Source organism: Bartonella sp. AA89HNZF (assembly GCF_042196905.1).
In the GTDB taxonomy this organism is placed as follows: Bacteria; Pseudomonadota; Alphaproteobacteria; order Rhizobiales; family Rhizobiaceae; genus Bartonella.
On the sequence record NZ_JBHIRD010000005.1, the window covers coordinates 1 to 115,343 of the forward strand.

Annotated in this window: 95 protein-coding genes and 1 other RNA gene (1 of these 96 running past the window's edge); 50 read left to right on the forward strand and 46 right to left on the reverse strand. The window is 37.3% G+C overall.

The genetic code is table 11. From position 1 onward, the window contains the following. The 16 genes from ACFIN0_RS03620 to ACFIN0_RS03695 form a co-directional block, all read left to right on the forward strand. Positions 1 to 359 (forward strand): YadA-like family protein (locus ACFIN0_RS03620; protein WP_375610574.1); only part of this gene is annotated, 359 nt, incomplete at its 5' end. Continuing rightward, positions 356 to 958, forward strand: a complete 603-nt coding sequence (locus ACFIN0_RS03625; RefSeq protein WP_375701936.1) for an invasion associated locus B family protein — start codon at positions 356 to 358, stop codon at positions 956 to 958. The genes ACFIN0_RS03620 and ACFIN0_RS03625, both read left to right, overlap by 4 nt. Before the next feature lie 885 nt (positions 959 to 1,843). Continuing rightward, positions 1,844 to 3,154: a Ppx/GppA phosphatase family protein gene (locus tag ACFIN0_RS03630; protein WP_375701937.1), complete on the forward strand. Its 1,311-nt coding sequence runs from the start codon at positions 1,844 to 1,846 to the stop codon at positions 3,152 to 3,154. Between the two features lie 29 nt (positions 3,155 to 3,183). Next, positions 3,184 to 3,912, forward strand: coding sequence for an RlmE family RNA methyltransferase (locus ACFIN0_RS03635; protein WP_375606735.1), 729 nt, complete (start codon positions 3,184 to 3,186; stop codon positions 3,910 to 3,912). A gap of 198 nt (positions 3,913 to 4,110) precedes the next feature. After that, on the forward strand, positions 4,111 to 5,136 hold the full coding sequence (obgE, locus tag ACFIN0_RS03640) for a GTPase ObgE (RefSeq protein WP_375606736.1): 1,026 nt from the start codon (positions 4,111 to 4,113) through the stop codon (positions 5,134 to 5,136). Position 5,137: 1 nt separating this feature from the next. Continuing rightward, positions 5,138 to 6,277 (forward strand): glutamate 5-kinase, encoded by a 1,140-nt coding sequence (gene proB / locus ACFIN0_RS03645; protein ID WP_375606818.1) that lies wholly within the window; start codon positions 5,138 to 5,140, stop codon positions 6,275 to 6,277. A gap of 45 nt (positions 6,278 to 6,322) precedes the next feature. Next, a complete protein-coding gene (locus tag ACFIN0_RS03650; protein WP_375701938.1) occupies positions 6,323 to 7,579 on the forward strand; it encodes a glutamate-5-semialdehyde dehydrogenase in 1,257 nt (418 codons plus the stop codon). 29 nt (positions 7,580 to 7,608) lie between these two features. Further along, the gene (locus tag ACFIN0_RS03655) at positions 7,609 to 8,202 is read left to right on the forward strand and encodes a nicotinate-nucleotide adenylyltransferase (protein WP_375606738.1); all 594 of its coding nucleotides are present in this window, start codon (positions 7,609 to 7,611) and stop codon (positions 8,200 to 8,202) included. Positions 8,203 to 8,271: 69 nt separating this feature from the next. Next, positions 8,272 to 8,700 (forward strand): ribosome silencing factor, encoded by a 429-nt coding sequence (gene rsfS, locus ACFIN0_RS03660; RefSeq protein ID WP_375701971.1) that lies wholly within the window; start codon positions 8,272 to 8,274, stop codon positions 8,698 to 8,700. Position 8,701: 1 nt separating this feature from the next. Then, positions 8,702 to 9,184, forward strand: a complete 483-nt coding sequence (rlmH, locus tag ACFIN0_RS03665) for a 23S rRNA (pseudouridine(1915)-N(3))-methyltransferase RlmH (protein ID WP_375701939.1) — start codon at positions 8,702 to 8,704, stop codon at positions 9,182 to 9,184. Positions 9,185 to 9,317: 133 nt separating this feature from the next. After that, a complete protein-coding gene (locus ACFIN0_RS03670) occupies positions 9,318 to 10,562 on the forward strand; it encodes a murein hydrolase activator EnvC family protein (protein WP_375610579.1) in 1,245 nt (414 codons plus the stop codon). Beyond that, the gene (locus ACFIN0_RS03675; protein ID WP_375610570.1) at positions 10,552 to 11,862 is read left to right on the forward strand and encodes a S41 family peptidase; all 1,311 of its coding nucleotides are present in this window, start codon (positions 10,552 to 10,554) and stop codon (positions 11,860 to 11,862) included. Before ACFIN0_RS03670 ends, ACFIN0_RS03675 begins: the two co-directional genes overlap by 11 nt. Before the next feature lie 39 nt (positions 11,863 to 11,901). Then, the gene (locus ACFIN0_RS03680) at positions 11,902 to 12,429 is read left to right on the forward strand and encodes an RNA pyrophosphohydrolase (RefSeq protein ID WP_375606742.1); all 528 of its coding nucleotides are present in this window, start codon (positions 11,902 to 11,904) and stop codon (positions 12,427 to 12,429) included. Between the two features lie 101 nt (positions 12,430 to 12,530). Further along, positions 12,531 to 13,091, forward strand: coding sequence for an invasion associated locus B family protein (locus ACFIN0_RS03685; protein WP_375606743.1), 561 nt, complete (start codon positions 12,531 to 12,533; stop codon positions 13,089 to 13,091). A gap of 326 nt (positions 13,092 to 13,417) precedes the next feature. Further along, the gene (locus tag ACFIN0_RS03690; RefSeq protein ID WP_375610568.1) at positions 13,418 to 13,711 is read left to right on the forward strand and encodes a YggT family protein; all 294 of its coding nucleotides are present in this window, start codon (positions 13,418 to 13,420) and stop codon (positions 13,709 to 13,711) included. Positions 13,712 to 13,733: 22 nt separating this feature from the next. Then, on the forward strand, positions 13,734 to 14,048 hold the full coding sequence (locus ACFIN0_RS03695; protein WP_375606745.1) for a DUF167 domain-containing protein: 315 nt from the start codon (positions 13,734 to 13,736) through the stop codon (positions 14,046 to 14,048). Positions 14,049 to 14,100: 52 nt separating this feature from the next. Here ACFIN0_RS03695 and ppa read toward each other — a convergent pair whose 3' ends face one another. From ppa to mgtE, 3 genes are all read right to left on the reverse strand, one after another. Further along, positions 14,101 to 14,631: an inorganic diphosphatase gene (gene ppa, locus ACFIN0_RS03700; protein ID WP_375606746.1), complete on the reverse strand. Its 531-nt coding sequence runs from the start codon at positions 14,629 to 14,631 to the stop codon at positions 14,101 to 14,103. Between the two features lie 68 nt (positions 14,632 to 14,699). After that, on the reverse strand, positions 14,700 to 16,526 hold the full coding sequence (typA, locus tag ACFIN0_RS03705; RefSeq protein WP_375606747.1) for a translational GTPase TypA: 1,827 nt from the start codon (positions 16,524 to 16,526) through the stop codon (positions 14,700 to 14,702). Positions 16,527 to 17,796: 1,270 nt separating this feature from the next. Further along, positions 17,797 to 19,173: a magnesium transporter gene (gene mgtE, locus ACFIN0_RS03710; protein ID WP_375606748.1), complete on the reverse strand. Its 1,377-nt coding sequence runs from the start codon at positions 19,171 to 19,173 to the stop codon at positions 17,797 to 17,799. A gap of 552 nt (positions 19,174 to 19,725) precedes the next feature. Here mgtE and ACFIN0_RS03715 point away from each other — a divergent pair. Beyond that, positions 19,726 to 21,750, forward strand: coding sequence for a M3 family metallopeptidase (locus ACFIN0_RS03715; protein WP_375701940.1), 2,025 nt, complete (start codon positions 19,726 to 19,728; stop codon positions 21,748 to 21,750). 162 nt (positions 21,751 to 21,912) lie between these two features. Here ACFIN0_RS03715 and ACFIN0_RS03720 read toward each other — a convergent pair whose 3' ends face one another. Continuing rightward, positions 21,913 to 22,989 (reverse strand): SGNH family hydrolase, encoded by a 1,077-nt coding sequence (locus tag ACFIN0_RS03720; RefSeq protein WP_375701941.1) that lies wholly within the window; start codon positions 22,987 to 22,989, stop codon positions 21,913 to 21,915. Between the two features lie 14 nt (positions 22,990 to 23,003). After that, positions 23,004 to 24,263, reverse strand: coding sequence for a lytic murein transglycosylase (locus ACFIN0_RS03725; RefSeq protein ID WP_375608009.1), 1,260 nt, complete (start codon positions 24,261 to 24,263; stop codon positions 23,004 to 23,006). Between the two features lie 266 nt (positions 24,264 to 24,529). Here ACFIN0_RS03725 and ACFIN0_RS03730 point away from each other — a divergent pair, with 266 nt between their 5' ends. Both ACFIN0_RS03730 and ACFIN0_RS03735 read left to right on the forward strand, forming a co-directional pair. Beyond that, positions 24,530 to 25,420: a UTP--glucose-1-phosphate uridylyltransferase gene (locus ACFIN0_RS03730; protein ID WP_375606752.1), complete on the forward strand. Its 891-nt coding sequence runs from the start codon at positions 24,530 to 24,532 to the stop codon at positions 25,418 to 25,420. A 39-nt stretch (positions 25,421 to 25,459) separates the two neighbouring features. Beyond that, a complete protein-coding gene (locus ACFIN0_RS03735) occupies positions 25,460 to 26,452 on the forward strand; it encodes an SIS domain-containing protein (protein WP_375610564.1) in 993 nt (330 codons plus the stop codon). A gap of 277 nt (positions 26,453 to 26,729) precedes the next feature. Here the strand turns inward: ACFIN0_RS03735 and ACFIN0_RS03740 are convergent, their stop codons facing one another. Continuing rightward, positions 26,730 to 27,089 (reverse strand): hypothetical protein, encoded by a 360-nt coding sequence (locus tag ACFIN0_RS03740; protein ID WP_375606754.1) that lies wholly within the window; start codon positions 27,087 to 27,089, stop codon positions 26,730 to 26,732. Between the two features lie 253 nt (positions 27,090 to 27,342). Here ACFIN0_RS03740 and ACFIN0_RS03745 point away from each other — a divergent pair, with 253 nt between their 5' ends. From ACFIN0_RS03745 to guaB, 3 genes are all read left to right on the forward strand, one after another. Continuing rightward, positions 27,343 to 28,728, forward strand: coding sequence for a sigma-54-dependent transcriptional regulator (locus ACFIN0_RS03745; RefSeq protein WP_375606755.1), 1,386 nt, complete (start codon positions 27,343 to 27,345; stop codon positions 28,726 to 28,728). 413 nt (positions 28,729 to 29,141) lie between these two features. Beyond that, positions 29,142 to 30,713 (forward strand): phospholipase D family protein, encoded by a 1,572-nt coding sequence (locus ACFIN0_RS03750; RefSeq protein ID WP_375606756.1) that lies wholly within the window; start codon positions 29,142 to 29,144, stop codon positions 30,711 to 30,713. Between the two features lie 149 nt (positions 30,714 to 30,862). Beyond that, a complete protein-coding gene (gene guaB, locus ACFIN0_RS03755; protein WP_375610562.1) occupies positions 30,863 to 32,362 on the forward strand; it encodes an IMP dehydrogenase in 1,500 nt (499 codons plus the stop codon). A 176-nt stretch (positions 32,363 to 32,538) separates the two neighbouring features. On the opposite strand, the gene ACFIN0_RS03760 is transcribed toward guaB, so the two are convergent. After that, on the reverse strand, positions 32,539 to 32,685 hold the full coding sequence (locus tag ACFIN0_RS03760; RefSeq protein ID WP_273722522.1) for a hypothetical protein: 147 nt from the start codon (positions 32,683 to 32,685) through the stop codon (positions 32,539 to 32,541). A 512-nt stretch (positions 32,686 to 33,197) separates the two neighbouring features. On the opposite strand from ACFIN0_RS03760, the gene ACFIN0_RS03765 reads away from it, so the two are divergent. The 7 genes from ACFIN0_RS03765 (at position 33,198) to ACFIN0_RS03795 (ending at position 42,263) form a co-directional block, all read left to right on the forward strand. After that, positions 33,198 to 34,484, forward strand: a complete 1,287-nt coding sequence (locus ACFIN0_RS03765; protein ID WP_375701942.1) for an RsmB/NOP family class I SAM-dependent RNA methyltransferase — start codon at positions 33,198 to 33,200, stop codon at positions 34,482 to 34,484. 132 nt (positions 34,485 to 34,616) lie between these two features. Next, positions 34,617 to 36,173 carry a glutamine-hydrolyzing GMP synthase gene (guaA, locus tag ACFIN0_RS03770; RefSeq protein WP_375701972.1) on the forward strand — a complete coding sequence of 519 codons (1,557 nt, stop codon included), beginning with the start codon at positions 34,617 to 34,619 and terminating at the stop codon, positions 36,171 to 36,173. A 170-nt stretch (positions 36,174 to 36,343) separates the two neighbouring features. Further along, a complete protein-coding gene (locus tag ACFIN0_RS03775) occupies positions 36,344 to 37,066 on the forward strand; it encodes a glycerophosphodiester phosphodiesterase (RefSeq protein ID WP_375701943.1) in 723 nt (240 codons plus the stop codon). A 971-nt stretch (positions 37,067 to 38,037) separates the two neighbouring features. After that, entirely contained in the window at positions 38,038 to 39,372 is a 1,335-nt protein-coding gene (ugpB, locus tag ACFIN0_RS03780) for a sn-glycerol-3-phosphate ABC transporter substrate-binding protein UgpB (RefSeq protein WP_375701944.1), read from the forward strand. Positions 39,373 to 39,467: 95 nt separating this feature from the next. Then, positions 39,468 to 40,352 (forward strand): sn-glycerol-3-phosphate ABC transporter permease UgpA, encoded by an 885-nt coding sequence (gene ugpA / locus ACFIN0_RS03785; RefSeq protein ID WP_375606761.1) that lies wholly within the window; start codon positions 39,468 to 39,470, stop codon positions 40,350 to 40,352. A 10-nt stretch (positions 40,353 to 40,362) separates the two neighbouring features. Then, complete coding sequence (ugpE, locus tag ACFIN0_RS03790; RefSeq protein ID WP_375701945.1) at positions 40,363 to 41,214, forward strand: sn-glycerol-3-phosphate ABC transporter permease UgpE; 852 nt, start codon at positions 40,363 to 40,365, stop codon at positions 41,212 to 41,214. Positions 41,215 to 41,216: 2 nt separating this feature from the next. Continuing rightward, a complete protein-coding gene (locus ACFIN0_RS03795; protein ID WP_375701946.1) occupies positions 41,217 to 42,263 on the forward strand; it encodes a sn-glycerol-3-phosphate import ATP-binding protein UgpC in 1,047 nt (348 codons plus the stop codon). A gap of 1,927 nt (positions 42,264 to 44,190) precedes the next feature. Here ACFIN0_RS03795 and ACFIN0_RS03800 read toward each other — a convergent pair. Genes ACFIN0_RS03800 through ACFIN0_RS03810 form a run of 3 tightly spaced genes read right to left on the reverse strand, consistent with a single transcriptional unit; the run spans position 44,191 to position 46,741 of the window. Continuing rightward, positions 44,191 to 45,105: a metal ABC transporter solute-binding protein, Zn/Mn family gene (locus ACFIN0_RS03800; protein ID WP_375701947.1), complete on the reverse strand. Its 915-nt coding sequence runs from the start codon at positions 45,103 to 45,105 to the stop codon at positions 44,191 to 44,193. Between the two features lie 10 nt (positions 45,106 to 45,115). Then, positions 45,116 to 45,985: a metal ABC transporter permease gene (locus tag ACFIN0_RS03805; RefSeq protein WP_375701948.1), complete on the reverse strand. Its 870-nt coding sequence runs from the start codon at positions 45,983 to 45,985 to the stop codon at positions 45,116 to 45,118. 3 nt (positions 45,986 to 45,988) lie between these two features. Further along, a complete protein-coding gene (locus ACFIN0_RS03810; RefSeq protein WP_375615158.1) occupies positions 45,989 to 46,741 on the reverse strand; it encodes an ABC transporter ATP-binding protein in 753 nt (250 codons plus the stop codon). A gap of 680 nt (positions 46,742 to 47,421) precedes the next feature. Between ACFIN0_RS03810 and nrdH the strand changes: the two genes are divergently transcribed. From nrdH to nrdF, 4 genes are read left to right on the forward strand one after another with little or no spacing between them, the layout of a single operon-like run. Next, the gene (gene nrdH, locus ACFIN0_RS03815) at positions 47,422 to 47,646 is read left to right on the forward strand and encodes a glutaredoxin-like protein NrdH (protein WP_005774163.1); all 225 of its coding nucleotides are present in this window, start codon (positions 47,422 to 47,424) and stop codon (positions 47,644 to 47,646) included. Further along, positions 47,646 to 48,044 carry a class Ib ribonucleoside-diphosphate reductase assembly flavoprotein NrdI gene (gene nrdI, locus ACFIN0_RS03820; protein WP_375611835.1) on the forward strand — a complete coding sequence of 133 codons (399 nt, stop codon included), beginning with the start codon at positions 47,646 to 47,648 and terminating at the stop codon, positions 48,042 to 48,044. Before nrdH ends, nrdI begins: the two co-directional genes overlap by 1 nt. Continuing rightward, positions 48,026 to 50,176, forward strand: a complete 2,151-nt coding sequence (nrdE, locus tag ACFIN0_RS03825; protein ID WP_375606768.1) for a class 1b ribonucleoside-diphosphate reductase subunit alpha — start codon at positions 48,026 to 48,028, stop codon at positions 50,174 to 50,176. The genes nrdI and nrdE overlap by 19 nt, the downstream gene beginning before the upstream one ends. Before the next feature lie 11 nt (positions 50,177 to 50,187). Further along, the gene (gene nrdF / locus ACFIN0_RS03830; RefSeq protein WP_273722534.1) at positions 50,188 to 51,162 is read left to right on the forward strand and encodes a class 1b ribonucleoside-diphosphate reductase subunit beta; all 975 of its coding nucleotides are present in this window, start codon (positions 50,188 to 50,190) and stop codon (positions 51,160 to 51,162) included. Here nrdF and prmC read toward each other — a convergent pair. The 4 genes from prmC to secA form a co-directional block, all read right to left on the reverse strand. Then, a complete protein-coding gene (gene prmC, locus ACFIN0_RS03835) occupies positions 51,159 to 52,025 on the reverse strand; it encodes a peptide chain release factor N(5)-glutamine methyltransferase (RefSeq protein ID WP_375701949.1) in 867 nt (288 codons plus the stop codon). The two genes, nrdF and prmC, sit on opposite strands and share 4 nt — an antisense overlap. Further along, positions 52,022 to 53,098, reverse strand: a complete 1,077-nt coding sequence (gene prfA, locus ACFIN0_RS03840) for a peptide chain release factor 1 (protein ID WP_375701950.1) — start codon at positions 53,096 to 53,098, stop codon at positions 52,022 to 52,024. Before prfA ends, prmC begins: the two co-directional genes overlap by 4 nt. A gap of 222 nt (positions 53,099 to 53,320) precedes the next feature. Continuing rightward, positions 53,321 to 53,740 carry a Fur family transcriptional regulator gene (locus ACFIN0_RS03845; protein ID WP_375606771.1) on the reverse strand — a complete coding sequence of 140 codons (420 nt, stop codon included), beginning with the start codon at positions 53,738 to 53,740 and terminating at the stop codon, positions 53,321 to 53,323. Positions 53,741 to 53,750: 10 nt separating this feature from the next. After that, positions 53,751 to 56,468 (reverse strand): preprotein translocase subunit SecA, encoded by a 2,718-nt coding sequence (gene secA / locus ACFIN0_RS03850; RefSeq protein ID WP_375610553.1) that lies wholly within the window; start codon positions 56,466 to 56,468, stop codon positions 53,751 to 53,753. Between the two features lie 434 nt (positions 56,469 to 56,902). On the opposite strand from secA, the gene ACFIN0_RS03855 reads away from it, so the two are divergent. The 3 genes from ACFIN0_RS03855 (at position 56,903) to mutT (ending at position 59,757) form a co-directional block, all read left to right on the forward strand. Continuing rightward, a complete protein-coding gene (locus ACFIN0_RS03855) occupies positions 56,903 to 57,856 on the forward strand; it encodes a peptidylprolyl isomerase (protein WP_375701951.1) in 954 nt (317 codons plus the stop codon). A 128-nt stretch (positions 57,857 to 57,984) separates the two neighbouring features. Continuing rightward, entirely contained in the window at positions 57,985 to 59,217 is a 1,233-nt protein-coding gene (gene argJ / locus ACFIN0_RS03860; protein ID WP_375701952.1) for a bifunctional glutamate N-acetyltransferase/amino-acid acetyltransferase ArgJ, read from the forward strand. A gap of 126 nt (positions 59,218 to 59,343) precedes the next feature. Next, on the forward strand, positions 59,344 to 59,757 hold the full coding sequence (mutT, locus tag ACFIN0_RS03865; RefSeq protein ID WP_375701953.1) for an 8-oxo-dGTP diphosphatase MutT: 414 nt from the start codon (positions 59,344 to 59,346) through the stop codon (positions 59,755 to 59,757). A 1,574-nt stretch (positions 59,758 to 61,331) separates the two neighbouring features. Here mutT and ACFIN0_RS03870 read toward each other — a convergent pair. From ACFIN0_RS03870 to ACFIN0_RS03885, 4 genes are all read right to left on the reverse strand, one after another. Continuing rightward, complete coding sequence (locus ACFIN0_RS03870; RefSeq protein WP_375701954.1) at positions 61,332 to 62,195, reverse strand: NlpC/P60 family protein; 864 nt, start codon at positions 62,193 to 62,195, stop codon at positions 61,332 to 61,334. Between the two features lie 152 nt (positions 62,196 to 62,347). Next, on the reverse strand, positions 62,348 to 63,721 hold the full coding sequence (locus ACFIN0_RS03875; RefSeq protein WP_375701973.1) for a M17 family metallopeptidase: 1,374 nt from the start codon (positions 63,719 to 63,721) through the stop codon (positions 62,348 to 62,350). A 13-nt stretch (positions 63,722 to 63,734) separates the two neighbouring features. After that, the gene (coaA, locus tag ACFIN0_RS03880; protein ID WP_375606822.1) at positions 63,735 to 64,733 is read right to left on the reverse strand and encodes a type I pantothenate kinase; all 999 of its coding nucleotides are present in this window, start codon (positions 64,731 to 64,733) and stop codon (positions 63,735 to 63,737) included. A gap of 122 nt (positions 64,734 to 64,855) precedes the next feature. Further along, complete coding sequence (locus tag ACFIN0_RS03885; protein ID WP_375701955.1) at positions 64,856 to 65,845, reverse strand: asparaginase; 990 nt, start codon at positions 65,843 to 65,845, stop codon at positions 64,856 to 64,858. Positions 65,846 to 66,065: 220 nt separating this feature from the next. Between ACFIN0_RS03885 and hslV the strand changes: the two genes are divergently transcribed. Both hslV and hslU read left to right on the forward strand, forming a co-directional pair. After that, entirely contained in the window at positions 66,066 to 66,647 is a 582-nt protein-coding gene (gene hslV, locus ACFIN0_RS03890; RefSeq protein WP_012754621.1) for an ATP-dependent protease subunit HslV, read from the forward strand. Further along, positions 66,648 to 67,958: an ATP-dependent protease ATPase subunit HslU gene (gene hslU, locus ACFIN0_RS03895; protein ID WP_375606778.1), complete on the forward strand. Its 1,311-nt coding sequence runs from the start codon at positions 66,648 to 66,650 to the stop codon at positions 67,956 to 67,958. It abuts the gene before it with no gap. Positions 67,959 to 67,977: 19 nt separating this feature from the next. On the opposite strand, the gene ACFIN0_RS03900 is transcribed toward hslU, so the two are convergent. From ACFIN0_RS03900 to rpsO, 3 genes are all read right to left on the reverse strand, one after another. Continuing rightward, positions 67,978 to 68,973: a class I SAM-dependent methyltransferase gene (locus tag ACFIN0_RS03900; protein ID WP_375610548.1), complete on the reverse strand. Its 996-nt coding sequence runs from the start codon at positions 68,971 to 68,973 to the stop codon at positions 67,978 to 67,980. A gap of 71 nt (positions 68,974 to 69,044) precedes the next feature. Continuing rightward, positions 69,045 to 71,240, reverse strand: a complete 2,196-nt coding sequence (gene pnp / locus ACFIN0_RS03905; RefSeq protein ID WP_375701956.1) for a polyribonucleotide nucleotidyltransferase — start codon at positions 71,238 to 71,240, stop codon at positions 69,045 to 69,047. Between the two features lie 248 nt (positions 71,241 to 71,488). After that, complete coding sequence (gene rpsO, locus ACFIN0_RS03910) at positions 71,489 to 71,758, reverse strand: 30S ribosomal protein S15 (protein WP_375611819.1); 270 nt, start codon at positions 71,756 to 71,758, stop codon at positions 71,489 to 71,491. A 314-nt stretch (positions 71,759 to 72,072) separates the two neighbouring features. On the opposite strand from rpsO, the gene ACFIN0_RS03915 reads away from it, so the two are divergent. Next, positions 72,073 to 73,701, forward strand: coding sequence for an MFS transporter (locus ACFIN0_RS03915; RefSeq protein ID WP_375610546.1), 1,629 nt, complete (start codon positions 72,073 to 72,075; stop codon positions 73,699 to 73,701). 1,602 nt (positions 73,702 to 75,303) lie between these two features. Here ACFIN0_RS03915 and truB read toward each other — a convergent pair. The 24 genes from truB to ACFIN0_RS04035 all read right to left on the reverse strand — a co-directional run bounded on the left by truB (position 75,304) and on the right by ACFIN0_RS04035 (position 101,440). Then, entirely contained in the window at positions 75,304 to 76,266 is a 963-nt protein-coding gene (gene truB, locus ACFIN0_RS03920) for a tRNA pseudouridine(55) synthase TruB (RefSeq protein ID WP_375606823.1), read from the reverse strand. Positions 76,267 to 76,270: 4 nt separating this feature from the next. Continuing rightward, the gene (gene rbfA, locus ACFIN0_RS03925; RefSeq protein ID WP_375701957.1) at positions 76,271 to 76,678 is read right to left on the reverse strand and encodes a 30S ribosome-binding factor RbfA; all 408 of its coding nucleotides are present in this window, start codon (positions 76,676 to 76,678) and stop codon (positions 76,271 to 76,273) included. A 121-nt stretch (positions 76,679 to 76,799) separates the two neighbouring features. Further along, a complete protein-coding gene (gene infB, locus ACFIN0_RS03930) occupies positions 76,800 to 79,319 on the reverse strand; it encodes a translation initiation factor IF-2 (RefSeq protein WP_375606783.1) in 2,520 nt (839 codons plus the stop codon). Continuing rightward, the gene (locus ACFIN0_RS03935; protein ID WP_375606784.1) at positions 79,316 to 79,951 is read right to left on the reverse strand and encodes an RNA-binding protein; all 636 of its coding nucleotides are present in this window, start codon (positions 79,949 to 79,951) and stop codon (positions 79,316 to 79,318) included. The genes infB and ACFIN0_RS03935 overlap by 4 nt, the downstream gene beginning before the upstream one ends. Then, the gene (gene nusA / locus ACFIN0_RS03940; RefSeq protein WP_375606785.1) at positions 79,952 to 81,583 is read right to left on the reverse strand and encodes a transcription termination factor NusA; all 1,632 of its coding nucleotides are present in this window, start codon (positions 81,581 to 81,583) and stop codon (positions 79,952 to 79,954) included. A gap of 47 nt (positions 81,584 to 81,630) precedes the next feature. Then, positions 81,631 to 82,257, reverse strand: a complete 627-nt coding sequence (gene rimP, locus ACFIN0_RS03945) for a ribosome maturation factor RimP (RefSeq protein ID WP_375606786.1) — start codon at positions 82,255 to 82,257, stop codon at positions 81,631 to 81,633. A gap of 151 nt (positions 82,258 to 82,408) precedes the next feature. Further along, the gene (locus ACFIN0_RS03950) at positions 82,409 to 83,110 is read right to left on the reverse strand and encodes a tRNA (guanine(46)-N(7))-methyltransferase TrmB (RefSeq protein ID WP_375701958.1); all 702 of its coding nucleotides are present in this window, start codon (positions 83,108 to 83,110) and stop codon (positions 82,409 to 82,411) included. After that, positions 83,107 to 84,375 carry a methionine adenosyltransferase gene (gene metK, locus ACFIN0_RS03955; protein ID WP_375606788.1) on the reverse strand — a complete coding sequence of 423 codons (1,269 nt, stop codon included), beginning with the start codon at positions 84,373 to 84,375 and terminating at the stop codon, positions 83,107 to 83,109. Before metK ends, ACFIN0_RS03950 begins: the two co-directional genes overlap by 4 nt. 130 nt (positions 84,376 to 84,505) lie before the next feature. Beyond that, positions 84,506 to 84,919 carry a helix-turn-helix domain-containing protein gene (locus ACFIN0_RS03960; RefSeq protein WP_375606789.1) on the reverse strand — a complete coding sequence of 138 codons (414 nt, stop codon included), beginning with the start codon at positions 84,917 to 84,919 and terminating at the stop codon, positions 84,506 to 84,508. A 148-nt stretch (positions 84,920 to 85,067) separates the two neighbouring features. Next, positions 85,068 to 86,702, reverse strand: coding sequence for an apolipoprotein N-acyltransferase (gene lnt, locus ACFIN0_RS03965; RefSeq protein WP_375701959.1), 1,635 nt, complete (start codon positions 86,700 to 86,702; stop codon positions 85,068 to 85,070). After that, the gene (locus ACFIN0_RS03970; RefSeq protein WP_375606791.1) at positions 86,665 to 87,690 is read right to left on the reverse strand and encodes a hemolysin family protein; all 1,026 of its coding nucleotides are present in this window, start codon (positions 87,688 to 87,690) and stop codon (positions 86,665 to 86,667) included. The genes lnt and ACFIN0_RS03970 overlap by 38 nt, the downstream gene beginning before the upstream one ends. 109 nt (positions 87,691 to 87,799) lie before the next feature. Next, positions 87,800 to 88,267 (reverse strand): rRNA maturation RNase YbeY, encoded by a 468-nt coding sequence (gene ybeY, locus ACFIN0_RS03975; RefSeq protein ID WP_375606792.1) that lies wholly within the window; start codon positions 88,265 to 88,267, stop codon positions 87,800 to 87,802. Positions 88,268 to 88,286: 19 nt separating this feature from the next. Continuing rightward, the gene (locus ACFIN0_RS03980; RefSeq protein ID WP_375610576.1) at positions 88,287 to 89,387 is read right to left on the reverse strand and encodes a PhoH family protein; all 1,101 of its coding nucleotides are present in this window, start codon (positions 89,385 to 89,387) and stop codon (positions 88,287 to 88,289) included. A 158-nt stretch (positions 89,388 to 89,545) separates the two neighbouring features. Continuing rightward, on the reverse strand, positions 89,546 to 90,922 hold the full coding sequence (gene miaB, locus ACFIN0_RS03985) for a tRNA (N6-isopentenyl adenosine(37)-C2)-methylthiotransferase MiaB (protein ID WP_375701960.1): 1,377 nt from the start codon (positions 90,920 to 90,922) through the stop codon (positions 89,546 to 89,548). Positions 90,923 to 90,953: 31 nt separating this feature from the next. Next, complete coding sequence (gene rimI, locus ACFIN0_RS03990) at positions 90,954 to 91,445, reverse strand: ribosomal protein S18-alanine N-acetyltransferase (protein ID WP_375701961.1); 492 nt, start codon at positions 91,443 to 91,445, stop codon at positions 90,954 to 90,956. After that, positions 91,445 to 92,131, reverse strand: coding sequence for a tRNA (adenosine(37)-N6)-threonylcarbamoyltransferase complex dimerization subunit type 1 TsaB (gene tsaB / locus ACFIN0_RS03995; RefSeq protein WP_375610542.1), 687 nt, complete (start codon positions 92,129 to 92,131; stop codon positions 91,445 to 91,447). Before tsaB ends, rimI begins: the two co-directional genes overlap by 1 nt. A gap of 859 nt (positions 92,132 to 92,990) precedes the next feature. Further along, positions 92,991 to 94,019: a YeiH family protein gene (locus ACFIN0_RS04000; RefSeq protein ID WP_375701962.1), complete on the reverse strand. Its 1,029-nt coding sequence runs from the start codon at positions 94,017 to 94,019 to the stop codon at positions 92,991 to 92,993. A gap of 49 nt (positions 94,020 to 94,068) precedes the next feature. Further along, positions 94,069 to 94,674: a recombination mediator RecR gene (gene recR, locus ACFIN0_RS04005; protein ID WP_273790577.1), complete on the reverse strand. Its 606-nt coding sequence runs from the start codon at positions 94,672 to 94,674 to the stop codon at positions 94,069 to 94,071. Between the two features lie 30 nt (positions 94,675 to 94,704). Then, the gene (locus ACFIN0_RS04010; protein ID WP_375606797.1) at positions 94,705 to 95,028 is read right to left on the reverse strand and encodes a YbaB/EbfC family nucleoid-associated protein; all 324 of its coding nucleotides are present in this window, start codon (positions 95,026 to 95,028) and stop codon (positions 94,705 to 94,707) included. Between the two features lie 14 nt (positions 95,029 to 95,042). After that, positions 95,043 to 96,983 (reverse strand): DNA polymerase III subunit gamma/tau, encoded by a 1,941-nt coding sequence (locus tag ACFIN0_RS04015; RefSeq protein WP_375701963.1) that lies wholly within the window; start codon positions 96,981 to 96,983, stop codon positions 95,043 to 95,045. Positions 96,984 to 97,206: 223 nt separating this feature from the next. After that, positions 97,207 to 97,304: signal recognition particle sRNA small type (gene ffs, locus ACFIN0_RS04020), an RNA gene on the reverse strand. A gap of 1,598 nt (positions 97,305 to 98,902) precedes the next feature. Next, a complete protein-coding gene (locus tag ACFIN0_RS04025; protein ID WP_375610537.1) occupies positions 98,903 to 99,310 on the reverse strand; it encodes a hypothetical protein in 408 nt (135 codons plus the stop codon). Positions 99,311 to 99,848: 538 nt separating this feature from the next. Further along, entirely contained in the window at positions 99,849 to 100,712 is an 864-nt protein-coding gene (locus ACFIN0_RS04030; protein WP_375606800.1) for a prephenate dehydratase, read from the reverse strand. Further along, positions 100,709 to 101,440, reverse strand: a complete 732-nt coding sequence (locus ACFIN0_RS04035) for a 3-deoxy-manno-octulosonate cytidylyltransferase (protein ID WP_375650831.1) — start codon at positions 101,438 to 101,440, stop codon at positions 100,709 to 100,711. Before ACFIN0_RS04035 ends, ACFIN0_RS04030 begins: the two co-directional genes overlap by 4 nt. 104 nt (positions 101,441 to 101,544) lie before the next feature. Between ACFIN0_RS04035 and ACFIN0_RS04040 the strand changes: the two genes are divergently transcribed. Further along, positions 101,545 to 102,108, forward strand: a complete 564-nt coding sequence (locus ACFIN0_RS04040; RefSeq protein ID WP_375701964.1) for a c-type cytochrome — start codon at positions 101,545 to 101,547, stop codon at positions 102,106 to 102,108. A gap of 920 nt (positions 102,109 to 103,028) precedes the next feature. Here ACFIN0_RS04040 and ACFIN0_RS04045 read toward each other — a convergent pair. Further along, positions 103,029 to 103,823, reverse strand: coding sequence for a molybdopterin-synthase adenylyltransferase MoeB (locus ACFIN0_RS04045; RefSeq protein WP_375608045.1), 795 nt, complete (start codon positions 103,821 to 103,823; stop codon positions 103,029 to 103,031). 87 nt (positions 103,824 to 103,910) lie between these two features. Between ACFIN0_RS04045 and gshB the strand changes: the two genes are divergently transcribed. The 10 genes from gshB to ACFIN0_RS04095 form a co-directional block, all read left to right on the forward strand. After that, the gene (gshB, locus tag ACFIN0_RS04050) at positions 103,911 to 104,858 is read left to right on the forward strand and encodes a glutathione synthase (RefSeq protein WP_375608046.1); all 948 of its coding nucleotides are present in this window, start codon (positions 103,911 to 103,913) and stop codon (positions 104,856 to 104,858) included. Between the two features lie 134 nt (positions 104,859 to 104,992). After that, the gene (locus ACFIN0_RS04055; RefSeq protein ID WP_375606805.1) at positions 104,993 to 106,039 is read left to right on the forward strand and encodes a substrate-binding domain-containing protein; all 1,047 of its coding nucleotides are present in this window, start codon (positions 104,993 to 104,995) and stop codon (positions 106,037 to 106,039) included. Positions 106,040 to 106,114: 75 nt separating this feature from the next. After that, a complete protein-coding gene (pstC, locus tag ACFIN0_RS04060; protein WP_375610533.1) occupies positions 106,115 to 107,575 on the forward strand; it encodes a phosphate ABC transporter permease subunit PstC in 1,461 nt (486 codons plus the stop codon). Beyond that, positions 107,572 to 108,864: a phosphate ABC transporter permease PstA gene (gene pstA / locus ACFIN0_RS04065; RefSeq protein ID WP_375610532.1), complete on the forward strand. Its 1,293-nt coding sequence runs from the start codon at positions 107,572 to 107,574 to the stop codon at positions 108,862 to 108,864. The genes pstC and pstA overlap by 4 nt, the downstream gene beginning before the upstream one ends. A 51-nt stretch (positions 108,865 to 108,915) precedes the next feature. Then, positions 108,916 to 109,674 (forward strand): phosphate ABC transporter ATP-binding protein PstB, encoded by a 759-nt coding sequence (gene pstB / locus ACFIN0_RS04070; protein WP_375611792.1) that lies wholly within the window; start codon positions 108,916 to 108,918, stop codon positions 109,672 to 109,674. A 21-nt stretch (positions 109,675 to 109,695) separates the two neighbouring features. Beyond that, complete coding sequence (phoU, locus tag ACFIN0_RS04075) at positions 109,696 to 110,418, forward strand: phosphate signaling complex protein PhoU (RefSeq protein WP_375610531.1); 723 nt, start codon at positions 109,696 to 109,698, stop codon at positions 110,416 to 110,418. A gap of 551 nt (positions 110,419 to 110,969) precedes the next feature. Continuing rightward, positions 110,970 to 111,803, forward strand: coding sequence for a cell wall hydrolase (locus ACFIN0_RS04080; protein ID WP_375610530.1), 834 nt, complete (start codon positions 110,970 to 110,972; stop codon positions 111,801 to 111,803). Positions 111,804 to 111,982: 179 nt separating this feature from the next. After that, positions 111,983 to 113,230: an aminopeptidase gene (locus ACFIN0_RS04085; protein WP_375701965.1), complete on the forward strand. Its 1,248-nt coding sequence runs from the start codon at positions 111,983 to 111,985 to the stop codon at positions 113,228 to 113,230. 278 nt (positions 113,231 to 113,508) lie between these two features. Continuing rightward, positions 113,509 to 114,384, forward strand: a complete 876-nt coding sequence (mutM, locus tag ACFIN0_RS04090) for a bifunctional DNA-formamidopyrimidine glycosylase/DNA-(apurinic or apyrimidinic site) lyase (protein ID WP_375701966.1) — start codon at positions 113,509 to 113,511, stop codon at positions 114,382 to 114,384. Positions 114,385 to 114,469: 85 nt separating this feature from the next. Continuing rightward, positions 114,470 to 115,343 carry the 5' portion of a M20/M25/M40 family metallo-hydrolase gene (locus ACFIN0_RS04095; protein ID WP_375701967.1) on the forward strand. 521 nt of this gene lie beyond the right edge of the window, so only the first 874 of its 1,395 coding nucleotides appear in the window; its start codon is at positions 114,470 to 114,472; its stop codon lies beyond the right edge, outside the window.

Sequence of the window (115,343 nt, forward strand, 5' to 3'; positions counted from 1 at the left end):
TTGAAGATGCCAATAAGTATACGGATGAGAAAATTAGTGGTCTTGTCAATGATGGTGTTAACGAGTCGAAATCCTATACGGATATGAAGTTTGAGACATTGAATTATGCTATTCAGGATGTTCGGAAAGAAGCAAGACAAGCTGCTGCTATTGGCCTAGCGGTGTCCAACTTACGTTACTATGATATACCAGGATCTTTAAGTGTTTCATTTGGGAGTGGTTTGTGGCGCAGTCAATCTGCACTTGCTATTGGTGCTGGTTATACATCTGAAGATGGAAATATTCGCTCGAATGTGTCTGTGACAAGTGCTGGAGGTCATTGGGGAATAGGTGCTGGAATTACTCTGAGGTTGAGATGATAATAGAAAAAATGGCTGTTATTGTAAAAACGAGAAGTATGTTAGTAAAGATTCTGTTTGCTCTTGCCTTAATAGGCAAGAGCGAAAGCTTTGCCAACGAGAACAATAATATTTATACAGTGCATCCACCGCACTTATCGATACCTAAGGGAGAACCTGGCGAAACACGTCGAATTATTATGCAGTTTTATGATTGGACTTTGATTTGTGACGAAAAACAAAAGCTCAAACATAAGCAAGGTATATGTAATGTGACACAGACGGTTCATGATCAAGAAGGAAATACCATTTTTAGTTGGTCTCTTGTTTCTACGACAAGTGGTCAAGCAGTGATGCTTTTTCGAACATTGCCAAATTCTGATATAAATGTTCCGATTCAAATGTTTGTAAAAGGTGTTAAAAAACCTGTTCTTATTAATTATACGCAATGTAATGAAACGGTTTGTTTGGCACAATCACCTGTAGGGCCGGTTTTGACTAAACAAATAGAGCAGAACAATAAGGTACGTATTTCCTATAAAACTAAAGAAGGTAAGGTATTTTCTTTTACTGTACCATTTAAAGGGTTAAATGCAGCACTTAATTCTTTCAGTCCTTAGAATCCATCGAGTATTTTTAACAAGAGTCATTTTTCCATAAATTGTTGTATTATATTTCTGAGTGTAAATTATAAGATTAAATAAGTAAGAAGTTTTATATAATATGATATCGAGATGATTTGTTGGAAATAGTGAGAGTTTTATGAAATATAAAGTCACAGTAAGTTCTTTATATGTAATAGAAAATCAAGTTAGTGTTTCCCGTAATGCTTAAAGAAAGATTTCGTTAGTTATTAAAAATAAAAAAGATTAGAAATAATCGATTTATTTCTTACAATAATGAGTAGACTAAATTCTTTTTTTAAGCGGTCTGGTTATGTATTAATATTTTTCAGATAAATTTATAATTCTAGAGGTTTTTTTGAACGATAGTTTTTATTGGTATTCACAAAATAACAGCTATTGTAATTGCATTGTGTAGTACTACAGAACTTTTATTCCAGCATAATCAAAGCTATTTCATTGTATATAACAAACGAGGCTCGTGTGTGGATAACGAGATTAAAAAAATTTTTCTTATAAACCGTACTAATGTATAGGTTGTTGTAACCTTAAGAGTCAGCAAATAGTATGATAGTGTAGGTTTGTTACAATAGAGGTGTGCTCCGGTAAATGGTATAAAGAAAAGAGCATAATTTATAAAAATTAATGTGAACGTAAACGATTAATTTATAGTTTTCAATTCATAAAGAGAAGAATGATTTCATGAAAACAACCAAAAGATTATACCAAAATCTGAATAATGCTAGCGTAGAAAATTTTGATGATAGAAAAAGAAGAAATGGTTTCTTTTATCATTTGATGCTGCATTGTTGCTTTATTTAGGAGTGAGTAGAAAAGTTTTTGCGTTTATTTATTGGGGGAAACGCTCAAGGGATGAGAGAAATGACCCCGTTAAATTATGGTTCAAAAGAGTTGAAGCGAGGAGAAACATGCGATACTAAAGCAGATCAGTTCTATGATCCGTGTGGTAGTAATAAAAACAATCGTTCTGCATTGTCACGAACAGAGGCACACTCCATATTTGTTGATATAAAGGGACAACAGAGAAAAAAATATTGTAAACAGAAACAGGTTTTTATTCAATCGGAAACAGCTTTTGAGTTTCATGGTCAGACAATGATAGGAGCTCAAAAAACAAAAAAACTCAAAGTTCCTTTTCTTCGACGGTTTTCTCAAGTAAAATCCCCACCTCTTTATGCGGCGCTTGATCTGGGAACGAATAATTGTCGTCTTCTTATCGCATCTCCCAGTAAACCTGGATATTTTCGTGTTGTTGATGCTTTTTCTCGTATTGTACGATTGGGAGAAGGTTTAATAAATAACGGTTTTCTTAATACGCAAGCTATGGATCGTGCGATTGAAGCATTAAAGATTTGTCATTTAAAGTTAAAACAAAGGCATATTAAGCGTTATCGTTTGATTGCAACGGAAGCTTGCCGTTCAGCGGAAAATGGTAGGCATTTTATTCAGCGTGTTTTGGATGAAACAGGTCTTGAATTGGAAATTGTTGATCGGCAAACAGAAGCGCGTTTTGCGGTTACAGGGTGCAGTACGCTTGTTGAGCCAAATATTGATGCAATTGTGCTTTTTGATATTGGAGGAGGATCATCAGAAATTGTTCTCCTTGATGTTTCTCAAAAACGTTCTTTTCGTTTATCTGGACAGATTATCGCTTGGACTTCTCTTCCTGTTGGTGTTGTTACACTTGCTGAACGTTTTGGAGGAAATAATATTAGTTTAGACGATTTTGAAAAAATGAAAAGCTATGTGCGAAGGTTGTTAAATAATTTTTCAGATCGTCATAAATTAGGAGAGTTAGCGCAAGGTCCGAAGTTTCATCTTTTGGGAACCTCTGGTACAGTTACGACTTTAGCAGGAATGTATCTTAATTTAGAGCGTTATGATAGAAGAAAAGTGGATGGCATTTGGATGAATGATGCAGACATTACTCTTATGACAAAACGCATATTGTCATGGGATATAGAAAAACGCGTAATAAGTCCTTTTATTGGGCGAGAGAGAGCAGATTTAGTTTTAGCTGGTTGTGCAATTTTAGATGTTATTCGAGAAGTTTGGCCAAGTCAGCGTTTAAGGGTTGCTGATCGTGGATTAAGGGAAGGAATTTTAATAGAGCTGATGTTACGCGATGGTGTATGGTGTCGTCATAGAAAGAGCAGAGATTTCAAGCGTTAGAGAACTAAATATGGAGACAATGAATAACGATGAAAAAAATAACAAAAACACCCAAGGGTGGCTATGGAGGTTCAGGGTCACATGAATTATATCAGCGCGTAAAAAAGAAAGCAGGAACCATTAAAGCTTCATCACGGCGATGGTTAGAGAGGCATCTGAATGATCCTTATGTTCATCAGTCAAAAGTAGATGGTTATCGTTCACGTGCGGCTTATAAACTCATTGAAATTAATGAACGTTATAGTTTTTTGAAAAAAGGACAAAAGGTTATTGATCTAGGAGCAGCACCTGGGGGATGGTGTCAGGTGGCTGGGCATATAATAGGGTCAAGTGATGAAAAGCCTAGCGTGGTTGGTATTGATTATTTGCATGTTGATCCGTTGCCTGGGGTTGTGATGCTGGAAATGGATTTTTTACATGCAGATGCACCGCAGAAATTAATTGATGCTTTAGGAACAAAGCCGGATGTTGTGCTTTCTGATATGGCTGCACCAACAACAGGACATCGTCAAACAGATCATTTAAGAACGATTTATTTATGTGAAGTTGCTGCTGATTTTGCTCTTTCTGTTCTAAAACCTGGTGGGCATTTTTTGGCAAAGGCTTTTCAAGGTGGAGCAGAAAACACTCTTCTCACAATACTAAAACAGCATTTTAAAAAAGTCTATCATGTTAAACCACCCGCAAGCCGATCAGAATCAGTGGAGCTTTATCTTTTAGCGCTTGAATTTAAGGGAAAAACAAAAATACAAGAATAGCACCTTCTTTTAAGAAGGCTTAACTTTACTTACGTATTTGAAAAAGCTTAACTTTACGCATGTATTTAAGTATGATGATTTTTTCAAATAGTTATTCAGAGATATTTAGAGTTTCTCTGTTAACAATGATGAAAAACTGGTAAAATTAATATATTGCCTATAGAGGTAGAAAGATTGATTCCTCAGTGAGCGCTTCCAATGAAATTTCTTGATCAAGCTAAAGTTTATATTCGTTCTGGTAATGGAGGTTCCGGAGCAGTATCATTTCGTCGTGAAAAATTCATAGAATTTGGGGGGCCTGATGGGGGGAATGGGGGGCGGGGAGGTGATGTCTGGGCGCTTGTTGTTGATGGGCTTAACACGCTGATTGATTATCGATACCAACAACATTTTAAAGCAAAAACAGGGGGACATGGCAAGGGGCGTAATATGACGGGTGAGAAGGGTGATGATGTCATCCTTAAAGTTCCGGTTGGGACGCAAATTTTTGAAGAAGATAATACAACGTTAATCTGTGATTTAACGGAAGTGGGACAGCGCTATCGCCTTGCAAAAGGCGGGAATGGCGGTTTTGGCAATCTTCACTTTACAACATCGACAAATCGGGCACCGCGTCGTGCAAATCCAGGTTTGTCTGGAGAAGAGCGTGCAATATGGCTTCGTTTGAAGTTAATTGCTGATGCGGGACTTGTTGGTTTACCAAATGCTGGGAAATCGACTTTTTTAGCTTCTGTGACGGCTGCAAAACCAAAAGTTGCAGATTATCCTTTTACCACTCTACATCCTCATCTTGGTGTTGTACGAATTGATGGTCGTGAATTTGTTTTGGCTGATATTCCGGGGTTAATCGAAGGAGCCCATGAAGGGGTGGGAATTGGAGACCGTTTTTTAGGACATGTGGAACGTTGTCGTGTCCTCCTTCATTTGATTTCTGCTCAAGAAGAAGATGTTGCAAAAGCATATCAAATTGTGCGTCATGAACTTGAGTCTTATGGAAACAATCTAAGTAATAAGACTGAAATTGTCGCTTTAAGCCAAATAGATACGCTCACGGTTGACGAGCGTAAAACGAAACAGGAAGCTTTACAAAGAGTAACGGATCAACCTGTTATGATGTTTTCTGCGGTTAGTCGCGAAGGTTTAGAAAATGTGCTGCGTGCTGGTGCACGTATTATTGAAATTTCACGTAAAGAGGAGAACGGTGGGGATAGCAGGATTGATTGAGATGGCTGTTGGATTGCAAAAACTCACACACTATAAACGTATCGTGGTCAAAATTGGATCGGCACTTTTGGTTGATCCTCAGACAGGGTTACGGGTTGAATGGCTTAAAAGTTTGATCAGTGATGTTGTTGGATTACACAAAAAAGGTGTAGAGATATTATTGGTGTCTTCAGGGGCTATTGCTTTAGGAAGGACATTGCTACAGCTTCCTAAGGGGGCTTTGAAATTGGAAGAAAGTCAGGCATGTGCTGCTTTGGGGCAAATTGAGTTAGCGAAAACCTATGGTGATGCGCTTGCTCAACATGGGCTCAAAACAGGCCAAATTTTGCTTACTTTATTTGATACGGAGGAGCGAAGACGTTATCTCAATGCACGTGCAACGATTGAGATGCTTTTATATTTGGGGGCTGTGCCTGTTATTAATGAGAATGATACTGTTGCGACAACTGAAATTCGTTATGGTGATAATGACCGTTTAGCTGCACGTGTGGCAACAATGGTGAGGGCAGATCTTTTAATACTTTTATCTGATATTGATGGTCTTTATACAAAGTCTCCCCATAGAGATCCTACGGCTGAATTTATACCTTTTGTTGCATCCATTACGCATGATATCGAAAAAATGGCAGATGTTGCTGCTTCAGAGTTTTCGCGGGGAGGAATGAAGACTAAGCTTGATGCCGGAAAAATAGCTAATGCTGCTGGAACGGCGATGATTATCACTTCAGGCAAACGTATGAATCCCCTTGCTGCAATTGACAAAGGTGAACGCAAGAGTTTTTTTGCAGCAAGTAAGAAATCTGTCAATGCTTGGAAAACATGGATTTCTGGTCATTTAGATCCATCTGGTGTTTTGACGATTGATCAAGGAGCCATTAGGGCTCTTGAAACAGGAAAATCATTATTAGCAGCAGGGGTTATTGGCGTTGAGGGAAATTTCCAGCGTGGGGATACGGTTGCAATTGTTGGTACAGATGGAGTTGAGATTGCGCGTGGACTTGTAAGCTATGACAAAGATGAGGCTGTACGCATTATAGGACATAAAAGTGAAGAAATTGAAGCTATTCTTGGGTATGAGGCGCGCTCTGCTATGGTGCATCGTAATGATATGATTGTACGTTGCTTGATCAATTCTGTTTAAAAAAGTTACTTTTGTTTTTATTATTTTGGCAGAGTGGATGATACGATGACTTTAGAAGAAAAAATGAAAGATATGGGACAAAAAGCACGCTATGCCGCTGCAGCATTGGCTGTTGCTTCTTCTGAGCAAAAGAACAATGCATTGGAAATGATCGCTTTAAGCCTAGAGGCTTACTCAGATGAAATTTTACAGGCGAATTGTTTGGATTTAGAGAAGGCTGCTCAGAATAATTTGAAAGCAGCAATGATTGATCGGCTTAGATTAGATGAATTGCGTTTGGGTGCAATGATAGATAGTGTTCGTCAAGTTGCTCATTTATCTGATCCTGTTGGGCAGGTCATAAGTGCGTGGACACGCCCCAATGGGCTTCATATAAGTCGTGTAAGAACACCTCTTGGTGTAATTGGCATTATTTATGAGAGTCGCCCAAATGTTACAATTGATGCGAGTGCTTTGTGTTTAAAAGCGGGCAATGCTGCGATTTTGCGCGGTGGTTCGGATAGCTTTCATTCTTCTCATGCACTTCATTGTGCGTTGGTACAAGGATTAGAGCGCTCTGGTTTACCCAAAGATGCTATCCAAATGGTTGGAACGACAGATCGTTCTGCCGTTGGGGAAATGCTCAAAGGATTGGATGGAGCGATTGATGTGATCGTACCACGTGGTGGAAAGAGCCTTGTTGCCCGCGTTCAGTCTGATGCACGTGTTCCAATTTTTGCTCATTTGGAGGGACTTTGTCATATTTATATTGATAAATCGGCAGATTTAGATATGGCACGCAATATTGTTTTAAATGCAAAGCTGCGGCGAACAGGGATATGCGGTGCTGTTGAGACAGTTCTCATTGACAGCCAAGCATTAAAAAAGTTTCTTCCTGTTTTAACTGCTTTACAGGAGAAGGGATGTGAAATTCGCGCCACAGAAGATATTGTTTTTCTTATGCCAGATGTAAAATTAGCCTCTGAAGAAGATTGGTCACATGAATATCTTGATGCTATTCTTTCTGTTAAAACGGTTGAGGGGGTTGAGGGAGCTATTGCTCATATCAAGCGTTATTCATCAGGACATACGGAATCGGTTATTGCTGAGGATTTGGAAGTGGTGAAGATCTTTTTTAATCATTTAGATTCAGCTATTTTATTACACAATGCATCGACACAGTTTGCTGATGGAGGTGAATTTGGTTTTGGAATGGAAATTGGTATCGCAACAGGAAAAATGCATGCACGTGGTCCCATAGGTGTTGAACAGCTAACATCATTTCAATATCATGTTAAAGGAAATGGTCAGGTTAGAGTTTGAAAAGCCTATTTTTTCCATGGAAAAATTGTATGCCACATGTTGAAAGATCTAATGTTGTAGGTCTTTTTGGTGGTTCCTTTAATCCGCCGCATGCGGGGCACCTTCTCGTTGCAAAAATTGCCATTCGGCGTTTACATCTTGATCAGTTATGGTGGATGGTTAGTCCAGGCAATCCTTTAAAGGATTGTACACAGTTACTCCCTTTAGAGGAGAGAATGCGATTAAGTTTTAAACTTATTGACCATCCGAAAATTCGCTTGACAGGTTTTGAAAAAGCTATAGGGAGCAAAGTATCGGTAGATACAATTTTCCATATTCTTACCCATTACAGTGGTGTAAATTTTGTATGGATTATGGGAGCGGATAGTTTTACAACGATACATCATTGGTATCGATGGCGTGATATTGTCTCTATGCTTCCTATTGCGATTATTGATCGTCCTTTAGGCCATAGGTCGGCACTCTTTTCTCCTATGGCACAGATTTATCGCCGATTTCGTTTGGATGAGAGAGAAAGTGGGCGCTTACCTTTTATAAAACCGCCAGTTTGGACTTATTTGCATGGACCTTTATCTTTTCAATCTTCAACAAACCTTCGTTTGGAGAAGAATGATTTTTCTTGAACATTTCATAAGATTCTGCTTCTTTCTAAAGAAGTCTCTTTTTGACATTACACAACGATAAGAAAGGATATTGATCTGAAAAACGTTGCACACAAACACTCTTATGATATTATACCTTCAAAAGAAAAAAAAGTTTTTTCTGTTAGTGAGAGTCTTGAAGTTATTCTCAAGAGTTTAGAAGATACAAAAGCAGAAGATATTGTTGCTATTGATATTCGAGGGAAGTCATCTTTGGCTGATTATATGGTCATAGCTTCAGCAAATTCGCAGCGTCATGTATCTTCTGTTGCTGATCATTTATTACATACTTGGAAAGATAGTGGGCAGGGGCTTGCGCGTGTAGAAGGGCTTGCTGGAGGTGACTGGGTATTGATTGATACAGGTGATATTATCATTCATCTTTTTCGTCCAGAAGTTCGTCTTTTTTATAATTTAGAAAAAATATGGATGACGCCGGATTTAAATGATACGGCTTTGCTTCTCTTCGGAGATCATTAAAATGCAAATTTCTATTTTTGCGGTTGGTCGTATGAAAAGTGGGGCAGAGCAAACATTGGTTCAACATTATTTGGATCGTTTTTCTAAAAGTTCTGGTGCTGTAGGCTTTCATTTAAAAAAGTTACAAGAGATACCAGAAAGTCGTGCTCAAACAGTTTGTCAACGTGTGGAGGAAGAGGGGAGAAAACTTATTGAATTTTTACCTGAAAAATGTCGATTAATTGTGTTAGATGAGCGTGGAGAATCGATTTCGTCAACTTCTTTTTCTGAAAAATTGAGGTGTTATCGTGATGAGGGAATTCGAGATGTCGTCATTGCTTTGGGAGGACCTGATGGGCATAATGAGCAAATAAGGAAGCGTGCTGATTTTCTTTTATCTTTTGGTTTGATGACGTGGCCACATCAAATTGCACGTATTCTTCTTACAGAACAACTTTATCGCGCTGTAACAATTGAAAATAATCATCCGTATCATCGTTTTTAATATTTTTGTTCAATTTTTAGCACTTATTTATATGTTTATTAATATTGTTTTAGCTGACACCATTTAAAGCATCTCTAATGTATACGATGAGGTGTCATGGTTTTTGCAAATGAAAAAGCTTCTTCATAGAAAGATGCTATATTTATATGAGGAGTGCGTCATATTTGTCATTCTGCTCTTGAGTATGTTTTTTTGCTTTTCTGTATCGCATGCGGAAGATACAATGAGGAGTACGGAAGTCCATAAAGAATTGGGAGAAATTCGCCAAAATATTTCACTTTCGCGTGAGCGTGTTGCTTTTCTTATGCATCAAGTTGAGCATTTAAAAAAAGATCAACGTGTTTTGAGTGATGCACTCATAAAGGCGGCTAAAGAAGAACGTATAGTAGCAGATGATATTGCTAAAAGGGAAGAAAAGCTTAAAAAAATGATAGAAAAGCGGGTACAAGTCTATCAAAGTTTAAAAAATCGTCGTGCTGAATTTGCAGAAGTTCTTGCAATTTTGGAGCGTATGGGATTGAATCCGCCTCCTGCTCTTATGATACAGCCAGAGGATGCGTTGGCTTCTATACGTAGTTCTGTTTTATTAGGTACAGTTATTCCTCAGATGCAGGAGAAAACACGAGATTTAACAGTAAAACTCAAGGAGTTGACCAATTTGAGTAATTCCATTACTAGGGAATATACAGGATTAAAGACAAAACTGCAAAATCAAGCAGAGCAGCGAAAACGTTTAGAGCTTTTATTAGACAAAAAAAACAAACTACAAACAAAATCAGAAAAAGAACTTACAGAACAGCAACGAAAAAATATTGCTCTTGCTAAAAAAGCGCAGTCTTTGGAAGAATTGATTTTAGAGCTTGATCGTCAGTCAAAACTTAGCTCTGATGCATCAGTACAGGTACGGAAAAGTTTGCAATTGTTAGAACAGTCCAATTTTGAAAGCCGAAAAGGTTCTTTACTTTTTCCTGTTTCAGGAAAAAGAATACATCACTCTAACAAAAGTTCGCAGATTACGCGCTTTGGTGAAACGATAGAAACAGAGTCAGGAGCTGTTGTTATATCACCTGTGGATGCTTTTGTTGCTTTTGCTGGGCCATTTCGTTCTTACGGACATTTAATCATTCTCAACGTTGGAAATGGTTATCATATCATTCTTACTGGAATGTCGAGAATTAATGTAAAACAGGGGCAGTTTGTTCTTTCAGGTGAGCCTCTGGGTATAATGGAGATGCAATTTATTTCAAACAGTGTTGCATTGGATATAGGAAAAACTTCTCCAATGCTTTACATTGAGTTTAGAAAGCAGGGAAAACCTGTAAATCCAACTCCTTGGTGGCAGACTGAAAAAATAAGAAGGAGCCAAAATGATTCGTAAAGTTATTCTTTTGGTCGCTGGGGTATTGCTCGGCGCCTGTTCAATGATTATGGTGCAGTCTGTTGCTGCGAATAATGAAGATAATGCATATAAAAAGCTAGCTATATTTGGCGATGTTTTTGAGCGTGTGCGTATGCAATATGTTACAGTTCCAGATGATAAAAAGCTTATTGAAAATGCTATCAATGGCATGCTCACATCACTGGACCCTCATTCATCTTATTTGAATGCCGAAGAAGCCAAGGATATGCGGGATTCTACGAAAGGAGAGTTCGGAGGTCTTGGTATTGAGGTCACTATGGAAAAAAACTTAATTAAAGTTGTTTCACCAATGGATGATACTCCTGCTTCAAAAGCAGGTATTCTAGCAGGAGACCTTATTTCAAAAATTGATGATGTACAAACGAATGGTCAAACATTGAATGAAGCTGTTAATAAGATGCGAGGTGCTCCTGGAACATCAATTACCTTAACAATTATTCGTTCTGGCGTTGATAAGCCATTTGAAGTGAAGATTATTCGTGATATTATCAAAGTAAAAGCGGTGAAATATCGGGTTGAGGGTGACATTGGATATGTGAGAGTTATTCAGTTTTCTGAGCAGACATTAAATAATCTTCTAGCGGCAATTAAAGATATCCAATCTAAAATTCCTGAAGATAAGCTAAAAGGTTACGTTCTTGATTTGCGGCTTAATCCGGGTGGGCTTTTAGATCAAGCTGTTAATGTTTCGAGTGCTTTTCTCAATAAAGGTGAAATTGTGTCGACTCGTGGGCGCAAAAAGAGTGATGTGACAAGATTTGATGCGAAGCCAGGTGATGTCATCAATGGAAAACCGCTCATTGTTCTTATTAATGGTGGTTCGGCAAGTGCTTCCGAAATTGTTGCGGGTGCATTGCAAGATCATCGTCGTGCAACAATTTTAGGGACGCAGTCTTTTGGTAAAGGATCTGTTCAAACAATTATTCCTTTGGGTGAAAATGGGGCTTTACGCTTAACAACAGCACTTTATTACACGCCATCTGGCACTTCTATTCAAGGAACAGGGATCACGCCTGATATTATTGTAGAGCAGCCACTCCCCGAAAAATATAAGGGTTATGATGTAAAAGTTGGTGAGTCTGCATTAAAAGGACATATCAAAGGAAAACGAGAGAGTAATAAAGGATCTGGTTCAGCTGCTTTTGTTCCCAAAGACCCTAAAGATGATATTCAATTGAATGAGGCCTATAAACTATTACGAGGTGAAATGGTAAATGCAGCATTTCCACCAGATCCCAATAAGGATGTGTTAAAGTGAGAATTGATATCTATAGCTTGCGATTTTGAGGAATATTAAATGGATGCAGGTATTAATTTGAAGATTCTTCCATATCGCAAATGTGTTGGGATTGTTGTCTTTAATCATGAGGGTAAAGTGTGGGTTGGGCGTCGTTTAATGATGCCCATTCATCCAGATGCAGATATTGACATATCTCATCGTTGGCAGCTTCCTCAAGGAGGGATTGATGAAGATGAAAAACCATTAGATGCAGCGTATCGTGAACTTTATGAAGAAACGGGTATTCGATCTATAAAGTTGATTAAAGAAGCACAAAATTGGTTTCACTATGATTTTCCACAAGAACTTATTGGGTGCACATTAAGTAATAAATATCGTGGCCAAATACAAAAGTGGTTTGCTTTCCAGTTTACAGGAAAGCTTTCTGAAATTGCGATTAATCCGCCGCCAGAAGGCAATAAAGCGGAGTTCGATCAATGGAAATGGGTTGATCTAGAAACCCTTCCTTTAATTGTTGTTTCTTTTAAAAAGCATGTTTATATGAAAGTTGTTAGCGAATTTCGAGGTAGCCTTCGGTTGTTATAAAAGCTATATGATTATAAGAAAGCTTTTTGTATTGAGATGCTTTATATTAATTTATAAATAATAAATATGTTTCTCTTTTATGTAAAGAACAGGGATATAAAATGAAAAAGTTATTTAATTTACTTATAGTTTGTACTCTTTTGAGTATTTCATCTGTTGCATTTGCAACAGGTTCAAAGCCTTCTGCACCAAAAGATGCAGTAGAGACATTACCAAATGGTGCTTCTTCTTTAACTGAAACCTATGGCTTGTGGACCATTAATTGTGGGTTACAAGAAGGGAAAAAAGTTTGCTTTATGCATCGTCAAGAAGTAAATGAGCAAGGGCGTGTTGTTGTGGCTATGAGCCTTATTCTCAATGCTGAGGGTGTTGTATCAGGTAGCTTAACCGTTCCTTTTGGCATTTTGGTTTCTAAACCTGTTCGTTTGCAAGTTGATGAAGGGAAAGCTGTTATTGAAACTGGTATAAGGACTTGTGTGCCAGCAGGTTGTGTGGTTCCTGTCGTTTTTGACAAAAATCACGTAGCAGCTTTGCGTTCTGGAAAACAGTTAAAGTTGGCGATGACAATTGCTGCTGCAGGTGAACCAGCTTTGAATGATTTATTTATTCAGCTAGATGGTTTTAGCAGTGCTCTTAATCGTTTGACTGCTTTGCAAAAATAATTTTAAAACTAAAAACGGCCTTTTAAAGGCCGCTTTTAGTTTGTTTGTTTTTTATAATTAATAATTAAAACGATGAGATTTAAGATTAATCCTATAAGGGATATTCAGATTTTTTGCCGTTTCTTCTATTTTATGTGCTATTTTTAATTTTGATATTTGTTTTCTAACTGCATCGTCATTAAATAGAGAGATGAAGAATTTAGATGTCTGGTTTTTATTCAAGAAAAAAGAGTATTGAAATATAAAACCATTTTTTGATACACAGGCCTGCTTTAATGAAGGTTTTCTATACGCTCTTCTGTTTCCTTGATTGAAAGGGATGACGCATGATTTATGCATTGCTTCGAACGATTGATTTGATTTTTGAGATTTATATTGATATTTTAATCGCTAGTGTCATTTTTTCTTGGCTTTATGTCTTTAATATCATAAATTCACGCAATCGCTTTGTTGTTTTGATAGGAAGCTTTCTATATCGTCTTACAAATCCCGTTCTAAGCCGTATCCGGCAAATTTTACCCAATTTGGGAACAATTGATATTTCACCTATTATAGTGTTCGTTATTATTTATTTTATTCGTACTTTTATGTGGCGTGTTTACGCAAACATGTATGTATAGAAATGTTACTTGAGGCGAATACATGTTTTATCAAGTTGATAAAAATAACTTGATTTTATTTGTATATCTCATTCCCAAATCATCTGTTGACAAAATAATAGGGGTTGAATGTAGGGATGGTGAAAAGCAATATCTGGTTATACGCCTTCGTGCTGTTCCTGAAGATGGAAAAGCGAATAAAGCTCTCATTAAATTTCTTGCGAAGCAGTGGAAAATCCCATCTTCTTCTATTTCTCTGAAAAGCGGCGCAATATCTCGCTACAAACAACTTTACTTTTCAACACATTTAGAAGAGCTAAAGCAGATATGGCAATCCTTTAGAGATTGCATCTCGTAGAAAAAATAAAGAACAAAGCCTATTTTTTATAGGCTTTATTTTATTAAAATCGTTATACTTTTTTATTGCGCTCAACAGCTTGCTTAATTAATTCATGAGCAAAGTTTTTATCACGCCATCCTTCAATTTTAGCCCATTTTCCAGGTTCCAGATCTTTATAATGCTTGAAGAAATGTTCAATTTGTTTGAGTGTAATCTCGGGCAGATCTGTATAGTCATGAATATTGATATAGCGTTTTGTTAATTTTGTCGTGGGAATGGCAATAATTTTTTCATCTTTACCACCATCATCTTCCATCATTAGAGCTCCGATGGGGCGAACATTGATAACACAACCAGGTATAAGTGGACGGGTATTACAGATAAGGACATCAATAGGATCACCATCATCTGAAAGCGTATGAGGGACAAAACCGTAATTTCCAGGATAAACCATCGATGTATGAAGAAAACGGTCAACAAATAATGCACCCGACTTTTTATCCATCTCATATTTTATTGGCTGACCACCAAGAGAGACTTCCACAATAACGTTAATATCTTCTGGTGGATTTTTGCCTACGGGTATTTCCTTAATATTCATAGAGACATCCTTTCTGGAATATAGTGAGGCTCAATACAATTAAATATTTTACCAAAGAGATTATGAAATTAACTTGAAATTGATGCACGTGTTTTTTCAAAACGTTTACGTTCATTGGGATCAAGATAGAGTTTGCGTAGACGAATATTTTTAGGGGTTACCTCCACAAGTTCATCATCTTGTATCCATGATAAGGCACGTTCTAATGTCATTTTAATGGGAGGCGTTAACTTTACCGCTTCATCTTTTCCGGAAGCGCGCATATTAGTAAGTTTTTTTCCTTTTAACACATTAACTTCTAAGTCATTATCGCGTGAGTGGATGCCAATAATCATACCTTGATAGACTTTCACACCTGCATCAATGATCATAGGTCCACGATCTTCAAGATTAAAAAGAGCATAAGCAACAGATTCACCGTTGTCATTAGAAATCATAACACCATTAACGCGACCAGCAATGTCTCCTTTATAAGGTTCATAAGCATGGAAAAGGCGATTCATAATTGCTGTACCACGTGTGTCCGTTAAAAGTTCAGATTGATAACCAATAAGTCCTCTAGTTGGGGCGTAAAAGACAAGGCGGACACGATGACCTCCAGAAGGACGTAATTCTACCATTTCACCCTTACGTTCAGACATTTTTTGTACAACAGTACCGGAATATTCTTCATCGACATCGATAACAACTTCTTCGATTGGCTCAAGAATTGTTCCATTTTCATCTTTTTGCATAACAACACGTGGACGTGAAACACTAAGCTCAAATCCTTCACGGCGCATATTTTCAATAAGAACTGCAAGCTGTAATTCTCCTCGTCCTGAAACGTAGAAAGAATCTTTATCGGCTGATTCTTCAATTTTAAGAGCGACATTGCCTTCAGCTTCTTTTAACAATCGGTCACGAATGACACGACTTGTTACTTTATCTCCTTCAGTTCCTGCAAGGGGGCTATCGTTGACGAGAAAACTCATCGTCACAGTAGGAGGATCAATTGGTTGGGCAGTAAGGGGTTCATTAACCGTAGGATCACAGAAAGTATCAGCGACGGTACCTTTTTGCAGACCTGCAATCGCAACAATATCACCAGCACTTCCTTCTTCAATAGGTTGCCGTTCTAGACCACGAAATGCTAGAATTTTTGAAATCCGCCCAGTTTCTAAAAGTTTTCCATCTTGTCCCAGAACCTTGACATTTTGATTGGGTTTTAGAGAGCCGGAATGAATACGACCTGTAATAATTCGTCCCAAAAACGGATCTGCTTCAAGAATAGTTCCAATCATGCGGAACGGGCCTTCTGCGACGCTAGGGGAAGGAACATGCCGCGTTACAAGATCAAATAAAGGACCTAATCCTTGATCTTTTGGTCCCTCGGGGGCTTCAGCCATCCATCCATCGCGTCCTGAACCATAAAGAATGGGAAAATCAAGCTGTTCATCAGTTGCGTCAAGAGCAGCGAAAAGGTCAAAAACCTCATTAATAACTTCATCAACGCGTGCATCAGGTCGGTCAATTTTATTAATAGCAACAATAGGGCGCAAACCTACTTTCAATGCTTTGCCAACGACAAATTTTGTTTGTGGCATTGGTCCTTCAGCTGCATCAACAAGGACGATGGCTCCATCAACCATATTGAGGATGCGTTCAACTTCTCCACCAAAGTCAGCGTGTCCTGGTGTATCAACAATATTAATTCGAGTATCTTTCCAAACAACAGATGTCACTTTCGCTAGGATTGTAATTCCGCGTTCTTTCTCAATATCGTTTGAATCCATCATACGTTCGCTTGTACGTTGATTATCACGGAAGTTTCCTGATTGCTTGAGAAGCCCGTCTACAAGCGTTGTTTTCCCATGGTCAACGTGGGCAATGATGGCAATGTTACGCAATTGCATAAATTTTCTTCTTTTCGTTTAATGAAATTTCATTTGAGGCAAAGTCTTTACATTCTTTGCCTGATTATTAGAAAACCTTTTACATGTTTTTTTATAATTTTGGAAGATGGAGGCAATATTTTTATGGCAAAACTATTTATCCAAGTCTTTAAGGCTCTATTGAGCTTCAATTTCTGAAGCTTCGTAAAAGTTTTTTATAATACGTATGTTCTATTCTCGAGCTAAGAATTATCCCAAAAATCACAGTCAATTTGATTTTTATCAATATGACACAAGAAATTTATATGAATTCTTGTAAGAGTAAGTAAGTATAAAGCTAGCGGTATTGTTGTTGTTGTTTTGCAAAGAGATTGATAAAAATCCGGAATATCTCTCAATCCATAGCCAATTTATTGACAATTTTACAATATTTTTATTCTAAATAAAGCTTTTTCTTATTCAATAACTTGTCAATCAAAATCCAGATCTAATGCAATCGTGTATTTGAGGTAAATATTGAGACGATTAAGAATTTTATAAGAAGTTCTAGCTTTTGTATGCCAGATTAGGGCAATAGTTATATCTTTTGATTTATTTATGAACCCGGAATACAGTCTTATTTAGAAAGAATATGAAGGTATCCAAAGAAAATTCCCATTTTTGCCGTTAATCCAATTTATGCTTTCAAAAGCATCTAAAGTAATATTTTTTAAACCATGGAGATAGTGCATTGCCTTACACTTTTTTGTTAATTGCATTCTCTAATAGGAGTATGCTTTTCATGCCAAACAGAACACTTTAAACAGAATATACTTTTTGTTGCATATTCATGTACTTAAGAGAGATCGCTTAATGTACACTACATCCATTCCATGATAGGGCTCATAAATGATATAACATACGCGAATAGTATACTATTAACGCCTTTGTGAAGAAATATAAAGCTTGTTGAGTATCATCATTATTATTCTTTCTCAGCTGTCAATATTGCGCCAGTTTTTGATACGAGAGAGAGATGATATAAGAAGTATTTTATTTTTTCTTGAATAGTTTTTAGCCATACACCGATCTCGTTTGTGACTGGCAAGAAGATGACTTTAATCGATTTAATATGAGAAGCTTTATGATGAGGTGAAATTACGCTATTCGGAGCTATTATTCAAAAAAAATAATAAATTATCTATAGAGCGGTGCGCTAGAAAAATAAATAATAAAGCTTATTCTCTTATGGAAAGAATCTTAGGTTACATGACAAGATTTTTCCATAAGTAAGAGTTTTTACTTTACATGTTTAAAGGAGAGTTCCTGACAAAATGAGGGAAGCTACAGAAAAATAGATTATAATGCCCATGACATCTACTAAAGTTGCCACAAAAGGAGCAGAAGCACTTGCTGGATCAAATTTTAAACCTTTAAGAATAAAAGGCAACATAGATCCAGAAAGAGAACCAAAGGTAACGATTCCAACTAAAGCTGTACCCACTGTTGTCGAAATAGCAATCCAATGTTGGCCATAGTCGTAGATACCCAGTTTTTGCCAAAGAGCAATGCGCGTAACACCAATAATTCCGAGTAAGAGACCAAGGGATAATCCTGTTGGAATTTCACGAATAATAACTTTCCACCAGTCTTTTAATGTGAGTTCACGTAAAGCCAATGCACGGATAATAAGGGATGTAGCTTGTGAGCCGGAATTTCCTCCTGAGCTCATAATGAGAGGTATGAACAGTGTAAGAATAATCGCTTTTTCGAGTTCTGTTTCGAAATGCTGCATAGCGCTTGCTGTCAGCATTTCACCGATAAAGAGTAAAGCGAGCCACCCGCCACGTTTTTTCATCATTTCAGGAAACTTAATTTGCATATAGGGCTTATTAAGCGCTTCCATACCCCCAAATTTATAGGCATCTTCATTCATCTCATCGACCATAGTATCAAGCACGTCATCAACGGTTACAATGCCAATGACATGGTTACTTTCATCAACTACAGGCACAGAGAGAAGATCATGGCGTTGGAAAAGGCGTGCGATATCTTCATGATGTGTGAAGGGCGATATTGTAATGGGCGAGTCATGGGTAGGGACATTAAGAATTTGTTCATCAGGTGAGGCAAGAATAAGGTTACGCAGTGAAACAGCTTTGAGAAGAGTACCTGTTTTAGGATCAATCACATAGCTGGTATAAACTGTTTCACGTGTTCGCTCGACTTCACGAATGTGATCCAAAGTTTTTTGTATGGTCCAGTTCGAAGGAACGGCTATAAACTCTGTTGTCATCAGTGCTCCTGCTGTATGGTCAGGATAACTGGTGAGTTTTTTAAGTTCAGCGCGCGTTAAGGGGTTAAGCAAGGCATAAAGTCGTGTGCGGGTTTCTTTATCCATTTCTTGAAAGACGTCTGCAGCAGCATCGGCAGACATGCCATCAAGAATTTCAACAGCACGATTTATAGGGAGAAGTTCTAGGATGGCAGCAGGTTGCTCAAGCTCTGGTTTATCAAAAAGTTCGATAACATAATCAAGAGGTAGAAGACTAAGAATAGTGACACGTTCCATGATATCGAGATCATTGATGATATCAATAGAGTCTGCAAAATGCTGATTTTTTAATTTTTCAGCGAGAGCTTCAGGAGAAAAATTTTTGAAGTCGAAGGCCGTTTTAATTTCAGTCATGATAAAGTCCCTCCTGAAGAGTTGGGGAGTTGTAAATCTAAATAATAGATGAGATAAAAACAAAAGTTTATGGAAGATTTGAAAAAACCTCCCCGACTATATTTCCAATTGTTAATATTTTAAGTTAAAGTCAAGGATAAATTATCAGTTATGAACAAGTTTCTGAATCACTGAAACGAGAATACAGCTTAATTTGAGGATAATATAAAAACGTAAATGTAAAAATCAGTTCTGATTTTTACCATCATTTCTTTAATGAAGTTTTTGATTTTCAAAAGAATCTACAGCAATATTTTATAAAGAGTGGAGATTATGCTTTTCTCCAAGTGTTTTTGTTAATATGCAATTCTATTGTGATGTGCGAGCGAATAATCTTTATTGCTTCAATATAATATGGTTTGAAATGGAAAAACTGTACGATTTTCAGGTTTTTTATTCAATAGCGTTTTGAAAGGTAGTTTTGAAACTCAAGAAATAGTTTTAGTATGTTATCAATTTGTGTCGTAAAGATAATTGTTACAGTTTAAATTTATAATGGAGACATAAAGTATTATGACAAAAGCAGCAGTGCTGGACTGGAAGGGATTTTCAGGTCTTCCTGATTTTTTTTCTATAAGTGATGAAGATTTTAAACCCGCTTTTGAACAGGCACTTCAAGAAGCAGAAGAAGAACTAGAGGCAATTGCGATGGTGCAAGAACCACCAACGCTTGAGAATTTTTTGCAGCCTTTTGAGCTTTGCGGCAAAGCGCTTGATCGTGTCTGTTCAATATTTTTCTTACGCACTAGTGCTCATACGAATGTATTAATTCAACAGCTAGAGCAAGAGTTCGTTGTAAAACTTTCTCGTTATTCTTCAAAAATGATGATGGATGCGCGGATATTTGCGAAAATAGATATGCTTTATAAACAGTCGCAACAGGGGACATTTGAGAATGAAACAACACGTGTTCTTGAATTATGGTGGAAAAAGTTTGTTTGTCATGGTGCAAAATTAGATGAAAAAGCGAAGAAACGGCTTGTAGAAATTAATGAAAGACTCGCTTTTTTAAATGCTACTTTTGGGCAAAATGTCTTAAACGATGAAGCTGAATGGATTCTATTTTTAAAACAAACAGACTTATCTGGTTTACCGGAAGATCTCATTGCTTCAATGAAAGAAATTGCGTACGAAAGAGGCAGTGAAGAAGCCTATGCATTAACACTAGCACGCTCAATTGTTGAACCTTTTTTAAAATTCTCTGATCGTCGTGATTTGCGTAAAGTTGCATTCCAAGCTTGGGCTAAACGTGGTGAAAATAATAACAAGAATGACAATCGAACCATTATTTTAGAGATTGTTGCGCTTCGAGATGAGCAAGCTAAATTATTGGGATATAAATCTTTTGCGGATTTAAAACTCGATAATACTATGGCTAAAAGTGTTGATTCTGTTATGAATTTGCTTATGCCTGTATGGGAGCGAGCAAAAGCGAAGGCTTCTACTGAGCAAATTGAATTACAAAATTTTGCCAATAATCAGGGAAGCAATGAATCTTTAACAGCTTCGGATTGGCGTTATTATGCTGAAAAACTTCGCACTGAAAAGTTTTCTTTTGATGGCGCTGAAATTAAATATTATTTTCAACTTGATCATATGATTAAAGCGGCTTTTGGAGTAGCAGAAAAACTCTTTGGCATTACATTTGAAGAAAAAAATGCTGTTGCACTTTGGCATCCTGATGCACGTTTATGGGAAGTAAAAAAATCTGATGGAAGCTTACTTGGGCTTTTCATTGGTGATTATTTTGCACGTTCTTCAAAACGGTCTGGTGCGTGGATGAGTAGATTGCAATCACAACATAAATTGGAAGGCGGACAAAAGCCCATTATCTACAATGTTTGTAATTTTGCTAAACCATCCAAAGGGGAGGTTGCTCTTTTATCTCTTGATGATGCACGTACGCTTTTTCACGAGTTTGGGCATGCATTGCATGGTTTGCTTTCTGATGTTGTATGGCCATCTGTATCGGGAACATCGGTTTCGCGTGATTTTGTTGAGCTGCCTTCTCAACTTTATGAACATTGGTTAACTGTACCAGAAGTATTAAAATCTTATGCTATACATGCAAAAACAGGGCTTCCTATGCCACAAGAGTTGATAGATAAAGTTTTAGCAGCACAGACATTTAATGCTGGATTTTCTGCGGTTGAATTTATCTCATCAGCTCTCGTGGATATGGCTTTTCACCAAGGAGAAAAAGTCACTGATCCAACAGTGTTTGAACGCCAAGAATTAGACAAGCTGCAAATGCCTGATACAATTATTATGCGCCATCGTCCTCCACATTTTACGCATATATTTTCAGGGGATGGTTACGCCGCTGGTTACTATTCTTATATGTGGTCAGAAGTGCTTGATGCTGATGCTTTTCAGGCTTTTGAAGAAACGGGAGATGTTTTTAATTCAGAGCTTGCTAATAAGTTGAAACGTTTTATTTACTCTGCTGGGGGAAGTCGTGATCCAGAGGAGCTTTATAAAGCTTTTCGGGGACGGATGCCTTTACCAGAGGCAATGATTAACAAACGTGGATTGTAAGATATAACGGCATGGTGCTAACCATGCCGTTTTCATATTCTTCGCAAAGATGTAGTTGCAATTTATGCAAATTTTCTCTTCATTATAGCTATGTAAACAGTGTTTTTATCTTATTCGCTTTTTGTTTATAGGGGAAAATAGATTTTGTATTTTAAATAGACATTATGGGAAAGAAAAATTATCAGCTCGATCTTTTTGATGTCCATTTGGTGGAAACCATGATTTTTCTATAAAACTTGATTTTTTTCTGCCTATGAGGTGGGTGTTTTGTTGTACCATATCATTAAGGCTCATTGGAGGCTGACGCATAATTTTACTTGGCTCTTGATTCTCTGATTCTTGTATAAGTTTTTTAATAACTTGATCGGTTGAGTAAGAATTTTCATGAGAAAAGGCATGAAAATTTAAAATATTTTTCAATGGCTTTTCTAAATAAGCAGCAAGTTTTTTCTTTCCTTCAGAAGTGAAATGCATGCCATTATTGGTGCGCAATTTGGTCATTTTTCCATTAATATCATAGCCTGAAAAAGAAAAGTTTCCTTCTTCATCACTAAAGCCACTCCAGATATCAAGAAAATATCCTCCTGCTGTTTCTGTTACTTGTTTGTAGAGCGCATTAAAAATTTTCATTTTTTGTGTCAAAAGGTCATTTCCAAAAGAAGGTTGACCTATCCATATCCACGATTTTCCAGAGGCATGAAGACTTTCAGCAATTTCGATAATTCTTTGTTTGTAGATGTGCATCCATTCTGATTGATCTGTGTTAATCGTGCTATGAGAGTCTATGATGGGTTGATTATCATTGGCCCCGATCATCATGATAATGACATCGGGGTTATTTTGATTAATGAGTTTAGAAATATTGCTTTGCCAAGAATAATAATCAGTTCGAACTAATCCGGAAGCTGGCTTTGTGTTGTTCATAATAACGATATCACTATTATCTATAAAAAACTTCTTAAGTGCATCGGCAACAGCAGAAGCTGTAAAATCTCCTATGACAAGAATGCGCTTTGCGTTCTCATTTTTTAGCTTTTGTATGTTTTTTTGTGTTACGATCTTTTTTTGCGGCTTGTTTATTTTTTGTTCTATAATTTGCGGTGGTTGTTGCGTCTGTTTGTTATGTTGTGACAACCATTTGAAGAAGTTCGTTGCTTTACTTGGGGATGGTTGTATGATCCCCACAATAGAAAATGAAAACAGTAAGAATATCAAGTATATAAGACGCAAAAGAGACAAGACCTTATTCTCCATTATTGTTGGCGAAGGAGAAAAAGCACTTGAGATGATGGATATCCATTTTCTTTTAGACCGTAATGCAGCTGAAAAGCTTTGATTGCTTTGCGAGAGGCTGTTCCGATTTGTCCATCAATATCTCCTTTATAATATCCCAATGCACTTAAGCGAGATTGCAGTTCTTTACATTCTTGGAAGGTAATAGGCTGAAAAGGTCTTTGCCAATCATGCACTAATCCAGGCCGTCCAGCAATGCGATCAGCAAGAAGGGCAACGGCAAGAGCATAACGATCTGCATTATTATAACGTTTTAGAACAAAGAAATTTTTTGTGACTAAAAATATAGGTCCTTTTTCTCCATCTGGATATTTTAACATTGCTTGTTCAGCTAATGTAGGAAGAGGATGCCCATTAGCGTATTTTACACCTAATTTTTTCCATTGTTCAAAGGAATACCAGCCTTCAGGAAGTTTTTTTCCCTGCGGCACTTTTACCTCTACTCCCCAAATAAGATTAGGTTGCCAGCCATTTTTGTGAAGAAGATTAGCAGCAGTAGCCAGCGCATCTGGAACAAAGTTCCAGATATCACGCCGTCCATCTTGATTTATATCAACAGCATAGGCGAGATAACTGCTTGGAATAAATTGTGTATGTCCCAATGCTCCGGCCCAAGATCCAGTGAGTTGAGAGCGTTTAATTTCACCACTTTGTAGAATTTTCATAGCAGAAATCAGTTGTGTATGTGCGTATTTTTCGCGTTTTTTATCGGCATAGGCTAGGGTTGCAAGCGAGCGAATGGTATCATGCATGACACTTTTATTGGCTAAAATTTTCCCATAATTGCTTTCCATTGACCAAATAGCAAGCAGAATATTACGGTCAACACCAAAACGTTCTTCAATTTGAAGAAGCCATTTATTCCATTTTTTTGCTTGGCGCCGTCCTTCTATAATAGCAATATCATGGACACGATTATCGAAATAGTTCCATGAAGGAGCAATAAATTCCGGTTGGTATGCGGCGCTTTTTAAAACTTCTGGATCAATGGCATTAATGTCTTTAAATGCCATATGAAACGTAGAAGGGCTAATATTGTGAGCAATAGCTATTTTTTTAAACTCTTTAATCCAGTGTTTAAATCCGCTATCCGCATGTGAAAATGATGCAAAAAACATTAAAAAAGCAGACAAAAGAATGGCAGAGCCAGTGACAAGGGGTCTCCAAGCTATTGACTTCTCTAAAAAAAAAGAGAAACTCTTCAATTCTGTTTTTTGCATTTTGAAATCCCCATTAATATTCAATTCATTAGATGTGCAATAACTTTATTTTGTATTTAGTTTAATCGATAATATGATCAAGAATAGGAAAAAACTGAAATAAATAATTCGTTTTAATTCCTTCAATAAATTCTCAGATTCTTTTTACATTTTTGATTGCCTATTATAATGATAATCAAAACAATAAGATATCTTTTTTACCATTTCGTAAAAACATATGATAAATAAAACAAAAAAGTTATATGAATTCATTGAGGAGGGTGAGTGTGCGTAAAATCCGGAAAGCAGTATTCCCAGTAGCAGGTCTTGGTACGCGTTTCCTTCCTGCAACAAAAACGATTCCTAAAGAAATGCTAACAGTTGTTGATAAACCTGTTATTCAATATGTTGTGGATGAGGCGAGGGAAGCTGGTATTGAGCATTTTATTTTTGTGACTGGACGCAACAAAGCAGTCATTGAGGATTATTTTGATGCGCAAGTTGAATTATACACGACACTTGCTGAATGTGGAAAGAAAGAAGATCTTGCGCATTTATATCGTTTACAGCCGTTGCCAGGGACAACGTCTTTTACACGGCAACAGCAACCTTTGGGACTAGGGCATGCTCTTTGGTGTGCACGTGAATTAGTTGCAGGGGAACCTTTTGCTTTGTTATTACCGGATATGTTGATACAAGCGAAAAAGGGCTGTCTTTCTGAAATGATGAGCCTTTATGAAAAAACAGGTGGGGGGAATATTATAGCAGTTCAGGAATGCGATCCTAGAGAAACACATAAATATGGTATTGTCGGGAAAGGCAAACAGATTGCAAATGGTTTTGAAATCACAAAAATGGTAGAGAAACCAGCACAAGGAACGGCACCATCAAATTTGTACATCAATGGACGTTATATTTTGCAGCCAGAAATTTTTAATATTCTTTCCACTCAAGAACGAGGAGCAGGAAATGAAATTCAATTAACAGATGCTATGATACGGCTTTCAAATGAGCAAGATTTTTGGGGGTTGCAAGTAAAAGGGCGCACTTTTGATTGCGGTTCTAAAGCTGGTTTTATTGAAGCCAACGTTGCATTTTCTTTAGCACGCGCTGATATGCACAGCCACGTTTCTGCTTCATTGAAAAATTTACTAGAAACCATTAATGTTGAAAAGTGATATAGATCTCTCACTTAATTTTATTGATCGAATTTGATTATGACAATACCGTCTCCTCGTATGGCTTTGCAAGGTGCAGTAGCATCAGCGCTTAAAACACTTGCTAGTGAAAAGCAGGGGCTTGAAGCTCTTGAAAAAGCTCTTCTGGAAAGTCTTTCTTCTTCTTTTGAAGCGGTTGTTCAAACTATTAGAAATGCGCGTGGACATGTGGTCATTACTGGTCTTGGAAAAAGTGGTCATATAGGGACAAAAATTGCAGCAACCTTAGCCTCAACTGGTACACCTGCCTTTTTTGTGCACGCTGCAGAAGCCAATCATGGTGATCTTGGTATGATTGGATCTGATGATGTTATTCTTGCTTTATCATGGTCTGGTGAAACTCAAGAGTTAAGTGGTATTATGAGCTATGCTGCACGTTTTCGTATCCCTCTTATTGCAATGACATCAAATGAGCATTCTGTGTTAGGACGACAAGCTGATATTGTGCTATTATTACCAAAGATAGAAGAGGCTTGCCCCCATGGTTTAGCCCCTACAACTTCAACAATTATGCAATTGGCAATGGGAGATGCATTAGCGGTTTCTCTTTTAGAAATGCGTGGTTTTACCGCAACGGATTTCAAAATATATCATCCTGGTGGTTCTCTTGGTGCAAGCCTTAAATACGTGTGTGATATTATGCATGAGGGTGATAGTATTCCTCTGGTTATGCAGGGAACAGCTATGACTGAAGCGATGAATGTTTTGGTGGAAAAACATTTTGGTTGTGTTGGTGTTGTGAATCAAGAAGGTGAACTAATCGGAATTGTAACTGATGGCGATCTTGCACGTAACATTCATTTTAATTTATCAAAATTTAATGTTGACGAGGTGATGACCAAAGCTCCTAAAGTTGTAAAGCCAAATACACTTGTTGGTGCAGCAACAGCTTTTATTAATGATCATCAGATTGGTGCATTTTTCGTGGTTGAAGATAAAAAACCGATAGGAATTGTCCATTTTCATGATCTTTTGCGCATTGGCGCTGCTTAGATTAAGGTTCCCTATCAAATAAATGTTATTTTAGGTTAAAATAGATTGAATGATACAAAGTTACAATTTTATTGTGAGGTGGCCTTACTGATATTTTGTGGAAGAAAATGAATGTTTTACGCATTTCATAATGTTTAGAAAATTCTACGGATAGAGATTGTATCAGTTTCTTTACGTATTTGAGAGAAGATTCTCTGTCAGGAGGAGAAAGGAACACCTCCTGCTTAATGTATGTATTTTGTCTATCTTATAAGAAAAGCTCTATTTTATATTTTGTCTAAGATTTTCGTTTAAGAAAAAATTGTGCTCCTGTAGGTGAGGTGCAGAGAAGTTGTGTGAAGTCATATGACATTGTACAATTGACTCTAGAGATTGTTCCACGAAGAATAGAGCGTATTTCAATTTCTATATTTTGAGCATTGAGATAATTATATGCTCCTTCTGATAGCTTTTCTTCTGTATCTGCTGCATGTGTTTCAAAAACACCATTGTGGAAGGAGGAAATAATACCATTCTCATCAACCCATTTTCCATCAATTCCTGTTGGCATATTTGAGTTATAATATCGCGAAAAGTTACAGGCACTTAACAGCAAGGCGGTAATTGTAAGACATAAAATATGATAGGTATGTTTCATTTATTGCACTCTATTTAGATTATTTTGCTCTCTAGTTTCTATAACATTATTAAATTATCCCATGAGTCAATATGAAAAATTTGATGAAAATCAATGAAAAAGCAAAAAAATGGAAAAAAATGCCTTAATGTTGTATTTAATTGACAGCTTGATGAAGTTCGTAAGTGAAACACAAGAGGTAAAATATTTCTTATGGTTTACAACAATTTTTATATTAAGCTGCTGAGTAGTCTCAAAGGAGATTATTGACATTATGGTTGGTCCCATTCTTGTTGCGAGTGAAGATTATGGAAGACGTATAGAACTTTCTTCTATGCTGCGAGGTTTTGGTTATCGTGTCATTGAAGCAGAAAATGGTCTCCGTACGATTGATCTTTTACACAGGCGTAAAAACATTGTGCTCGCACTCCTTGATGTCGTTATGAGTGATTTGAGTGTGAGCGATTTGATTAAAATGATTAGAGTTGCTGGTGTTTCTGTTCCTATTGTCGTTATAGCACAACAAGAGAATCAGCATTTACTCCAGAAAGCTTTAACAGCTGGAGCTATTGATTATTGGATCCATCCAGTAACATTATTACGCGTAAGAGTTACTTTGGATATCCTTGCTCTTATTTCTGCCTTGGAGCATGAGGTTCGAGATATTCGGCGAAAAAAAGAGAATCATTTACGGTTTTCTGATCTTTGCGTAAAAAGTAGGGCTATGCAGATAGTGTTAGAACAATCGAGACAAGCAGCAACTTCTTTACAGAATCTTTTGATAGAGGGGGAAGCTGGAACAGGACGTGAGACTTTAGCACGGATTATTCATCATGAGGGATTATTCTCGGAGGGTGTTTTTATTCGCTTTCAATGTTCAGCTATCGTTGATCCAGAAGAAGAAAATCAGCAGTGGTTTAAAGAATTCCTGCCATTGGTTTCTTCTCTTGAAAAAGGGACACTTTGCCTTTGTGATATTGATCGACTTGAGCCCATACAGCAAAAACGGTTTGCTCATTACCTTAAAGAAAGGGAAAGGGATACAAAAGGAGATTTTTTTCCTTTTCGGATCATTGCTATTTCAACATCACGTTTAAAGGATTTGGTTAATGAGAACTTTTTTTTGCATAGTTTGTTTGAACAATTTTCTCATTTGTCTATTAGCGTCCCTGCTTTACGAGAATTAAGGGATGATTTTCCAGAGATCACACAACGTTTGATTGATCGCATTATTACAGAAACAGGGCGATCACATGTCCATGGTTTAGCAGGCTCTGCTCTTTCCTTGCTTATGCAGTATGATTGGCCTGGCAATAGAAATGAGCTTGAAACCTTTTTATTTCGTGCGATTTTACTCAGTGAAGGACCGTTATTAACGGTTCGAGATTTTCCGCAATTAATGGGAAATTCATTAATGAATGTTCCCAATATCATTGAGGGTAATATGCAAGAAGATGATGAACAAGAATCGATAAAATTTTTGAATACTGATGGGCATGTGCGTACTTTTGCAGAGATGGAACATGATATTATCGAGAAAGCGGTTAAACATTATAAAGGACATATGAGTGAGATTGCACGCCGCCTTCATATTGGTCGCTCTACACTTTATAGAAAAATGGAAGAATTGAGAGCAATAAGAAATCAAGAACGAAAGTAAAATTCATAACAAATTTCTCCTCATGACAAGCATGAGTTTCAAAAAAATAGAGTGGATTTTGATAAATTTCGTGGGGGGAAGCTTAAGAAAACAATCATTTATTATAAAATTTATCTATAGAGGATGATTTTGTAGATTTAAATCAAATATAAATTTTATGTGACTATTTTAATCGTTTGTTTCAATTTATACAGTTTTGGTTAAGTTTGCATTTATTAAAACTATTAAAACAGAGAAGCATTTTTAAAAACTTTTAAATACTACCGCTAAAATTTTTGTATCATCAATATTAAATTTATACTCTCTTAAGCAAGAGGTGGCATTTTATCTGCTATACGATTAAGATGAAGTGATTAGTGTTATCGTTTGCATTACTGATGATGTGATAGTTTAAAATAGAAAGTTTGCCCTCTTTGACTCTTTTACAGATTATTATTGGTTTTGTCCTCTTTTTTTTTATTGCATCTATGTTGGCAATCTACACTTATGGGCGTTTTGTGAAAAATGCTAGGGGGCAATGTTCTTATGCGTTACCTATTCAGAAAGATGAAACTAAGCTTGATCGTATTGTCAGTCAATTAGCTGAGGAAGAAAATGGATTGGGGATTGATAAAGATGCCCTTTCCCTCATTATCAGCAATTTGGATGCGTTTTGTGTTCGTGCAATAGGAGCTGCAGAGGCTGGGCGTAGCCTTGATCTGATGTATTATATTTGGGACGATGATTTAACGGGGCGCCTATTATTAAGTGAAATAGTTGAAGCAGCTGATCGGGGGGTTCGGGTACGGCTTCTTTTGGATGATATTAATGCTCAGTCACGTGATCCAGCTTATATTGCGCTAGATAAACATCCTCATATTGAGGTGAGAATGTTTAATCCAGGGCGATCGCGTCAAGGTGGTTTACGCCGTGGTTTAGAAATTATATTACGGGCAATTACTGTAACACGTAGAATGCATAATAAAGCTTTTATCATTGATGGTAGGGTTGCTTTTGTCGGAGGGCGTAATCTTGCAGATTCTTATTTTGATGCTGGTAAAGAATCTCATTTTCGAGATTTAGATTTGATGTTAATCGGTCCCTCTGTTAAAAAGGTGGAAAGTATCTTTGATGATTTTTGGAATAGTGCTGTTGTTTTGCCAATTCATACTTTGGTTGTTCCTAAAAGCGCAAGTGATCTTAGCTATTGGAGAGATAAATTACGAAAATTTCGGGATTCCAAGGTTGCAAAGGTTTATTTAGATTATGTCAAAGAACACATTAACTTTAGTTGTTTTATCCAAACAGGAAAGCGGTTATTTTTAGCAGATAAAGTTGTTGTTCTTTCTGATCCTCCAGAAAAAGCATTGCGTAAAAAAGCAAGTAATTGGCTTATGAAGGCACTTTCAAAGGTTATTGGAAATGCCAAAAAAACGGTTCAGATTACGTCTCCTTATTTTGTTCCTGGTAAGGTTGGCACGCAGAATTTTAGTAATTTGGTTTCAAAGGGTGTTAATGTCAAAATTCTGACAAATTCTTTAGCCGCTACTGATGTAGCTTTAGTGCATGGTGGTTATGTACCTTATCGTAAGGCATTGTTGAAAAGTGGTGTTAATCTTTATGAATTAAAAGCGGAAGGCAATACTCATGGGTTGCGATTGTTTCGATCGAGTAAGGCAAGTTTACATGCAAAAGCTTTTTTAATTGATCATAAAACAGCTTTTATTGGATCTTTAAATTTTGATCCAAGATCAGCATCATTAAATACAGAAATGGGCATTCTTTTTGAATGTGCTCCCATTACAGAAAGATTAGATTTGTTGTTTTCTGAAGAAACCACAGGGGAAATGAGCTATCATCTGCGTCTTGGTGATAATAATCGTATTTATTGGGATTTTATTGAAAATGAAAAAAAATATAGCATTGACTATGAGCCAGAAAGCAATTTTTGGCGTCGCGCATTTGCAAAAATAATAAGTTGGTTACCTATTGAATCACAATTGTAAATCTTTATAAACCACACTTAAAAAAAATATTTATTTTTCTTTTCATTTTGTTTGTAGCATGGCATAATTTTTTGCCAATCTACCATGTATGAGAACCGCAGTTGTAGTTTAAAGCTTCTTGCGGTGTTTTATTATAAAAGGAATTTGATATGGCAAAGATTGTTGAAACGGGGACAGGTGCATTGGCACTAACTTTTGATGATGTACTTTTACAACCCGGTCATTCTCTTGTTATGCCTAGTCAAGTGGATCTCAGTACGCGCATTGCAGCGGATATTAAGCTCAATTTGCCATTGCTTTCTGCGGCAATGGATACGGTAACAGAATCGCGTTTGGCAATTGCTATGGCTCAAGCTGGTGGTCTTGGGGTTATTCATCGTAATATGTCTCCTGCAGAGCAGGCAGAAGAAGTTCGCCAAGTAAAAAAGTTTGAATCTGGTATGGTTGTTAATCCAGTCACAATTGGACCAGATTCAACACTTGAAGAAGCAAAATCTTTGATGCGCTCTCATGGTATTTCCGGTATTCCGGTTGTTGAAAATGGTGCTAAAGGTGAAACTGCTGGACGGCTTGTTGGCATTTTAACCAATAGGGATGTGCGTTTTGCATCGGATCCCAAACAAAAAATTTATGAATTAATGACGCATGAAAATTTAATTACAGTGCGTGAAAATGTTCAACTCAATGAAGCGAAGTATCTTTTACACCATCATCGTATTGAAAAATTATTAGTTGTGGATGAACAGAATCGCTGTGTCGGACTGATAACAGTTAAGGATATCGAAAAAGCGAAATTAAATCCGAATGCTGCTAAAGATTCTCAAGGGCGCTTGCGTGCTGCAGCGGCTAGTAGTGTTGGGAATGATGGGATTGAGCGTGCTGAACGTCTCATTGACGCAGGCGTTGATGTTCTGGTCATTGATACAGCACATGGACATTCTCAACGTGTGTTAGAAACTGTTGAACGAATTAAAAAGATGACTTCCTCTCCAGCTGTTATTGCTGGGAATGTGGCGACTGCTCAAGCAACGCAGGCATTGATTGACAGTGGTGCAGATGCGATAAAAGTTGGAATTGGTCCTGGCTCTATTTGCACAACGCGTATAGTTGCTGGTGTCGGAGTACCTCAACTTGCAGCCATTATGAATGCTGCAGAAGCTGCTGAAAAAGCGGACATTCCCATAATTGCAGATGGTGGGATCAAAGCTTCGGGTGATTTTGCTAAAGCTTTAGCGGGTGGGGCTTGTGCAGCGATGATTGGTTCTCTTTTAGCAGGTACAGAAGAAAGTCCTGGAGAAGTTTATCTTTATCAAGGTCGATCTTTTAAAGCCTATCGCGGTATGGGATCTGTTGGTGCTATGGCACGAGGATCGGCTGATCGCTATTTTCAAGATGACGTTCGTGATGAACTTAAGTTGGTTCCTGAAGGTGTGGAGGGGCAGGTGGCTTATAAAGGTCCTATAGCATCAGTTCTACATCAGCTTGCTGGTGGACTTCGCGCTTCGATGGGGTATGTTGGGGCAAAAGATCTCGTAGAGTTTCGTGAAAAAGCAACGTTTGTTCGTATTACGAATGCAGGACTCCATGAAAGTCATACGCATGATGTTTCTATCACTCGGGAGAGTCCAAACTATCGTGGGCCTGTTTGAAGAAATAAGAGTCTAGCATCATATTGCATAAATATAAAATCTTCCGAGAACAAAAAAGAGAGGCTGTTCTTCTTTCTGTTTGTGATTTGGAATAAAATCCTAAAAGGAAAGAATTAGAGACTAAAACTCTAATTCTTTCTTCTAAACTATGTGAAATAAGTTATATACAATTAGAATTAACTTTTTGTTGTCTTCCGTCCAGTCTTTGACGCACGTTGGCGAGTGTTTGTCTGATCACTTTGGACGGATTTCTTTCCGTTGTTTGAGGGCATTGTATTATGACGGCTTTTAGATGAAGTTGTTTTTCCATTATTATAAGTCATTATTTTCTCCTTTTAAATTTCCTGGCAGTTGCCAGTAGAGTAAAAACGGTCATGCCAAATAGTGGTTCCAAGCATTTTCTAAAAAGTTAATTTTTTGATGAGCGTCAGATGAACTTGTTTAATTTTATGAAAATATTTTTTCTATTTTTTCAGAAGGATAGCCATCAAAAGATGGGAGATATTTGCTTTTTCTGTTATTCAGATAATCTTCGTAAATTTTATTTTACACAATGATAGAGAGGTTGTTTTTTGCATAATGCATGGCGGAAATAAGTTCTTTATGGATGGCTACGTATCTTTTAGTATAAGAGGTAGAAGGATAAAAAGGAAATGGGCAAAGCGATAAAGGGAGAAATCTAGATACTCTAAATTGGGTTTTATAAAAAGTTGATCAGATAATTTTAATATTGAATGTAAATTTTTATGGCTTTGAGAAGGTTTCATTGGCAAGAAGAAGATAATATTATTTTTTTAGATGATTTAAAATTTTATTATTTTAATGGGAGAAATGAGTGCGATTAGGTGGGCGTTTGCAAGCAGCAATAGATATTCTCAAAGAGATAGAAATGAAGCATCGCCCAGTGGGAGAAGCTTTAAAGGATTGGGGTCTTTCTCATCGCTTTGCTGGAGCAGGTGATCGTGCAGCCATTGGTACAATCGTTTATGATGTTTTAAGACGACGTTATTCTTTACAATGGCGTATGGAGAGTAATGATATCCGAGATATCGTTTTTGGTGCCTTATTAGATTCTGGAAAAATGACGCTGGAGCAAATTGACGGTGAGTTGGCAGAAGATCGGTTTGCACCGCAGTTATTAGGGGCTAAACAGCGTAAATCGTGGCAAAGTCAGCAATTAGTGGATGCTCCAGACTATATTCGTGGTGATATTCCGCAATGGTGTCAAGCGCATCTGCGTCCTTTATTTGGTGATAATTGGATCACTGAAGCGGCTGCGTTAGCAACGCGTCCTTCTTTAGACCTACGGGTAAATAACCTAAAGGCAACACCAGAAAAGGTGCTGAAAGAATTAGCAAAAACCAAACTTAAATCTTTTCCATGGTTTGGGCAAGCTTTAAGAATTGCACCGATTGAAAAGTTTAATCGTCATCCCAATGTTCAAGTGGAACCAGCTTTTCAAAAAGGATACTTTGAAATACAGGATTTAGGATCTCAAATTGTTGCTCATCTTGTAGAAGCGCAAGAGAGCATACAGGTATTAGATTATTGTGCAGGTGCTGGGGGCAAAACATTAGCTTTAGCTTCCGATATGAACAATCGTGGGCAAATTTATGCTTATGATTCTGATAAAGTACGCCTAGCTCCTATTTTTGATCGTCTTCGACGCGCTGGTGTTCGTAATGTACAAACACGAGCACAAAAAGAAGAATTGAAGCCATTAATAGGCCAGATGGATAGAGTTCTACTAGATGCACCCTGTAGTGGGACAGGAACATGGCGTCGTCGTCCAGATGCGAAATGGCGTTTAACATTAGAACAGGTGAAACAACGCCAAACAGAACAGAGGGCTATTTTGAATGAAGCGATAGCTTATCTTAAGCCAAATGGGCGCTTAATCTATATTACCTGTTCTCTTTTTACAGATGAAAATGAGGAACAAATTTCCCATTTCCTTCAACAACATTCTCATTTTTCTCCAATAGATATGCCAGCGCTTTGGCAGAAACATTTTAGTTTTTCTCCTGTGCAACCAGTTTTTTCAAATTATGGACTTACTTTGTCGCCGGCCACAACACAAACAGATGGGTTCTTTTTATCTGTGTTGCAAAAAAAACATTGATCCATATTTTTACACTTTTTATCATAAACTTTACGAGAATAATCTTTTTCTTAAGAAAACAGGCTTGTGAAAAGAGAAAGATTGAATCATAACTCTCATGAGTTTTCTTTTACAATTGTTGATTGGTTTTCTATGAGCATATCACATCCAGACACTGTTCTTATTATTGACTTTGGTTCACAAGTTACACAACTTATTGCACGAAGGGTACGAGCAATGGGAGTGTATTGTGAAATTACTCCTTTTCAATTGGCTTTAGAAGCTGTGCGCCGCATAAATCCTAAAGCTATTATTTTATCAGGGAGTCCTTATTCCGTTATTGATGAGGGCTCTCCGCGTGCTCCAATGGAAATTTTTGAGGCGGGTGTTCCGATTCTGGGTATTTGCTATGGTGAACAAGTCATGTGTATTCAGCTTGGAGGAAAGGTTGAAGCTGGACATGAGCGTGAATTTGGGCGCGCTTTTTTGGAAGTTCAAGAAGAGAGTGCCCTTTTTGGTGGAGTGTGGGAAAAAGGTTCTCGTTATCAAGTATGGATGAGCCATGGTGACCGTGTGGCAGCTTTACCAGAAGGTTTTCGTGTCATAGGAACCTCAAAAGGTGCTCCCTATGCGGCTATTGCTGATGAGAAAAGGCATTTTTATGCGGTACAGTTTCATCCTGAAGTTATCCATACACCAGATGGTACAAAACTTTTGCAAAATTTTGTTCATAAGATCTCTGCTATTAAAGGTAATTGGTCAATGGCTTCTTATCGTGAGCAGGTAATTGCGACAATACGACAAACAGTTGGGAAAAGTCGTGTGATTTGTGGTCTTTCAGGGGGAGTGGATTCATCTGTTGTAGCGGTACTCCTTCATGAAGCCATAGGAGATCAACTGACATGTATTTTGGTAGACCATGGGCTGATGCGCAAGAATGAAGCTGAAGAAGTTCTCACGCTCTTTCGTGATCACTATAATATAGAGCTTATTCACGTTAATGCTGCTGATGTGTTTCTTAATGCTTTAAAAGGTGAGACAGATCCAGAAAAAAAACGCAAAACAATTGGTCGCCTTTTTATTGAAGTTTTTGAAGAAGAAACGAAAAAAATAGGAGGTGCAGAGTTTTTAGCACAAGGAACACTTTATCCAGATGTCATTGAGAGTGTGTCTGCTATTGGTGAAACGGTAACCATTAAAAGCCATCATAATGTGGGTGGACTACCAGAACAGATGAAGATGAAACTTGTAGAACCGTTGCGTGAGCTCTTTAAGGATGAAGTTCGCTCGCTAGGGCGAGAGTTAGGGCTACCGGAGCAGTTTATTGGTCGCCATCCTTTTCCAGGTCCCGGCCTTGCAATTCGGTGTCCAGGTGCTGTAACACGTGAAAAATTAGAAATTTTACGCGAAGCAGATGCTATTTATCTTGAGGAAATCCGTAAGGCCGGACTTTATGATGAAATTTGGCAAGCTTTTGCTGTTCTTCTTCCAGTTCAAACTGTTGGTGTTATGGGGGATGATCGCACTTATGAATTTGTTTGTGCTCTTCGCGCTGTCACATCTGTAGATGGAATGACCGCTGATTTTTATCCCTATGATATGGCATTTTTAAGTAAGACAGCAGCACGTATTATTAATGAAGTTAGAGGAATTAATCGTGTTGTGTATGATGTAACCTCAAAGCCTCCTGGTACCATTGAATGGGAATAATTGAAATGAAGGATAAGCCTTTTTCAGAATAAAATATGACTGAGGGTTTGATATTCAGAAAAATGTAGAAAAAATATTTAAAAATTATTGTGCATTTTCATGTTGATATAAGTCTTTATCTGAAAATCTGTACGTCAATATATTGAAAAGTGAGAAGTATGAAATTTTGCATGTCTGAGAAAAAAATTGTTGCACACCGTGGAGGAGCTCATCTTTATCCTGAAAATACCCTTTCGGCATTTAATAATGCTATAGCGTTAGGTGTTGATGAAGTTGAATGCGACGTTCATTTGCTAAAAAGCGGTGAGGTGGTTGTCTTTCACGATTTTCATCTAGACCAATTGGTTGGCAAAAAGGGATATATTCACGACATTGATAATGAAACACGCAAACAACTCTGCGTGAAAGGTAGCCGAGAAGCACCTCCTTTATTAGAAGAGGTGCTTGATCTTCTAGCACCAACGAATGCTGCGTTACATATTGAAATCAAAACATGTGGTGAAGTGGAGCGTGAAACAATATTATCTCAAAAAGCGCTTGCGCTCATAAAAAGCCGCAATTTAACAGAACGGGTTTCTGCAATTAGTTTTGATCCTTTAGTTCTTCGTCCTTTTATTGAGGCAGGAATACCATCTGGTCCATGTGTTGATAATTTTGAAGGTGATATGCACCGTCATTTTTCTGAATGGAAACAATTGGGGTATACTGATCTAAGTTTAAATGGCTCTATTGTTACACAGGATTTTATTGAATCAGCTCTTGAGGCTGATTTTATTGTAGGGGTATGGACAATTAATGGAAAAGCTCGGTTATCACATTGGCTTGATATGCCTGTACATTATATTACGACAGATCAACCTGATCTTGCATTGACATTGCGAGCACAAAGGTAAAAAATACACCTTATAAAAGAAATCCTTGTACGCTTCATAAAGCGAGCTTAATGGAAGAAAACAAGAAATATTTTTTTACACGTAACAATAACACATTAATTTATAATGATAATTAATAGTTTTTCATGTTGAATGAGAATTCTTAACATATAAGGTTTTTTCATTTCAAATCTTTTTACAATGGATCAATCAAAATCATTCACTTGCACATTACAAGTAGGCATGGTGTGTGGATAAATATCTCGTGAGAAAAGAATAAAAATTTTCATTTAAACACTCTCAAATGCAAGACTTGTTGAAGCATGAGGGTTCATAGAGTGGTGCTGTTTTTCACTTTTTGAAGCATAAGAATGATGGCGTGCAAAAAGTTTTATACACTTTAGTGGAGGGACTTTAATATTCCATTTTATAGAAGCTATCATGAGATATAGATGTATTGAAAGATTTTTTAACAGCATGAAAATTTTGTAAGACAATGCCGTTTTGTTTTGCATGAAGGGCATGACCCCATTATCAGGGAAGGAGGCCATTAAATACTTTAAAATAATTTTCTTCATTTTAAGAAAAAGTCTATTTATCTCTTTGTTCAATGTAGTATCAACACCGTTTTAAGGCATAAATCGAAAGTTATAAGACAAATAACAAAATAATAAACAACTCTTTTTTTAAAAAGTAAGTTCAAATATTACAATAGTCATTGAATAACATTTACGATCTATATTTTTTTACCTATTTCCTTGTTTATTTAAACCTTCTCATTTTTTTAAATATTTACAATCGAATGACTCATAAATACATAAGAAAGCTTATAAAAGAAAACGAATAAATCTAAACAAATTCATTTGACCTTTTGGTGGTTCCTGTTTAAATGAGCCAGCATATTTTTATAATAAAATCGGCATGGCATGTTCATGTGTGATACTATAAATTTAGGGGTAGTTTGTATTCCATCACTTCAGAAAGGGTGAACCATGAGTCGTTTTTATCTTTCCATAGTAGCCACGGTTGCTATCATAATAACAACAGCGGGAATAACAGAAGGTTTCGCGCAGACAAAAATTAGCTTTTGGCATTCTATGAGTGGTGAACTAGGAAAGGAAACTGAAAGTCTCATTAACGATTTTAATGCGAGTCAATCTGAATATAAAGTTATTCCTTCATATCGCGGTGAGTATGAAGAGGGTTTGATTTCACTCATTGCAGCATTTCGTGGAAAGAAACAGCCGGTGCTCGCTCAAATTTATGACGTTGGTACTGGAACTATGATGGCAGCAAAAGGCGCAATCTATCCATTTTATCAACTTATGGCTGATACAAAACAAGAGTTCGATCCTACAGATTATTTTCCTGCTATTAGTGGCTATTACTCCGATGAACAGGGGCGTATGGTTTCTATGCCATTCAATATTTCAACACCAATCCTTTATTATAACAAAGATATCTTTAAAAAAGCAGGGCTTGATCCAGAACAGCCTCCTAAAACGTGGCAAGATATAGAAGATTTTTCCAAAAAAATTATTGAGACTAAAGCGGCAACGTGTGGTTTTACAATGACTTATGCAGCTCAATGGATTGGTATAGAAAACTTTTCAGCGTTGCATAATGTTCCTTTTGGAACGAAGGAAAATGGCTTTAAAGGATTTGATTCAGAACTTACATTTAATGGACCTTTACAAGTGCGTATGTGGGCTGACTTGAAAAAGTGGTCTGATCAAGGTATTTTCCGCTATGGTGGTCCTGCTGGCGCATTAGATTCAACACCAATGTTTATGGCACAAAATTGTGCAATTTTAATGCAATCTTCAGGATCATATGCTGGAATTGTTTCTGAAGCTCAGTTTAATGTGGGGGTTGGTATGCTACCATACTATAAGGATGCAGAAGGAGCGCCGCAAAATTCAGTTATTGGGGGAGCTTCTATTTGGGCGTTTAAGGGACATACTCCAAAGGAATATGCAGGGGCAGCCGCTTTTCTTAAATTTCTTTCAAAAACAGAAAATCAAGCAAGGTGGCATCAAGAAACAGGTTATCTTCCAACCACAAAAGCGACTTATGAATTAAGCAAAAAACAACATTTCTATGAAAAAACGCCAGGTGCTGATATAGCTATTAAACAGATCAATCTTAATCCTCCAACAGTTAATTCGAAAGGTATAAGATTTGGTAATTTACCACAAATCCGTACTATTCTTGATCAAGAGTTGGAAGCTGTTCTTCGTGGTTCAAAAACACCGAAAGATGGTTTAGATGAAACCGTTAAACGTGGAAATAAACTCTTGCGTGAATTTGAAAAATCCAATCATTAATTTCGTTTTATTGTTAAACATTAAAGACTCAACAACAATCGTTGAGTCCTTTTTGTTTATCTTTTTAAAGTCTCTACATTTAAAGAGCCCTACGAATGCAAGAAAAGCATGCATATTTTAAAAATAGTCTCCTTTCTTACGGGTTGCTTTTTCCTCAACTCCTTGTGACTTTTTTGTTTTTCTTTTGGCCTGCTGCTCAGGCAATAAAATCATCCTTTGAACGCGAAGATCCTTTTGGCTTTACAACAACTTTTATTGGTCTTGAAAATTATATAACCGTTCTTTCTGATCCTACTTATCGGCAATCGCTTCTTACAACCGCAGTATTTTCCATCTCAGTTACTGTCGCTTCAATGACAATATCACTTCTCTTAGCTGTCTGTGTTGATCGTGTCATCCGTGCAAAAAAGGCTTATACAATGCTTTTGCTCTGGCCCTATGCTGTTGCTCCAGTATTGGCCGGTATATTATGGTTGTTTATCTTTCATCCCACTATTGGGATTATCCCTTTTCTTCTCGAAAAAATAGGGGTTTTATGGAATTATCGTATTAATGGCACTCAAGCGATGCTTCTTATTGTCATTGCGGCTAGCTGGAAACAAATTTCTTACAATTTTCTCTTTTTTCTTACAGGTCTTCAGTCTGTTCCGCGTTCTCAAATAGAAGCAGCCGCCATTGATGGTGCTGGTCCCTTTAAACGATTTTGGACTGTGATCTTCCCACAAATTTCACCAACGACGTTTTTCCTTCTTATTGTCAATGTCAATTATGTTATGTTTGATACTTTTGGTATTATTGATAATACAACTTCTGGAGGTCCTGCGCGTGCAACGAGCATCCTCGTCTATAAAGTATATGATGATGGCTTTAGAAATCAAATAATCGGTGCATCGGCAGCACAATCAACACTATTGATGTTGATGGTTATTGTCTTAACGTTTATCCAGTTTCGCTGGATTGAGCGCCGTGTACAATATTAGGAAACAAATTATGGTTGAAAATCGCCCTGTTTTGAAAGTTATAACCCATATAACGCTCATTGTTGGTATTATCATTATTTGCTTTCCAGTTTATGTTGCTATCATTGCATCAACTCATAGTTCAGCAGCATTTACCTCAGGAACACTTCCTCTTTTGCCTGGGAAATATGCTCTGGAAAATTATAAAACAATCTTTGGTGATGGCCTTGCACAGCTGGGTTTGCCCAACCTCTGGCCACTTTTAATGAATTCATTCATTATGGCTCTTGGGATTAGTATTGGAAAAATTATTATTTCACTTTTGTCTGCTTATGCAATTATTTACATGCGCTTTCCCTTCCGAAAAACTGCTTTTGTTCTTATTTTTGTTACATTGATGCTCCCTGTCGAAGTTCGTATTCTTCCAACCTATGAGATTGTTGCAAAATTGGGGATGGTTAATACCTATAGTGGAATGATTATTCCACTTATTGCATCTGCAACCGCTACATTTTTATTTCGCCAGTTTTTTTTGACTGTTCCAGATGAACTCTTAGAGGCGGCACGTGTTGATGGTGCAGGTCCAGTTAAATTTTTTAAGGATATTCTTCTTCCTCTTAGTAAAAGTAATATCGCTGCTTTATTTATCATTATGTTCATTTATGGATGGATACAATATCTCTGGCCTCTTATCATCACAACGGACCAGAATCATCAAACGATCCTTATTATTTTAAAACAGCTTATTGTCGAATCACTTCAACATGATCCTCAATGGAATATACTCATGGCAGTATCGGTTGTTGCCATGGTTCCCCCTGTTCTTGTTGTTATCTTCATGCAGCGGCTTTTTATCAGAGGCCTTATTGAAACGGAGAAGTAATCGTGGCCATAATCCAGTTATCAAATATAAAAAAACAGTATGACAACGGCATTCTGGTCATTGATGATTTAAACTTAACTATTGCCGATAAAGAGCTTCTTGTTCTTGTCGGTCCTTCAGGGTGTGGAAAATCAACCCTATTACGTATTATAGCAGGACTTGAACAAGTCACCTCAGGTGAATTGTATATTGATAACGAACGTATCAATGATCGTGAACCAGCTGATCGTGATATTGCTATGGTTTTTCAAAATTATGCCCTTTATCCCCATATGACAGTTCGTGGAAACTTAGAATATGGTCTTAAAAATCGTAAAACTCCTAAAGAAGAAATAAAAAAACGTATCGCACATGCTGCAAAACTTTTAGAGATAGAACCATTTCTTGATCGTAAACCACGACAATTATCAGGAGGACAACGCCAGCGTGTTGCAATGGGGCGTGTGATTGTACGTCAACCCCGTGTTTTTCTCTTTGATGAACCTCTTTCAAATCTTGATGCAAAATTACGGGCGCAAATGTGTATTGAAATAAAAACACTACAGCGTTCATTAGGAACAACGAGCCTCTATGTTACCCATGATCAACTAGAAGCTATGACATTAGCTGATAGAATAGTGGTTTTGAATAAAGGAGCTATCGAGCAAATTGGAACACCAATGGAAATTTACGATACTCCAGCAACAACATTTGTTGCTGATTTCATTGGTTCTCCTCCTATGAATTTTCTTGATCGCCATGTCTTAGAACAACATTTAGGGCATTCATTTTCTTATGGCGAAGAAACTGATCTTTTAGCATTCAGACCTGAGATCATCTTATTGGGCGAACATCCAGATAAAGGGCCTGTCTTTCACACAAAAATTGAGCTTATCAAGCCTATTGGAACAGGTTGCCATGTTTTAACGCGTTGGAATGGTATCATCTTTACGATTGAAATAAAAGAACGCTTGACACACGACTATGGTCAAAAACTAAGTTTCACAGTTGCTCATCAGAATTTTCATACTTTTAATAAAAACACAGGAAAGCGCACAAATAATAAGTAAGCATTAATTGATGTGATACGACTCTCTTTTATGCTGCGTCATGATAATGGTGTGTTTTGACTTGCTCAATTACATTTACAAACTCAGGTTGTAACCGATGGGATTAAAAACAAAATTTTAACAGTTTTGGTAATGATCCATTGTTCCGTGGCGCTGAGAATGTCAAAACATTTATATGAAGAAATTTTACATTTTCATGGTCTATAAGAAGAATATAATTTTCAAACATCATTTTCATTATAAAAAAATATCAATATAGAATAAATCTTTATTAACCAATTTTTACTCATTTATAATTTTGTTATAAAAAACAACATATTATCATATGTTTATTGATGTAATAATTTATGTGTATTATAAAAGTAAATGAGAGAAATAGAGAGAAAAAATGAGTCATAGATAAGGGAGGATGCGCCCCATATCTGAGCTTTGATCCCTAACATAAAAAGTCTATTTGATCCATAAAATACGACGCTGTTCTAAATAGTCTCTACGAGAATAGGCGCATTCTATTTTACTGCTGGCCATATGATCTAAAATAGTTTCAGAGCTCCTATAAGAAGCATTTATTTTTTTTACCAATCACATAAATTAGAGAGAAACCTATGCGCGCATGCTGCAAGTTTATTTTTTCTCATGTAAATCACTATGTAATTCTCAGCAAGGGTATCTGATAAGTTGCAAAAAATCACTGAGAGATAGAAGGTGTGCTTATTTTAGAATTTTCATTGCTTTTAGCGATAAAAGCAGATGAAATACATCTGTAACATCTCATCGATCTTTCTATATTCTTGAGTTAAAAATTGCCTATAGATCATCCTAAAACAGATCTTTATGAATATAACATAAGGGATTGGTGCGAACACCTATAAGAATCAGTAGGGACAAAGGCAGTTATATTATTATTTTGCAAAGCATTTTATAAAAGCTGGTATATTTTTTCAATATATTGCCAGTCTATTAATGGTTTTATGATATTATTTTCTTATAAAGCGCGTGCTTTTTTGTTGCTTATAAATCAACCTAAACTTTATACAGCAGTATGTTTGAGACAAATATGAAGATGGTTCAGTGCTGTATTTAGTTTTGTATGCTAAAGTAGAATAAGCTTATCTGCTTTGTGTAATTTCTAAAATGAGGAGACAGCTTAATTTAGGTAGAATATGAAAGCATCAAATAAAAAATAGATTTTATCTTTAGCCTCATCTTTTAATTTAGTATTGCGATTTTCAAAAACATCTAAGCCAATGTCTCTTACATAATGGCGATTAAGCATTGCCGAACACATTTTTTTTACGTTCGTTGAATAAAATTGCATCTCTCATACAAAACAGAATACCTAAACAGAAGGCTGTTGGGTTGCCAATTTGCGCACTTTTTTAAAAAAATATCTTGCTAGGTTGTTCAAACTATTTTTTCACGCAGTCGTTTATAAATAGTATAACATAAATCCATTGTGTATTGCCATCTTTATGCGTATAAAAATACAAGCTTGGGCCATCATCATACTCTCTTTCAGTCTCCAATATTGCAACAATTATTGTGTTGAGACTCTTCATAAGAGGCATTTTTTCTTCAAGTGGTTTTTATTCATACACAATTCTACTTGCATGTTATAAATGAAGTTGGATAGATAAAAATACTTTAAGAAAGAGACACCAAATTCTTCTTATGAATCTTTCAAGTGTCGAGAGTTATTGTAAAAGAAGCATTGAAAAATAGAATGCTACTGCTAACAGTTTGGGCACCATGAGGCAATAAATCTACTTACTTTATCTATCTTAGAATCTATAGAGTATAAATTTCTCTGTAAAAGTAACTTTATTTCATATCAATGTTATCAATTATAGCTGTTGGGGCATCATTAGTAACATAACCATAGACTTACGATTTTATGAACTCTTTTTTATCTCTTTTATAGAAGATCTTAATGTTTTGTGATAGCATCAATGATGGTATTCACATTATGTTCCATCATATCGAGATAAGTTGCTGCAGGGCCATTTTTGTTTGACAATGCATCAGAATAAAGTGTTCCACCAATTGTTAAACCTGTTTCTTTTGCAATCTGTTTTATGAGACGAGGATTAGAGATATTTTCAACGAATAGGGCCGTTGCTTTATTCGCTTTAATTTGTTTAATAAGTTTGGCTACATCGGCTGCGGTTGCTTCAGTTTCTGTTGAAGCACTTTGAGGAGCAAGGATAGTAAAACCATATTCCTTGGCAAAATAGCCAAAGGCATCATGAGATGTGATAATGATACGTTTATCTTTAGGAATGGTAGCAATTTTTGTTTTCAGGGTATCTTGTGCTATTTGAAGTTTTTGGATGTAGGTTTCGGCATTTTTTTTGTAGCTGGTGCAGGATTGTGGATCAATTTTACAAAAAGCAGCAGCGATATTCTTCACATAGATTTCAACATTGGGAATTGTTTGCCAAGCGTGTGGGTCAATAACGCTGTGATGATGGGCATTATGTTCTTGTTTTTTCATTTCGAGAGGGGGTATATTATCACTAACTTTGACAAGAAGTGCTTTTGTACCGCTTGCTGTGATAAGGCGGTCAATGAACCCCTCTAAATGAAGTCCGTTGATGAAAATAATTTGAGCATTTCTAAGAGCTTGAGCATCATGAGGGGTAGGTTCATAAGTGTGGGTATTCGCATTGGGACCTACAAAAGTGGTCATAGAGATATGGTTGTCTCCTACATTTTTTATGAGATCTGCAAGAATGGAAAAGCTCGCAACAACTTTGATTTTATTGTGTGCAGAAGCAGAAAATGGAGAAAGGGCAAGCAATAAAGCTCCAAGAAGAACAAATTTTTGAGCAAATTTAGGCACGTTTTTTTCCTTAAAGTGAGGAGGTATAAAAGAGGTGGGGAAACCATGCTACAATAAAGCCACGTGGACTTATCAAACAGGAAACAAGATAAATAAATCCTGCGGTAATGATGATAGCAGGGCCGGAGGGAAGTGAAAGATGAAAAGAAAGCAGGAGACCACCTACGCTAGAAATGATTCCAAAAAAAGTGGAAAGCGCGCAAATAGGGCCTAGCCGTGAAAACCAAAAACGGGCTGTAATGGCTGGAATCATCATAATGCCAACGGAAAGTAATGTTCCTAGTGATTGAAAGCCTCCAACTAGATTCAGCACCACAAGTCCAAGCAATGAAATATGAATATATTTACTTAATGGAGAGAGTGATTTAAAAAAGAGGGGGTCAAAGCTTTCTAAAACGAGTGCACGCCAAAAAATACAAAGGCTGCATAGTGTAATCAGCATTATAGTAGTGATTAACCAAAGGGCTTGTGCATCAAGTGCAAGAACCGATCCGAATAAGAGATGAAGCAGCTCAATTGTTGAGTCTTTCAGTGAGATAATAATAACACCTGCCGCGAGTGCAATAAGATAAAAGACGGTCATGGATGCATCTTCTTTCTGAAAGCTGTTTCGTGAAATCAAAATGGTTGCTAAAGCAACAATAATGCCAGCAAAAATACCACCAAGTGTCATAGATATAAGGGAGAAGCCGCAAATGAGAAAAGCAGTTGCAACACCAGGAAGAATGGCATGAGAGATAGCATCTCCTGTCAAACTCATTCCACGGAGCATCAAAAACACACCAACAGGACAAGCACTAATAGAGAGGAGAATAGAGCCGATAAGAGCGTTTTGCATAAATTGGAAATCAACAAAGGGGGCAAGAAAAAATGCATACACGTCTTATAACCTAAGAAAGAGAGGATCATTAATGAGAAGATTTTGTTTTTGTGCGCTAATAGGGAAAGAATTGGATGTGAGAGGTGGCATAACGTGATGAAGGGTGTTGTTTAAAAACTGTGTTGTTTCTCCATAAAAGGCGTTTTGTTGATCAATTTGAATCATTTGGGGAAAAAATTCTTGCACGATGAGAGGGTTATGGAGTGCTGTGAGAATTGTGCGTCCTTGCTGTTGCCAGTATGTGATCAGTGCAAGAAGGTCTTTTTGGGTATTATGATCTACACCATTGAAAGGTTCATCAAGCAAAATAATATTGGCATCTTGTACAATGATACGTGCAAAAAGGGCGCGTTGTAATTGCCCACCTGATAATGTTTCAAGCGAACGGGTGGCAAGTGCTGAGAGTCCAACCATTTCAAGCGCATTCTGAATCTTAGAATCATAAGGGCGTTGGTTTTTCCATAATCCACAAAAGGACCATAACCCTGTTTTGATAAGCGTTTTCACATCAATTGGAAATGTTTGATCTACATGACATTGCTGAGCAAGATAAGCAATGCGGCTTTTTTTTGGTTTTGTAATTTTTCCTTTAAGAGGTTTAATCAATCCGGCGATGGCTTTTAGCAGTGTCGATTTTCCAGCGCCATTATCACCTGTTATTGCAACCAATGAACCAGCTTTTAACTTTGCTGAAAAGTTCTTTATTGCTATTCTATTCCTATAGCCTAATGTTGTCTTATTGAAGTGCAGATCCATATTTTTTACCATCGTTGCTTATTATTTTGGAAACTATGTAATAATATAACGTTTGTCAACAAAATGTTATATTATTACATAGTTTTGAGTACTGAAAATTTTAGTGGGAAGATCGTGGAAAATTAAAAATAATAATTGAATTCACCTTGACGAAAGAAAGAGAGTATATACTATATATAGTATCAAAATGATTGGTGATTCTAAATAAGCACAAGAGAGGGTGTTAGTGTGTTTCGTTTGGTATCTAAGTTATTTCCATTATTGTAAAGAGTTTATTGGCCAAAGGTATAGCAGTATTTTTACTGAAGGGTCTCTTTTGGAAGGATTTCCTTTCGTTTTTGTAATTGATTTTTGCCGTAAAAGAGCAAACAGAGCTCTTGAAAAACGGTAGTTTAGAACATTAGTTTTTTAGACAGCAGGAGGGAATTGTAATGCAAGCAAAAGATTGTTTTATAACTAGGGGGCTTTGCCATTTAAGTTGTAGAATAATCGCTTATTCTCATCATAGTGTTTGAAGTTATTTGATGAGGAATTCTGTTATGTTCAGGAAGCTGTGTATTATTTGAAAATAACCACATGTTTTGCTTACAATTTCTATTTTTTGTTATTCTTGAGTACCTATAAAATTATTAGATTGACCTTTCAGGGTTGATTGTTTGGAATTGTGAAAGTTGAAGAAAATGTCGATCACTATTTATAGTAAACCATCTTGTGTCCAATGTGATGCTACACGCCGCGCTTTTGATGCAAAAGGCATTCATTATCGTGTTGTTGATATTTCTTGTGATGAACAAGCATACAGTTTTGTTCAATCTCTGGGGTATCGTCAGGTTCCTGTCGTTGTTTGTGGTGAAAATCATTGGTCTGGTTTTAGACCAGATATGATTAGTGGTCTTTGTGCTTAATGGGGCTTATTGTTTATTATTCGAGTGCAACGGGTAATACAGAACATTTTGTCTCGCAGCTTGGGCAACGACTCTTCAAAATTGATAAAAGAAAGCCTTCTGCATTGGTTGGTGAACCTTATGTATTGGTTGTTCCTACATATGCAGATGGCGAAGGAAGAGGGGCCGTGCCAAAGGCCGTTGTCCAGTTTCTTAATGAAGCTGAGAACCGCAAATTAATTCGTGGTGTTATTGGCGGTGGGAATCGTAATTTTGGTCGCTATTATAATTTAGCAAGTAAAATTATTGCTGAAAAATGTTGTGTCCCTTGCCTTTATCGTTTTGAGCTGCGTGGAACTGATGAAGACGTTATTTATGTAAAAAAGGGATTGGAAAGATTTTGGAAACAATTGGTATAGGACAATCGCAGAAATCGGATCAGGTTACTGATTATCATGCGTTGAATGCAATGCTTAATCTTTATGATGAAAATGGTCATATTCAATTTGATATGGATCGGCTTGCTGCGCGGCAATATTTTCTTCAGCATGTTAATCAAAATACAGTTTTTTTTCATAACCTGAAGGAAAAAATAGATTACTTAATAGAAGAAGGTTATTATGAAAAAGCTTTGTTTGAGCTTTATGATTTTTCTTTTATTAAAAAGCTTTTTAAACGTGCTTATGCATTTAAATTTCGTTTTCCTACCTTTTTAGGCGCGTTTAAGTATTATACCAGCTATACACTGAAGACTTTTGATGGGAAACGTTATCTTGAACGTTATGAAGATCGCGTCTGTCTTGTAGCTTTATATTTGGCACAAGGGAATAAAGCTCTTGCGGAAAGTTTTGTGGATGAAATTATTACAGGACGTTTTCAACCAGCAACGCCGACATTTCTAAATGCTGGCAAAAAACAACGTGGTGAATTGGTTTCGTGTTTTTTGCTACGTGTTGAAGATAATATGGAATCGATAGGTCGTTCGGTTAATTCGGCTTTGCAGCTTTCAAAACGTGGTGGAGGTGTGGCGCTTTGTTTGACCAATTTGCGGGAAGCTGGAGCGCCAATTAAGCAAATAGAAAATCAGTCCTCAGGTGTTTTACCGGTGATGAAACTCTTGGAAGATTCTTTTTCTTACGCCAATCAGCTTGGGGCACGACAGGGGGCTGGAGCTGTTTATTTGCATGCTCATCATTTAGATATTATGAAGTTTTTGGATACAAAGCGTGAAAATGCTGATGAAAAAGTTAGAATCAAAACGCTTTCGCTTGGTGTCGTTATTCCTGATATTACTTTTGAGCTTGCACGGAATAATGAGGATATGTATCTCTTCTCATCGTATGACATTGAGCGTGTTACAGGTAAACCCTTTAGCGATATTTCTTTAACGGAGCATTATCGATCCTTTGTTGATAATGCAAAGATTCGTAAAAAGAAAATAAGTGCACGCGTTTTTTTCCAGACACTAGCGGAAATTCAATTCGAGTCGGGTTATCCCTATATTTTATTTGAGGATACTGCTAATCGATCGAATCCGATAGCTGGGCGCATAAGTATGAGCAATTTATGTTCAGAAATTTTGCAGGTGAGTGAGGCGAGTGAACTGGAGACAGATTTAACGTATCGCACGATTGGAAGTGACATATCCTGTAATCTTGGATCCATGAATATTGCCAAAGCAATGGAAAGTCCTGATTTTGGACAGACCGTAGAATCTGCTGTTCGTGCTCTGACTGCTGTTTCGGATATGAGCAATATTGCTTGTGTACCTTCCATTGCGAAAGGCAATGCCGAAAGTCATGCGATTGGTTTGGGACAAATGAATTTGCATGGGTTTCTAGCGCGTGAGCAGATTTATTATGGATCTCCAGAAGCGATTGATTTTACCAATATCTACTTTTATATTGTGACATATCACGCCATACGTGCTTCCAATTTAATTGCGCGCGAACGTCAAGAAATATTTGCAGGGTTTGAAAAATCAGCTTATGCAGATGGGCGTTTTTTCGAAAAATATATTGAAAAAGAATGGAAACCGCAATTTGCGCTTGTACAAGAGCTTTTTGCACGGAACAATATTGTTATTCCAAGTCAAAATGATTGGCAGGAACTCAAAGATTTAGTTGTTGAGTATGGGTTGTATAATCGCAATCTACAGGCTGTTCCACCCACGGGATCTATTTCCTATATTAATCATGCCACTTCTTCTATTCATCCAATTGCTTCAAAAATTGAAATTCGCAAAGAGGGAAAAATTGGGCGCGTTTATTATCCCGCTCCTTATATGGATAATACGAATTTGAATTTTTACCAAGATGCTTATGAGATTGGGCCTGAAAAAATTATAGATACCTATGCTGTTGCAACACAGCATGTTGATCAAGGTCTTTCATTAACATTATTTTTTCCCGATACAGCGACCACACGTGATATTAACCGCGCACAAATTTATGCTTGGAAAAAGGGTATCAAGAGTATTTATTATGTACGATTACGGCAAGTAGCATTAAGTGGAACAGAAGTAGATGGCTGTGTTTCGTGCAGTTTATAGGAGATCATCATATGACAAAGATTACAACCAAAAATCCTGTTGTGTGTGCTGTTAATTGGAATAGATTACATGATGAGAAAGATCTTGAAGTATGGAACCGCTTAACTGGGAATTTTTGGTTACCTGAGAAGGTTCCACTTTCCAATGACATTCCCTCATGGTCAAGCTTAACGGATGAAGAACGTAAATTAACGATTCGTGTTTTTACAGGACTAACGCTTTTAGATACAATTCAAAACACTGTAGGAGCCATTTCGCTTCTGGCTGATGCGATAACAGAGCATGAGGAGGCGGTTTTGACGAATATTGCGTTTATGGAAGCGGTTCATGCACGTTCTTATTCCTCTATTTTTTCAACCCTTTGCTCGACCGTAGAAGTTGATGATGCATTTAGATGGTCGGAAGAAAATATTCATTTGCAGAAAAAGGCTAGATTAGTACTTGAACGTTATGAAGCAAATGATCCACTCAAGAAAAAAATTGCTTCTACTTTACTGGAAAGCTTTTTATTTTATTCTGGTTTTTATTTGCCCATGTATTGGGCCAGTCGCGCTAAGTTAACCAATACAGCAGATCTCATTCGACTGATCATTCGTGATGAAGCGGTTCACGGTTATTATATAGGTTATAAATTCCAATTGGGCTTTGCAAAGCTTGATGAAGCCAAAAGACAAGAAATTAAAGATTTTGCTTTTAACCTGCTCTTTGACCTTTATAACATCGAGTGCAAATATACTGAAGATCTTTATGATGCACTTGGATTGACGGAAGATGTTAAAATTTTTCTTCATTATAATGCTAACAAGGCTTTAATGAATTTAGGTTTTGAAGCTCTTTTCCCCCCTGAGGTTTGTCGTGTTAATCCCGCTATTTTGGCAGCTTTATCACCAAACTCTGACGAAAATCATGACTTTTTTTCAGGGGCTGGTTCTTCTTATGTCATTGGCAAGGCGGTTGCTACCACGGATGATGATTGGGAATTTTAATGTTTGCATGCAAATAGAAGTGCGCGGGGTATTCCACTGAGGTCTTTGCGCATTTCTAAACATTGAAAGCCATTTGTTTCAAACAAATTGCAAACTTCTTTTTCTTGAGAGTAACCAATTTCAACAGCGATAGTGCCGTTTTCTTTTAAGTGGTTGGCTGCTTCATGGGCGAGCTTACGATAAAAATCAAGACCATCTTTTCCACCGATAAGAGCGCGTAATGGATCATGTAAGCGCACTTCTTTTGCAAGTTTTTTGATATCTTTTGCGGGGATATAAGGTGGATTGGAAACAATGAAATCAAAGCGACCAGTGACAGAATTAAACCAATCGCTAAGAAGAGGTGTGAAGCGATGTATTACTTCAGCATTTTTTGCATTTTTTGTCGCTGTTTTAAGGGCATCTTCAGAAATATCGACAGCGACTGCATAGGATTGTGGAATGTGTTTAAGAATGGCAATGGCAATGGCGCCACTTCCTGTCCCCATATCAAGGAGTGTTATTTTTCTCGAATTTTCGACATATTTTTTGAGGAAAGGGAGAACAAGATCTATCAACGTTTCTGTATCAGGACGGGGTTCTAACGTCTCTTGAGACAAAGCGAAGGATATGCCATAAAATTCTCGTTCTCCTATAATACGGTAGACGGGTTCGCCTGCAATCCGCCGTTGGACAGCCTGTTCTATTTGTGTAATGTGCTCAGAAGATAGAGGTATATCTGGTTGAGAAATTCTTTCAGCAGCATTTATTCCTGTTATCCATTCAATGAGTATTTTCGCATCGAGATTGGCTTCAGAAATTCCTTTCATGCGCAATTTTTCTTGAGTTTGTTGGATGACATTTTTGAAAGAATATTTGTTCAATTATTGTCCATTTCCATCAGGAGTGCTGTTTGGTGATCTGAGATGAGTGCATGAATAAGTTCATCAAGATCTCCTTCCAATATGCGATCAAGCTTATACAGGGTCAGATTAATACGGTGATCCGTGATGCGTCCTTGTGGAAAATTATAGGTACGAATACGTTCTGAACGATCACCAGAACCAACTTGGCTCTTACGGGAAGCTGAACGTTCATTTTCTGCTTTTTGTCGTTCGATATCGAATAAGCGTGCCCGTAAAATTTGAAGGGCTCGTGCTCTGTTTTGATGTTGTGATTTTTCTGCTTGTACGACCATAATTCCTGTTGGAATATGCGTGATACGAACAGCTGAATCCGTTGTATTAACATGCTGTCCTCCTGCTCCAGATGCACGCATTGTGTCGATACGAATATCTTCAGGACGAATATCAATATCAATATCTTCAGCCTCTGGAAGTACAGCAACGGTAGCAGCAGATGTATGGATACGTCCACCTGTCTCTGTTTCAGGGATGCGTTGCACACGATGGACACCTGATTCATATTTCAATTTAGAAAAGACACCTTTTCCTGAAATGCTAGCAATAATCTCTTTATATCCGCCAACTTCCCCCTCACTGAGTGAAATAACTTCTACTTTCCAATGGTGAGCATGGGCATAACGTTCATACATGCGAAAAAGATCACCGGAAAAAAGTGCTGCTTCTGATCCACCCGTTCCTGCTCGAATTTCAATAATAGCGCTTTTTTCATCAGCAACATCTTTAGGCAAAAGCAGAATCTGGAGTTCTTTTTCAAATTTCTCTCCTTTTTTATATAACGATGGTAGCTCTTCCTGGGCAAGGTTACGCATCTCTATATCTGTTTGTTTATCGTTGATAATCGCTTCTAATTCTGTAATCTCTCCGTAAAGAGCATTTAATGCGCGTATAGAGGTAATAACGGGTTGTAGTTCTGCATATTCAGAAGCTAATTTGACATATGTTTCAGCATTTGGATTTGTTGTCATTTGGCTTTCAATTATTTCAAAGCGCTTTTCAAGCTGTTTCATACGATCTTGTGGCAAAGAAACCATGATAATATTGGCCTAATTTTTCATAATACAATTTTTATAATATTTTTTTGCAATGATTTTTTGTGATAATATCGGCAATGAATTACCGTATAGCATCATACAAAAAGAGGTAATAAAGCAATTCTTTTTTTTTGCCAATGAAAACTATTATATTTTAAAGGTAAATTTTTATAAAATTTGATTTGCCTGAGGTATTTTATCTAATGATATATAATCATTTTTTTAAGAGTTTTTTTTTCCGTAAAGTTCAAGGCGATGATGAATAATATCATAGCCAAGGGATTTTGCAATTTCCTCTTGCAGCTTTTCAATAACATCAGAATGAAACTCGATAACTTGTCCTGTTTCTATATCAATAAGATGATCATGATGTTGCCCATCTGCTTGCTCAAAACGAGATGGACCACCACTAAAGCTATGGCGATGAATTGTTCCATTTCCTTCTAATATTTTCATGGTTCGATAAACCGTTGAGAGTGAAATATTCGAATCTATTTTGTTTGCACGCTGAAAAATTTCAAATGCATTGGGATGATCATTTGTATCCGTCAAAATATCAAGAATAACACGTCGTTGACGTGTTACTCTTAAACCAGCTGTGCGCAATTCTTGCTCATAATTTCGCTTTTTATTCATTTGCATAGTTTACTTTTCAAACAAAGGCTCCATGACAGTGTTTGTATTTTTTCTCTGAACCGCAAGGACAACGCTCATTACGTCCAACTTTTCCCCATGTGGTTATATCGTTAGGGTCACGATCTTGTGGATTAACAAATCTATTTTCTTGTGATCGTGCCCATAAGGTTGGAGCATTTTCTTGACTTTGATCATTAAAGACGGATGAAACAGCATCCGTTTGCTCAGGCATGGTTGGTTCTGTGGGTTGTTGAATAATTTCGAAGCGCATAAGTTTAGAAGTGACAATTCTGCGCAAATTTTTCAACATACTTTGAAAGAGTTCAAATGATTCTGTCTTATATTCATTGAGTGGATCCCGCTGCGCATAACCACGAAACCCAACAACAGAACGCAAATGGTCTAAACTTACCAGATGTTCACGCCATAACGTGTCAATAGTTTCGAGCAACACTGCTTTGTGAAAATAAGCCATAACTTCTGGAGAATATCGTTCAGTACGATCATTTTCAAGTTTTGTAACAGCATCTGATACACGCTCTAGAATTTGCTCCTCGGCAATTCCATCTTCTTTTGCCCATTCTTCCACTGGAAGCTCAAGATTAAAGAGTTGTTGAAGCTCTTCTTCGAGAGTTTTTGCATCCCATTTTTCAGAATATGTCCCTGATGGAATATAAGCCTCTACGAGATCCTCTACGACTTCATTACGCATTTCAAGGATCATTTCTGATAAATCATCTGCATTCATGACCTCCATACGCTGTTCAAAAATAACTTTGCGTTGATCATTCATGACATCATCATATTTTAGTAGATTTTTACGAATTTCAAAGTTTCGTGCTTCGACCTTTTTTTGTGCTTTTTCAAGGGCTTTATTAATCCATGGATGGATAATAGCTTCATTTTCTTTCAATCCAAGTTTTTGTAGCATACCATCCATACGGTTGGAGCCAAAGATACGCATAAGATCATCTTGAAGAGAGAGAAAGAATTTTGAGCGACCAGGATCGCCTTGGCGACCAGAACGTCCACGAAGCTGGTTATCAATACGACGGCTTTCATGACGTTCAGTAGCGATAACGTAAAGCCCTCCAGCCGCTAAAGCTTTTTCTTTAAGTTGCTTGACATCTTTTTTTATTTCTTCAATTTTAGCTGTCCGCTCTGGACCTTCGGGGATATCCTGTAACTCTTGTCGAATACGCATTTCAACATTACCACCAAGTTGTATATCCGTACCGCGTCCTGCCATGTTGGTTGCAATGGTGAGAGCTCTAGGAACTCCTGCTTGCGCAATGATATATGCTTCTTGTTCGTGATAGCGAGCATTTAAGACTCTAAAATCGGTAATGCCTTCTTTTCGCAAACGTTCTGCCAATTGTTCTGATTTTTCAATAGAGGTTGTTCCAACAAGAATAGGCTGTTCTTTTTCGTGTGCTTGACGGATATCACGCACAATTGCCCGATATTTCTCTTCTGCTGTTCGATAAATCTCATCATCTTCATCAATACGTTGTATTGGCAAATTTGTAGGAACTTCGACAACGTCAAGACCATAAATATTTCTGAATTCTTCGGCTTCTGTTGTTGCAGTTCCAGTCATGCCAGATAATTTTCTATACATACGGAAGTAATTTTGGAAAGTGATGGAAGCAAGTGTCTGGTTTTCTGGTTGAATAGCAACATGCTCTTTAGCTTCTAAAGCTTGATGAAGTCCTTCAGAATAACGCCGCCCAGGCATCATTCGCCCTGTAAATTCGTCAATAATAACGATCTCATCATTGCGAACAATATAATCTTTATCGCGAGCAAACAGTTTATGAGCTTTTAGAGCATTATTGACATGATGAACGATAGCGACATTTTCTATGTCATAAAGACTCTCACCTTTAAGATGCCCAGCTTGTTCGAGCATTTTTTCAATTTTTTCAGTACCAACTTCGGTAAAGGTCGTTGTTTTTTGTTTTTCGTCTATTTCATAGTCTTCTGGAGTTAAGGCAGGAATAAATGTATCAATAAGGTTATAGAAGTCAGTACGATCTTCTAGAGGACCAGAAATAATAAGGGGAGTACGGGCTTCATCAATAAGAATCGAATCAACTTCATCAACAATTGCGTAATGATGTCCACGTTGGACCATTTGACTATGATCGAAGGCCATATTATCACGCAAATAGTCAAAACCTAGTTCATTATTTGTGGCATAGGTGATATCGCATGCATATGCCTCTCGGCGGGCTTCACTATCAAGATCATGAAGAATCACGCCTGTTGTAAGCCCTAGAAAACTAAAAATTTTCCCCATTGTTTCAGCATCACGACTGGCGAGATAATCGTTTACTGTCACAACATGAACGCCTTTACCTTCCAATGCATTGAGATAAATTGGTAGAGTTGCCATTAATGTTTTACCTTCACCAGTACGCATTTCAGCTATGCCGCAGTCGTGAAGGACCATTCCACCAATAAGTTGCACGTCAAAAGGACGCATGTCATAAACACGTTTTGCTGCTTCACGAACAGTTGCGAAAGCTTCTGGTAAGAGCAAATCAATACTTTCACCTCCACTAAGACGTTTACGAAAGGCATCTGTTTTTTGGTAAAGCTGCTCATCACTTAATTTTACGAATTGTTCTTCCAAAGCATTAATTTGTGCAACTTTTTGGCGGAGTGCTTTGAGGCGTCGCTCATGAGCTGAACCAAAAAATTTACGTGCAAAAACACCTAAACCGACCATCACTGGCCCTTTCTTTTAATTATTGTCACTTTTGTTGGGTAATTCATACGTTTTCCCCATTCTCTACATTTTCTTTAAGTTTTCTGATATCATTAGAGATATAATGAAATGCAGATGGTACCATTATACTTGCTGGTGTGCAATTTTCCATTTTAATTGTAACGTAGAGATAAGAGGCTAAGCGCGCTATGTCAACTTTAGGTATGCTATTTAACTGATACAATACAAAGTAATTGAAGATACAATATGTCATTTTTCTCTATGATCATGTTTTTCATTTGCATTAGATAGGGTTTTAGAAACTGAGATAAAAGAACGATTTTATATTTTTTACGATGAAATTACTAATTTATTTCTCTATATTTAAAGAATAAAGTGTTATGGTAAAGAAAATTGGAATCTTGAACCTGCCTTCACTTTTAAGGAGTATATTTATGAAATTCAACTTTATCACGCTGTTTTTAGCATCAACTTTATTGGCAAGTACAAGTTTAGGGGTGAAAGCTCAAGAAGGTGTGAATTCACCATCGAATGATTTAAAAACTTTGGAGAAAGCTTCTGAAAAAGCAATTTCTCCTTCTCATGTTATGGCAGTTATTGATGGGAAAAATATTACAGCAGGTCAATTGGATGATTTAGCACTTGAAATAAATCCTAATTTAGCACGTTTTCCTGATGAACAACGTCGTATGATGGTTCTAAAAGCTTATTTAGATATGCAGGCACTTGCAAAAGAAGCAAGAAGAAAAGGTCTTGATAAGACAGAAGCTTACGATAAACGTATGGCAGTCATGCGTGATAATGTTCTTCAACAGCTTTATTTTAAACAGACGATTGTTGACAAAATATCGGATACTGATTTGGAAGCTCTTTATAAGCAAGAAGTCGCTGCTTTACCTAAAGAGGATGAGGTTAAAGCGCGTCATATTTTGGTCAAAACGAGAAAAGAAGCAGAAGCTATCATTAAGCATTTAAATAAAGGCGAAAATTTTGAAGAGATTGCAAAGAAAAGTTCAACAGATGGTTCTGCTGCCGTTGGGGGTGATCTTGGTTATTTTAGCCATGGTCAAATGGTCAAGCCTTTTGAAGATGCCGCATTTGGTTTGAAAGTTGGCGAATACACAAAACAACCCGTTGAAAGTCCTTTTGGTTGGCATATTATTAAATTAGAAGATCGTCGTGTAAAACAACCGCCTGCATTTGATGATGTTAAAGAGATGTTGCGGACACAGCTAATAAAAAAGCGCTATCAAGAACTGATTGTTGATTTGCGTAGCAAGATAGATGTGAAATACCCTGATCCTAATGTTACAAAAATCATGGAATCGCTTCATCAAAATGGGACGCTGCTTCCCGATGAGACGTCCGATGAAGAAGATACGGAATAGCTAGGAAAATAAGTAGATAGCCTCTTTAATAGATAATTTGCTAGGTTGGTTTTGTTCAAAAAATCTAGCAGTTTTCTATGAGAGGTTATTGATCTGCAATCATTTCATTTTTTTATAGAAAGCATATTGTGGTTTTGAAAGTCTCTCCTTTGTCGCCTCAAAAGATCCAGGAGCTTTCTCCATTATCTGGTGTACGGATATCAACAGTTGAAGCTGGGATTAAATATAAAGGTCGTACAGATCTTCTTTTGATCATATTCGATGAGCCAGCGAGTGTGGCAGGCGTTTTTACACGTTCTAAATGTCCATCTGCTCCTGTAGAGCATTGTCGCGCATCGCTTCCTCATGGGGTTGCTAGAGCTGTTGTTGTAAATTCTGGAAATGCAAATGCTTTTACAGGAAGCAAAGGAAAGCACACAACGAATGAAATAATATATGCAGCAGCGAACGCTTTAAAGGTTAGAGAAGATGAAGTTTTTATAGCTTCCACAGGTGTTATTGGTGAGCCAATGGATGCCTCGGGTATTGTCAATCTTTTACCAGGTATGACAGAGACAGCAGAAGAGGGAAATTGGTTGGAAGCTGCAAAAGCCATAATGACAACGGACACATTTCCAAAACTTGCGACGCGCACTTTTGACTGTGGGGGAGAGCGTGTTACCATTAATGGAATTGCAAAAGGTGCTGGTATGATTGCACCCGATATGGCGACAATGCTGTCATTTGTGGTTAGTGATGCTACCATTTCTTCGGATGCACTCCAATCCATGTTATCAGAGGCAGTTGAGGGTTCTTTCAATTCAATTACTGTTGATAGCGATACCTCAACTTCAGATACGCTTATGTTGTTTGCGACAGGGAAAGAACATTTTCCCTGCATTAGATGTAAAACAGATCCGCGTTATGAAGTGTTCTCAAAGCACTTGAGTGCACTTTTGCACGAGCTCGCATTACAAGTTGTTTGTGATGGTGAAGGTGCTCGTCATTTAATTGAGGTTAATGTAATTGGTGCTACAACAAATAATGCAGCTAAAACTATTGCTTTATCAATTGCAAATTCACCGCTCGTAAAAACGGCTATTGCCGGTGAAGATGCGAATTGGGGACGGGTGGTTATGGCAGTTGGGAAGGCTGGTGTTGAAGTCGATCGTGATCTATTGACGATTTGGTTTGGTGAGCATCGTGTGGCGATCAATGGCGAACGAGATCCTGAATATTGTGAAGAGACAATAGGTACTTATATGCAAGGTAAGCACATCACAATTCGTGTTGATATCGGTTTGGGTAATGGTACAGCGACAGTTTGGTCTTGCGATTTAACAAAAGAGTACGTTATGATCAACAGCAATTATAGAAGTTAACGGATGCATTTTATATTTAACAGCTTATTATTTTTCAGAAAAAATGAAGGATGTAAGTTCTTTTAGGAGCAGGAGGGGTATGATAGATAAAGACAGTTATCTTTATGATCCCTATTGGGGAGTGATATGTGTATAAAAAGTTCCATTCTTCTTGTTGTTGCATGCGCATTGTTCGATCAGAATAATCGTGTTTTGCTAACTAAGCGTCCTGAAGGAAAATCACTAGCTGGTTTATGGGAGTTTCCTGGTGGCAAGGTTGAGCAAGGTGAAACTCCGGAAGCATCATTGATTCGTGAACTAGAGGAAGAGCTTGGTATTTATGTTCAACCAAATAATTTACACCCTTTAACATTTGCAAGTCATAGCTATAAAACATTTCATCTCTTAATGCCATTGTATCTTTGTAACCATTATGAGGGCGTTGCACAAGGACGAGAAGGGCAAAATTTAGAATGGGTTTTTATTAATGATCTTGATAAATACCCTATGCCTGATGCTGATAAACCATTGGTTCAGGTATTGAAAAATCACCTTCTTTGATGTGTTATAAGCAGGGAATATTGTTTAAATATAAACCAATATATTGAGTTATAATGATAATATAATTTTTTATGTTGCATGGGGAAGTCCAGAGTCGTAAAAAATTTTCTCATTTCAAAACTGTCTTATTTTAAATTAATCAAAATCATTCTTTTTCATGTTCCAAGCGGGGCGGGGCATGTTAAAATTATTTAAGAAAGAAATAAAATACGTGCTGAAAGAACACTCTCCACTAGCCAAGGGTTATCGCAACATTGAGAATTAGCAAAGTATATAATGATGCCTTTGCACGCTTTATAAGCATAAAAATGGTGGTAGATAATGGATTTATACTTTTCGCGATTATCATTGAGAGATTGTCTTGGATGCACTGAGAGATATTAGGAGTATTTATTTCATAAGATATCAATAATAGAAAAAATTCAAAAAATGCTTTAAAAAAGAACGCTTTGTGTTTATTATTAGAGATTGTTTTACATGACCAAAATCCTAATTATCATATGTAATACATATATTATATAATAACGTATTGTTTTGTAATCATAAGTTTTATTTTTCTTGATGTTATACGATTTCCCAATCAAAAAAATGTTCAATAACGTACGAATAAAAAGAGTGGTATGTAATTTAAAAAATAATTTTAAAAAAATAAAACATACGGTTAATGAATGATTAAATATAAAAGAAAACATGAAAATAAGACTTCTTAGAGAACTATATATCATACATATCTATGGTATGAGAGATGGAGAAAAAGCTACCTAGGTAAGTATATAAATAAGGAATATATTATTTTTGTATATTTAAAAAAACATAAAACTGAATAGAAAAGAAATAATAAATCTGCGTAGTAATCTTTATTTTCATTTTTTTATAATACGCTTATTTCTCTATTGACTTGTAATAAAGGTATTTGAAACAGTGAAATATGATAATATTAAGAACTCTTATTTAAGTTATGTAATACGATTTATAATTGACTATATGATATTTTAATGAAAGTTCTTCAGTAAGACGGTCGATTAGTTTTCTCAGTATTTAAAGATAGGCGAATATTGATAAAGATTTCTAAATGAATATGAATTTTAAGAAAAGATCAAAAATGTTGCTTTTGATTAAGAGGAGCGCGTTCTTTACGTAATGTAGAGCGGCATTGTGCTGCGTATTCACGAGCTTGTTTAAAAGAGGCATTTCGCAATGCTCCAAAACCCGTTTCGTGCCGCACTAGTAAATGGTATAACGTTAAAGCTCCCATGGAAATATGGAAATAATGTAAAATCTATTGAGCATACTATCTTTACGCTTACGAAGGAGTAAGTTGGTCCCAATGTTATTATGATAGCTCTTGGCATTTGAGAACCTTCATAAGGGATATTTTTACTTATACATCAATTTTGCTTGTGATGAACAAGCAAGCGATTTTGATTGATTCAACATAAAAACCGATTTGAAATGAGAGAATTTTACGATATTTAGAATGCTTGACACAGAGTAAATAATGGATAATTATCCTTATAAATCAATCTATTGTATAATAAAAAAACATTCAATTAATTTTTTATAGGAGGCATGTATTAAATTTCTTGAATTGGGCGACGTTTTGCAATGGGGTATTGATTTTTTTTAGCGATACGCGTAATTGCTTCTTCCAATGGCTCGATCATAACGTCCATAGAAAAACCATTAGCGTGAATAATATTTTCATGATCAATCATAATAGCCACATGACCTTTCCAAAAAATTAAATCACCTCGTTGAAGTTTATCAGTGTCTGTAAGAAGCTTGCCTACAGTTTCTTGCTGCATATCGGTGTCTCGTAAAACTATTTGATCGGTCATCATCATAGAGAGCTGAATGAGTCCCGAACAATCAATTCCAAAACCGCTGATACCACCCCAAAGATAAGGTGTACGGATAAAGGTTTCTGCAACTGTGACATAATCTTTATATACGCGTCCAATGGGGCTGAGATGGCTCGTAATGATTGCTGTTCCATTTTCAAGAATAGAATACGTTGTATCACGGACTTCAATTTCATCAACAACACTGACTTTGCTTCCCATAGATAAAGGGGAGCTTATCGGTCCACGTAAGTCAGCGTGTAAATATTTAAATGTGCGTGGTACTGAAACCACATGTGTTTGTTTTATGGTTGATGAACAAAGAACTTTTGTATCAATATAACCGACATAACCATCCTTGAGTGATTGCCCCCACGACATCGTTTCCCCTTGTTCAAAAATGAGAAGCTCTTCTCCGAATAAGCATTCTGTTTGTCTTTCACTGTTTTTACTATTTTCTTTAAAAAGTCCGGCGACCGCGGTATTAACACGTCTTTTTTTACCTTGAACAAAGCGCTGAGCTGTAATTTCTGTTTCAAGACGTTGATCTGCTAGATCATCTCTGAATGCATAAAGCCTTGGGTCTTTAGAGATCATTTTTTTGCTTTCCATTTTTGGGCATCTCACCTTTAAGAAGACTCACGAAAACTGTCTTGGTAAGATTTTTATCTTCCAATAAAACCAAGAACACAGTGTAAGACCAATTATTCTTTAAGCTGCAAAATTGTCCATTTTTGTGGATATTTGTGTCAAAACTCATTTTTAAAAATATTATAAAGGGCACGGATAGTTTGTGCTGATCCACCAATAGGGTATCCTGGTTTTTCTTTTGGAACCCATCCATAAAGGTCAAAATGCGCAAAATGTTCAGTTTTTTCAACAAAAGAATTAAGAAATAAAGCAGCGATTATAGAGCCAGCAAAGCTATTTCCAGTTACATTGTTAAGGTCAGCAATTGGTGATGATAACATCTCTTGGTAAGGTTTCCAAAGGGGCATTTGCCAAAGAGGATCAAAAACAGCGTGAGCAGATTCAGAAATTTGTTGTGCCCATAGTGAATCATTACAATAAAATGCCGGAAGATCTGGTCCTAATGCTGTGCGTGCTGCTCCTGTTAAAGTAGCCATGCAAAGCATGAATTGTGGACTTTCTTCATCACCATAGGCGAGTGCATCGGCAAGGACAAGTCGCCCTTCAGCATCTGTATTACCTACTTCAACACTTAAACCTTTACGACTTTTGAGAATATCACCTGGTCGGTAAGCATTCGCAGAAATTGCATTTTCTACAGCTGGAATCAAAACGCGTAGACGGAAAGGTAATTTTGCATCCATGATAAGTTTAGCCAATCCCAAAACGTTTGCTCCACCCCCCATGTCTTTTTTCATAAGCAACATGTTATTGGCTGATTTAATATCGAGTCCTCCAGTATCAAAAGTTACGCCTTTGCCCACCAACGTTATTTTAGGATGATGTTCTTGGCCCCAGAGTAACTCAATCAGTCGTGGTGGAGTACTGCCTGCTCGTCCTACGGCATGAATCATCGGAAAGTTATGGGTTAAGAGATCATCTCCACAAATACTTTGGACATGAGCACCATAAATTTTTCCTAGTTGTCGTACTTCTTTTTCGAGAGTATCAGGGTTCATATCATTGGCTGGAATATTAATGAGATCACGGACAAAGAAGACAGCTTCATAAATTCGTTGGAGTTCATTAAGATCAATTGCCTCATTGACATGGATAGATAATGATTTGAAAGAAGAATTTTGACGATAGCGATTAAATTTATAACTGCCGAATGCTAATCCAAGATAGGTATTTATTTCATCAGAGTTTGTACCTTCTAAATGCCATTGACCAGCAGGAAGTTTTTGAGCAAGAACTCCTGTGATAAAAGGATCGTTACCATTGCCAATTCCAAATAAAACTTTTTTTAAATGCCCCGTTTCGTGAGGAATAAAGAGTATTTGTCCTGCTTTACCAGTAAAGTCATTAACTTTTATCCATGCTGTTGTTGACGCATCAAGTGATAAGTTGGCAAGAGTTCTTTGGTTTACCAAGATGATAGGGCAACTGTTATCGATACGCGTTGAGGTAAAATGAATGGGGTGGTGGTGCATAGTTATGAGATCCTTATAGTCGTCTAAGTGCGACATATTCGACCAAATGATTTTTTCCCTTTCGTAGAATGAGATTGGACCTTGGTCGTGTTGGCAATATATTTTCTTGTAAATTTTTTAAATTAATCGTTTGCCAAAGATCCTCAGCAATTTTTGAGGCTTCTTTTTCATTGAGGTGGGCATAACGATGAAAATAGGATTCAGGATTTTGGAAAGCTGTTTTACGCAAACGTTTAAAACGTTCCAAATACCAGTGACGAATGACTTCTGTTTCAGCATCGACATAAATTGAAAAATCAAAAAAATCAGATACGAAAGGAATGGCTTTCCCATCTTTAGGAAGATCACTGACCTGTAATACATTAATACCTTCAACAATTAAAATATCAGGATGGTCAATGGCAATTGTCTGGTTTTCTAGAACATCATAGGTCATATGTGAGTAAAGCGGAGCACGAATATTTCCGACACCTGCTTTTATAGCAGAAAGAAAGCATAGCAATTTTTTAATGTCATAAGAATCAGGAAATCCTTTACGATTCATACGATTTTTTTGCTGTAAGATTGCGTTAGGATAGAGAAAACCATCCGTTGTGATCAGATCAACTTTAAGACTAGATGTCCAACGTTTCAATAGTTCTTGAAGAATGCGAGCAGTGGTTGATTTTCCTACTGCTACAGAACCAGCAATTCCAATAATAAAAGGCGTTTTCCTCATCTCTTCTTGATGGAGAAACTTCTGACGTTTGTGAAAAAGTTCCTGTACGGCTTCAACATGGCATGATAACAAACGCGATAAAGAAAGATAAATGCGTTGAACTTCCTCAAGATCGATAGGATCATCCATAGAGCGTAAACGCTTAATTTCATCAAAAGTCAAAGTAAGAGGTGTATCTGCACGAAACTCTGACCATTGTTGTGCAGTAAAGACACGGTAGGGTGAATATCGGTCAGAAACGGATTTGACCAGATTATCTTTCTGATTAATTTTTTGTATAGTCGTATCAATCATTTGTATTGGTCGAGAATTTTTTTGCCGCAGCAATCGATTAAGAACGGACATGTGAACGGCTTTGTATTCAAGTAAATTTTGTTTTTCATGCTCTCTTCTTCAAGATAATAGGTCATTTTTTGTTAGCTTATCGTCCAGTCATTCCAATCTACACGGATTTGTTCCAATGAATACCCTTGCGCCAAAAAAGCCCATAAAAGTAGACGCGCTTTTACGGCTGATAAATAACCAGACATGAGCGCACCAGAAGCAATCATATCGATTTCTGAGCCTTTATAGCCATAAGTTATACGAGTTGTGGAGCCATTACAACAACGACTAGCAATAATGATTGGTATTTTTTGTGCATATTGTTGTACGAGGTCTGCCGCTTGAAAACTACAGTGTCCTGCACCAAAACCGGCGATAACAAGCCCAGCATAATACCCACTTTCGAGGCAGAGTTTCATTAATTGTGCATCAGAAGATAAAGAGGAATAGAGGAGTGCAATTTGATGATCATGGTTTTGGGGAAAATCAAACGTTTTTGGGAAAAATTTTCGATCATTGAAATAAATAAGTTTTCCCTCTAAAATAGTTCCTAAAACACCTGCAAGACCTGATTGAAATGTTTCGACTTTGACGGTATGGCTTTTATAGAGCCAATAAGGTGAATGAATTGTATCATTGATGACAACGAGAACGCCTCTGTTACGACTTTGTGGGGCTGCCGCAACGCGAGTGGCTGCTAAAATATTAGCTGGGCCATCGGCTCCCGCTTCATGAGGCATGCGCATAGCACCGGTTATGATGAGAGGTTCAGCTTCTTTCCAATAAAGAGAAAGAAAAAAAGCTGTTTCTTCCAGAGTATCAGTCCCTTGTGTTAAAACAATACCTTCTGCACCAGCGTTTATTTGTTGTTTTGCCCACTTAATTATTTCAAAAAGCATTTGAAACGATAAAGATCCACTTGGTATTTGCATTAATGTTTGTGCATGAATATCAGCAACGTTATTTAAAGCAGGAACACTTTTTATGAGGTTATCTGAAGTTAAAGTTGGTTGCATGTGACCAAAACTATCAGCCGTCATTGCAATTGTTCCACCTAAGGTCCCTATGGCTATTTTTTTCATAATTTTCCTCTAAAAAGCACAAACTGTTTATATAAAGCTATTTAGCAGTAATTTACATTGACAACAATGATATCATTTTTCCATTTTCAACAAATTGAGTTATGCTGAATCATTGTGTTTTGCTGTATATGTTCTTAAATAGGACAATAGTAATTGAGTTTTACATTGTATGAAAAGAAATCAATATTAAAAAGTAAAGTTAATATTAAGGAGTTTCCTTATGACAGAACATAAGCCAGACATAATGTATGGTACAACAATTATTACGGTACGAAAAGGTGGAAAAGTCGTGATGGCCGGTGATGGTCAGGTTTCTCTTGGACAGACAATTATGAAAGGCAATGCACGTAAAGTGCGTCGTCTTGGAAAGAACGGAGTGGTTATTGCTGGTTTTGCAGGTGCTACGGCAGATGCTTTTACATTACTGGAGAGATTGGAAACAAAGCTTGAACAATATCCTGATCAGCTTATGCGTGCCTGTGTAGAACTTGCAAAAGATTGGAGAACAGATCGCTATTTGCGTCGTCTCGAAGCAATGATGCTCGTGGCTGATAAGAAAGTAACTTTGGCTCTAACAGGGCTTGGTGATGTTTTAGAACCAGAAGATGGGGTTATGGCAATTGGCTCTGGAGGAAATTTTGCGCTTTCGGCAGCGCGTGCACTCATGGATTTGGATTTGGATGCAGAAACTATTGCTCGTAAAGCTATGGCTATTGCCGCTAAAATTTGTGTTTACACCAATGATCATTTTACGATTGAAACATTGGATGCAGAATTATCTTCTTTAGAGAAAGCTATTTAAATGTGTGTTGTATTTTCCCCTCGTGAGACTGTTTCTGAACTTGATCGTTTTATTATTGGCCAAAATGATGCCAAACGCTCTGTAGCTATTGCACTGCGCAATCGGTGGCGTAGGCAACAGCTTGATGAGCCGATGCGTGAAGAAGTTATGCCAAAAAATATTTTAATGATAGGGCCAACAGGTGTTGGTAAAACTGGTATTGCACGTCGATTAGCAAAACTTTCTGGAGCACCCTTCGTTAAAGTAGAAGCGACTAAATTTACTGAAGTTGGTTATGTGGGACGTGATGTTGAGCAAATTATTCGAGATCTTGTTGAAATTGCCATTTCTCTTGTGCGTGAAAAGAAACGGGATGAAATAAAAGAAAAGGCCCACGTGAATGCTGAAGAGCGTGTTTTAGACGCCCTTGTTGGTAAAACAGCAAGTCCTACTACTCGTGATAGTTTTCGTAAAAAATTGCGTGAAGGTGAATTGGATGAAAAAGAGATTGAAATTGAAGTCGCCGATAATAATAGCAGTAGTGCTTCAACCTTTGATATTCCTGGTATGCCTGGGGCGCAAATGGGTATTATGAATTTATCAGATATTTTGGGAAAAATGGGCAGTCGTACAAAAGTCCGTAAGACGACAGTAAGAGATGCTTTTAAGCCGCTCATTGATGATGAATCTGAAAAACTCCTTGATCAGGAGCAAATTATTCAAGAGGCGCTTCGTGTTGCTGAAAATGACGGTATTGTTTTTATCGACGAGATTGATAAAATTGCAACCAGGGATGGTGGAGCAAGTGTTGCGGTTTCGCGTGAGGGCGTTCAACGGGATCTTTTGCCTTTGGTTGAAGGAACAACAATTTCTACAAAATATGGGCAAATAAAAACCGATCATATTCTTTTTATTGCCTCAGGTGCATTTCATGTTTCCAAGCCATCTGATTTATTACCGGAACTTCAAGGACGTTTGCCCATCCGTGTGGAGCTCAACCCTTTAACAAGGGAAGATTTACGACGCATTCTAACGGAACCAGAAGCTAGTTTGATTAAACAATATATCGCTCTTATGGCAACGGAAGAGGTTCATTTGGAAATTACAGATGATGCTATTGATGCTTTAGCAGATATTGCTGTAGATTTAAACGCAAGGATTGAAAATATAGGAGCACGTCGTTTGCAAACGGTGATGGAGCGCGTTTTGGATGAAATTTCTTTCACTGCGCCTGATAAAGCTGGAACAACATTTACAATTGATGCTGCTTACGTGAGAAAATCTATTGGCGAGCTTGCTGCTGATATCGATCTTTCACGTTTTATTCTTTGAAAGTTACTGCTTGTTCTGTTTATCTGCGTGCTTCGATAATTTTGAAACCATGGGGTTGTTCGTGTATCAACACTGTGCGGAAAATATTTTTTAATAATGTTTCATAAGGCAGGTGGCGGTTTGCAACAAAAAGCAGACTGCCGCTTGGCTTTAAGCACTTTGCAGCATTTATAATAAAATTTTTTCCTAATGAAACATCTGTTGTTTGTTGTGTGTGAAACGGTGGATTTGAAATGATTGTGTCATATAGATTTGTGATAGGTTCATGTACAAGGTCATGCCAATAAAAATGAATTGGAAAAGGAGTTGTTATGGATTTAAGGTGCTGTTTCGCTGCTCTCAAAGCATTGTAGTCTGCTTCATAAAGGTCGAGAGCAGTGAGTTTTTCACTTCTTTCAAGCGCAACGTGAGAAAGATAACCCCATCCAGCACCAAAATCAGCTGTTTTTCCAGAAATAACTTTGAGCATATAAGAAGCAAGCGCAGCAGATCCTGGATCAATACGACCGTGTGAGAACATACCAGAAGTAGTTTGAAATTTACCAAAAGTAAGCGGTGGTGAGCGCAATTGTACAATATTCTGTTTCTCTATTTGTGGAGGAACTTGCAGCCAAAATACCAGACCATGATTTTTAGACAGTTTATTGGTGATGGGGACAATATTTTTGACCCATTTCATCATTGAAGCAGCACCAGCAGTTTTATTCCCACTGATCACAACCCATCCATTGGGTTTAACGCATTCTAATAAATCAAGAAAACAATTTTGATTAAAACCACGATATTTGCTCAAATGTAAAAATGCACCATCATAGTTGAAAGTTTTATCTATTTGAGGAGAGCAGTGAAATTGAGTATCGACAAATTTTAAAAAATCTGGTCGCCAAGGCGTAATAATTTTTAAATTTTGCGCCCATTTTTGAGCCGGAACTTCTGTTAAACCGAAACTCAGCCAACATTGGCTTGGATCTGGATACGGGAGTTCATGATTTTCAAAAGGCAAAAATAATAACACATAGGGCTCTTTCAAAGAAAAATGCCATTCCAATATTGGGATGGCATTTCATGATTGATAAGAAGAAAGGCTTACTCTTCTTTTTTCTTACGGTGGCGCTTATTTTCAGGTTGTTTTTTTTCATCCACGCACTTTTCTTCATTCATCGCTTTATCACCGGTGATTTCCTTTCCGGTTGTTTGATCAACGACCTTCATTGATAACCGAACTTTTCCACGCTCATCAAAGCCCATTAACTTAACCCAAACTTTGTCGCCTTCCTTAATAATATCGGTTGTTTTGGCGACGCGTTCTGATGCAAGTTGAGAGATATGAACGAGTCCATCACGAGAACCAAAGAAGTTTATAAATGCACCAAATTCTGCAGTTTTTACAACTGTTCCTTGGTAGATAGCACCAACTTCAGGTTCATCAACAATAGAATGGATCCAGCGTTTTGCCGCTTCAATGGTTTTAGCATCAGCAGAAGCAATTTTAATGGTACCATCATCTTCAATATTAATTTTTGCTCCTGTTTGTTCCACGATTTCCCGAATAACTTTACCACCAGAGCCGATAACATCACGGATTTTATCGACAGAAATATTCATAACTTCGATTCTCGGAGAAAATTCACTCAGCTCAGCACGTGCACTGGTTAAAGCTTTCGCCATCTCATTAAGGATATGGATTCGGCCACCTTTGGCTTGTTCAAGCGCAATTTTCATAATCTCTTCGGTAATACCATCAATTTTGATATCCATTTGCAAGGCAGTAATACCATTTTCTGTTCCTGCGACTTTAAAATCCATATCTCCAAGATGATCTTCATCTCCTAAAATATCAGAAAGAACAGCAAAGCGTTCTCCTTCTTTAATCAAGCCCATAGCAATACCAGCAACAGGGCGTGCTAGAGGAACACCAGCATCCATGAGAGCAAGTGACGTTCCACAAACTGTTGCCATAGAAGAAGATCCATTGGATTCAGTAATTTCTGAGACAGCACGAATGGTATAAGGAAAAGATTCTTTATTTGGCAACATGGGGTGAATTGCTCTCCATGCCAATTTGCCATGTCCAATTTCACGACGACCAGGAGAACCAAGGCGTCCTGTTTCACCCACGGAAAATGGTGGAAAATTATAATGGAGGAGGAATGTTTCCTTATACATACCCGTTAAAGAATCAACATATTGTTCATCTTCACCAGTTCCCAATGTTGCAACGACAATAGCTTGTGTTTCTCCGCGGGTAAAGAGTGCGGATCCATGTGTGCGGGGTAAAATACTTACTTCTGATTGGATAGGGCGCACGGTAGAAAGATTGCGTCCATCAATACGCTTTTGGGTATCAAGAATGTTTCCACGAACAATTTTTGCTTGCAACTGTTTAAATACGGTTGCAATTTGATCTGCACTAAATTGACAGTCTTTTTCTGTTTCTGGCATAAATTTATTGAGGATTTCTGTTTTTAGTGCATCAATTGCAGCATAACGTTCTTGCTTATCAGTAATTGTGTAAGCCTTTCGTATATCCTGTTCTGCCATTTTCTGCACCGCTTTTTCAAGTTCAGAAAGATCTTCAGGAACAAAATCACGAGGATCTTTTGCAGCAACTTCAGCAAGCTTTATAATAGCATCAAGGACAGGTTGAAGGCCTTTGTGACCAAACATCACAGCTCCCAACATGATATCTTCCGGTAATTCTTGTGCTTCTGATTCAACCATCAAAACAGCACTTTCTGTTCCAGCAACAACAAGATCAAGTTTTGATTCAGGCATTTCATCGATATGAGGATTAAGAACATATTGTCCATTACAATAGCCAACGCGGGCACCGGCTATAGGCCCCATGAAAGGAACACCTGACAGGGTCAATGCGGCAGAAGATGCAATCATTGCAAGGATATCGGGATTGTTTTCGAGATCATGCTGTATAACGGAAACAATAACTTGTGTATCATTTTTATATCCCTCAACGAAAAGGGGACGAATTGGGCGATCAATCAAACGTGAAACCAAAGTTTCATTTTCACTTGGTCGACTTTCACGTTTTAAATAGCCCCCAGGTATTCGACCAACAGCATAGGATTTTTCTTGATAATTAACGGTGAGTGGAAAAAAGTCCTGGTCTGGTTTTGGGATTTTGGCTGATACAACGGTAGCTAAGACAATCGTTTCTCCATAGGTGGCAATCACTGCACCATCAGCTTGACGCGCTATTTTCCCTGTTTCAAGGGTGAGCGGACGCCCGGCCCATTCAATTTCTATCTTGTGCGTTTTGAACATTTTTTATCCTTAATGACCAGTGTTTAAATCTTTGATTGCTCACATTCTGGTTTCGCGTAGCATACTTCCAAGATCTGGGATGGACAACATACTTTTTATCTTTGTTGCAAGAAAAAAGAAGTAAACTGCTTAAATGCGAAACGATGAGCAGTTCTATCCCATAATAACTTATCAGTTTTTAAAATTTTTAATTAAAAGCAACACGTTGAAAAAATGGGTGTTTTTTAAATACCACTTCCATTTTTCTTTTAGCGACGCAAACCTAACTTCTTTATAAGTGTCTGATAACGATTTTGGTCAACTCCTTTAAGATAATCAAGAAGACGCCGACGTTGAGATACCATCTTCAAAAGACCACGACGAGAATGATTATCTTTTTTGTGAGATTTAAAGTGGTTTGTTAAATTAGAAATACGTTCAGAAAGTACAGCAATTTGCACTTCTGGTGATCCTGTATCACCAACTTTGTTTGCGTATTCTGCGACAAGAGCTTTTTTACGTTCAGCTGTAATCGACATCGTATTATCCTTTCCAAAAACGAAGAAACATAAGGCCACCCATAGCCGAGATGTCGTTCAGCAAGGGTCTGTGAGAAAACAGGAAAAGTCGAAGACTCTTACCTATTTTCGTTCTTATATAGGAAAGAAGGTTAAAATACTAGTCCTTGACAGCATTTTGAAGTCTTTCTTTAAATAAAAGCTTTTGTTTTGAAATATTGATTTAAATAGAGTTTTATGAGAAGTTTTTTAAAGAATTATGCATCCTTTTGATACAAAGATTATGAGCGTGTATGTGGTAACAAAAGTGATAAATACCGATTTGGAGGAAAAAGATGCAGAGCATTTCAACATTAAAACTTTTTCGTAATTCGGTATTTCGAAATTTATGGTCATCTACTCTTATTTCTAATTTAGGGGGGCTGATACAGGCTGTTGGAGCAGGGTGGTTAATGGCCTTGATTAGTTCTTCGCATTCCATGGTTGGGCTAGTTCAAAGTGCCACAACATTACCACTTGTTATGTTTTCTTTGATGGCAGGGGCCTTAGCTGATAATTTTAATCGGCGTCAAATTATGTTGTGTGCGCAGATTATGATGATGGTCATATCCATGAGTTTATCTATTTTAGCCTATATGGGATTTCTAACACCTTGGCTTTTGTTATGTTTTACGTTTTTGATTGGATGTGGTACAGCTTTTTATAATCCTTCTTGGCAAGCAACGATAGGAGATATTGTGAGCAGGGAAAATATTCCTGCTGCTGTTAGTTTGAATAGTGTCGGCTTTAATTTGATGCGGAGTGTTGGTCCTGCGATTGGTGGTGCCATCATTGCAACTTTGGGGGCATCTGCTGCTTTTTTGTTTAATGCTATAAGCTATATTCCTCTTATTGGTGCGTTGTTTTTCTGGAAGTCGAATTATGAAAACAACTCATTGCCACGAGAAAGGCTGTTAGGAGCTGTCTCAGATGGTTTGCGTTATGTTGCGATGTCACCTAATCTCTTAAGTATTATGGTTCGAGCGTTCCTTTTTGGTATAGGAGCAATTTCTATTTTAGCACTTTTGCCAATTGTTGCGCATAAAGTTCTCGGAGGAAATGCCCTTCTTTATGGTACGTTGCTGGGTTGTTTTGGGTTAGGAGCCATGACAGCAGGTATTATTAATGAATTTGTACGGCATCATTTTCGTTCAGAAACAATTATTGCAAGTGCATTTATTGGTTTTGCCTTTTCTTGCTTTTTATTGGGAATAAGCCGTTCACTGATTATAAGCCATATCGCTTTATTTCCTGCAGGTTTATGTTGGGTTTTGGCATTATCGTTGTTTAATACATCTGTACAACTCTCCACACCACGCTGGGTTGTAGCTCGTTCTTTAGCACTTTATCAAACGGCATCTTATGGGGGGATGGCTATTGGAAGTGCAATCTGGGGAGTTTTGGCTGATGGTTATTCTCCAACAATTGCTTTGAGCATTTGTTCTCTATTCTTGATTTTAGGTGCTCTTGCGGGGGTAAAGTTTAGAATTCAAGAAATTCCTCAGATAGATTTAAATCCTCTTGATCATTTTAGAGAGCCGGAATTATTACTCGACCTCAAAGCAAGAAGTGGCCCGATCATGATAATGATTGATTATCAAATTCATGAAAATGATCTCGAAGAGTTTCTTAAAGTGATGACGCGTCGACGCCATATTCGGTTACGTGATGGTGCGCGTCAGTGGGTTCTTTTACGAGATCTTGAAAGACCTGAATATTGGACAGAGGCTTATCATATGCCAACATGGGTAGATTATTTACGCCATAATCATCGTCGCACAAAAGCGGATGCAGAAGTCAATAAGCGTCTGCGTCATTTAAATTGTGCTCCTAACGGTATAAGAGTGCACCGTATGATTGAACGCCAAACAATACCTCAAGCCAATGAGATGCTTTTAAAAGTTTCCTCTGATCATCTCCCTTAGGGTTAAAACAGTTTTTTTGTAAAATATTAAATTATGTTAATATTATTTTGATCAATTTTTTTGCATAAGTGCAACAACAAAAAAACGGGTATTACAATAGTTAATATATTGACTTATAAATGACTAATTATCATTTTTTATGGTAAATAATAGTCTTGAAAAATTTAAGTTTTTCTCATTTCAAATCTGTTTATCTCACTTTATATTGCATCAATCAAAACCATTTTCTTGTACGTCACAAGTAACAGTGGGTATGATAGAAAAAGGAGGATTTCTAATAAACTATTTCGAGTACCAAGGTTTATTACGACACTTTAAATTAGAAAATAGAATGATGATACCGGCTTATATTTTTATTAAGCGTAAAGATGGGGCCATGCGCAATGAATTTTATATATTTTACGAGCGTTGTTGTGAAATAGGTTCGAATGCATTGAGAAATGTTTCTTAAAAAAGCATGTGAATAAGCAGCACAACAATTTTTATTTTAGGCGTCCTATTTTGAGTGAGAAATAATCATATTAAAAGAGCGAGAAAAATAAAAACGTAAGACAAAGCGTAATCCCTATTATTTAAAAATTAGAGTCGAATGAAAGGGATAATAGTAAGATGAAAAATAGCTTGTTTTTGCTTGCATATTTTTTCAAAATGAAGCTATTTTATCCTTTTAAATATTACTCAACCAGATATATCTTTACTCATATCTGGAATAGAAGGTTGAAACTGTTTACAAAATACCAACCATTTTAATCTTTCTTTCAAAAATGTTACAGTATTAGGGTTGAATATTGCTTTATAAGCAAGAGAAGAAATATAGTATTATCAGATAAATAAAGTCATGAAATAAAAAATATACCAACCATGGAATGAAGAGATATACCAGCTTTTTATTCGATACAAAAAACAACGATAAGCTAGTCCCTAGCTTGACAATTTCTTATTCTTTACAGATATTTTTACAAAACCTTTGCGTGCTTTCGTGATGATTAGAATAATCGATTGTAAGCATAATGATGTCATTTTTAGGTGGTCAACGATCAATTTTTATTGGATAGATAGTTGGAAGGGATTATCCTTACAATGTGTTTAAATCCTAAGGTTTGAGTTTTTCTATTCGAAACAATTCTTTTCGCCAAAAAGAGATTATGTAGGTGTGTACTGTAATGATCAAATGAGTGATTTAACATGATATAGATTCTTGAGTTTTTAAGGTTGGATGCAATGCATATGATTCCAACACATTGATTATAAGAATAAATAACTGTTTTTTATATTGAATGTAAAAGTCTAGATATCTTAGGATTATTTCATTTTAAATGTGTTTAGGTTGAATCCATCCAAATCATTCGCTGATTCATTACAAACGGAGGTTAATGTGTAAGTAAAAAGAGATTGAAAAAGGGATATAACATGCCGCTTATGAATCTTTTTAAATGCAAGGACTGTTGTGACATTAGGGGGGACAAAGTGTATGATGGTGTTGGCTTGTATCGTTAACTTAATTTTTGATGTGAATAAGAAAAATGGAGACAATGAAAAGCAAAACATTTTCTTTATTTGAGAGAGAAAAATGATTTTTCCGCAAAAGGGGGAAAGAATCGATTAAATTGTAAAAATCCGCTTTGCTTTAAATAGACCTTTGTCGAGGGTGCCGATAGCAAGAAGTTGTTCCTTATAGAGGACACAAATTTCATCTTCATCAAGAGGTACTTTGTGATGACACAAGGGTATAGAATGCCCCTTCATAACTCTTTGTGCTTGGGTTTCATTAAGGGTATAATGAAAGAGGCAATCCAATGCAGCGCTCGTTTCAATTAAGAGCCCATCAAGTGTTGTGAATTTTTTTTCAAAAGAACGATTATTTTCCTCTGTAGTGTTTTTATTTGGCGGAATGGCTGCTTTTAGTTCCTCCCATGTAATGAGATCTTCTTCATCAAAAGGTGCGACGGCAATACGTCTTAAATCAGCAATATGCCCATAGCAACCGAGATCACGTCCCATATCGCGTGCTAAAGAGCGCACATAAGTTCCTTTTCCGCAGGTTATTTCAAAGGCAGAATGCTCTTTGGTAGGCATTTCTAATAACTTGAAAGTTTCTATTTCCACTTCACGGGGCGGAATTTCAACAACTTCCCCTTCACGCGCTAAATCATAGGCACGATTTCCGGCAATTTTGATTGCTGAAAACTGTGGAGGTGTTTGCAAAATAATACCTGTATATTGAGGAAGAAGAGCAAGTATTTCTTCTCGAGTTGGACGTTTGAGAGATGTTTTGGTTATTTCTCCTTCTAGATCATCTGTTGAGCGCTCTTGCCCCCAAGCAATATGAAAACGGTAAGTTTTTTTGCCTTGCATCACGTAAGGGACGGTTTTGGTTGCTTCGCCCAATGCAATGGGAAGGAGACCAGAAGCAAGAGGATCAAGTGTACCCGCATGTCCTGCCTTTTGAGCATGGAAGAGCCATTTGATTTGTGAAACAGCTTCTGTTGATTTCATTCCTTTTGGTTTATCAAATATGACCCAGCCAGAAACAGGACGCCCTTTTTTCTTATGTTGCCGCGCCATATCTTTAATCCTCATCTGTATCACTATGGTGAAGATCGCGTGCAACCTCAGGCGAGCGAAGGAGGGCATCAATTTTTGAAAAATTATCAAAACTATTATCAAGTCGGAAACGCAGTTCTGGCATATATTTCATTTGTCGCAACGCATGACTGATTTCTCTACGGAGAAAACGACTACGTTTATTGAGGGTATCAACAACATCGGTATGAGAAGCATTTTTAAGAGTGCTGAGAGGTGATACAAAGCAAGTAGCAATTTTTAAATCTGGTGACATGCGTACTTCAGAGACAGAAATAACAATATCTTTTAAGATATCATCAAGCAAAATATCACGCTGTAATATATGCGCTATTGCATGACGTACTTGCTCTGCTACTCTAAGTTGCCGTTGTGATGGCCCTGCATTTTTCATCAAAGTTTTATCCTTGCTACAAGATCTCTTTTTTGACCATTTAGATAAGGAAAAAGAGATATTGCGTATAAAACCTAATAACTTTTCTCATTTCACAACAGAGTAAAGTTATTGGATTATTTTATAATGTGCGATTAATATGTTCGATACGGAAGGTCTCAATGATGTCTCCTGCACGCATGTCTTCATAATTTTCAAAGGCTATTCCACATTCTTGACCACTTTGCACTTCATTGACTTCATCCTTAAAGCGTTTGAGTGTTTTCAGCTTTCCTTCGTGAATAACGATATTATCGCGGATAAGGCGAACACCGGCTCCTCGTTCTATTTTACCTTCTGTAACGCGACAGCCTGCAACTTTTCCAATTTTTGTAATGTTAAAGACTTCTAGAATTTCAGCATTACCAAGGAATGTTTCACGCTGTTCTGGTGAGAGTAATCCAGACATAGCAGCCTTGATATCATCAACAAGATCGTAAATGATGTTATAATAACGAATTTCAATTCCTTGTGTTTTAGCAAAATCACGTGCTTGCTTATTGGCTCGAACATTAAAGCCAATTACAGCAGAGTTAGAAGCTTCCGCAAGAGAAATATCACTTTCGGTAATTCCTCCAGCACCAGAATGTACAATACGCGCACGAACTTCGTCATTTCCGAGTTTTTCCAATGCTGAAGCGATTGCTTCAATTGATCCTTGCACATCCCCTTTTATAATAAGAGAAAACTCCTTAACACCAGTCGTTTGCAATTTTGTCATCATTTGTTCAAGAGAACCACGTGAACCAGTTTGCCGCGCAACAGCTTTATCACGTGCTAATCGTTGACGATATTCAGAAATTTCACGTGCTTTTGCTTCATGTGTGACAACAGCAAAACGGTCTCCGGCTTGTGGTGTTCCTTGCATGCCTAAAATTTCAATTGGTGTAGAGGGAACAGCTTCTTTGACATGGCGGCCATGGTCGTCAATCAAAGCACGCACACGACCCCATTCATTTCCGGCAACGATAATATCAGAAGGGTGTAATGTACCTTTTTGAACAAGAACTGTTGCAACAGACCCACGTCCGCGATCCAATTTGGCTTCAATGATAACGCCCTCTGCAGTTCGTTGAGGATCTGCTTTCAGATCAAGCATTTCAGCCTGAAGAAGGATAGCTTCGAGAAGTTTATCAAGATTTTGACCAGTTTTAGCAGAAACTTCAACGTCCAAAGTTTCTCCACCCATAGTTTCAACAAACACTTCATGTTGTAGAAGTTCTGTACGCACTTTTTGTGCATTCGCAGCTGGTTTATCAATTTTGTTGATAGCAACAATGATAGGGACACCAGCAGCTTTCGCATGATTGATTGATTCAATCGTTTGAGGCATAACACTATCATCAGCGGCTACAACGAGAACAGCAATATCAGTAACACGCGCTCCGCGTGCACGCATAGCCGTAAATGCAGCATGCCCTGGTGTATCAATAAAGGTAATTTTTTGACCGTTTTGTTCTACTTGATAGGCACCAATATGCTGCGTAATACCTCCTGCTTCGCCAGAAACAACATTTGCTTTACGAATAGCATCCAAAAGAGAAGTTTTTCCGTGGTCAACATGGCCCATAATGGTTACAACAGGGGGGCGTTGCTGCATGTTTTGAGGATTATCTGTTATATTAAAGATACCTTCTTCTACGTCAGATTCTAAAACACGTTTAACAGTATGGCCAAATTCAACAGCGATGAGTTCGGCAACATCTGCATCAATAACATCGCCCGGTTTCATCATTTGTCCTTGTTTCATCAAGAATTTAATCACATCAACAGAACGCTCAGTCATACGTTGTGCGAGCTCTTGAATGGTAATCGTTTCAGGAAGAACAACTTCGCGAGAAATTTTTTCTCTTGGTTCTTGATTTTGTGCACGCTTAAACTTTTCCTGTCTACGCCGCATTGCAGCCATTGAGCGCCCACGTGCGCTTCCTTCTTCATCCAGTGCACTATTCAGAGTTAGCTTTCCGCGTCTCCGCTCATCAGCTCCTTTGACAACTTTGGGTATACGTATGTCTGACTTAGCAGGATTAGCACGTCGACTATGCCGTTCTTCCTCTTTATTGTCATCTATTTTGCGTTTTTCAACCACGGTTGTATGTTTAGGTGCAATAGGAATATCTGTCTGTTCAATGAGAGGGGGAACAGGTGGAATCTGTACTGGCGATATTTCTTCTTCTTGTTGGAGATGTATTTCTTTTTCTTTAATTTCTTGCTGTAAAATTTCTTCACGCTCTTTAGCGCGCCTTGCTTCTTCTTCGGCTTGTTCTCGCGTTATTCTTTCTTGGATATGTGCTTCTTCTAATGCGCGAAGTCTTGCTTCCATTTCAGCCGATGAAAGATTGCTTTTGGCTACAGATTCTTGAGGCTTTTTTTCCTCAAAACGTGGTTTAGAGCGCTGAGAAGCCACATGCGGCTTTGTAATGGGCTGTAGGGTTTCAGATTTTTCATCAGGTCGCGTAATTTTACGCCGTTTGGTTTCGACAACGACAGCCTTCGTACGGCCATGACTAAAATTTTGTTTAACCGTACTCGTTTCCAAGACAGACCTCTTGAGAGTTAGTGTCTTCTTGACGGTTGTTTTGTCGTTGTTATTTTCACTCATTGTACTTCCTTCACGGCTTGTGCCGTCATCTCACTAGACTTACTATGCTTGTCGTCACGATAGCTGATCAATTTACATGTTGTTTTGAGAAATCCTCCAGCAGCTTTTGTGTCCAGTAAGGCCGCGTGCATTACAGGATTAGAGCCAAAAGCCACTCGCATTTCATCACTTGTAAATAAAGATATGGTTTTTATAGTCCGATTTGTTTGTTGTTGTATTGAATGGATGGCCTGTGCAATTTTTCGTTTCCCATCTTCTGTTGTTTCTTTAGCATGAAGTACAAGAATAACTTTACCAGAGCGGATAGCAGCGTCAACCTTTGTTGCTCCCATAACAATTGCTCCCGCTTTTCGCGCCATGGAAAGGCTTGAAAGAGCGGCTTTTAGTAAAAGCGTATCAACAACATGCACAAGATTTGGTGCAACTTCAACATCTGTTTTAAAATTTCTATGAAAAGCTTTTTGTTTGATTGCTTTCTCAATAACAGCGTGATGGGCAGAAATCCAAACGCCACGCCCTGGTAAATTCGCTTTAAGATCAGGAACAATTTGGTTATTGGGACCAATAACAAAACGGATCAGTGTTTGTACTGAAGCATTTTTTCTGGTTACAATGCAAGTCCGTTCATTCATTTAAAGTGTATCCACATCCAAATCATCTGTTTTTTCATTTTCTGCAGAATTTTCATCTTCTACAGGACTTTCTGTAACAAGATCAGCTTGGTCTATCCAGCCTGCTTGTACACGTGCGGCTAAAACCATAGCTTCTGCATCTGCGCGTGTAATGTCAAAAGGGGTTAAAATACCAGAAAAATTCTGTGTTTGACCTTCTTTACGTTCTCTCCAACCAGCTAAATCATCAACGGCATAGCCAGCAAAGTCTTCTATCGTTTTTACACCATCCTCACCTACAGCAACCAACATAGCACTTGTCATTCCAGGAAGTGTTCGCAATTCGTCAGAAACTCCGAGTTTTTTACGTTTTTCGTCGAGCTCTTTTTCTTGCCGATCAAGATATTCGCGGGCACGACTTTGGATTTCATTAGCAGTTTCATGGTCAAAACCATCAATAGAAGCAATTTCTTCAAGATCAATATAGGCGATTTCTTCAATAGAAGAGAAACCCTCTGATGCCATAACCTGTCCGATCATTTCGTCAACCTCTAAGGCCTCCATAAACAATTTACTCCGTTCAGTAAATTCTTTTTGACGATTCTCAGATTCTTCTTTTTCCGTTAAAATATCAATGTTCCATCCTGTTAGTTGCGAAGCCAAGCGAACATTTTGCCCACGTCGTCCAATAGCAAGGCTAAGTTGATCATCTGGCACAATAACTTCAATCCGTTCAGCATCTTCATCAAGGATGATTTTAGAAACTTCAGCAGGTTGCAGTGCATTAACGACAAATGTTGCCGCATCAGGCGACCAAGGAATAATATCAATTTTTTCGCCTTGTAATTCAGCAACAACAGCTTGTACACGACTTCCTCGCATTCCAACGCATGCTCCAACAGGATCAATGGAACCATCGCGTGAAACAACGGCGATTTTAGCCCGTGAGCCTGGATCACGAGCAACAGATTTGATTTCTATAATACCATCATAAATTTCAGGTACTTCCATAGTGAAAAGTTTTACCATAAATTGGGGATGGGTGCGTGAAAGGAAAATTTGCGGCCCACGCGTTTCACGGTGTACATCATTGACAAAAGCACGAATGCGATCTCCATAGCGGAATGATTCACGAGGAATTAATTCATCACGGCGCACAATAGCTTCACCGCGCCCTAGATCAACGATGACGTTACCATATTCCACACGCTTAACTGTACCAGAAATAATTTCACCAACTTTATTTTTGAATTCTTCATATTGCTGATCACGCTCTGCATCGCGTACTTTTTGTACAATAACCTGTTTAGCAGATTGTGCTGCGATACGTCCAAAATCCATAGGAGGTAAAAGATCAGCAAAAAAATCACCAATTTTTGCTTCTGCTTGACGTTTGAGAGCATCAGACAAAGTAATTTCCGTTGTATAGTCTTCAACGACATCAACGATTTTAAGCAGGCGCTGTAATTTAATTTCACCTGTTTTAGAATTGATTTCAGCACGAATATTGGTTTCTTGACCATAACGAGAACGTGCTGCTTTTTGAATAGCATCAGCCATCGCAGAAATGACAATTTCACGGTCGATTGACTTTTCACGTGCAACAGCATCTGCAATTTGCAGAATCTCAAGCCTGTTAGCGCTTGTAGCCATCAATTTTCTCCTTCTTTGTGCCACACGATGGGTATTTCCCAGTGATATTATTTTTTGAAATTGAGCGTCTGTATAGAGTCGTTAGCGTTCTCTTCGGCAATGAATTGTTGACTTAAATCTTTATTTTGTTTCAATGCATCGCGAATAAGCTCATCGGTAAGCACTAAATGCGCATTTATAATATCACAAAAGGAAATAGGGGTATACATGGCTTCTCCATAAGCAGCTTTATCAGTGTTTAAAATAAATCCATCTTGCGTGATATTTGTAAGTGTCCCGCGAAATTTTCGGCGCCCATCAATTGTTATTTTGGTTTCAATTTTTGCAAGATGACCTTGCCAATGAAAAAAATCAGATTTTCTTACCAATGGACGATCAATTCCAGGGGATGAGATTTCTAAATGATATTTGCGTTCAATAACATTTTGTACATCAAGGAGGGGAGAAACAGTTCGACTAACCGTTTCACAATCTTCTATGGTCATAGAACCATCGGCACGTTCAACCATAATTTGAAGTGTTAAACCATTTTGACCAAGAAGTTTCACGCGAACCAAACGAAAACCTAAAGGTTTAAGTAGTGGTATGACAAGAGCAGCAACCTGTGCTTCGATACCATCTTCTTCAAACAGGCGCGGTTCGTCAAGATTGCTTATTTTTTCAACTTCATTCATAAATTTTATCCAAGTTGGTTTCATCAGTTTTATGATATTAAAAAAGAGCGGGTCCAACGGCCCACTCTTCATCATAAGACCAAGAATTTAACTATTGATACTCTTAAATTCAAAATTTTTCAAGTTGTTTATGAGAAAAGCGCTTGATCATTTATTTCTTGATAAAGGTAAGATAGGCAGGCGTTCGTCCTTCGCGGAGAGCTTTTGCTTCATAGCGGGTTTCGCTCCATAGTGGATAAGGGAGTTTCCAGTCTTGAGGGCTTTCTGCTTTCCATTCAAAGTGATCATGTTGTGCATAATGGTACAAAGTCCAGTTTACATAACTGTCTATATCGCTAGCAAAGCGAAAAAATTTCCCTATTTTAAGAACACGAGAAAAACGGTTAAGATTTTTTATATTGATGAAGCGTCGTTTCCAGTGTTTCTTTTTCGGCCAAGGATCAGGATAGAAGAGGTCTATTCCATCAAGCGAGTTATCAGGGAGCCAATCCAGAAGGCGTGTAGCATCATCATTATAGAGGCGAAGACGATTTTGATGGTTTTGATGCTGTTCAAGAGACGACAATATTTTTGCCATGCCATTGATAAAGGGCTCGACACCGATAAAACCGGTTTTTGGAAAATATGCCATTTCATGAAGTAAATGTTCACCTCCACCAAAACCGATTTCAAGTCGAACTTCTCTTACTTTGCTTGAAAATAAAGATGTAAGGTTTAAGGGAGGAGGGACATTTAAATCAATATTCAAACTGGGGAGAAGCATTTGTATACGTGTAAGCTGATTGTTTCGAAGTTGTTTTCCTTGTCGGCGTCCAAAAAATGCTTCACTCTTACGTATATTATGTTTAATCATGGGATTTGGATCATTGTTTGAAGCGTTTTCACGAGATCAGTTTTTTCCCATGAAAACGAACCATCGTGTTTTGGTTTACGACCAAAGTGACCATAGGCAGCTGTTTTTGCATAAATAGGTTTATTGAGGTCAAGATGTTTTCGAATGCCGGTAGGTGAAAGGTCCATTATTTTGCGGATGGCTTCTTCAATAACCTTTTCATCGACTTTTCCTGTTCCATGAAGATTAAGATAAATAGATAAAGGTTGTGCAATACCAATTGCATAGGAGAGTTGAATGGTGCATCTTTCTGCTAAATGAGCAGCAACAATATTTTTAGCCAGATAGCGTGCCGCATAGGCAGCAGAACGATCAACTTTTGTTGTATCTTTTCCTGAAAAAGCACCGCCTCCATGGGGTGCTGCACCTCCGTAAGTATCCACAATAATTTTGCGTCCCGTTAATCCGGCATCACTTTGAGGACCACCAATGACAAATTTTCCTGTTGGGTTTATATACCAACTACATTGAGCTGAAATGGGAATGTCATGTAAAGCTTGGCGAATGTAAGGTTCAACCACTGTACGCACTTTATTGGAATCCCAACTTTCATCAAGGTGCTGCGTTGAAAGAACAATGGATGTGACCTCTATCGGTTTTCCATTTTTATAACGTATGGTTATTTGGCTTTTAGCATCTGGTCCTAATTTTCCAGTTTCTCCCTCTCCTTTATGACGGGCTGCGGCAAGAAGTTTGAGAATTTTATGCGCATAATAAATTGGCGCAGGCATGAGATCAGGTGTTTCACGGCAAGCATATCCAAACATGATGCCTTGATCACCTGCTCCTTCTTCACCATGCCGATCCGTAGCATTATCAACCCCTCTTGCTATATCAGCTGATTGTGGGCGCAAAAGAACATCAATTTTAACAGTTTTCCAATGGAATCCTGCTTGTTCATAGCCAATGGTACGAATAGCACGGCGCGCTGCTGTACGAAAACGTGTAGGATTAATGAGTGGAAAGCCAGTCTTATCATAGATGAATTCTTTATTTTTATCTTTTTTTAATAGCGTATCGGGAACACGTACTTCACCAGCGATAACAACACGGTTGACACTGACGAGAGTTTCACATGCAACGCGTACTAACCATGGATCAGTACCAGTCTTTTCAGCTTCTTTATAGATCATATCAACGATTTCATCGGAAATACGATCACAAATTTTATCAGGATGTCCTTCCGATACCGATTCGCTCGTAAAAAGATAATCTTGATGCGGCATAGGAACTCCTTCAAAAAAGAAAACCAACGATTTAATCAATTGCTTACTAAAGTCGTCACCATTTGCTAATTCTACAGCAAATAGTCAATGCAAATGTATATGAATAAAAGAGAAAAGATATAATTTTAATTTATAACTTATTTGTCAAATCTTCCTCAGAAAGTGCTTTTGCCAAGTCAATAATTTTTCGACGCACTTTAGCATCAGATATATTTGTAAAAGCGCGCATGAGCTGAATCCCTTCGCTGCTAGAACAAAAATCTATAAAATTGTGTTCACTTTCAGCAAAACCTTCTACTTGTTGGGAGGTAAGTCCTTTATCAAAAAAGTAAGAAACAGGAACATCCATAATTTCCGCTATCGCTTGAAGACGGCTGGCACCAATACGGTTTGTTCCTTTTTCATATTTTTGGATTTGCTGAAAAGTAATTCCTAATTTCTCACCTAGTTTCTCTTGAGTGAGTCCTAAAATATTACGACGTAAACGGATACGAGTTCCAACATAGATATCTATAGGGTCAGGTTTTTTTCTAGTTTCGGTCATAATGCAACTCTTTATTTCCAGCATTTTTCTTCTAAACCAACATCATATTTATGCGCAGTTGATTTATCATATAATTAAAACAATATGTAATATTTTTTCCCAATATTACTGGTACACGCAACATAATACCGTACAAAGGGCACTTGAATCATTTAAGCTGTTTTGTAAAACCAAAACCAATACGACACAATAGCATAAGGATGAATAAGGTAAAAGTAGAGAAAGTTCTGTATTCATTGCTTCCTATAGGGGTAATGGATGATGGAATTCGTGAATCAATAATGCCCACAGCATTTTGTCGAAGAGCTACAACGATTCGTCCATAAGAATCAATAACAGCTGATATGCCATTATTGGCTGCCCGTATGAGGGGAATTCCCAGTTCAACGGCACGAAGCTGTGCTTGTTGAAGATGTTGATAGGGTCCAGGTGTTACACCAAACCATGCATCATTTGTAATATTAATAATTGCTTGAGGCGGGGAGCCTTTGAAAGTCATTTCATGGGGAAATATTGCTTCATAACAAATCAAGGGTAGATAAGAAAATCCGTTTGGCATTGTAACAATTTTGCGCACACTTGCAGCACTATATCCACCAATATTATCGGCAAGGGTGCGCAATCCAATTTTTTTCAATAAATTCTGATAAGGAAGATACTCACCAAAAGGAACCAAATGAAGTTTATCGGAAGTATTTAAAATATTACCTTGAGCATTAATGACTGCAATTGTATTAAAATATTGTGTTTGGGAATGAGGTAGATCATTGCTGGCGCGTATTGCTCCAACAATAGCCCATTGTTTAGGTTTTAAAAGAGAGGCGATGTGCATTGTGATAGATGATTGATCATAGAGAAGGTAAGGAACGGAAGCTTCAGGCCATACGATAAAATCGGGTTCTGAATTTTGATCGGTTATTGGTGTTGCACTTAGCTTCATATGCGCTTCCAACATAGCTTCTCGTGTATTATCACGCAATTTTATATTTTGTTGGATGGACGGTTGAACAATGCGCACCCAATAAGCACTTTTTTGATCTTCAGCTGTGTCTTCTATAGTATGAAGACGATAAAACCCAAAACCACAGTGAATGAAGATAAGTGATAAGCAAAGAGAAAGTGCCACTTTCTTTTTTTCATCTGTGAGTAAAACAGTTGGCAAACTGTAGGCTAAGACAGCAAGAATATTCATTCCGTAAAGTCCCACGATTGCATCAGATTGCATGAACATTGGGGTTGGCATGGCTGTATAGCCAAGAGAGTTCCATGGAAATCCTGTGAATAAAAACGCACGCAACCACTCGGACAATCCTAATGCAAAGGCTAAAACAAAAAAGCGTGCTATTCCTTTTGTCCATAATAAACCGACAATGAAACCAGAAAAAAACCAATAAAGAGAAAGGTAGAGTGGAGGGACTAAAATGGCTAATGGGACGGCCCAACCAAAAGAATCTGGATCTGTTAACAAAGCATTGCATAGCCACCAAAGGCCGCAAATAAAATAACTAAAACCAAAGGTTCCACAGCTTAAAGCGTAAGTAAAAAAATGTTTTTTATTATTTTTGGTGGCTTGTATTGAGTCCAGTAAAACAATAAAGAGAGGGAAAGTTAAAAAGCAAAGAGGTGTTAAATAAAAGGGTGGAAGTGCAAAAGAAGTAAGAGCACCACACAGAAATATCCATGCTTGGCGTTTCCAGCCTGTAACAGAGAATAAAAAAACAATGAAATTGTGTAAAAACGCTGAACTATTCTTTAGGGATGGCATTGTTTTCAAGATTCTCATTTTTTGGAATGCGAAAAATGCGCAACCGTTTAATCCGGCGTTTATCAGCTTCTAAAATACGAAATCTATAGCCAGGTACAGCTTCAACAATTTCACCTTTGGCAGGAATGCGATCAAGAATGGAGACGATCAAACCACCAATAGTATCAACTTCATCACCATATTCCCCTACGATAAAATCAGGACCAAGAGCTTTCTCCACATCTTCTAGTTCAGTTCTTGCATCAACGAGCCATTTATTATTGGGTTCACGTACGATAGCATTGTCGACATTATCATGTTCATCTTCGATATCCCCAACGACTAACTCAACAATATCTTCCATTGAAACGAGACCATCTGTTCCTCCATGTTCATCAATAACTAAAGCCATTTGAGTTCGTGTAGTTTGCATCCGTGTTAATAATTTGCTTGCAAGCATAGAACTGGGAACAAAGAGAACTGTTCGGATCAAGTCCAATTCACCGATTGGAGTATGTAAGTCTGTATGGTTTAATTGAAGAAAATCGGATTTTTGTTCGGTTTTTGTTGGATTGATAATAAAGCGAATCATATAGTTAAGAATATCGCGGATATGGATCATGCCGCGCGGATCATCTAAAGTTTCAGCATAAACGGGTATGCGAGAATGACCAATTTTTGCAAAACATTTAAGGGTTTCTCCAAGTGAAGTGTTTATTTCTAATGCTTCGATTTCAGAACGAGGTATCATAACATCATCCACGCGTGCTTCACGTAAACGTAAAATGTTATGCAGCATAGTACGTTCTTCAGGCGAGAAGGGGGCGGTATCTTTTTCATTGTTAGTCGTGAGGGCAACGGTAAGATCATCGCGCAGTGACGTAGGTGCACAATTACGACCACGTAAGAATGAAAATAAATGATTCATCAGAGAATATTTTTCTGTATGATTCGTCTGTTGAGAAGATTTTTTTTCATTGTTAGAAGATGTTTGACTATTATTTTGTGTATTTATTTTGTTGTCCATGGTTTTGAAATCTTCTAAACTTTCTTTCTTATAATAGATAAATAAGAGGCTTTAAATGGTATGCTTGTAATATTAATTTTAAAAGTTAAATTTTATCATTGATAGACAATTATGCGTAAGGATCTCTTATGGAAAGCTTTTGAAGAATTTCTCTTTCGAGCTTTTCCATTTTATATGCTTCATCATCAGTTTCATGGTCATAACCAAGCAGATGCAAGATACCATGAACAATCATATGTGTTAAATGGTCTTGAAATGTTTTTCCTTCTTTCTCTGCTTCGAAAACAACAGTTTCTCGGGCAATAATAATATCACCGAGCATGGGACCAGGTCGATTTCCAGCCTTAAGTGGAAAAGCAGGAAAGGATAATACATTAGTAGATTTGTTTTTGTTGCGCCATTGTGCATTGATTTGTGCCATATGTTCATCATTCGTAAAAAGCAAGCTAATCTCGCTTACAACATTTGCCAATGAAACATGATGCATAGTTGTCATTAATGCTTTTTCAGTGATATTATAAAGCATTTTCTCATCATTCCACCCTGCGCTTTTAATCATTATATCAATAATAATCATGATGAATCAAATTCATTTTTTAATGCATCGCATGCGAATGATTTTTTTTATTTTGTATTTCTGAATCACGATCATAAGCACCAACGATAGCAGCAACAAGTGGATGGCGTACAACATCTTTTTCATCAAAATGCACAATTGCGATGCTTTCTACATTTGAAAGAATGCGAATTGCTTCAATGAGACCTGATTTTTGCCCTATAGGCAAATCAATTTGGCTTACGTCACCGGTAACAATCATACGCGTTCCTTCTCCAAGACGTGTGAGAAACATCTTCATTTGCATGGGTGTAGTATTTTGTGCCTCATCAAGAATAACAGCGGCATGGGCAAGTGTTCGTCCGCGCATAAAGGCGAGAGGAGCAATTTCTATGACACCAGAGGCTAAAATGCGTTCTATTTTTTCAGCGGGCATCATATCATAAAGAGCATCATAAAGTGGTCGTAAATATGGGTCGACTTTTTCTTTGAGATCACCGGGAAGAAAACCAAGATGTTCTCCAGCTTCAACAGCCGGACGTGAGAGAATAATTCGCTCAATGATACCGCGTTCTAGAAGCATTGCAGCATGAGCAACAGCAAGATACGTTTTTCCTGTTCCTGCTGGTCCTATACCAAACACAAGTTCAGTATGCTCCATAGCGCTTATGTAAGCGTCTTGTGTTGGAGTTCTTGCATGAATTATTTTTTTATGGGTACTCAACCTTGCTGGTATACGTTTCGTTGCAGATTTGTGTGCTATTGTGTCTTCTTTCTGCTTCTTTGGTATATTTGCCATAGAAATCGCTCCTTTTATATCTGATAAAGTGAGCTCTTGATGTGTTTTGGCTCGTTCATAAAGCTGCTGCAATACATATTGCGCACGTTTTATAACAGAAATATTTCCACGGATTAAGACTTCATTACCACGCGGATGAATACTAAGTTCGAGTTTTTTTTCGATATAAGCGAGATTTTCGTCAAATTTACCAAAAACTGCTTTTGCATATTTATTATTTTCGAAAATCAAAACAACTTGGCTCAGATCTGAAGCGCTTGTTTGTTTCAAGGTATCAGCCTTTTCAAGGGACGTATTTACTTTTTCTTTAATACGCTTTATTTTTTCGGTTGAAGTTTTCAGTCTATTCTCCATATCTACATAAATATTGCACATTTTGTTAAGTAAACTTTATAAAGACAATTTTTTACAAAAAGTGCACGCTTTAGATGTAATCATTTTCTTTTAAAATAAAAGAGTTTTCCAAAATATTTATTGTGAACAAGGTGTTAGAGGCATGTTTATCTATTTGTCACTTCACCAACAAAACTGTTTGAGCTTGCATTTTTAATATGAATTTCTATCACGCTACCTGTAGAGGCTTCTGTATCGACGACAACAGGTAAAAGCCAAGGGGAACGTCCTACCATTTGCCCTGAGTGACGTCCAGGTTTTTCGATGAGAACGTTCGTTTTTTGACCAATTTTAGAACGCAAAAACGCATTTTGTTGCTCAAGGAGAAGGATTTGTAAATGTTGAAGTCGGGCATCTTTTACAGATTCATCAACATGATTTTTCATTGTGGCTCCCACTGTTCCAGGACGGGGGGAATATTTAAAAGAATAAGCTGAACTGTATTGCACTTGTTGAATAAGTTTAATGGTTTCTTCAAAATCTTCATCTGTTTCGCCTGGAAATCCTACAATAAAATCACCTGAAAAGGCAATATCGGGTCGTGCAGTCCGAATTTTTTCGATAAGATGAAGATAATGAGAACTTTTGTGTTGGCGATTCATGGCTTTTAAGATGCGATCTGAACCTGATTGAACAGGCAGATGGAGGTAAGGCATTAACATATCAAGATCTCGATGTGCGGCAATAAGGCTATCATCCATATCACGCGGGTGGCTGGTTGTGTAACGCAAACGCTTTAAACCATCGAGTTTTGCAAGATGATAAAGAAGATCGCCAAGACGCCAAGTTTTGCCAGCAGCACTTTGTCCATGCCAACCATTGACATTTTGTCCAAGCAGCGTAATCTCTTTAACACCTGCTTCAATAAGCTGGCGGGCTTCTTCAGTAATTTGCTCGACAGACCGTGATATTTCAGCACCGCGTGTGTACGGAACAACACAAAAAGTGCAAAATTTGTCGCACCCTTCTTGTACTGTTAAAAATGCGCTCACACCTCGTTTTCTTACTGCATGTTTATTATGGGGCGGCAAATGAGCAAATTTATCTTCAACAGCATAGTCTGTTTCGATAATTTTTTTCCCTTGTTTGGCTTTTTCTAACAATTCTGGCAGGCGATGATACATTTGTGGACCAATAACAAGATCCACTGTTGGAGCACGGCGCAAGATTTCACTTCCCTCAGCTTGTGCAACACAACCTGTTACACCAACCATAAGGGGTTTATCAGGTGTGCGCTCTTGACGCATAACGCGCAAACGACCGAGATCAGAATAAAGTTTTTCTGCTGCTTTTTCACGAATATGACAGGTATTAACAAGAATAAGATCGGCATCATTGGGAATTTGTGTTGTCACATAGCCTTGCGAACTGAGACTATCAGTCATCCGTTGGCTATCATAAACATTCATTTGACATCCATAAGTTTTGATAAAAACCTTTTTAGGAGCAACAGGAGATGTATTTTTAGGATTTACTTTATTCATAGTGCTTGTCTAAATGTTTTTTACACAAATCTCAATCTATTTGCTTAAAAGTTTTTTGCATGATAATTGCATCACCACGACCATTTTTTGACGCGTAATAGGCAAGACGTTCAGAAATTTTTTGAAATTCAAAGCGTTGATAAAGGTTCAAAGCAGAAAGATTTGTGGCTTCTACTTCCAAGAATAATTTTATGGCGCCCTTGTCGTGAAGATAGTGAACTGTTCTTTCGATAAGAAAGGTACCAATTCCTTTTTGACGATAATGAGGATGAACAGCAATTGTGATGATTTCTGCTTCATCAAGGATGAGACGGCATAGGCAAAAGCCTAAAATTTGATCAGAGCGATCAATGAGAAAAACTTTGTATCCGAAGATAGAGTGATCTGTTAAGAAATTATCAAAAGCTTGTTTTTCCCAAGAAGGGGTAAAACAATGCTGATGAATTTGATGAAGAGCAGCACTATCATGAACTTGTAGCGGAGCAATTCCAAAATTCTTTTTTGTCAATGAAAATTTGGACATTATTTTTTTCGTGGTAAAGCAAAATCGGTTTGTTGTTTTGCATCAGCACTGCGTAGATAGAGTGGGCGAGGTGAATTTTGTGGTTGTTTGTTTGCAGCAAGATAAGCATAGTTTACAATATCGGCCGCTTCGCAGGGGATTTTTTCTAGGACAATTTTTTCGTATATTTTATGGTTTTTAACATGTTCCACAACGACATCAGCAGCTGGGCCAGTCAGGCGGGTTTTTTTTGGCAAATCTTCGAGGATATTTTCCATTGTTTTTAATCCCGGTTCTCCCAAAGGTTTGAGATTATTATGAAAATTTTGATGATAGAACATCCCTCTCCCTGCTTCAATGACAACAGTAATTGCCGATGCTGTACTTTTATTGTTTATGACTTGTGCTGCTAACGCTTCAAGAGCACTCACTCCAACAGCTTGTATTTCAAGTGCTAATGCCAAAGCGCGTGCTGTTGCAACACCGACACGTACACCAGTAAATGACCCAGGTCCAATATTGACAGCAATACGCTCAACTTGATCAAGCGTCATATTGGCTTGTGTCATTATTTGTGTAATCTGCTCAATAAGTTTTTCAGCATGTCCTTTGTTCATGCGCTCATTGATACGCGCAATAACAGATTTATGACGAATAAGCGCAACAGCACAATAAATCGAAGCAGTATCTATAGCAAGGATAAGCATAAAAATATTTTAGTTGAATAAAACGATAAATAAAAGTCCTGCTGTATTTTTAATCTTTTCATTATCGTATATTTCATTTGTAAGAAAGTTACTAGTGCCAATAAGCAACAATATCTTTTTATGGGATAGAACGAGATGTTGATGTGATTCTTATTGGTTTTTGTTATCAATGAATTGATTTTATAATAATAGTTTATTATTGCCATGTTCAATAATATCCTTGGATATTGTAAGATTTTTTCATTTCAAACTCATAAATTAAAATCTTTTTCTTACACGGCATGAAAGAGAGTTGGCGTGTGGATAAAACTATTGAAGAAAAGAGTAAAATTTCTCTCATAAACCATTTAAATGCAAGAGCTATTGCAACATTGGGAGTTAGCAAGAGTTTGATACTAGAGGCTTGTGACTTTATGAAGCGAAGAGGGAGGTGCATAATGTATTTTATACACTTTATAGGGATTTTACATTATATTATTCACAGGCACAGCCTTGAAAGGGAGTTCATGTGCCTTGAGAGGTATTTTTTTACAAGCACGTGAATGAGCAACATAAATATATTCAGTCTTCTATAAAAAAATTAACTTAATCAGATCTGAAATAAAGAGCATTATTTTGTATGCGTTCCATATTGAATACTATACCGTTGCAAATCACTATAGACTGAAAAGCTTATTGAAAAAGCAAATTCGATAGTTTTCACTTCATATCGTAGCATTTTCAATTTTTTGTATAGAATATAGGATAATAAGCAAATTTTTAGAATTTTTGCTGATTTTATGAAAGAACTGTTTTTGATATTAGTAAATCTTTGATTTATTATATACTCCCTTAAAAAAAGAAACAATTAATGCATATTTCAAAGTATTATATGATTTAAATCATTCAATTGTATCATGATAAGGCTACAAATACCGAGAATAATTATGGAGCAGGTTGAAGCCAAAATAACGCGCCATCCTGCTTTTTTTAATGATCGTATATCAACACCTAAACCTAATGCTGCCATTGAAATGATAGTGAACACCTGAGCAGTAAGTTTGATCGGATTTATAGCCGTTTCAGGAATAAGTCCGCTTGAGCGGATAAGCATCATGATAATAAAGCCGATTATAAACCATGGCACAAGAGTATGTAGACGAAAACGTGTTTGTGCTGAGCGATGATAGATAATTGATAGAATAAAAATAACAGGACCTAACATGAGAACGCGTACCAATTTAACAATTGTTGCAATTTGAACACTCAGAAAAGAGACAGATGCTGTTGCTGCTAAAACCTGTGGTACAGCATAAACAACCATGCCAGCAAGCACACCATATTGGCTAAATGACAAATTCAGAGATGGATGTAAAAAGGGTAGAAATAAAATAATAAGAACCCCTAAAAGAGCAGTGAAGGCAATTGACGCGGCTACATCGTCATGTTTTGCTTTTATGACAGGTGCAACAGCGACAATAGCTGAATTGCCACAAATAGCATTCCCGCAAGCGACTAACATTGCTAAATGTGTAGAAAGCCCGAAAAGTCGACCAATGACAAAGCTAAGGATAATTGTTATGAATATAACGAATACGATGCTAGCAAGTAAATTCCAACCAGCTGAAAGGACTGCATTAATACTAATGCTTGCACCTAGAAGAACAATAGCAATTTCGAGAAGTGTTTTTGCACAAAAGGTGATACCTTTTTGAAAATATGTTGGCAAAGTAAAACAACTACGGGTAATAGAGCCTAAAAGAATTGCCAAAACAAGGCTTTCAAGCCACGCTTCTGCAAAAAGCTGTTTTTCTACAACTTCTAAACCATAAGCTAAGGCTGATATGAGTAAACATACTAAAATACCAGGACCAAAGTCGTTTAAAAGTGAGAGTTTTTTCTTGATCACTTGAATATTCCCCCGTCATTAAAAAGCTAAAGGTTAAGAAGAAAAAGTTTTAAAGATTTGTTCTTGCTTGTACAGCTGCTGCTAAAGTTCCGTCATCAAGATAATCAAGCTCGCCTCCTACAGGGACACCATGAGCAAGTCGCGTAATTTTAACTGGAAAATTGGAAAGCTGATCGGTGATATAGTGAGCAGTTGTTTGACCTTCGACAGTCGCATTGACAGCAAGAATAATCTCCGTAATAGGGTTTTGTACAACACGTTGTATTAAGGTGGCAATATTGAGTTCATCAGGGCCTATTCCATCTAAGGGAGAGAGTCGTCCACCCAACACATGGTAACGTGCGGCTAAAGTTTTTGCGCGCTCAAGAGCCCACAGATCAGCAATATCCTCAACAACAATGATTGTTGTATCATCGCGGCGTAAATCTGTGCAAATTGAACAAGGATCAATGGTATCGACATTTCCACAAACAGAACAAATGCCGACTTTTTCTATAGCTGCTTGTATAGCCGCTCCCAAAGGCTCCAGCAATGTCTCTTTTTTTTTGATAAGATGAAGCGCAGCACGACGTGCTGAACGTGGACCAAGACCTGGTAACCGTGATAAAATCTGAATGAGACGTTCAATCTCAGGTCCTGCAATGTATTTAGACATATTTTTGTCCCACGGAAAAAATCCGTTTCATTAAAATGGAAGCTTGAAACCTGATGGGAGTGGTAGCCCTGCGGTCATACTTTTGGTTTTTTCTTCTATTGCGACTTCGATTTTTGTTCTTGCTTCATTATAAGCCGCCATAATGAGATCTTCAAGAATTTCAGCTTCCTCAGGTTTGAGTAATGAAGGATCAATTTGAATTGCTGTTATAATATTTTTTCCATTTAAAGTGATATTGACGAGACCACCTCCTGCAGTGCCCACAGCTTGCAGATTAGCTATTTCTTCTTGAATCTTCTGCATTTTTTCTTGCATTTCTTTGGCTTTTTTCATCATGCTCATCATTTCACGCATAGGAATAGGTATCCTTATTCATCATTGATATCATTTTTATTTTTAAAAATATCAGCATTTTTAAAGGTATTGGGGAGTAAATCAAGATCATTTTCTTCTTTATTGAGTCGAATATCGACAATTTTTGCTTCTGGGAAATGATTGAGGATTTTTGCGATATCAGGATCTGTTTCTGCATTGGAAAAAAGAGTCTTTTGAATCGCTATACTTTCCTCCTGTAAGGTTGGGCCACCTCCTTCATTAACAAAAGTTATTGTCCAGCGTTTTTCTGTCCATTGAGATATCTTTTTTTCTATATCATGAGCAAGAAATTGTGGGGTATTTTCAGAAAGTCTTAAGGTAATATGCCCAGCTTCAAAAGAAACAGGATGAACAAATTCTTTAATAAGGAGTTTGAAAGGAGTATCATTATGCTGTTCGGCTAATTGAACAATATCGTGCAAAGAATTAATTACGAGAGTTTTAGGTTCAGTAATCTCTTCTGTTATTTGTGTGACACAATGCGATAAATTTTCAATCTTTTCAGAAAGATCAGTAGATTGAAAAGTTTCAAGAGTTTTTGTTACTTCGTGGGCGTTGGTTTTTTCAAGAGTTTGATTTTTAACTAAATTTTCCGGTTGTAAGGAATTATCTAATTGGCTTTTCAAAGATGTTTTTAAATCTGATAGATCTGATAATGTATTGGTAACGCTTGAGAAAGTATGGGCATCGACCGTTGTTTCTTTTGCTATATTATTTGCATTCGTAGATTCTTGATGAGAAGAATTTTTAACGAGTGTGAGAGGTGTTTTTTCTTGCGTAAGCTTTTTTAAAGCTTCATCAAGAGTTGGTAGGTCAGCTGTGTGAGCAAGACGAATTAAAAGCATTTCAGCGGCTTGAAGTGGACGTGCAGTTTGATTAACTTCCTGTAATCCTTTGAGTAACATTTGCCAGTTTCGGGATAAAACAGGAACGGAAAGTTTTTTTGAAAAGTCTAAACTTTTTAAACGTTGTTCTTCAGTTAGTGAGAAATCTTCCACTATTTCTGGTGTAAAACGTAAACGTGTGACCAGATGATTAAAATCGGCTAGTTCTGTCAATATAGTAAGAGGATCAGCACCTGCTTCATATTGACTGCGTAATTCATGTAAAGCATTGACAACATCGCCCTTCATGATAAATTCAAAAAGATCAATAATACGTGCTTGATCAGCTAATCCTAACATTGTACGCACCGCAATAGCATTAACATTGCCATTGCTATGGGCAATCGCTTGATCAAAAATGGATAATGCATCACGTGCAGATCCTTCTGCAGCACGGGCAATAATAGAGAGTGCTTGATCTTCTACTTCTACCTTTTCATATTTCGCAATTTGGCGCAAATGTGCACTCAAAGCTTTTGATTCAATACGTCGCAAATCAAAACGTTGGCAACGCGAAAGAATTGTAATAGGAACTTTGCGAATTTCTGTTGTGGCAAAAATAAATTTTACATGCGACGGTGGTTCTTCAAGAGTTTTCAATAAACCATTAAAGGCTTGTGTTGAGAGCATATGTACTTCATCTATAATATAAACCTTATAGCGTGCAGAAACAGGACGATAGCGTATTTGTTCAATAATTTCACGAATATCATCAATGCCCGTATGAGAAGCGGCATCCATTTCTATAACATCAATATGGCGTCCTTCGATAATTTGTGTGCAATGTTCACCAAGAGAGTCCAATACAGTTGTTGGTTGGTCAATATCTTTTGTTTTATAATTAAGCGCACGTGCCAAAATACGTGCTGTTGTGGTTTTACCTACGCCACGAATCCCTGTTAACATCCACGCTTGTGCAATACGACCTTTTTCAAAGGCGTTGGTGAGAGTACGCACCATAGCTTCCTGACCAATGAGGTCAGAGAAGTTTTGGGGTCGATATTTACGAGCAAGAACACGATAGGCTGTTTCTACCGGTAAATTTTCCATGAATATTTCCAACTTCGAAGTTCTTTATGCGTACATTTTGATAATACAAAAGCATAGATCAATACTGTAGTCTCATATAAAAGGATTTTTTCTTAATCAAATTATTTATGGGACAATTTGTTTAAAAACAACAAAATCCCTTTATTTGCTGCATACAAATGCCGCTCTGAAGATTAAAAATACCTCGCTAAAAGACAGCATAAAAAATAATTTCTTCAGCAAAATAGGAGGTTGGAACAATGACCCGTACCAGAACTCGTTGGGGCTGCTTCTTTCCAGACCTGACCCAGTTGGCGAGTAGTTCGTCCACCACCAACCTCCCGAGTTCATATTGTCGATTTGGAATGAAAAATCAAGCTCGGAAACGAAAAATATCCTAAGAACGACAAAGAATTTTCCTTTGCGTTTAATTTATTGACATATAAACAACAAAGAGATTGAGGATTTATCAGTTTTCATAGCAGGAGTTTTTCATATTTATTGGGGATGAAAATATTTTCTTCGTTTAAGATAATCTGAATGTATAATTATAATCATTCGTTCAAACTTGCCTGTAAGAATTTTAGGATAGCTCCGTCTGTTCTAAAATTACGAAGTTGAATCATTAAAATTTGCAACGGCAAAAAAGGAAAATAAAGCATATAGATCGTGCAATGAATTATAATGAGAAATTTAGAGGAAGAATATTGTTTATGAAAATTATAAAATATTGATTCAATGACGTCTCCCCCTTCATACAAAACAGAACACTCTAAACACAATACACTTAAGTTTTACATTTACATGCTTTTACACGAAATATTTTTAACTCTATTTCATCGCATCACTTGTAAAGTGTATACATACTGCTTCTGAGGTATAAATCCATTGAGCAACTCCATCTTTACATTTGTGAAGAAGCACGCCGGCACCATCATTAATATTTGCCAACTTGTGGGTGTTGCAACAGCCCTTGGCACTTAAGATGGTTCATAAAAGCCATTTTACTCCTTTCTTATACAGTTTTATCCCCACACTCATCCCGCTTTTGACGTACAAGGAGATGGTTTTGATTGATTCAAGATAAACAAGTTTGAAATGAAAGAATCTTACGATATTCAGGACTCTCATTCAATATGCAGAACAGAGAATTATATTTATAAATCAGTATCTTGACTTATAAGAAAGTTTCATCATTTCTATAGTGAATGAGCATATCAAGTACGTAATATTTTTTCTTTTAACATCTATGAATGTAAATCTTGAGTAGATGTTATCGCTCTTTTTTCTTGAGTGCTGATTTTCTTCATTAAAGATGTTGGGCTCATCACTAGATAAATCAATATATGTGTTCCCATTATTGGAGAAAAGATTTCACATATCTTTTAAGGACTGTACTCATACAAGAGACGATGCAATTTAAAAGCTATAAAATAATAATGGTGGCTGGCACAGATTTATGATTTTATAACTGTAAAAATGGTATTTTATATACACGACATTTTATAGCTTTAAATAATTAGATTTTTTAATAAGGAGGGAAAAGCGAGATAAATTTTTATAAAAAGCTGAATGAGTATGACTTAAAGTGCAGTGAGGAATGCATCTGCAGATGCAAATTTTACTTTCTGTTTATCTAAGTGATTTGGGTACGATGTGCTTTATAGTACTTAAAATAAAGCAGTTGCGAAGATAGAAGTTATATTCTTATTAAAAAAATAGCTCTGATAGTAGAAAATACAGAACAATTTAAGTCTAGTCTTCTAGTTTTCGCAAAAGTCCTTTAATATCTAACCTTATAAGCATCTGAAGGTTTGCCATATTAGTATAAAAATAATCTTTTCAGCGATTAGTTTTAATGGTTCATTATGCCGTATTTTGAAAAAAACACCTAAAAAAAAGAATAACTCTACTCAAATTTAGATGTTATAGAAATATTGTTAATCATAACCTCCTGTGTCACAATCTGTTCCAACAACTTTTTTGTTCGTAATATTTTTAAAAATATAATGTCCTGACCAAGGAAAACTTATATGAAGAGATTTTATATTTTTTAGGGTAAAGATTTTCTTTTCTTTATCATGGGTTATTTTCTTTTCATCATCAACAAAAATTCTCAATTTGTTTAAATCAGAAGGGGCAGAGTATGATAAAGTAAAGGATACTTTCTTCGGTTTAAAGGTATTACAAGAGTATTCAACTCCTTGCTGGAATGTATAGGATGGTGTGATCACAACACTTTCATCCCGCGCAAAATTCCATTTTTTTTCACCAAAGCCAGCAAATGCAACACTAGAGTAGGCGAGAATATTTGCGGCTAATAATCCTCGCGTGAAGATTTTTTTCATTATCCTCTCCTTTTTTCTAAAGTGAGGTGAATCATAAATCAGTTTTTATAAAGATACAAGTTCAAACTTAACGCTAAAATCAGGGCTAAGTTGCATTTTCTAGTTTTAAACCATGTTTAGAATGATATTAATCTAAAAGATTCGAATGCTCTATTATGTATAATAATTTGAATTGTTTTGAGAGCGAATTTAGAAGTTCGTTATCTTTATTGGAATATTGTCAGAGGAAATGACTTTTCTCAAGAGTCTCTCTTTGAATATATAAAGGGAAATAGATGGTACAAGCGTTTTTATTTTTGGTTACTGTGTTTTTTTACACTGGTTTTTATACGAGTTGAATTGCGGTTTATCATGATATAATTTGTGAGAAAATATTATGAAAATAATTTATATATTCTATTACGAGCTGTTTTTTCTTCTTCAGTGTTTATGAAGGGTGTTGAGTAGAAAAAAACGAGCCCTTTCAAGATGCGTTGCATTATGAAATTTTTACGATGCTTTTTGATATCAACAAAAAATGATAGCAGCTTAATTGCTTTTATATATACGATGTTCGATCGTTTTGTGCTGGATAAGTACCGATAATACGCAGTTCTGCAGAAAAGAAAGATAATTCTTCTAAGGCAAGTTTCATCATCGGGTCTTCAGGATGTCCTTCAATATCAACAAAGAATTGTGTTGCATTGAAATTTCCACCAATTTGATAGCTTTCTAATTTTGTCATATTGATACCATTCGTTGCAAATCCTCCCATAGCTTTATAGAGAGCTGCGGGGACATTGCGCACTCGAAAAAGAAGACTGGTGATGATTTTTTCGCCATTTTGAGGTTTGGGGACATGCCGTTTGGAGCGTGAAAGGATGACAAAACGGGTAATATTATGAGGGTTATCTTCAACATTTCTTTCAAGAATATCAAGTCCATAGAGTTCTGCTGCGATTAAAGGTGCTAAGGCAGCCTGTGAACGTTTAGCATTTTTTTTAATAAATTTTGCAGCTCCAGCGGTGTCAGCAGAAACAACAGGTTTCCAACCGTTGTTTCGTATGATTTTTCGGCATTGTGCAAGGGCATGCGTATGGCTGTGGACGGTTTTAATTTCGTCATATGTAACGCCGGGCAAAACCATGAGTTGAAAATGGATAGGTAAAAAATATTCATCAATAATATAAAGAGACGACTGCGGTAAAAGATGATGAATGTCTGCAACGCGCCCTGCAAGAGTATTTTCAATAGGGATCATAGCAAGATCAGCTTTCCCGCTTTCCACTAAATTAAGAGCGTCTTCGAAAGTAGCAGAGGGAACAGCATCCATATTGGGGAACATATTGGAGCAAGCAATATGGGAATTAGCGCCGTATTCTCCTTGGAAAGAAATTTTATTGGTTTTTTTAAGTATTTTCATGCTAAAATCTCACAAACTCTATCGAGATCATGTTGTGTGTCTACACCTAAGGGAATTGTATCGACTATTTCCACATCAATACGCATATTGTTTTCTAATGCACGTAATTGTTCAAGTTTTTCACGTTTCTCAAGTGGTGAGGGTTTGAATGATACAAATTTTTCAAGTGCTTCGCGCCTATAGGCGTATATTCCAATATGGTGATAAAGAGGACCATCTCCATAGGGTGCTGTGGCGCGAGTAAAATAAAGAGCACGAAGGCGATTTTGAGAAAGCGGTGTCCCAATGATCTTGACAACATTGGGATCTCTTGTTTCATTTTCTTCAATGATTTGAGCACCCAAGGTTGCAATATCAGTAAAGCTATTTTCTAAAGGGCGTAGTGCACGAATGATTTCACGAGGCATGATTGTTGGTAGGTCACCTTGTATATTTAAAATGGCGTTGTAGCGTTGTTCAGGATCAATGCGTACTAAAGCTTCATAAATACGATCAGATCCAGACTTATGATCACCTCGTGTTATGATATATTCATGCCCATAATCTGCAACAGCTTTAGCGATATCATTATGATCTGTTGCAACGATGGTTCGACCTAATGCGGCTTTTTTTGCTTGTTCTGCGACATGAACAATCATCGGCTTTCCAGCGATTTCAGCGAGAGCTTTTTGAGGTAGACGGGTTGAGCCCATACGGGCAGGAATAAGAATAATTGGTTCAAGAGCCATTGCAAGATTCCAAACGTCGTCTGTGATGCATTTAGGATGTTGTGTGTTATAAAGAAAAAGCTTATACTAAAAATGGTAATGAAACCATGAACATTTGAGTTTTTATGAATCGCTGGAGAGTTATCTATTTTGTTTTTGCTTGTTTATGTGTGTTGGTCATTGTTGTGGGAATTTCCACACTCAGCAATATAGTTTATGATCATCCTACATCAGTTCAATATTATCATACAGTTACCAAGAACGATATATTTAAAGAAAAACAAAAAGCACCTGATGTTTCCCTATCACTAAATAGCCGACTTCAACAAGGCAATTTTGAAAATGGCCGTAAAATTTTTCGCCAATGTGCCATATGCCATACTTCTGGACGCAATGAAGCAGGGCGTGTTGGTCCAGTTCTCTGGGAGATTGTTGACCGCCCTTTGGCATCATCAGCAGGTTTTGCTTATTCACGGGTATTGCGTGCGCACTCTGATCAAAAATGGGATTTTGTAACGTTAGATCGTTATCTGCGTTCTCCGCGTGAAGCTTTTCCTGGGACTATTATGTCTTTTCGTGGAATTAAAAATGACCAAGATCGTGCTGATCTTTTGCTTTATTTACGCAGTTTATCCGATCATCCTGTTCCTTTACCAATGAATAATAATAAAGCGAACGAGCCAAATTAACTTATACCATAGATGTTAATTTTAGAAAGAAGTCTGATTTTTTTTGTAATTTTAGTTTCACAGTTTTATAAAAAGAGCTCTTATTGATGTTTTGTTAGGGCGAACGCCCCTCACGCAAAACAGAACACATTTAACATTGCATATTTACTCGCTTATTTTAAAGAGATCTTTTATAAAAATGCACTTTTTACACTGTCGTCTGTGGATTGGTTTTCAAGATTTGTGTGCTTCACTTTTTCTACATATACTTGTCTGTGAAATTATTGCTGAAGGATTATCAATTCATGAGCCGCTGCTTTCTGCTTCTGAATGCAATAATTATGTAATTAAAGCTCTCCATGAGGTTTATCTCAATCCTTCTATACACATCAATCCCTATGTACTTTTACATCAATTCCCATGTATTTTTCTTATGAACTGAGACAATTGATTGTTCTTATACGTGCAATAATCCTAAGCTGCATTTTATGATGCTTGATGAATAGACGTTTTCTCTTAAGGTTAGAAGTGTGTGGACAGATCATTGACCTTTTATAGTACCGATCACTAAAATATGACTTAGATTATTTATAGGTTATGGTTTGAAGTGAGCACTTTCATGTGAAACAATTTTTATGTGTGACTAGTAAAATAGTTGAATAGAGTTCCGTTGATTGTATTTTTATCTACGTTGAAAATTTTTTACACAAGAATACTGATGGGAGCTAAGTTTGCACGAGTCTCTGTCTATTTATAGACGATGACATGAAATTATGATGATAATCCATTATAGAGAATTATTTTTTCACAAAAGGTTTTCCATATTTGTGATAAATTTAATAGGTTTCATTGGTTACAATGTTTCGATGACTTACGATAAAATATTAGTATTTCAATACATATTGCGAGAGTGCTAAAAGTTAGTGGAAGAGAGAACATCATCAAGATTCTCCAAGCTTCTTAATAACTATGGCATTTTCTTTATAATTTGAGCGTTTATAAGTAATAATATTAAATTGTGCTAATAATCCATTATAGAGAAGAATCTTTCCTACTAATGGCTCTCCGATGTTTGTGATCATTTTAATAACTTCCATTGCTTGTAGGGTCCCAATAACACCGGGTAAAACACCGATAATTCCAGCTTCAGCGCATGTTGGAATAGTATCGGGAGCAGGAGGCGTGGGAAATAAATCGCGATAGTGAGGATTATTGTCTTTATATGGCATAAGGACGGTTAATGAGCCATTAAAACGTTCTACAGCACCACTTATTAAAGGTTTTTTACATTGGGCAGCGTGATCAGCAAGAAGATAGCGTGTCGTAAAATTATCACTTCCATCAACAATGATGTGGTAAGCATTGAGCAGTTTATCCACATTACTGTTATCTAAGCGTAGGGTGTGTTTTTCAACTACAACATGGGGATTTATTGCTTTTATAGTGGTTTCAGCACTGTCTGTTTTGCTTTTGTTCATTGCACTTGTTTTATGAATAACTTGGCGTTGTAAATTGGAAAGTGAAACAATGTCATTATCGATAATTCCAAGGGTTCCAACACCTGCGGCAGCCAAATAGGTTAAGACAGGAGCACCGAGACCACCAGCGCCCACAACAAGGACACGTGCTTTTTTTAGCTTTTGTTGCCCTGCACCACCAATCTCAGGCAAAATGATGTGGCGTGCATAGCGTTCGATTTCTTCGTTGCTTAATTTTGTATCTGTTTCTTGTGTCATAAATTTTCTCTTGTCATAGTTCTTTTATTGTTTACTAAGTTTATGATGCATAGACCAGTCTGCTTTTAGGATAGGGAGGATTTATTTATGAAAATTGCCATTCAGATGGATCATATTTCAACAGTTCGGATTCAAGGAGATACGACATTTGCACTCGCTTTAGCAGCACAAGAACGTGGACATTCTCTCTTCCATTATACACCAGATCGTTTATCTCTGTGCGATGGTTGTGTGATTGCACGACTAGAGCCATTGATTGTACATGATAAAGAGGGAAGCCACTATCAATTAGAAAAGCCTGTTCGCACAGAATTAACAGATATGGATGTGGTTCTTTTACGCCAAGATCCCCCTTTTGATCTCAATTATATCACCACGACTCATTTGTTAGAACGTATTCATCCTAAAACACTTGTTGTGAATGATCCGGCATGGGTACGCAACAGTCCAGAAAAAATTTTTGTTACTGAATTTTCCGATTTGATGCCAGAAACACTAATTACCAAAGATATTGAAGAAATAACAGCTTTTAGAAAGACATTTGGCGATATTATTGTTAAACCACTTTATGGGAATGGGGGCGCTGGTGTTTTTTATTTAAAACAAGATGATCGCAATTTAGCATCATTGTTGGAAATGTTTGCAGAAATTTATCACGAACCTTTTATTGTTCAGCGCTATTTAGAGGTAGTACGAAAAGGAGATAAAAGGATTATTTTGCTTGATGGTGCACCTGTTGGAGCTATTAATCGAATTCCGACAGAAACAGATGTGCGCTCTAATATGCATGTTGGAGGTCGCGCGGAAAATGTTGAGTTAACAAAACGTGATTATGAGATTTGTGAACGCATTGGTCCAGCCTTAAAGGAACGAGGTCTTCTTTTTGTGGGGATTGATGTGATTGGAGATTATATAACAGAAATCAATGTGACGTCTCCTACGGGAATTCGTGAAATTAAACGCTTCTGCGGTACAGATGTTGCTCATTTGTTTTGGGATGTTATTGAGTTCAAGCGTTCAAATGAATTTATTTGACAGAAGATAAAAACATGGTTTTAAAAAAATGATCCATATTGTTTTTTTATATTTGTTATGGTGCAAATGTGAACTACAATGACCGTATGATATGAATTAAGAGGCTTTGTCCTCAATTTTTAGGGAGTTTATAGATGAGCAGAGTATTATCAATTGGAGTGGGATTGATTTTTGCGCTACTGCTGTCAGCAAATGGAGGCAATGCACGCGATCAAATACAGATTACTGGTTCATCTACAGTTTTACCTTATCAAAAGATTGTTGCTGAGACATTTGGAGAAATTTATCCCCATTTTAAGGTTCCTGTTATCGAATCGGGTGGAACAGGAGCTGGTATTAAGGAGTTCTGCCGTGGTATTGGGGAGAACACTGTTGATATTGTTAATGCTTCGCGAGCAATGAAATCGAGTGAATTACAGTCTTGTTTTGATGCTGGTGTAAAAGATGTTGAGGAAATACGTATTGGGTATGATGGCATTGTTTTTGCAACAGATATTAAGGGGCCTGATTGGAAATTACAGCCAGTAGATGTTTATAAAGCCCTTGCTGCTCGAATTATTATAGACGGAAAATTGCAACCGAATAATTTTTTGAAATGGAGTACAGTTAATAGTGCTCTTCCTGATTGGACGATAGCAGCGTATATTCCTGGAGAGAAGCATGGGACACGTGAAGTTTTTGAGGAAAAATTACTTATTGAGGGGTGTAAAGAGAGTGGGGCAGTTGAGGTGATGAAGTCTTTAGGAATGGATGATAAGGAGATACACACTGCTTGTATTGCGGTACGTAAGGATGGAAAAGCGGTTGATATTGATGGTGATTATTCTGAAACATTTGCGCGTCTAACTTCTAATAAAACAGGGGTTGGTATTTTTGGTTTGTCTTTTTATCAAAATAATGCTGATAGGCTAAAGGTTGCCGATATTAACGGTTTTGCGCCAACAGTTGAGACGATTTCTAGTGGACAATATCCAGTTTCTCGTCCACTTTTTTTCTATATTAAGAAAGCACATTTAGGTATTATTTCAGGTTTGCGAGAGTATGTTGATTTTTTTCTTTCTGATCAAATGATTGGTCCAGAGGGTCCTTTGGCTGAATATGGTTTGATTGTTTCTCCTGAAAAGGAACGTCAAGCACAGCGTTTTGATTTTTCTGCTGGTCGAGTAATGACATTGAAATAATTTGCAGGGAAAATTTGTTGGATTTCTGGGATAGGAAATTTGGGTGCTATTTTTTTATAAAAACTGAAAGATAAAATGCGCATTTCCTTCATTATTTTGCTGTTATTAATTCTTGGATTTTGTGGCTTTTGTATTTCTTATATGCGTGCACGCTTTCTTGAATACAGACGACATAAAATGCATTCTCGTGCGTATTATTATGGCTGGTGGACATTTTTGATTACTGTTATTCCAGCTTTTATTTTTTTAATTTTTTGGGATTCTGGGAGTACAATTTATTTAGAATATAATGCCTCTCAAGAGCTTGAGGCATATAGTGCGCATATAATAGAGCCTGTAAATCATGATCTACTTTGGGAGACTCTTCGAAGTCTTGCCAAAATGCTTCATCACTTTGAAGGGGATCTTTCTACCGCTTCCTATAAGACAGTGCAGGCACAATTATTCGCGAAGGGATTTGTTTTACCTGATGAAGTATCGGATGATGTGTACAAAATGGCACAGTCATGGGTATTTTCTTCTGAAAAGCTTCAGTTCATTGGTTATGGTTTCCTTTTTGCTATTGCATTCTTTGGTTTTATCTGTGGAATAATGCAAATTGCTCCTCATCAGCGTGCGCGTAATAAGGTTGAATCTTTGATTATTATTGGACTGGTTTGTGCTTCTATCGTTGCTATCTTGACGACAATAGCCATTGCACTTTCTATGTTTTTTCAGACAATAAGCTTTTTTCAGTCTGTATCTTTTTCAAATTTCTTTTTAGGAACGGTTTGGGATCCGCGTTTTTCCGCGAGCGGTTCAAGCGGTGAAGTAGGACAATTTGGTTTAATACCACTTCTTGCTGGTACGCTTTATATTGCATTTGTTGCCATGCTTTTTGCTGTACCTATAGGATTATTTTCAGCTCTTTATATGGCCGAGTATGCTTCTTCGCGATTGCGAGCAATTGTGAAGCCATTGTTAGAAGTTCTTGCTGGCATTCCAACGATTGTTTATGGCTTTTTTGCTTTGAAGGTTGTAGGACCATTTTTACGAGATCTCTCTGCTTCTCTCTCAGACGGGGTTAGTTTTATTATGGCGCAAAGTGTTTTGACTGCTGGAGTTGTGATGGGAATTATGTTGATTCCTTTTGTTTCCTCTTTGTCGGATGATGTTATAACAGCTGTTCCACGCATTTTACGTGAAGGTTCTTATGGTTTAGGAGCAACACAATCTGAAACAATTAAGAAAGTCGTTATACCGGCAGCGCTTCCAGGGATTATGGGAGCAATTTTATTGACAGCATCGCGTGCAATTGGTGAAACAATGATTGTGGTTTTGGCGGCGGGTGTTGCTGCAAACTTAACACTCAATCCTTTCGAAGCAATGACGACGATGACAGTTAAGATTGTTAATCAATTGACTGGTGATTTTGAGTTTAACTCTCCACAAACTTTGGTGGCTTTTGCATTAGGAATGACACTCTTTGTCATGACACTTTTGATGAATATTCTAGCTCTTTATATTGTGCGTAAATATCGGGAACAATATGAATGAATGAAAAAATTCTTTTGCCTCGTCGCAATATTAGCCTCAAACGTCGGTATTGGGCTGAACGTCGTTTTCGTGCCTATGGTTTGATTGCCATTTTTATTGGTTTGTTTTTTTTATTTGCGCTTTTATGGTCTATCATTAGTCAAGGTTATACAGCCTTTTTGCAGAGTCAAATGACATTATCGATTTATTTGGATGAAAAGATTATTGATCCAGGTGGTCAACATAAAACAAATCCACAGGTCCTCATAATGGCGAATTATCCAATTCTTGTACGCAATGCGTTAGCCAAGAAACTTGATATCGATCAAAATGATCGAGCCTCTCTGCGGGATGTTAGCCGTATGTTTTCAAGTGGTGTACGTGTTCAACTCCGTGAAATGGTGACAAAGAATCCAAGACTGATTGGCACAATGCAAAAAATCAAAGTTTTGGCAGCTGCGGATATCGATTCTGCTTATAAGGGGCAGATTGATCTGCATGTAGCAGAAAAAAACCGTAAAGTTTCTAATCGGCAAATAGAATGGATAAAGCGTTTAGCGCATGATGGTACGCTTTATAAAACATTTAATGTTGGTTTTTTTACACTTGGCGCTTCAAGTCGTCCTGAGACTGCTGGGTTAGGGGTTGCGATTATTGGTTCTCTTTATATGATAGGCATTGTTTTATTGGTTTCACTTCCGATAGGCATAGCAACGGCTCTTTATTTGGAAGAATATGCACGTAAAAATAAATTTACAGATTTTATCGAAGTTAATATCAATAATCTTGCAGCTGTTCCTTCGATTGTCTTTGGTCTTTTAGGACTCGCGGTTTTTATTAATTTTTTGGGATTACCACGTTCCGCTTCTTTTGTTGGGGGGCTTGTTTTAGCGCTCATGACTCTCCCCACGATTATTATTGCAACACGTTCTGCTTTGCGTGCTGTTCCTCTCTCTATTCGTGCAGCAGCTTTAGGGTTGGGGGCATCAAAAACACAAATGATTTTTCATCATGTTATTCCTTTAGCCGCGCCTGGTATTTTGACAGGTACAATTATTGGAGTAGCTCAGGCTTTGGGTGAAACTGCGCCTTTGCTTTTGATTGGAATGGTTGCTTTTGTTGTTAATATTCCTACGACTCCCATGGATCCAGCAACAGCGTTGCCTGTTCAAATTTTTATGTGGGCTGGTGAAGCAGAGCGCGCTTTTGTTGAAAAGACGTCAGGGGCTATTATTGTATTAATGATTTTTCTTGCGATCATGAATATTTCTGCGGTTTTTTTACGTCGACGATTTGAACGCCGCCAATAATTTTAATAAAATAACAATTTCGATAAGATTTTTGTAAGGTGAGTTTTTGTAATGAAGATTAAAATGCGTGGTCAGGATGTGAAGGTTTCTTATGGAGACAAAGAGGCACTCCATGGTATTACACTTGATATTCCTGAACATCAAGTAACTGCTTTGATTGGTCCATCAGGATGCGGGAAGTCAACTTTTTTGCGTTGTTTTAACCGTATGAATGATACAATTGAAGGCGCTAAAACAACTGGTCTTATTACCTTAGATGGGGAGAATATTTATGACACACGGATTGATGTTGTAGAATTGCGCGCTCGTGTTGGAATGGTTTTTCAAAAGCCCAGCCCTTTTCCAAAATCTATATTTGAGAATGTTGCGTATGGTCCACGCATTCATGGTTTGGTTAAAACACGCTCTGAATTGCATGATGTGGTTGAAAAGAGTTTGAGGCAGGCAGGTTTGTTTGAAGAAGTAAAAGACCGTCTTCATGATCTTGGAACAAGTTTATCAGGGGGACAACAACAGCGTTTGTGTATTGCACGTGCTATTGCGGTTAGTCCTGAAGTTATTTTGATGGATGAGCCTTGTTCAGCTCTTGATCCCATTGCGACAGCACGGATTGAAGAGCTTATCGATGCGTTACGGCAAAATTATACAATTGTTATTGTAACACATTCCATGCAACAGGCCGCACGTGTTTCTCAATATACGGCTATGTTTCATTTAGGGCATTTGGTAGAAGTTGGTGCAACTGAAATGATCTTTACTTCACCAAAAGAGCAACGGACGCAAGATTATATTACGGGGCGTTTTGGATAGGTGAATTGAGGAGTGTAAGATATGTCTATGAAACATACTGTCCGTTCTTATGATGCAGAACTAAAATATTTAAGAGTAAGGATTACAGAAATGGGGAGCCATGCAGAAAGGATGATTGAACGTTCTGTCGCATCGGTTGTGTGTAGTGATCTTCAACTTGCAACGACAGTGATTGCCGATGATGTGTTTTTAGATGAAGCAGAACGTGACATTGATGAAAAAGCGGTTGCTATTATATGCAAACGCCAGCCGATGGCTGTTGATTTGCGTGAAATTATTGGAGCCATTCGTATTTCTTCTGATCTTGAGCGGATTGGGGATATGGCCAAAAACATTGCTAAGAGGACTGTTGCACTTTCAGAAATACGTCAATCTGCATCCTTTTATCATGGACTTGAAACAATTACAGCTTTAGCGCTCAATCAATTAAAAGAAGTGTTAAATGCTTATACGAGTCGCTTATTAGAGCGTATTGACGCTGTGCGGGAGCGTGATGAGAAGATTGATGCTTTGTATACTTCTCTTTTTCGTGAACTTTTGACGTATATGATGGAAGATATGCGCAATATTACGGTTTGTACGCACTTACTGTTTTGTTTAAAAAACATTGAACGAATTGGTGATCATGTTACCAATATTGCTGAAATGTTGCATTATATCATAACGGGTTATCATATGTCTTCTGATCGTCCTCGCGATGATCTTACTTATAAAGTTGGGGTAGGTGAGAAGAAAATAGATTAAAATTTTTCTTATATGTATAAAATAAGTTTGTAGATATATGAGTATTTTCTTAGAGTGCAGCTATAGAAAGAATAAGATAACCATCTTATGGAAAAGCACAAAGAAGTAACAAAGAGTTTTTTCAGAGAAGCATGGCAGATTTCTAACTCTTGATTTGACATATTTGTATATTGAATGATACCATCATTCACACTGTGGCTGGAGGGGAGTTTTCTAGGGGAATTTCCTTTCAGATCATTTTGTTAAAATTTTATATTCAAAGGGGATATCTGTATTATTTTTTTCGTATGTAGAAGAAGTGGATAGTGTTATTGTATTGTAATTGAAACGTCTGGGTTATTATGGCCTATATTGAATCGTGAAGAATAACAATATCGATCTGTAAATTAAGAGTTTTTTATTTTTTATTTTGCATAGATACTTTTTGATTACCTCTTGTATTAAAGTTTTACTGAGTGGTAACAATTAGCTATGTACTTTATTGAGAGATACATTTAAAGCTCATTTCAAAATTTGAATAGCTTAGAGATTATAGGAATGTGTTGCATAAGATGAAAAAAAATCGTTGGAATGTTTTTGTTACCTGTTGTGTAGCGCCGTTAGTTATTGTGGGATGTGCTTCAAATCATTTAGATACTGGAAAAATAAATAATAAGACAAAAACGGTTACGTATCCATTGACAGAGCGTCAATGCCTTATGCGAGCGATGTATTTTGAATCAAATCGCACAAGCCGTGAAGGAATGATTGCCGTTGGGACGGTTGTTATGAATCGTGTTAATTCAACCGCCTATCCTAAGACGATTTGTGGTGTTGTTGGTCAATATAAGCAGTTTGCTCCTGGTGTTTTAACACGTCCTATGACGGAGAAAGCATCTGTTGCTCGTGTAAGAGAAGCGGCTGATGCCGTTTTACGGGGTGAACGAGATAAGAAAGTTAAACACGCTAAGTTTTTTCATACCGCTGGTTTGTCTTTTCCGTATAAAAACATGCACTATGTTCATGTTGCAGGGGGAAATGCTTTTTATGAAAAACGATCGCGTGATGGATCACTTCAAATTCCTACAAATAATCGCCCTTATGATGTTGCTTATGCGTTTGCCCAAGAACGTTCTGGTAATACGCCAAGCTTTGTGGATGAAAGTTTAGAAAGTAGAGGAATAAGAACAGAAAAGAGTATATCTTCTTCTACACAGGTAGCACAGTCCAAGACGGACCATCCTACGTCTTTTGCGATGGTACAGCTTGATAAAGTTCCCATTCCCGCCTATGCGCCTCAACATCTAGCTAGGAAAGAAGAAAATAAACCGATTATGGCGTTACCTTCATCAGATCAGTTAAATGCAATTGTTGCAATGTTAGAAAAACGGTACACAAACCGATAATTTTTGCACGACCAAGGAAGTGTTTTTACAATCCATTGCAGTTTATGAATTAAGTGAACTCTTTAGCGATCATGATATCCATAATTATACGTGGAGAAAGTAAATTCAAAAGATATTAAATAACAATTTATAATATGACGACATAAAGAACGCATTCTATTTAAAGAAGGGTATTGGTAATGTACTTTGATATTCATGAGACAATTTCGCCTGAAATGCTTAATCGTCTTGCAGAAATTACAGTGAAAGTGGGGTTGAATTTACAAGAGGGGCAGGATCTTGTTTTAACTGCTCCAGTTTCAGCCCTCCCTTTTGTTCGGCGTATCGCATATCATGCTTATAAAATTGGTGCTGGTGTCATTACACCAATTTTTAGTGATGATATGTTATCACTTACACGTTTTGAAAATGCTCATACGGCTAGTTTTGATTGTGCTCCTTCTTGGCTCTATGAGGGAATGGCGAAGGCTTATGAAAATGGGGCAGCACGTTTAGCGATTGTTGGTGATAATCCTTTGCTTTTGTCCAATCAAGATTTTGACAAGGTTGCGCGTTTGAATAAGGCGACTTCGTTAGCTTACCAGCCTGCTCTTAAAAAAATATCTAATTTTGCTATGAATTGGTCGATTGTTGCATATCCAACAGCAGGATGGGCTGAGGCGATGTTTCCTTCTTTACCACTTAATGAGGCGATTAAGAAATTAGCAAATGCAATTTTTGCTGCTTCACGGGTTACAGATGAGGACCCAGTGCATGCATGGAGTGTCCATAATGCAGCTTTGAAACAACGGTCATCTTGGCTTAATGAGCAGCGTTTCTCTGCTTTGCATTTTACAGGACCAGGTACCGATTTAACAGTTGGTTTGGCAGATGATCATGAATGGCATGGTGGTGCATCTGCAGCTCAAAATGGTGTTGTTTGCAATCCGAATATTCCGACAGAAGAAGTTTTCACGACTCCTCATGCTCATAAGGTTGAAGGTTTCGTTCGCTCAACAAAGCCCCTTTCCTATCAAGGAACTCTGGTTGATAATATTGAAGTACGTTTTGAAGCAGGGCGTATTGTTGAGGCTCGTGCATCAACAGGTCAGGAAGTTTTGCAACAGGTTTTGCAAAGTGATGAAGGGGCTAGTCGCTTAGGTGAAGTTGCTCTTGTGCCCCATTCTTCACCAATTTCTAAGAGTGACCTCCTTTTTTATAATACCTTATTTGATGAAAATGCTGCATGTCATATTGCTTTAGGGCAGTGTTATTCCAAATGCTTTTTAGATGGGGCATCATTGACGTCAGAAGAGATTGCAGCACGTGGTGGAAATAAAAGTGTCATTCATATTGACTGGATGATTGGTTCTGGTGAAATTGACATAGATGGCATTACCCAAGATGGTGTAAGAGTTCCTGTATTTCGTAAGGGTGAATGGACTTAATTCTGTAATGCCGTAAAACACTGTCATTTAAGGTGGGGTGGTATGCAAGTCTCATTGATACGCTAAGTATTTTAGAGTGTGTGGTATATATTCAAGGCAGGGTTTGGCCATAAAGCCTTTAGTTAAATGACTCACATGAGTAGAAAGCCAAGTAAAATCCACTCATCAAGAATTTGTTTAGTAGATGTAGAGGAAGTCTTCGTTCTTTGAGGAGGGGGGGGAAGAAGCCAATTTATCAGTCATACGATTGGAAAGTGTATAATTATTAAAGAAGAGTAATGCCTGAGCTTCCTGAAGTAGAGACAGTTCGTCGTGGACTTGAGTCCGTTGTAACTGATGCAAAGATAGTATCTGTCAAACTTAATCGTAGAGATTTGCGTTTTCCTTTTCCTGAGGCGTTTTCTGAGCGCCTTATCGGCAGAGAAATTATAGAACTTGGTCGACGTGCGAAATATTTATTATTTCATCTTTCTCATAATGAAACGATTTTAAGCCATTTAGGAATGTCTGGTTCATGGCGTATAGAAAATGACATTTTGAGAAAAGCTTTTTCAACGAGAAATAAATTGGTTAAGCATGACCATTTTATCATGGATATTCAGACAAGGGATGGTGAATTTTATCATCTTATTTATAATGATGTGCGTCGCTTTGGGTTTATGCTTTTAGTCGATACGGACAAGCTTTATGAACATCCGCTTTTAAATAAGCTAGGGCTTGAACCTATGAGTAATTCGTTTTCTGGTCGTTATTTACAAAAGGCTTTTGTTAATAAAAAAATGTCTCTCAAGGGCGTTTTACTTGATCAGTCTATTGTTTCGGGTCTTGGGAATATTTATGTTTGCGAAGCACTTTGGCGGAGTCGTTTATCTCCACAACGTAGTGCATTTACATTGGCATCAAAAACGACACGTGCACGTGAATTTGCAGATTCTTTAGCACAAAATATACGCAATGTGATTTCTGAAGCCATTTTGTCCGGTGGCTCTTCTTTACGTGATTATATGCATATAGATGGTTCACTTGGTTATTTTCAACACGCTTTTTCAGTTTATGGACGAGAAGGCAAGGAATGTTTGGAATGTGGAACGCCTATTATACGTATTTTACAGGCTGGGCGTTCAAGTTTTTACTGCTCACAGTGTCAAAAATGAATAAGGTGTCTTGCAAAATCCTACAAGAGGCTTAAAGTCAGGTTCTTACAATTATATGAATATACGAGGCTTGAGAGGTTTTTTTATGTTGAATAAAGTATTAACACATCTTGATGAGAATATAGGAAAGAGCCTTGAACGCCTTTTTTCTCTTTTACGTTTCCAATCGATTTCTACAGACTTGGCTTATAAGGATGAATGTCGTAAAGCAGCTGATTGGTTGGTAGAAGATTTAAAAACAATAGGTTTTGAGGCTTCACGGCGTGATACACTAGGTCATCCAATGGTTGTTGGACATCATCCAGGGCCTTCAGATGATTGTCTGCATGTGTTATTTTATGGACATTATGATGTTCAACCTGTTGATCCATTAAATTTATGGGAAGATGATCCATTTAATCCTTCATTAAAGGAAAAAGATGGAGAAAAAGTTATTTGTGCTCGTGGCGCTTCTGATGACAAAGGTCAGCTCATGACCTTTGTTGAGGCATGTCGTGCATTTAAGAAAGAAACGGGGCAACTTCCCATTAAGGTTACTGTTTTATTTGAGGGAGAAGAAGAAAGTGGTTCTCCTTCTCTTGTTCCTTTTTTAAAAGAAAATAGGGATGAACTTAAGGCTGATTGTGCATTGGTTTGTGATACAGCAATGTGGGATGCCGATACACCATCTGTTTGTATTGCTCTTCGGGGTATTTTAGGAGAAGAGGTTACGATTACAGCAGCCGATCGTGACTTGCACTCTGGTGCTTATGGAGGGGTAGCTGCTAACCCTATTCATATTTTAACAAAAATCTTAGCAGGACTTCATGATGACAATGGTCGTGTAACGCTTCCAGGTTTTTATGATGGAGTTGAAGAAACACCTTCACAGATTTTGCAATCATGGAATGCCCTGAATTGTACTGCTGAAAATTTTCTTGGTCCTATAGGACTTTCCATTCCTGCTGGTGAAAAAGGAC

Coding starts and splice junctions, on each gene's coding strand:
- ACFIN0_RS03915 (WP_375610546.1), top strand. CDS start 72,073: ATGCAGAGCATTTCAACATTAAAACTTTTTCGTAATTCGGTATTTCGA.
- ACFIN0_RS03935 (WP_375606784.1), bottom strand. CDS start 79,951: ATGAATGAACGGACTTGCATTGTAACCAGAAAAAATGCTTCAGTACAA.
- lnt (WP_375701959.1), bottom strand. CDS start 86,702: ATGAGAATCTTGAAAACAATGCCATCCCTAAAGAATAGTTCAGCGTTT.
- rbfA (WP_375701957.1), bottom strand. CDS start 76,678: ATGAAAAATGCAGGGCCATCACAACGGCAACTTAGAGTAGCAGAGCAA.
- ACFIN0_RS04030 (WP_375606800.1), bottom strand. CDS start 100,712: ATGAAAATACTTAAAAAAACCAATAAAATTTCTTTCCAAGGAGAATAC.
- ybeY (WP_375606792.1), bottom strand. CDS start 88,267: ATGATTATTATTGATATAATGATTAAAAGCGCAGGGTGGAATGATGAG.
- ACFIN0_RS04015 (WP_375701963.1), bottom strand. CDS start 96,983: ATGGAAAATTTACCGGTAGAAACAGCCTATCGTGTTCTTGCTCGTAAA.
- nrdH (WP_005774163.1), top strand. CDS start 47,422: ATGTCGATCACTATTTATAGTAAACCATCTTGTGTCCAATGTGATGCT.
- ACFIN0_RS03855 (WP_375701951.1), top strand. CDS start 56,903: ATGAAATTCAACTTTATCACGCTGTTTTTAGCATCAACTTTATTGGCA.
- ACFIN0_RS04010 (WP_375606797.1), bottom strand. CDS start 95,028: ATGCGTGAAATGATGAGCATGATGAAAAAAGCCAAAGAAATGCAAGAA.
- obgE (WP_375606736.1), top strand. CDS start 4,111: ATGAAATTTCTTGATCAAGCTAAAGTTTATATTCGTTCTGGTAATGGA.
- ACFIN0_RS03685 (WP_375606743.1), top strand. CDS start 12,531: ATGAAAAAGTTATTTAATTTACTTATAGTTTGTACTCTTTTGAGTATT.
- miaB (WP_375701960.1), bottom strand. CDS start 90,922: ATGAATAAAGTAAATCCTAAAAATACATCTCCTGTTGCTCCTAAAAAG.
- hslU (WP_375606778.1), top strand. CDS start 66,648: ATGTGTGTTGTATTTTCCCCTCGTGAGACTGTTTCTGAACTTGATCGT.
- prfA (WP_375701950.1), bottom strand. CDS start 53,098: ATGGTTTCTTTGCCACAAGATCGTATGAAACAGCTTGAAAAGCGCTTT.
- ugpB (WP_375701944.1), top strand. CDS start 38,038: ATGAGTCGTTTTTATCTTTCCATAGTAGCCACGGTTGCTATCATAATA.
- ACFIN0_RS03775 (WP_375701943.1), top strand. CDS start 36,344: ATGTCTGAGAAAAAAATTGTTGCACACCGTGGAGGAGCTCATCTTTAT.
- ACFIN0_RS03950 (WP_375701958.1), bottom strand. CDS start 83,110: ATGATTAAACATAATATACGTAAGAGTGAAGCATTTTTTGGACGCCGA.
- ACFIN0_RS03650 (WP_375701938.1), top strand. CDS start 6,323: ATGACTTTAGAAGAAAAAATGAAAGATATGGGACAAAAAGCACGCTAT.
- proB (WP_375606818.1), top strand. CDS start 5,138: ATGGCTGTTGGATTGCAAAAACTCACACACTATAAACGTATCGTGGTC.
- pstC (WP_375610533.1), top strand. CDS start 106,115: ATGCGCATTTCCTTCATTATTTTGCTGTTATTAATTCTTGGATTTTGT.
- infB (WP_375606783.1), bottom strand. CDS start 79,319: ATGAGTGAAAATAACAACGACAAAACAACCGTCAAGAAGACACTAACT.
- mutT (WP_375701953.1), top strand. CDS start 59,344: ATGTGTATAAAAAGTTCCATTCTTCTTGTTGTTGCATGCGCATTGTTC.
- ACFIN0_RS03735 (WP_375610564.1), top strand. CDS start 25,460: ATGACAATACCGTCTCCTCGTATGGCTTTGCAAGGTGCAGTAGCATCA.
- rimI (WP_375701961.1), bottom strand. CDS start 91,445: ATGTCCAAATTTTCATTGACAAAAAAGAATTTTGGAATTGCTCCGCTA.
- typA (WP_375606747.1), bottom strand. CDS start 16,526: ATGCAATTGCGTAACATTGCCATCATTGCCCACGTTGACCATGGGAAA.
- ACFIN0_RS03760 (WP_273722522.1), bottom strand. CDS start 32,685: ATGACTTATAATAATGGAAAAACAACTTCATCTAAAAGCCGTCATAAT.
- ACFIN0_RS03740 (WP_375606754.1), bottom strand. CDS start 27,089: ATGAAACATACCTATCATATTTTATGTCTTACAATTACCGCCTTGCTG.
- ACFIN0_RS03725 (WP_375608009.1), bottom strand. CDS start 24,263: ATGCAAAAAACAGAATTGAAGAGTTTCTCTTTTTTTTTAGAGAAGTCA.
- guaA (WP_375701972.1), top strand. CDS start 34,617: ATGAGCATATCACATCCAGACACTGTTCTTATTATTGACTTTGGTTCA.
- ACFIN0_RS03845 (WP_375606771.1), bottom strand. CDS start 53,740: ATGCAAATGAATAAAAAGCGAAATTATGAGCAAGAATTGCGCACAGCT.
- ACFIN0_RS04035 (WP_375650831.1), bottom strand. CDS start 101,440: ATGGCTCTTGAACCAATTATTCTTATTCCTGCCCGTATGGGCTCAACC.
- rpsO (WP_375611819.1), bottom strand. CDS start 71,758: ATGTCGATTACAGCTGAACGTAAAAAAGCTCTTGTCGCAGAATACGCA.
- ACFIN0_RS03670 (WP_375610579.1), top strand. CDS start 9,318: ATGCTATATTTATATGAGGAGTGCGTCATATTTGTCATTCTGCTCTTG.
- ACFIN0_RS03810 (WP_375615158.1), bottom strand. CDS start 46,741: ATGGATCTGCACTTCAATAAGACAACATTAGGCTATAGGAATAGAATA.
- mgtE (WP_375606748.1), bottom strand. CDS start 19,173: ATGACTGAAATTAAAACGGCCTTCGACTTCAAAAATTTTTCTCCTGAA.
- rimP (WP_375606786.1), bottom strand. CDS start 82,257: ATGAATGAAGTTGAAAAAATAAGCAATCTTGACGAACCGCGCCTGTTT.
- ACFIN0_RS03885 (WP_375701955.1), bottom strand. CDS start 65,845: ATGAAAAAAATAGCCATAGGGACCTTAGGTGGAACAATTGCAATGACG.
- mutM (WP_375701966.1), top strand. CDS start 113,509: ATGCCTGAGCTTCCTGAAGTAGAGACAGTTCGTCGTGGACTTGAGTCC.
- pstB (WP_375611792.1), top strand. CDS start 108,916: ATGAAGATTAAAATGCGTGGTCAGGATGTGAAGGTTTCTTATGGAGAC.
- ACFIN0_RS04055 (WP_375606805.1), top strand. CDS start 104,993: ATGAGCAGAGTATTATCAATTGGAGTGGGATTGATTTTTGCGCTACTG.
- ACFIN0_RS03870 (WP_375701954.1), bottom strand. CDS start 62,195: ATGATCTCTAAAGACCCAAGGCTTTATGCATTCAGAGATGATCTAGCA.
- ACFIN0_RS03960 (WP_375606789.1), bottom strand. CDS start 84,919: ATGACCGAAACTAGAAAAAAACCTGACCCTATAGATATCTATGTTGGA.
- ACFIN0_RS04085 (WP_375701965.1), top strand. CDS start 111,983: ATGTACTTTGATATTCATGAGACAATTTCGCCTGAAATGCTTAATCGT.
- ACFIN0_RS04045 (WP_375608045.1), bottom strand. CDS start 103,823: ATGACACAAGAAACAGATACAAAATTAAGCAACGAAGAAATCGAACGC.
- ACFIN0_RS03680 (WP_375606742.1), top strand. CDS start 11,902: ATGGATGCAGGTATTAATTTGAAGATTCTTCCATATCGCAAATGTGTT.
- ACFIN0_RS03675 (WP_375610570.1), top strand. CDS start 10,552: ATGATTCGTAAAGTTATTCTTTTGGTCGCTGGGGTATTGCTCGGCGCC.
- ACFIN0_RS04040 (WP_375701964.1), top strand. CDS start 101,545: ATGAATCGCTGGAGAGTTATCTATTTTGTTTTTGCTTGTTTATGTGTG.
- ACFIN0_RS03655 (WP_375606738.1), top strand. CDS start 7,609: ATGCCACATGTTGAAAGATCTAATGTTGTAGGTCTTTTTGGTGGTTCC.
- metK (WP_375606788.1), bottom strand. CDS start 84,375: ATGCCGCATCAAGATTATCTTTTTACGAGCGAATCGGTATCGGAAGGA.
- ACFIN0_RS03715 (WP_375701940.1), top strand. CDS start 19,726: ATGACAAAAGCAGCAGTGCTGGACTGGAAGGGATTTTCAGGTCTTCCT.
- ACFIN0_RS03875 (WP_375701973.1), bottom strand. CDS start 63,721: ATGCACCACCACCCCATTCATTTTACCTCAACGCGTATCGATAACAGT.
- ugpA (WP_375606761.1), top strand. CDS start 39,468: ATGCAAGAAAAGCATGCATATTTTAAAAATAGTCTCCTTTCTTACGGG.
- nrdI (WP_375611835.1), top strand. CDS start 47,646: ATGGGGCTTATTGTTTATTATTCGAGTGCAACGGGTAATACAGAACAT.
- ACFIN0_RS03970 (WP_375606791.1), bottom strand. CDS start 87,690: ATGGACAACAAAATAAATACACAAAATAATAGTCAAACATCTTCTAAC.
- ACFIN0_RS04025 (WP_375610537.1), bottom strand. CDS start 99,310: ATGAAAAAAATCTTCACGCGAGGATTATTAGCCGCAAATATTCTCGCC.
- phoU (WP_375610531.1), top strand. CDS start 109,696: ATGTCTATGAAACATACTGTCCGTTCTTATGATGCAGAACTAAAATAT.
- ACFIN0_RS03690 (WP_375610568.1), top strand. CDS start 13,418: ATGATTTATGCATTGCTTCGAACGATTGATTTGATTTTTGAGATTTAT.
- truB (WP_375606823.1), bottom strand. CDS start 76,266: ATGGCGCGGCAACATAAGAAAAAAGGGCGTCCTGTTTCTGGCTGGGTC.
- guaB (WP_375610562.1), top strand. CDS start 30,863: ATGGCAAAGATTGTTGAAACGGGGACAGGTGCATTGGCACTAACTTTT.
- tsaB (WP_375610542.1), bottom strand. CDS start 92,131: ATGCTTATCCTTGCTATAGATACTGCTTCGATTTATTGTGCTGTTGCG.
- recR (WP_273790577.1), bottom strand. CDS start 94,674: ATGTCTAAATACATTGCAGGACCTGAGATTGAACGTCTCATTCAGATT.
- hslV (WP_012754621.1), top strand. CDS start 66,066: ATGACAGAACATAAGCCAGACATAATGTATGGTACAACAATTATTACG.
- ACFIN0_RS03625 (WP_375701936.1), top strand. CDS start 356: ATGATAATAGAAAAAATGGCTGTTATTGTAAAAACGAGAAGTATGTTA.
- coaA (WP_375606822.1), bottom strand. CDS start 64,733: ATGATTGATACGACTATACAAAAAATTAATCAGAAAGATAATCTGGTC.
- ACFIN0_RS03745 (WP_375606755.1), top strand. CDS start 27,343: ATGGTTGGTCCCATTCTTGTTGCGAGTGAAGATTATGGAAGACGTATA.
- ACFIN0_RS04080 (WP_375610530.1), top strand. CDS start 110,970: ATGAAAAAAAATCGTTGGAATGTTTTTGTTACCTGTTGTGTAGCGCCG.
- ACFIN0_RS03635 (WP_375606735.1), top strand. CDS start 3,184: ATGAAAAAAATAACAAAAACACCCAAGGGTGGCTATGGAGGTTCAGGG.
- secA (WP_375610553.1), bottom strand. CDS start 56,468: ATGGTCGGTTTAGGTGTTTTTGCACGTAAATTTTTTGGTTCAGCTCAT.
- nusA (WP_375606785.1), bottom strand. CDS start 81,583: ATGGCTACAAGCGCTAACAGGCTTGAGATTCTGCAAATTGCAGATGCT.
- pstA (WP_375610532.1), top strand. CDS start 107,572: ATGAATGAAAAAATTCTTTTGCCTCGTCGCAATATTAGCCTCAAACGT.
- nrdF (WP_273722534.1), top strand. CDS start 50,188: ATGACAAAGATTACAACCAAAAATCCTGTTGTGTGTGCTGTTAATTGG.
- ACFIN0_RS03695 (WP_375606745.1), top strand. CDS start 13,734: ATGTTTTATCAAGTTGATAAAAATAACTTGATTTTATTTGTATATCTC.
- rlmH (WP_375701939.1), top strand. CDS start 8,702: ATGCAAATTTCTATTTTTGCGGTTGGTCGTATGAAAAGTGGGGCAGAG.
- pnp (WP_375701956.1), bottom strand. CDS start 71,240: ATGTTCAAAACGCACAAGATAGAAATTGAATGGGCCGGGCGTCCGCTC.
- ppa (WP_375606746.1), bottom strand. CDS start 14,631: ATGAATATTAAGGAAATACCCGTAGGCAAAAATCCACCAGAAGATATT.
- gshB (WP_375608046.1), top strand. CDS start 103,911: ATGAAAATTGCCATTCAGATGGATCATATTTCAACAGTTCGGATTCAA.
- ACFIN0_RS03630 (WP_375701937.1), top strand. CDS start 1,844: ATGACCCCGTTAAATTATGGTTCAAAAGAGTTGAAGCGAGGAGAAACA.
- ugpE (WP_375701945.1), top strand. CDS start 40,363: ATGGTTGAAAATCGCCCTGTTTTGAAAGTTATAACCCATATAACGCTC.